The sequence below is a fragment of the Rugosimonospora africana genome, assembly GCF_016862975.1.
Lineage (GTDB): Bacteria > Actinomycetota > Actinomycetes > Mycobacteriales > Micromonosporaceae > Rugosimonospora > Rugosimonospora africana.
The window spans coordinates 114,576-226,549 of the sequence record NZ_BONZ01000030.1 but is presented as its reverse complement, the minus strand read 5'-3'; the positions used below and the strand labels follow the sequence as shown (position 1 = coordinate 226,549).

General features: G+C 70.1%; 111 protein-coding genes and 2 pseudogenes (1 of these 113 only partly in view). 49 read left to right on the top strand and 64 right to left on the bottom strand.

Going from position 1 to position 111,974, the window contains the following annotated elements:
* Nucleotides 1-132: the 3' end of a superoxide dismutase, Ni gene (sodN, locus tag Raf01_RS16100; protein ID WP_203918686.1), read on the top strand. 273 nt of this gene lie to the left of the window's left edge; 132 of the gene's 405 nt are visible here — the last part of the coding sequence; the start codon falls outside the window, past its left edge; its stop codon occupies nucleotides 130-132.
* A 108-nt stretch (nucleotides 133-240) separates the two neighbouring features.
* Here sodN and Raf01_RS16095 read toward each other — a convergent pair whose 3' ends face one another.
* Nucleotides 241-1,188 carry a LysR family transcriptional regulator gene (locus Raf01_RS16095; RefSeq protein WP_203918761.1) on the bottom strand — a complete coding sequence of 316 codons (948 nt, stop codon included), beginning with the start codon at nucleotides 1,186-1,188 and terminating at the stop codon, nucleotides 241-243.
* Nucleotides 1,189-1,231: 43 nt separating this feature from the next.
* On the opposite strand from Raf01_RS16095, the gene Raf01_RS16090 reads away from it, so the two are divergent.
* From Raf01_RS16090 to Raf01_RS16075, 4 genes are read left to right on the top strand one after another with little or no spacing between them, the layout of a single operon-like run.
* Complete coding sequence (locus Raf01_RS16090) at nucleotides 1,232-1,948, top strand: succinate dehydrogenase cytochrome b subunit (protein WP_275412991.1); 717 nt, start codon at nucleotides 1,232-1,234, stop codon at nucleotides 1,946-1,948.
* Between the two features lie 2 nt (nucleotides 1,949-1,950).
* Nucleotides 1,951-3,882 carry a fumarate reductase/succinate dehydrogenase flavoprotein subunit gene (locus Raf01_RS16085; RefSeq protein ID WP_203918685.1) on the top strand — a complete coding sequence of 644 codons (1,932 nt, stop codon included), beginning with the start codon at nucleotides 1,951-1,953 and terminating at the stop codon, nucleotides 3,880-3,882.
* Complete coding sequence (locus Raf01_RS16080) at nucleotides 3,879-4,622, top strand: succinate dehydrogenase/fumarate reductase iron-sulfur subunit (protein WP_203918684.1); 744 nt, start codon at nucleotides 3,879-3,881, stop codon at nucleotides 4,620-4,622. Before Raf01_RS16085 ends, Raf01_RS16080 begins: the two co-directional genes overlap by 4 nt.
* Nucleotides 4,623-4,645: 23 nt before the next feature.
* Nucleotides 4,646-5,053, top strand: a complete 408-nt coding sequence (locus Raf01_RS16075; protein ID WP_203918683.1) for a PPOX class F420-dependent oxidoreductase — start codon at nucleotides 4,646-4,648, stop codon at nucleotides 5,051-5,053.
* Here the strand turns inward: Raf01_RS16075 and Raf01_RS16070 are convergent.
* Nucleotides 4,954-5,631, bottom strand: a complete 678-nt coding sequence (locus Raf01_RS16070; protein ID WP_203918682.1) for a DUF3995 domain-containing protein — start codon at nucleotides 5,629-5,631, stop codon at nucleotides 4,954-4,956. The two genes, Raf01_RS16075 and Raf01_RS16070, sit on opposite strands and share 100 nt — an antisense overlap.
* Nucleotides 5,632-5,759: 128 nt before the next feature.
* Entirely contained in the window at nucleotides 5,760-6,773 is a 1,014-nt protein-coding gene (locus tag Raf01_RS16065) for a sigma-70 family RNA polymerase sigma factor (RefSeq protein WP_203918681.1), read from the bottom strand.
* Between the two features lie 167 nt (nucleotides 6,774-6,940).
* Here Raf01_RS16065 and Raf01_RS16060 point away from each other — a divergent pair, with 167 nt between their 5' ends.
* Nucleotides 6,941-7,666, top strand: a complete 726-nt coding sequence (locus Raf01_RS16060) for an SDR family NAD(P)-dependent oxidoreductase (RefSeq protein WP_203918680.1) — start codon at nucleotides 6,941-6,943, stop codon at nucleotides 7,664-7,666.
* Nucleotides 7,667-7,717: 51 nt separating this feature from the next.
* On the opposite strand, the gene Raf01_RS16055 is transcribed toward Raf01_RS16060, so the two are convergent.
* From Raf01_RS16055 to Raf01_RS16040, 4 genes are all read right to left on the bottom strand, one after another.
* A complete protein-coding gene (locus tag Raf01_RS16055) occupies nucleotides 7,718-9,982 on the bottom strand; it encodes a xanthine dehydrogenase family protein molybdopterin-binding subunit (protein ID WP_203918679.1) in 2,265 nt (754 codons plus the stop codon).
* A 10-nt stretch (nucleotides 9,983-9,992) separates the two neighbouring features.
* The gene (locus Raf01_RS16050) at nucleotides 9,993-10,496 is read right to left on the bottom strand and encodes a (2Fe-2S)-binding protein (protein WP_203918678.1); all 504 of its coding nucleotides are present in this window, start codon (nucleotides 10,494-10,496) and stop codon (nucleotides 9,993-9,995) included.
* A 288-nt stretch (nucleotides 10,497-10,784) separates the two neighbouring features.
* A complete protein-coding gene (locus Raf01_RS16045; RefSeq protein WP_203918677.1) occupies nucleotides 10,785-12,122 on the bottom strand; it encodes a cytochrome P450 in 1,338 nt (445 codons plus the stop codon).
* Between the two features lie 217 nt (nucleotides 12,123-12,339).
* Nucleotides 12,340-12,720: a DUF2255 family protein gene (locus tag Raf01_RS16040; protein ID WP_203918676.1), complete on the bottom strand. Its 381-nt coding sequence runs from the start codon at nucleotides 12,718-12,720 to the stop codon at nucleotides 12,340-12,342.
* Nucleotides 12,721-12,874: 154 nt separating this feature from the next.
* On the opposite strand from Raf01_RS16040, the gene Raf01_RS16035 reads away from it, so the two are divergent.
* From Raf01_RS16035 to Raf01_RS50545, 3 genes are all read left to right on the top strand, one after another.
* Nucleotides 12,875-14,287, top strand: a complete 1,413-nt coding sequence (locus Raf01_RS16035; protein ID WP_203918675.1) for a hypothetical protein — start codon at nucleotides 12,875-12,877, stop codon at nucleotides 14,285-14,287.
* A gap of 146 nt (nucleotides 14,288-14,433) precedes the next feature.
* Nucleotides 14,434-15,006, top strand: a complete 573-nt coding sequence (locus tag Raf01_RS16030; protein ID WP_203918674.1) for a DUF4232 domain-containing protein — start codon at nucleotides 14,434-14,436, stop codon at nucleotides 15,004-15,006.
* Entirely contained in the window at nucleotides 15,003-15,131 is a 129-nt protein-coding gene (locus Raf01_RS50545) for a hypothetical protein (protein WP_275412990.1), read from the top strand. Before Raf01_RS16030 ends, Raf01_RS50545 begins: the two co-directional genes overlap by 4 nt.
* On the opposite strand, the gene Raf01_RS16025 is transcribed toward Raf01_RS50545, so the two are convergent.
* On the bottom strand, nucleotides 15,128-16,018 hold the full coding sequence (locus Raf01_RS16025; protein ID WP_203918673.1) for an SDR family oxidoreductase: 891 nt from the start codon (nucleotides 16,016-16,018) through the stop codon (nucleotides 15,128-15,130). The two genes, Raf01_RS50545 and Raf01_RS16025, sit on opposite strands and share 4 nt — an antisense overlap.
* Before the next feature lie 103 nt (nucleotides 16,019-16,121).
* Here Raf01_RS16025 and Raf01_RS16020 point away from each other — a divergent pair, with 103 nt between their 5' ends.
* Nucleotides 16,122-16,973, top strand: coding sequence for a helix-turn-helix domain-containing protein (locus Raf01_RS16020; RefSeq protein WP_203918672.1), 852 nt, complete (start codon nucleotides 16,122-16,124; stop codon nucleotides 16,971-16,973).
* Between the two features lie 125 nt (nucleotides 16,974-17,098).
* Nucleotides 17,099-18,301, top strand: a complete 1,203-nt coding sequence (locus Raf01_RS16015) for a hypothetical protein (protein WP_203918671.1) — start codon at nucleotides 17,099-17,101, stop codon at nucleotides 18,299-18,301.
* Nucleotides 18,302-18,407: 106 nt separating this feature from the next.
* On the opposite strand, the gene Raf01_RS16010 is transcribed toward Raf01_RS16015, so the two are convergent.
* A complete protein-coding gene (locus Raf01_RS16010; RefSeq protein WP_203918670.1) occupies nucleotides 18,408-24,668 on the bottom strand; it encodes an RHS repeat-associated core domain-containing protein in 6,261 nt (2,086 codons plus the stop codon).
* A gap of 145 nt (nucleotides 24,669-24,813) precedes the next feature.
* On the opposite strand from Raf01_RS16010, the gene Raf01_RS16005 reads away from it, so the two are divergent.
* Genes Raf01_RS16005 through Raf01_RS15995 form a run of 3 tightly spaced genes read left to right on the top strand, consistent with a single transcriptional unit; the run spans nucleotide 24,814 to nucleotide 29,963 of the window.
* Nucleotides 24,814-25,755, top strand: a complete 942-nt coding sequence (locus Raf01_RS16005; protein WP_203918669.1) for an inositol-3-phosphate synthase — start codon at nucleotides 24,814-24,816, stop codon at nucleotides 25,753-25,755.
* Between the two features lie 52 nt (nucleotides 25,756-25,807).
* Nucleotides 25,808-27,178, top strand: a complete 1,371-nt coding sequence (locus Raf01_RS16000; protein WP_203918668.1) for an MFS transporter — start codon at nucleotides 25,808-25,810, stop codon at nucleotides 27,176-27,178.
* Nucleotides 27,156-29,963 carry an ATP-binding protein gene (locus tag Raf01_RS15995; RefSeq protein WP_203918667.1) on the top strand — a complete coding sequence of 936 codons (2,808 nt, stop codon included), beginning with the start codon at nucleotides 27,156-27,158 and terminating at the stop codon, nucleotides 29,961-29,963. The genes Raf01_RS16000 and Raf01_RS15995 overlap by 23 nt, the downstream gene beginning before the upstream one ends.
* A gap of 241 nt (nucleotides 29,964-30,204) precedes the next feature.
* Here Raf01_RS15995 and Raf01_RS15990 read toward each other — a convergent pair whose 3' ends face one another.
* On the bottom strand, nucleotides 30,205-31,470 hold the full coding sequence (locus Raf01_RS15990; RefSeq protein ID WP_239133646.1) for an MFS transporter: 1,266 nt from the start codon (nucleotides 31,468-31,470) through the stop codon (nucleotides 30,205-30,207).
* Nucleotides 31,471-31,600: 130 nt separating this feature from the next.
* On the opposite strand from Raf01_RS15990, the gene Raf01_RS15985 reads away from it, so the two are divergent.
* The gene (locus Raf01_RS15985) at nucleotides 31,601-32,545 is read left to right on the top strand and encodes a LysR family transcriptional regulator (protein ID WP_203918666.1); all 945 of its coding nucleotides are present in this window, start codon (nucleotides 31,601-31,603) and stop codon (nucleotides 32,543-32,545) included.
* A gap of 110 nt (nucleotides 32,546-32,655) precedes the next feature.
* Entirely contained in the window at nucleotides 32,656-33,009 is a 354-nt protein-coding gene (locus Raf01_RS15980) for a peptidase inhibitor family I36 protein (protein WP_203918665.1), read from the top strand.
* A 61-nt stretch (nucleotides 33,010-33,070) separates the two neighbouring features.
* Here the strand turns inward: Raf01_RS15980 and Raf01_RS15975 are convergent, their stop codons facing one another.
* Nucleotides 33,071-34,702, bottom strand: coding sequence for a serine hydrolase domain-containing protein (locus Raf01_RS15975; protein ID WP_203918664.1), 1,632 nt, complete (start codon nucleotides 34,700-34,702; stop codon nucleotides 33,071-33,073).
* A 177-nt stretch (nucleotides 34,703-34,879) separates the two neighbouring features.
* On the opposite strand from Raf01_RS15975, the gene Raf01_RS15970 reads away from it, so the two are divergent.
* On the top strand, nucleotides 34,880-35,428 hold the full coding sequence (locus Raf01_RS15970; RefSeq protein WP_203918663.1) for a hypothetical protein: 549 nt from the start codon (nucleotides 34,880-34,882) through the stop codon (nucleotides 35,426-35,428).
* On the opposite strand, the gene Raf01_RS15965 is transcribed toward Raf01_RS15970, so the two are convergent.
* Nucleotides 35,396-36,727, bottom strand: a complete 1,332-nt coding sequence (locus Raf01_RS15965) for a sensor histidine kinase (RefSeq protein WP_203918662.1) — start codon at nucleotides 36,725-36,727, stop codon at nucleotides 35,396-35,398. The two genes, Raf01_RS15970 and Raf01_RS15965, sit on opposite strands and share 33 nt — an antisense overlap.
* Nucleotides 36,724-37,404: a response regulator transcription factor gene (locus Raf01_RS15960; protein WP_239133645.1), complete on the bottom strand. Its 681-nt coding sequence runs from the start codon at nucleotides 37,402-37,404 to the stop codon at nucleotides 36,724-36,726. Before Raf01_RS15960 ends, Raf01_RS15965 begins: the two co-directional genes overlap by 4 nt.
* 215 nt (nucleotides 37,405-37,619) lie before the next feature.
* Here Raf01_RS15960 and Raf01_RS15955 point away from each other — a divergent pair, with 215 nt between their 5' ends.
* Nucleotides 37,620-38,048, top strand: a complete 429-nt coding sequence (locus Raf01_RS15955) for a DoxX family protein (protein WP_203918661.1) — start codon at nucleotides 37,620-37,622, stop codon at nucleotides 38,046-38,048.
* An 81-nt stretch (nucleotides 38,049-38,129) separates the two neighbouring features.
* Here the strand turns inward: Raf01_RS15955 and Raf01_RS15950 are convergent, their stop codons facing one another.
* Entirely contained in the window at nucleotides 38,130-38,636 is a 507-nt protein-coding gene (locus Raf01_RS15950; protein WP_203918660.1) for a tetratricopeptide repeat protein, read from the bottom strand.
* Between the two features lie 166 nt (nucleotides 38,637-38,802).
* On the opposite strand from Raf01_RS15950, the gene Raf01_RS15945 reads away from it, so the two are divergent.
* The gene (locus tag Raf01_RS15945) at nucleotides 38,803-39,771 is read left to right on the top strand and encodes an ArsR/SmtB family transcription factor (protein ID WP_203918659.1); all 969 of its coding nucleotides are present in this window, start codon (nucleotides 38,803-38,805) and stop codon (nucleotides 39,769-39,771) included.
* 13 nt (nucleotides 39,772-39,784) lie between these two features.
* On the opposite strand, the gene Raf01_RS15940 is transcribed toward Raf01_RS15945, so the two are convergent.
* Nucleotides 39,785-41,239, bottom strand: a complete 1,455-nt coding sequence (locus Raf01_RS15940; protein ID WP_203918658.1) for a lanthionine synthetase C family protein — start codon at nucleotides 41,237-41,239, stop codon at nucleotides 39,785-39,787.
* Nucleotides 41,240-41,513: 274 nt separating this feature from the next.
* Between Raf01_RS15940 and Raf01_RS15935 the strand changes: the two genes are divergently transcribed.
* The gene (locus Raf01_RS15935; protein WP_239133657.1) at nucleotides 41,514-44,360 is read left to right on the top strand and encodes a helix-turn-helix transcriptional regulator; all 2,847 of its coding nucleotides are present in this window, start codon (nucleotides 41,514-41,516) and stop codon (nucleotides 44,358-44,360) included.
* Between the two features lie 240 nt (nucleotides 44,361-44,600).
* Here Raf01_RS15935 and Raf01_RS15930 read toward each other — a convergent pair whose 3' ends face one another.
* Nucleotides 44,601-45,764, bottom strand: coding sequence for an LGFP repeat-containing protein (locus tag Raf01_RS15930; RefSeq protein WP_203918656.1), 1,164 nt, complete (start codon nucleotides 45,762-45,764; stop codon nucleotides 44,601-44,603).
* Nucleotides 45,765-45,928: 164 nt separating this feature from the next.
* Here Raf01_RS15930 and Raf01_RS15925 point away from each other — a divergent pair, with 164 nt between their 5' ends.
* A complete protein-coding gene (locus Raf01_RS15925) occupies nucleotides 45,929-47,725 on the top strand; it encodes a sensor histidine kinase (RefSeq protein ID WP_203918655.1) in 1,797 nt (598 codons plus the stop codon).
* Entirely contained in the window at nucleotides 47,725-48,378 is a 654-nt protein-coding gene (locus Raf01_RS15920) for a response regulator transcription factor (protein ID WP_203918654.1), read from the top strand. The genes Raf01_RS15925 and Raf01_RS15920 overlap by 1 nt, the downstream gene beginning before the upstream one ends.
* A gap of 58 nt (nucleotides 48,379-48,436) precedes the next feature.
* Here Raf01_RS15920 and Raf01_RS15915 read toward each other — a convergent pair whose 3' ends face one another.
* Nucleotides 48,437-48,814 carry a response regulator gene (locus Raf01_RS15915; RefSeq protein WP_203918653.1) on the bottom strand — a complete coding sequence of 126 codons (378 nt, stop codon included), beginning with the start codon at nucleotides 48,812-48,814 and terminating at the stop codon, nucleotides 48,437-48,439.
* Nucleotides 48,815-48,919: 105 nt separating this feature from the next.
* Here Raf01_RS15915 and Raf01_RS15910 point away from each other — a divergent pair, with 105 nt between their 5' ends.
* Together Raf01_RS15910 and Raf01_RS15905 are read left to right on the top strand one after the other, a co-directional pair.
* Nucleotides 48,920-49,906 (top strand): hypothetical protein, encoded by a 987-nt coding sequence (locus Raf01_RS15910; protein ID WP_203918652.1) that lies wholly within the window; start codon nucleotides 48,920-48,922, stop codon nucleotides 49,904-49,906.
* Nucleotides 49,903-50,619 carry a 2OG-Fe(II) oxygenase gene (locus Raf01_RS15905; RefSeq protein WP_203918651.1) on the top strand — a complete coding sequence of 239 codons (717 nt, stop codon included), beginning with the start codon at nucleotides 49,903-49,905 and terminating at the stop codon, nucleotides 50,617-50,619. Before Raf01_RS15910 ends, Raf01_RS15905 begins: the two co-directional genes overlap by 4 nt.
* Before the next feature lie 10 nt (nucleotides 50,620-50,629).
* On the opposite strand, the gene Raf01_RS15900 is transcribed toward Raf01_RS15905, so the two are convergent.
* The 12 genes from Raf01_RS15900 to Raf01_RS15845 form a co-directional block, all read right to left on the bottom strand.
* The gene (locus Raf01_RS15900) at nucleotides 50,630-51,544 is read right to left on the bottom strand and encodes an urease accessory protein UreD (RefSeq protein WP_203918650.1); all 915 of its coding nucleotides are present in this window, start codon (nucleotides 51,542-51,544) and stop codon (nucleotides 50,630-50,632) included.
* Nucleotides 51,541-52,191: an urease accessory protein UreG gene (gene ureG, locus Raf01_RS15895; protein WP_203918649.1), complete on the bottom strand. Its 651-nt coding sequence runs from the start codon at nucleotides 52,189-52,191 to the stop codon at nucleotides 51,541-51,543. Before ureG ends, Raf01_RS15900 begins: the two co-directional genes overlap by 4 nt.
* Before the next feature lie 24 nt (nucleotides 52,192-52,215).
* Nucleotides 52,216-52,917 (bottom strand): urease accessory protein UreF, encoded by a 702-nt coding sequence (locus Raf01_RS15890; protein ID WP_203918648.1) that lies wholly within the window; start codon nucleotides 52,915-52,917, stop codon nucleotides 52,216-52,218.
* Nucleotides 52,917-53,471 carry an urease accessory protein UreE gene (locus Raf01_RS15885; protein WP_203918647.1) on the bottom strand — a complete coding sequence of 185 codons (555 nt, stop codon included), beginning with the start codon at nucleotides 53,469-53,471 and terminating at the stop codon, nucleotides 52,917-52,919. Before Raf01_RS15885 ends, Raf01_RS15890 begins: the two co-directional genes overlap by 1 nt.
* Nucleotides 53,472-53,486: 15 nt before the next feature.
* Nucleotides 53,487-55,205, bottom strand: coding sequence for an urease subunit alpha (locus Raf01_RS15880; RefSeq protein ID WP_203918646.1), 1,719 nt, complete (start codon nucleotides 55,203-55,205; stop codon nucleotides 53,487-53,489).
* A 3-nt stretch (nucleotides 55,206-55,208) separates the two neighbouring features.
* Nucleotides 55,209-55,631, bottom strand: coding sequence for an urease subunit beta (ureB, locus tag Raf01_RS15875; RefSeq protein WP_239133644.1), 423 nt, complete (start codon nucleotides 55,629-55,631; stop codon nucleotides 55,209-55,211).
* A gap of 4 nt (nucleotides 55,632-55,635) precedes the next feature.
* Nucleotides 55,636-55,938 carry an urease subunit gamma gene (locus tag Raf01_RS15870; RefSeq protein WP_203918645.1) on the bottom strand — a complete coding sequence of 101 codons (303 nt, stop codon included), beginning with the start codon at nucleotides 55,936-55,938 and terminating at the stop codon, nucleotides 55,636-55,638.
* Between the two features lie 71 nt (nucleotides 55,939-56,009).
* Nucleotides 56,010-57,833: a beta-propeller fold lactonase family protein gene (locus Raf01_RS15865; protein WP_203918644.1), complete on the bottom strand. Its 1,824-nt coding sequence runs from the start codon at nucleotides 57,831-57,833 to the stop codon at nucleotides 56,010-56,012.
* Nucleotides 57,830-58,969 carry a molybdopterin-dependent oxidoreductase gene (locus Raf01_RS15860; RefSeq protein ID WP_239133643.1) on the bottom strand — a complete coding sequence of 380 codons (1,140 nt, stop codon included), beginning with the start codon at nucleotides 58,967-58,969 and terminating at the stop codon, nucleotides 57,830-57,832. Before Raf01_RS15860 ends, Raf01_RS15865 begins: the two co-directional genes overlap by 4 nt.
* Complete coding sequence (locus Raf01_RS15855; protein ID WP_203918643.1) at nucleotides 58,942-59,592, bottom strand: methyltransferase domain-containing protein; 651 nt, start codon at nucleotides 59,590-59,592, stop codon at nucleotides 58,942-58,944. Before Raf01_RS15855 ends, Raf01_RS15860 begins: the two co-directional genes overlap by 28 nt.
* Entirely contained in the window at nucleotides 59,589-60,227 is a 639-nt protein-coding gene (locus Raf01_RS15850; protein WP_203918642.1) for a TIGR04282 family arsenosugar biosynthesis glycosyltransferase, read from the bottom strand. The genes Raf01_RS15855 and Raf01_RS15850 overlap by 4 nt, the downstream gene beginning before the upstream one ends.
* A complete protein-coding gene (locus Raf01_RS15845; protein ID WP_203918641.1) occupies nucleotides 60,224-60,883 on the bottom strand; it encodes a glycosyltransferase family 2 protein in 660 nt (219 codons plus the stop codon). The genes Raf01_RS15850 and Raf01_RS15845 overlap by 4 nt, the downstream gene beginning before the upstream one ends.
* Before the next feature lie 148 nt (nucleotides 60,884-61,031).
* On the opposite strand from Raf01_RS15845, the gene Raf01_RS15840 reads away from it, so the two are divergent.
* On the top strand, nucleotides 61,032-62,384 hold the full coding sequence (locus Raf01_RS15840) for a hypothetical protein (protein WP_239133642.1): 1,353 nt from the start codon (nucleotides 61,032-61,034) through the stop codon (nucleotides 62,382-62,384).
* Here the strand turns inward: Raf01_RS15840 and Raf01_RS15835 are convergent.
* On the bottom strand, nucleotides 62,356-63,456 hold the full coding sequence (locus Raf01_RS15835; RefSeq protein ID WP_203918640.1) for an NAD-dependent epimerase/dehydratase family protein: 1,101 nt from the start codon (nucleotides 63,454-63,456) through the stop codon (nucleotides 62,356-62,358). The genes Raf01_RS15840 and Raf01_RS15835 overlap by 29 nt on opposite strands.
* An 82-nt stretch (nucleotides 63,457-63,538) precedes the next feature.
* Nucleotides 63,539-64,240: a class I SAM-dependent methyltransferase gene (locus tag Raf01_RS15830; RefSeq protein ID WP_203918639.1), complete on the bottom strand. Its 702-nt coding sequence runs from the start codon at nucleotides 64,238-64,240 to the stop codon at nucleotides 63,539-63,541.
* Nucleotides 64,241-64,411: 171 nt separating this feature from the next.
* Between Raf01_RS15830 and Raf01_RS15825 the strand changes: the two genes are divergently transcribed.
* Nucleotides 64,412-65,149, top strand: a complete 738-nt coding sequence (locus tag Raf01_RS15825; protein WP_239133641.1) for a carbon-nitrogen hydrolase family protein — start codon at nucleotides 64,412-64,414, stop codon at nucleotides 65,147-65,149.
* 69 nt (nucleotides 65,150-65,218) lie between these two features.
* Here the strand turns inward: Raf01_RS15825 and Raf01_RS15820 are convergent, their stop codons facing one another.
* The 4 genes from Raf01_RS15820 to Raf01_RS15805 form a co-directional block, all read right to left on the bottom strand.
* Nucleotides 65,219-65,593, bottom strand: a complete 375-nt coding sequence (locus Raf01_RS15820) for a DUF302 domain-containing protein (protein WP_203918637.1) — start codon at nucleotides 65,591-65,593, stop codon at nucleotides 65,219-65,221.
* Between the two features lie 195 nt (nucleotides 65,594-65,788).
* The gene (locus Raf01_RS15815) at nucleotides 65,789-66,460 is read right to left on the bottom strand and encodes a nucleoside/nucleotide kinase family protein (protein WP_203918636.1); all 672 of its coding nucleotides are present in this window, start codon (nucleotides 66,458-66,460) and stop codon (nucleotides 65,789-65,791) included.
* A 140-nt stretch (nucleotides 66,461-66,600) separates the two neighbouring features.
* A complete protein-coding gene (locus Raf01_RS15810) occupies nucleotides 66,601-67,965 on the bottom strand; it encodes a hypothetical protein (RefSeq protein WP_203918635.1) in 1,365 nt (454 codons plus the stop codon).
* Nucleotides 67,962-68,474 (bottom strand): SigE family RNA polymerase sigma factor, encoded by a 513-nt coding sequence (locus Raf01_RS15805; protein WP_203918754.1) that lies wholly within the window; start codon nucleotides 68,472-68,474, stop codon nucleotides 67,962-67,964. Before Raf01_RS15805 ends, Raf01_RS15810 begins: the two co-directional genes overlap by 4 nt.
* A 129-nt stretch (nucleotides 68,475-68,603) precedes the next feature.
* Here Raf01_RS15805 and Raf01_RS15800 point away from each other — a divergent pair, with 129 nt between their 5' ends.
* A complete protein-coding gene (locus Raf01_RS15800) occupies nucleotides 68,604-69,521 on the top strand; it encodes an SDR family oxidoreductase (protein WP_203918634.1) in 918 nt (305 codons plus the stop codon).
* Here the strand turns inward: Raf01_RS15800 and Raf01_RS15795 are convergent.
* Both Raf01_RS15795 and Raf01_RS15790 read right to left on the bottom strand, forming a co-directional pair.
* On the bottom strand, nucleotides 69,512-70,474 hold the full coding sequence (locus tag Raf01_RS15795) for a helix-turn-helix transcriptional regulator (protein ID WP_203918633.1): 963 nt from the start codon (nucleotides 70,472-70,474) through the stop codon (nucleotides 69,512-69,514). The genes Raf01_RS15800 and Raf01_RS15795 overlap by 10 nt on opposite strands.
* Nucleotides 70,475-70,510: 36 nt before the next feature.
* Nucleotides 70,511-70,756 (bottom strand): hypothetical protein, encoded by a 246-nt coding sequence (locus Raf01_RS15790; RefSeq protein WP_203918632.1) that lies wholly within the window; start codon nucleotides 70,754-70,756, stop codon nucleotides 70,511-70,513.
* Nucleotides 70,757-70,827: 71 nt separating this feature from the next.
* Between Raf01_RS15790 and Raf01_RS15785 the strand changes: the two genes are divergently transcribed.
* Complete coding sequence (locus tag Raf01_RS15785; protein WP_203918631.1) at nucleotides 70,828-71,460, top strand: TetR/AcrR family transcriptional regulator C-terminal domain-containing protein; 633 nt, start codon at nucleotides 70,828-70,830, stop codon at nucleotides 71,458-71,460.
* Nucleotides 71,461-71,583: 123 nt separating this feature from the next.
* Here Raf01_RS15785 and Raf01_RS15780 read toward each other — a convergent pair whose 3' ends face one another.
* The 3 genes from Raf01_RS15780 to Raf01_RS15770 all read right to left on the bottom strand — a co-directional run bounded on the left by Raf01_RS15780 (nucleotide 71,584) and on the right by Raf01_RS15770 (nucleotide 74,294).
* Entirely contained in the window at nucleotides 71,584-72,480 is an 897-nt protein-coding gene (locus Raf01_RS15780) for a LysR family transcriptional regulator (protein ID WP_203918630.1), read from the bottom strand.
* Between the two features lie 115 nt (nucleotides 72,481-72,595).
* Nucleotides 72,596-73,492 (bottom strand): SDR family oxidoreductase, encoded by an 897-nt coding sequence (locus Raf01_RS15775; RefSeq protein WP_203918629.1) that lies wholly within the window; start codon nucleotides 73,490-73,492, stop codon nucleotides 72,596-72,598.
* A gap of 67 nt (nucleotides 73,493-73,559) precedes the next feature.
* Nucleotides 73,560-74,294: an SDR family oxidoreductase gene (locus tag Raf01_RS15770; protein ID WP_203918628.1), complete on the bottom strand. Its 735-nt coding sequence runs from the start codon at nucleotides 74,292-74,294 to the stop codon at nucleotides 73,560-73,562.
* Between the two features lie 197 nt (nucleotides 74,295-74,491).
* Here Raf01_RS15770 and Raf01_RS15765 point away from each other — a divergent pair, with 197 nt between their 5' ends.
* From Raf01_RS15765 to Raf01_RS15750, 4 genes are all read left to right on the top strand, one after another.
* Entirely contained in the window at nucleotides 74,492-74,791 is a 300-nt protein-coding gene (locus Raf01_RS15765) for an antibiotic biosynthesis monooxygenase (RefSeq protein ID WP_203918627.1), read from the top strand.
* A 103-nt stretch (nucleotides 74,792-74,894) separates the two neighbouring features.
* On the top strand, nucleotides 74,895-75,464 hold the full coding sequence (locus tag Raf01_RS15760) for an RNA polymerase sigma factor (RefSeq protein WP_203918626.1): 570 nt from the start codon (nucleotides 74,895-74,897) through the stop codon (nucleotides 75,462-75,464).
* Nucleotides 75,449-76,219 (top strand): hypothetical protein, encoded by a 771-nt coding sequence (locus Raf01_RS15755; RefSeq protein ID WP_203918625.1) that lies wholly within the window; start codon nucleotides 75,449-75,451, stop codon nucleotides 76,217-76,219. Before Raf01_RS15760 ends, Raf01_RS15755 begins: the two co-directional genes overlap by 16 nt.
* Nucleotides 76,220-76,335: 116 nt before the next feature.
* Entirely contained in the window at nucleotides 76,336-76,659 is a 324-nt protein-coding gene (locus Raf01_RS15750) for a VOC family protein (protein ID WP_203918624.1), read from the top strand.
* A gap of 67 nt (nucleotides 76,660-76,726) precedes the next feature.
* Here the strand turns inward: Raf01_RS15750 and Raf01_RS15745 are convergent, their stop codons facing one another.
* Nucleotides 76,727-77,323 carry a TetR/AcrR family transcriptional regulator gene (locus Raf01_RS15745; protein WP_203918623.1) on the bottom strand — a complete coding sequence of 199 codons (597 nt, stop codon included), beginning with the start codon at nucleotides 77,321-77,323 and terminating at the stop codon, nucleotides 76,727-76,729.
* Between the two features lie 41 nt (nucleotides 77,324-77,364).
* Between Raf01_RS15745 and Raf01_RS15740 the strand changes: the two genes are divergently transcribed.
* Nucleotides 77,365-79,035 (top strand): cytochrome P450, encoded by a 1,671-nt coding sequence (locus tag Raf01_RS15740; RefSeq protein WP_203918622.1) that lies wholly within the window; start codon nucleotides 77,365-77,367, stop codon nucleotides 79,033-79,035.
* Nucleotides 79,036-79,359: 324 nt separating this feature from the next.
* On the opposite strand, the gene Raf01_RS15735 is transcribed toward Raf01_RS15740, so the two are convergent.
* Nucleotides 79,360-80,226: an EamA family transporter gene (locus Raf01_RS15735; protein WP_239133640.1), complete on the bottom strand. Its 867-nt coding sequence runs from the start codon at nucleotides 80,224-80,226 to the stop codon at nucleotides 79,360-79,362.
* Nucleotides 80,227-80,256: 30 nt separating this feature from the next.
* Nucleotides 80,257-81,018: a phytanoyl-CoA dioxygenase family protein gene (locus tag Raf01_RS15730; protein ID WP_203918621.1), complete on the bottom strand. Its 762-nt coding sequence runs from the start codon at nucleotides 81,016-81,018 to the stop codon at nucleotides 80,257-80,259.
* A gap of 99 nt (nucleotides 81,019-81,117) precedes the next feature.
* On the opposite strand from Raf01_RS15730, the gene Raf01_RS15725 reads away from it, so the two are divergent.
* Nucleotides 81,118-81,987, top strand: a complete 870-nt coding sequence (locus Raf01_RS15725; RefSeq protein ID WP_203918620.1) for an AraC family transcriptional regulator — start codon at nucleotides 81,118-81,120, stop codon at nucleotides 81,985-81,987.
* A gap of 307 nt (nucleotides 81,988-82,294) precedes the next feature.
* Here the strand turns inward: Raf01_RS15725 and Raf01_RS15720 are convergent, their stop codons facing one another.
* The 10 genes from Raf01_RS15720 to Raf01_RS15675 all read right to left on the bottom strand — a co-directional run bounded on the left by Raf01_RS15720 (nucleotide 82,295) and on the right by Raf01_RS15675 (nucleotide 90,960).
* Nucleotides 82,295-83,245, bottom strand: a complete 951-nt coding sequence (locus Raf01_RS15720; protein ID WP_203918619.1) for a CU044_5270 family protein — start codon at nucleotides 83,243-83,245, stop codon at nucleotides 82,295-82,297.
* Complete coding sequence (locus Raf01_RS15715) at nucleotides 83,238-83,843, bottom strand: RNA polymerase sigma factor (RefSeq protein WP_203918618.1); 606 nt, start codon at nucleotides 83,841-83,843, stop codon at nucleotides 83,238-83,240. Before Raf01_RS15715 ends, Raf01_RS15720 begins: the two co-directional genes overlap by 8 nt.
* Nucleotides 83,844-83,973: 130 nt before the next feature.
* On the bottom strand, nucleotides 83,974-85,074 hold the full coding sequence (locus tag Raf01_RS15710) for a hypothetical protein (protein ID WP_203918617.1): 1,101 nt from the start codon (nucleotides 85,072-85,074) through the stop codon (nucleotides 83,974-83,976).
* A 58-nt stretch (nucleotides 85,075-85,132) separates the two neighbouring features.
* A complete protein-coding gene (locus Raf01_RS15705; protein ID WP_203918752.1) occupies nucleotides 85,133-85,453 on the bottom strand; it encodes a PadR family transcriptional regulator in 321 nt (106 codons plus the stop codon).
* Nucleotides 85,454-85,547: 94 nt separating this feature from the next.
* Nucleotides 85,548-86,786: a glycoside hydrolase family 88 protein gene (locus tag Raf01_RS15700; RefSeq protein WP_203918616.1), complete on the bottom strand. Its 1,239-nt coding sequence runs from the start codon at nucleotides 86,784-86,786 to the stop codon at nucleotides 85,548-85,550.
* A gap of 58 nt (nucleotides 86,787-86,844) precedes the next feature.
* Entirely contained in the window at nucleotides 86,845-87,531 is a 687-nt protein-coding gene (locus Raf01_RS15695) for a hypothetical protein (RefSeq protein ID WP_203918615.1), read from the bottom strand.
* The gene (locus tag Raf01_RS15690; RefSeq protein WP_203918614.1) at nucleotides 87,528-88,415 is read right to left on the bottom strand and encodes a carbohydrate ABC transporter permease; all 888 of its coding nucleotides are present in this window, start codon (nucleotides 88,413-88,415) and stop codon (nucleotides 87,528-87,530) included. Before Raf01_RS15690 ends, Raf01_RS15695 begins: the two co-directional genes overlap by 4 nt.
* Complete coding sequence (locus tag Raf01_RS15685) at nucleotides 88,415-89,320, bottom strand: carbohydrate ABC transporter permease (protein ID WP_203918613.1); 906 nt, start codon at nucleotides 89,318-89,320, stop codon at nucleotides 88,415-88,417. Before Raf01_RS15685 ends, Raf01_RS15690 begins: the two co-directional genes overlap by 1 nt.
* Before the next feature lie 109 nt (nucleotides 89,321-89,429).
* A complete protein-coding gene (locus Raf01_RS15680) occupies nucleotides 89,430-90,737 on the bottom strand; it encodes an ABC transporter substrate-binding protein (protein WP_203918612.1) in 1,308 nt (435 codons plus the stop codon).
* Nucleotides 90,738-90,807: 70 nt separating this feature from the next.
* Complete coding sequence (locus Raf01_RS15675; protein ID WP_203918611.1) at nucleotides 90,808-90,960, bottom strand: hypothetical protein; 153 nt, start codon at nucleotides 90,958-90,960, stop codon at nucleotides 90,808-90,810.
* Between the two features lie 256 nt (nucleotides 90,961-91,216).
* On the opposite strand from Raf01_RS15675, the gene Raf01_RS15670 reads away from it, so the two are divergent.
* Complete coding sequence (locus tag Raf01_RS15670; RefSeq protein ID WP_203918610.1) at nucleotides 91,217-93,151, top strand: heparinase II/III domain-containing protein; 1,935 nt, start codon at nucleotides 91,217-91,219, stop codon at nucleotides 93,149-93,151.
* Nucleotides 93,148-94,275, top strand: coding sequence for a substrate-binding domain-containing protein (locus tag Raf01_RS15665; RefSeq protein ID WP_203918609.1), 1,128 nt, complete (start codon nucleotides 93,148-93,150; stop codon nucleotides 94,273-94,275). Before Raf01_RS15670 ends, Raf01_RS15665 begins: the two co-directional genes overlap by 4 nt.
* A 23-nt stretch (nucleotides 94,276-94,298) precedes the next feature.
* Here the strand turns inward: Raf01_RS15665 and Raf01_RS15660 are convergent, their stop codons facing one another.
* Nucleotides 94,299-94,817, bottom strand: a complete 519-nt coding sequence (locus Raf01_RS15660; protein WP_203918751.1) for a GNAT family N-acetyltransferase — start codon at nucleotides 94,815-94,817, stop codon at nucleotides 94,299-94,301.
* Nucleotides 94,818-94,908: 91 nt separating this feature from the next.
* On the opposite strand from Raf01_RS15660, the gene Raf01_RS49580 reads away from it, so the two are divergent.
* The 4 genes and pseudogenes from Raf01_RS49580 (at nucleotide 94,909) to Raf01_RS15645 (ending at nucleotide 97,561) form a co-directional block, all read left to right on the top strand.
* On the top strand, nucleotides 94,909-95,235 hold the full coding sequence (locus tag Raf01_RS49580; RefSeq protein WP_239133639.1) for a hypothetical protein: 327 nt from the start codon (nucleotides 94,909-94,911) through the stop codon (nucleotides 95,233-95,235).
* Nucleotides 95,217-95,852 (top strand): hypothetical protein, encoded by a 636-nt coding sequence (locus Raf01_RS15655; protein ID WP_239133638.1) that lies wholly within the window; start codon nucleotides 95,217-95,219, stop codon nucleotides 95,850-95,852. Before Raf01_RS49580 ends, Raf01_RS15655 begins: the two co-directional genes overlap by 19 nt.
* Before the next feature lie 144 nt (nucleotides 95,853-95,996).
* A pseudogene (locus tag Raf01_RS15650) lies at nucleotides 95,997-96,380 on the top strand (LuxR C-terminal-related transcriptional regulator); the annotation flags it as partial.
* A gap of 449 nt (nucleotides 96,381-96,829) precedes the next feature.
* Nucleotides 96,830-97,561 carry a DUF998 domain-containing protein gene (locus tag Raf01_RS15645; RefSeq protein ID WP_203918607.1) on the top strand — a complete coding sequence of 244 codons (732 nt, stop codon included), beginning with the start codon at nucleotides 96,830-96,832 and terminating at the stop codon, nucleotides 97,559-97,561.
* On the opposite strand, the gene Raf01_RS15640 is transcribed toward Raf01_RS15645, so the two are convergent.
* From Raf01_RS15640 to Raf01_RS15630, 4 genes and pseudogenes are all read right to left on the bottom strand, one after another.
* Nucleotides 97,558-98,262: a hypothetical protein gene (locus Raf01_RS15640; protein WP_203918606.1), complete on the bottom strand. Its 705-nt coding sequence runs from the start codon at nucleotides 98,260-98,262 to the stop codon at nucleotides 97,558-97,560. The two genes, Raf01_RS15645 and Raf01_RS15640, sit on opposite strands and share 4 nt — an antisense overlap.
* Nucleotides 98,259-98,441 (bottom strand): annotated as a pseudogene (locus tag Raf01_RS50875) (aromatic-ring hydroxylase C-terminal domain-containing protein); the annotation flags it as partial. The pseudogene Raf01_RS50875 and the gene Raf01_RS15640, both read right to left, overlap by 4 nt.
* Before the next feature lie 33 nt (nucleotides 98,442-98,474).
* A complete protein-coding gene (locus Raf01_RS15635) occupies nucleotides 98,475-99,299 on the bottom strand; it encodes a hypothetical protein (protein ID WP_203918605.1) in 825 nt (274 codons plus the stop codon).
* A gap of 67 nt (nucleotides 99,300-99,366) precedes the next feature.
* Entirely contained in the window at nucleotides 99,367-99,819 is a 453-nt protein-coding gene (locus Raf01_RS15630; RefSeq protein WP_203918604.1) for a winged helix-turn-helix transcriptional regulator, read from the bottom strand.
* Nucleotides 99,820-99,909: 90 nt separating this feature from the next.
* Here Raf01_RS15630 and Raf01_RS15625 point away from each other — a divergent pair, with 90 nt between their 5' ends.
* The 8 genes from Raf01_RS15625 to Raf01_RS15590 all read left to right on the top strand — a co-directional run bounded on the left by Raf01_RS15625 (nucleotide 99,910) and on the right by Raf01_RS15590 (nucleotide 105,824).
* The gene (locus Raf01_RS15625; protein ID WP_203918603.1) at nucleotides 99,910-100,503 is read left to right on the top strand and encodes a dihydrofolate reductase family protein; all 594 of its coding nucleotides are present in this window, start codon (nucleotides 99,910-99,912) and stop codon (nucleotides 100,501-100,503) included.
* A complete protein-coding gene (locus Raf01_RS15620) occupies nucleotides 100,500-100,958 on the top strand; it encodes a PPOX class F420-dependent oxidoreductase (RefSeq protein ID WP_239133637.1) in 459 nt (152 codons plus the stop codon). The genes Raf01_RS15625 and Raf01_RS15620 overlap by 4 nt, the downstream gene beginning before the upstream one ends.
* Before the next feature lie 101 nt (nucleotides 100,959-101,059).
* On the top strand, nucleotides 101,060-101,734 hold the full coding sequence (gene pnuC, locus Raf01_RS15615) for a nicotinamide riboside transporter PnuC (RefSeq protein ID WP_203918602.1): 675 nt from the start codon (nucleotides 101,060-101,062) through the stop codon (nucleotides 101,732-101,734).
* Nucleotides 101,731-102,876: an AAA family ATPase gene (locus Raf01_RS15610; RefSeq protein ID WP_203918601.1), complete on the top strand. Its 1,146-nt coding sequence runs from the start codon at nucleotides 101,731-101,733 to the stop codon at nucleotides 102,874-102,876. Before pnuC ends, Raf01_RS15610 begins: the two co-directional genes overlap by 4 nt.
* Entirely contained in the window at nucleotides 102,873-103,688 is an 816-nt protein-coding gene (locus Raf01_RS15605) for an NUDIX hydrolase (protein ID WP_203918600.1), read from the top strand. The genes Raf01_RS15610 and Raf01_RS15605 overlap by 4 nt, the downstream gene beginning before the upstream one ends.
* A 146-nt stretch (nucleotides 103,689-103,834) precedes the next feature.
* Nucleotides 103,835-104,485, top strand: coding sequence for a GNAT family N-acetyltransferase (locus tag Raf01_RS15600; RefSeq protein ID WP_203918599.1), 651 nt, complete (start codon nucleotides 103,835-103,837; stop codon nucleotides 104,483-104,485).
* A gap of 73 nt (nucleotides 104,486-104,558) precedes the next feature.
* Nucleotides 104,559-104,957, top strand: coding sequence for a RidA family protein (locus Raf01_RS15595; protein ID WP_203918598.1), 399 nt, complete (start codon nucleotides 104,559-104,561; stop codon nucleotides 104,955-104,957).
* Between the two features lie 15 nt (nucleotides 104,958-104,972).
* A complete protein-coding gene (locus Raf01_RS15590) occupies nucleotides 104,973-105,824 on the top strand; it encodes a phosphotransferase family protein (RefSeq protein ID WP_203918597.1) in 852 nt (283 codons plus the stop codon).
* Nucleotides 105,825-105,842: 18 nt separating this feature from the next.
* Here the strand turns inward: Raf01_RS15590 and Raf01_RS15585 are convergent, their stop codons facing one another.
* A complete protein-coding gene (locus tag Raf01_RS15585) occupies nucleotides 105,843-106,430 on the bottom strand; it encodes an SIR2 family protein (protein WP_203918596.1) in 588 nt (195 codons plus the stop codon).
* Between the two features lie 121 nt (nucleotides 106,431-106,551).
* Here Raf01_RS15585 and Raf01_RS15580 point away from each other — a divergent pair, with 121 nt between their 5' ends.
* Complete coding sequence (locus tag Raf01_RS15580) at nucleotides 106,552-107,280, top strand: HEAT repeat domain-containing protein (protein ID WP_203918595.1); 729 nt, start codon at nucleotides 106,552-106,554, stop codon at nucleotides 107,278-107,280.
* 42 nt (nucleotides 107,281-107,322) lie between these two features.
* Here the strand turns inward: Raf01_RS15580 and Raf01_RS15575 are convergent, their stop codons facing one another.
* The 5 genes from Raf01_RS15575 to Raf01_RS15555 form a co-directional block, all read right to left on the bottom strand.
* Entirely contained in the window at nucleotides 107,323-107,700 is a 378-nt protein-coding gene (locus Raf01_RS15575) for a MerR family transcriptional regulator (RefSeq protein WP_203918594.1), read from the bottom strand.
* Nucleotides 107,697-109,148, bottom strand: coding sequence for a DHA2 family efflux MFS transporter permease subunit (locus tag Raf01_RS15570; RefSeq protein ID WP_203918593.1), 1,452 nt, complete (start codon nucleotides 109,146-109,148; stop codon nucleotides 107,697-107,699). Before Raf01_RS15570 ends, Raf01_RS15575 begins: the two co-directional genes overlap by 4 nt.
* Nucleotides 109,145-109,729, bottom strand: a complete 585-nt coding sequence (locus Raf01_RS15565; RefSeq protein ID WP_203918592.1) for an NADPH-dependent FMN reductase — start codon at nucleotides 109,727-109,729, stop codon at nucleotides 109,145-109,147. Before Raf01_RS15565 ends, Raf01_RS15570 begins: the two co-directional genes overlap by 4 nt.
* Before the next feature lie 205 nt (nucleotides 109,730-109,934).
* Nucleotides 109,935-111,089 carry a glycosyltransferase gene (locus Raf01_RS15560; protein ID WP_203918591.1) on the bottom strand — a complete coding sequence of 385 codons (1,155 nt, stop codon included), beginning with the start codon at nucleotides 111,087-111,089 and terminating at the stop codon, nucleotides 109,935-109,937.
* Between the two features lie 112 nt (nucleotides 111,090-111,201).
* Complete coding sequence (locus Raf01_RS15555) at nucleotides 111,202-111,960, bottom strand: formylglycine-generating enzyme family protein (RefSeq protein WP_203918590.1); 759 nt, start codon at nucleotides 111,958-111,960, stop codon at nucleotides 111,202-111,204.
* Nucleotides 111,961-111,974: the final 14 nt, after the last annotated feature.

Sequence of the window (111,974 nt, the reverse complement as noted above, 5' to 3'; positions counted from 1 at the left end):
CTGTTCAACGAGGCGACCAAGCTGGCCGGCGCCAGCGGCGCGAAGGGCTCCGCGGACCCCGCCGTGGCCGACCAACTGCTCACGAAGATCGACGAGATCTCGAAGATTTTCTGGGCCACCAAGCAGAACTGAGCGTGGCACTGGGTGGCGGCGGGTTCGACGAGCAGAACCCGCCGTCACAACACCTGCCCGTCACAACACCTGCCCGTCACAACACCTGCCCGTCACAACACGTGCCCGTCACAGCGCTTGGACGCCGGCGGGCAGTGCGTCGCCGAGGTGGTCCAGCAGTGTCACGCGCAGGGCCTCGGCGGCGTGTGGCAGCACCGCGCGACGGCGGTGGGCGAGCGCGAGCGTACGCCGCATGCCCGGCGGGGCGAGCGGTGTGGCGCGCAGCAGCGGCCGGTTGGCCAGCACCATGCCCGGCACGACCGCGACACCGAGCCCCGCCTCGACGAATGCGAGTACCGCATCCATCTCCCCGCCCTCCACCGCGAACCGCGGGGTGACGCCGGCCCTGCGGCACGCCTCGAGCGTGGCGTCCCGCAGGTCGTAGCCCGGCCGGAACATCACCAGCGACAGGTGCTCAAGCTCGCCGAAGGCGAGTTGGGCGTTCTCGGTGGGCGGCGGGCCGGCCGCGGCCGACGCGACCACGAGGTTTTCCCGCAGGATCGGCGCGGCCTCCAGGCCCGGGTCGACGCCACCCTCGGACGCGACGATGAGAGCCAGGTCGATGGTGTGCGCGAGCAACCCGGCGATGAGATCCGGCGAGCCGCCTTCGGTCACGTTCAGGGCGATGTCCGGATGTGCTGCCCGGAACCGTCGCAGCACCGCCGGGACCAGCGACGAGCAGAGGCTCGGGGTGGCGCCGAGGCGGACTTCGCCCCGGCGGAGCCCGACGATGTCGCGCACCTCGTCGCGGGCGACGTCCGCGTCGGCCACCATGCGCCGCGCGTAGGGCAGCAGGGCCGAGCCGGCCGTGGTGAGGGTGACCGCGCCGCGGATCCGGTCGAACAGCGGAGCGCCCAGGGCTGACTCCAGCGTGTGAATCTGCTTACTCAAGGTCGGCTGGCTGACCCCGAGGTGGCCGGCCGCCTGGGTGAAATGCCCGGTTTCCACCACTGCCAGGAAGTACCGCAACTGCTGTAGCTGCACCCTATAGCCTCCGTCTATCGAACCCTCACCCATCATGCATTAGACGAATGACCGCCCGCTCCTTACCGTCCAAGGCGTGGCGGTAGACACCCGAGTCCGACCTCAGAAGGCCCGATCGGCTGCGCGAGCGGGCAGCAGCAGCGTCGCGCTCAAGATCTTCATGGCGACCACCGGGATCCTGCTGGTCCTGTTCCTGTACGTGCACATGGCCGGGAATCTGAAGATCTTCTTCGGGGCGACCCCCTTCGACCACTACGCACACTGGCTGCGCACGATCGGCGAGCCGCTGCTGCCGCAGCAGTGGTACCTGTGGATCCAGCGGACCGTGCTGACCGTGGCGGTGATCGGGCACATCGCCGCGGCGACGATCCTCGCGCGCCGGGCACGGCGGGCACGACCGGTGCGGTACGCGCACCGCCCCAAGGTGCAGGGCAGCTACGCCGCGCGCACCATGCGCTGGGGCGGGGTGATCATCCTGCTGTTCGTCGTGTACCACATCCTCGACCTGACGACCGGGACACTGAACCCGGTCGGCAGCCCCGGGCATCCATACGCCAACGTGGTCGCCGATTTCGCGCCGCATCGCTGGTACGTGACGCTGTTCTACGCGCTCGCCGTCGTTGCCGTGGGCGCCCACCTGCGGCACGGAATCTTCAGCGCGGCCCGCACCCTCGGCCAGCGCGGCGCTCGCGGCGAGCACGTTGCCCGCGTCACGGCCCTGGTTCTGTCCATCGTCCTGGTGGCCGGCTTCCTGTCGGTGCCGTTCGCCGTCATCACGGGATTGGTGAATTGATCATGGAGCTGTACCGCGAAGGCGAGCCGATACGCGACGAGGTGGCGCCCGACGGTCCGGTCGAGACGCGCTGGGACCGCCGGAAGTTCGCCGCCAAGCTGGTCAACCCGAGCAACCGCCGCAAGCTGACGGTCATCGTGGTCGGCACCGGCCTGGCCGGCGGTTCGGCGGCGGCGACGCTGGCGGAGGCCGGCTATCACGTCCGGTCGTACTGCTACCAGGACAGCCCGCGGCGCGCCCATTCGATCGCCGCGCAGGGTGGCATCAACGCCGCGAAGAACTACCGCAACGACGGCGATTCCATCTACCGGCTGTTCTATGACACCGTCAAGGGCGGCGACTTCCGCTCCCGGGAGTCCAACGTATACCGCCTCGCGCAGGTCAGCGCGAACATCATCGACCAGTGCGTGGCGCAGGGCGTCCCGTTCGCCCGCGAGTACGGCGGCCTGCTGGACAACCGATCGTTCGGCGGCGCCCAGGTCTCGCGCACCTTCTACGCCCGGGGGCAGACCGGGCAGCAGTTGCTGCTGGGCGCCTACCAGGCGATGGAACGCCAGATCGCGGCCGGCAGGATCGAGATGAACGCCCGCCACGAGATGCTGGAGCTGATCGTGGTTGACGGCCGGGCCCGCGGCATCGTGGTCCGCGACCTGGTCACCGGGGAGGTCACCACCGACTTCGCGGACGCCGTCGTACTCGCCTCCGGCGGCTACGGCAACGTCTTCTTCCTCTCCACCAACGCCAAGGGCTGCAACGTCACCGCGACGTGGCGGGCACACCGCAAGGGCGCGCTGTTCGCCAACCCCTGCTTCACGCAGATCCACCCCACCTGCATCCCCGAGTCCGGCACCCACCAGTCGAAGCTCACGCTGATGAGCGAGTCGCTGCGCAACGACGGCCGGGTGTGGGTGCCCCAACGGGCCGGCGACACCCGGGCCCCCGGCGACATCCCAGAAGACGAACGCGACTACTACCTCGAGCGCATCTACCCCGCGTTCGGCAACCTGGTCCCCCGCGACATCGCCTCGCGAGCCGCGAAGAACGTGTGCGACGAGGGCCGCGGCGTCGGGCCCGGCGGCCTGGGCGTCTATCTGGACTTCGCCGACGCGATCGGCCGGCTCGGCCGGCACGCGATCGAAGAGAAGTACGGCAACCTCTTCGAGATGTACCAGCGCATCACCGGCGAAGACCCGTACCGGGTGCCGATGCGCATCTACCCCGCCGTCCACTACACGATGGGCGGCCTCTGGGTGGACTATGACCTGCAGTCCACAATTCCCGGCCTGTTCGTCATCGGTGAGGCGAACTTCTCCGACCACGGCGCGAACCGGCTCGGCGCGTCCGCGCTGATGCAGGGTCTGGCCGACGGCTACTTCGTGCTGCCGAACACAATCAGTGACTATCTGGCGGCCGGCCCGTTCGACAGGCTCACCGAGGACCACCCGGCCGTCGCCGAAGCCCGAGAGGCGGTCACCGACCGGTTGGCGCGGCTGCTGGCCGTCGACGGCGACCGTACCGTCGACTCGTTCCACCGCGAACTCGGCCACATCATGTGGGAGTACTGCGGGATGGAACGCACCGAAGAAGGGCTGACCAAGGCCCTGGGCCTGGTGCGCGGCCTGCGCGACGAATTCTGGACCCGGGTCAAGGTTCCGGGCACCGGCGAGGAGCTCAACCAGAACCTGGAGAAGGCCGGCCGGGTCGCCGACTTCTTCGAACTCGCCGAGCTGATGTGCGTCGACGCGCTGCACCGGCGCGAATCGTGCGGCGGGCACTTCCGAGCGGAGAGCCAGACCCCCGACGGCGAGGCGCTGCGCCACGACGACGAGTTCAGCTACGTCGCGGCGTGGGAGTACGCGGCCGAGATGCCGGTCCTGCACAAGGAACCGCTCGACTTCGAGTACGTCCACCCGAGCACCCGGAGCTACAAATGAACCTCAAGCTGCGCGTCTGGCGCCAGCACGGCCCGGATGAGTCGGGTCGCATGGTCACCTACGCCGTCGAGGGCATCTCGCCCGACGCGAGCTTCCTCGAAATGCTCGACGTCCTCAACGAGAAGCTCATCCTCGACGGCGAGGACCCGATCGCGTTCGACCACGACTGCCGCGAGGGCATCTGCGGCATGTGCGGCATGATGATCAACGGCGTCGCGCACGGCCCCGAACGCGCCACCACCACCTGCCAGCTACACATGCGCCACTTCGCCGACGGCGACACGATCGACGTCGAGCCCTGGCGGGCGGCCGCCTTCCCGGTCGTCAAGGACCTGGTGGTGGACCGGGGCGCGTTCGACCGCATCATCCAGGCTGGCGGCTATATCACCGCCCCGACCGGCGCGGCCCCCGACGCGCACGCGACGCCGGTACCCAAGCCGGACGCCGACGCGGCGTTCGAGGCGGCTACCTGCATCGGTTGCGGCGCCTGCGTCGCCGCCTGCCCGAACGGTTCGGCGATGCTGTTCACCGCGGCCAAGGTCGGCCACCTCGGCCTGCTGCCGCAGGGTCAGCCGGAACGCGGCGCCCGCGTCCTGAACATGGTCGCGGCCCAGGACGACGCGGGCTTCGGCGGCTGCACGAATGCCGGCGAGTGCACGACGGTCTGCCCGAAGGGCATCCCGCTCACCCTGATCGGCCGGCTGAACAGCGACTACCGCAAGGCGCTGCGCAAGAGCTGATCACACTGACTAAACTTGATCGCATGCCGAAACCACCGCTCCCCGAACACCTGCAGCGCCTGCTCGCCAAGCCCAACCCGGCGGTCATCTCGACGATCCGGCAAGACGGTCAGCCAGTGTCGGTGGCCACCTGGTATCTGTTCGAGGACGGCCGGATCGTGGTCAACATGGACGCCGGGCGCAAACGGCTCGACTACCTCCGCCACGATCCCCGGGTGAGCATCACGGTGCTCGACGAGGCCGGCTGGCATACCCACGTGAGCATCACCGGCACCGTCGCCGAGCTGCGCGACGATACCGATCTGGCCGACATCGACCGGATCGCCCAGCACTACATCAACCAGCCGTACCCCGACCGTGAGCGGCCGCGCACGACAGCGCTGGTGGACATCACCTCATGGCACGCGTGGGGCCCCAACGCCAGCAGCTGAGGATCGGCCGGCCGGCCGGCGGGCCGGGTGAGACGGCGGGCCCGCTCGACACGCCAGAAGCACAGTGCCGCCCAGCCGAACAGCACCCCGCCGAGGAAGAAGTACGCGTCGATCGCCGAGCCGGACAGCACCGTGTACGCGCTCGGGTTCGCGTCACCCGTGACCTGCTCGTACGACATCCCGGTCAGCCCACCCCCGGAGAGACCCGTCTCTCGCAGTGCCGTGTCGAGCAGCCCCGCCGCCCCACGCACCGCGAGCAGGACGCCGCCCGTCCAGACCGCCGTGTGCAGCATCCAGCGGGGAACCCTGCTTCCCCACCGCTGAAACAGCGCGAACGGCAGCACCGTACCGACGACGAACATCGCGATCACGATCGCTCCGAACGCCCGGGCGACGAAGGAATGCCTGTGGGGAACCGTGGTGCCGCTGTCCCCGAAGCCGAAGGTGCCGCCCAGGTACCAGTAGACGTGGAAGCCGATGAAGACGATGACCCAGGCCAACGCGGCCAGTGCGCTGGACCGCAGCGATCGGGAGAGTCGGGCGGGGGCTGCCTCGTCGTGCGTCCTTTCGGCAACCATCAGACCGCTTCCTCCAAGGGACGTCGGGCGTGGCGCGAGCAGTCGGGTGACAGCACCATCCACAACAGACTCAGCCATGGCCGCTGAGGGAAGGCTGAGGACGGCGGGAAAGACGGCAAAGTCGGGTTTCAGCCCGGGAGCGAGCGTGGCATCCCGAACCACGCGAGCACGCTCGTATCGAAGCGGGTGATGGCGGAGATTCGGTCGCCGCGCAGCGTGAGGACGACGAGGCCGATTCCGTGCCGGATGCCGGTCGGAGCGCGGAGGTAGGTGGCGAGCGCAGGCTGCCCGTTCGCACGTGTCGGTACGAACTCGTAGGTCCAGTCCCGGCGGAGGATGGTGGCGTAGAACCGGGCGACGTCGGCGCGGCCCCGGTATTCGAGGGGGATCGGCGGCATGGAGACGTAGATGTCGTCGGTCAGCAGGGCGACGAGGGCGTCGATGTCGCCGGACGCGTACGCGCGGACGAACTTCGCCACGAGCGCCTGCTCGGCGGACGAGCCGGCAGCGGGCGGCGGTTCGCGATCGCCGGTCGGCGGCAACTGGCGCTGCAGCCCGGCACGCGCCCGTTTGAGCGCGCTGGTGACCGTGTCGACGGTGGTGTCGAGCATGTCCGCGACCTCGTTGGCGTGATAGCCGAGTACGTCGCGCAGGATGAGCACGGCAAGCTGGCGGCTCGGCAGGACCTGAAGCGCGGTCACGAAGGCCAGCGAGATGGCTTCGGTCTGCTCGTACCGGGCTTCGGGGCCGAGCGGCACGCTGACCGCGCCGTCCAGGAGCGTGTCGGGGAAGGGTTCGAGCCAGACAACCTCCCCGAGCCGGCTCGGTTCGGGCGGTTCGACGTCGGGGATGTCCCATGGCACGGCCGGACGCCGGCTCGCCGAGCGGAGCGCGTCGAGGCACTGGTTGGTGGCGATCCGGTACAGCCAGGTGCGGACCGAGGCGCGCCCTTCATAGGCCGCGATGCCCCGCCACGCGGACAGGAGCGTGTCCTGGAGTGCGTCCTCCGCGTCCTGGAACGATCCGAGCATCCGGTAGCAGTGCACGTGCAGTTCGCGACGGTACGGCTCGGTCAGCGCCCGGAACGCGTCGCCGTCCCCTGCTCGGGCCCTGCTGATCAGGTCGGCGGTCGCCGTTCCCACTCTCGCGTCACCTCTCCCCCACCCGCTGTGGTGTCAGCGGTACAGACGCCGGACAGGACGCTAACTGGTCGCTTACCGCACGACCAATTTCGCGCCCCGGCGGCGTCCGCATCTCCGACGGCTCAGCCGGCCGGAGTACCGGGCCGGCCGCAACGCGAGGAGGAAACGTGTCCATCGTCGACAAGACAATCATGGTGACCGGGGCCAACCGGGGTATCGGGCAGGCGTTGGTCGAGGAGGCTCTGGGCCGGGGAGCGAAGCGGGTATACGCCGGTACGCGCCAGCCGTTGGCCCATCCGGACCGGCGGGTCATCCCGGTGACCCTCGACGTGACCAGCACGGAGCAGATCCAGGCGGCCGCCGGCCGGGTCGCGTCACTCGACATCCTCGTCAACAACGCGGGGCTGGCGGTCTACGAAGACCTCAGCGACCCGGCCGCCCTGGAACGGCAGTTGGCCGTCAATCTGTACGGAACGTACCGGCTGACCCAGTCTCTCCTGCCGTTGCTGACTCGTTCGGCGGGGGCGATCGTCAACGTTCTGTCACTGGCCGCCATCGCGCCCGTGCCGGTCATGCCGGCGTACTCGATCTCGAAGGCGGCCGCGTTCTCCCTGTCCCAGTCGCTGCGCGCGCTGCTGGCCGGGCGGGGGGTGCGGGTCCACGCCGTGCTGAGCGGGCCGGTCGACACGGACATGTCCCGCGTGCTCGACATCCCCAAGGCCGCCCCGGACGCCGTCGCGCGGGCCATCTTCGACGGGGTGGAGAAGGGCGAGGAGGACATCTTCCCGGATCCCTTTTCGGAGTCCGTCGCGGAAGGCTGGCGCGGCGGGGTAGCCAAGGCGCTCGAACGCGAGAACGCGGCACTGCTCGACGCGGAGCCTGCCGCTTCCTGAAGGCACGACCCACCACGGCGGCGTGCCCCGCCGCCGTGGTGGGTGGGCATGCTAGCCCATCGCCGCCTTGACCACCTCTTGAGTGAACGGCATCGTGCGCAGCCGCACGCCGGTGGCGTCGAAGATGGCGCTGGAGATGGCGGACGGCATCACGTTGACGGCGGGCTCGCCGACTCCGCTGGGAGCTATCTGCGGGTTGGGGACGAGGATGGTGTTGATGGTCGGCGTCTCATCCATCCGGAGCAGCGGATAGCTCACCCAGTCGACGGTGGTGACGTTGGCGGTGTCGAACTTCACTTCCTCGTGAAGGACCCTGCTGGCTGTCTGGAGGACACAGCTGGAGATCTGGTGCTCGATGGCCCGCGGGTTGATGATCTGGCCCTGGTCCTGGGCCACGGTCACCTCCGTGAGCAGGACCTTGCCCGTCGCGGGGGTCACCTCCAGCTTGACCACGGCGGCGGCGTAGGTGCCGTCGCGCAGGACGAACGAGATGCCCTGCCCGGTCACCGTGCCGTTGCTCGTGCTCGCGTCCCGCTTGGGCGAGGGCCGCGCCTCCCACTTGCCTGCCTGCGCCGCCGCTGTCAGGACGGCGATCGCCCGGGCGTCGGTGAGGTGCTGCAGGCGGAACTGGAGCGGGTCTTGCCCGGTCGCGGCCGCGATCTCGTCGGCGAATGCCTCCTGCGCGAAGGTTATCTGGTGCTGGCCGGGTGAGCGCAGGAAGGTGGTGCGGAGCCCGAACGGGTACGGCGAGGTGGCGGCGCCGAACTCCGGCATCTGGTGCGCAAGCTCCAGCAGGTTCGGGAACTGATAGAGGTCGGGGCCGGTCCAACTCCCGACCGGAGTCCGGGTGCTCGACCCCTGCACGCCGACCAGGATGGGCCCGAGCATGGTGCTGTCGTTGTTGGGTGCCATGAACGCGTCGTGCTTCCAGGCGGTGACGTTGCCGGACTCGTCGAATCCGGCTGCCATGTCGTGGAGAGTGCCCGGGCCGTGCGGCTCCCAGATGTGCTCGTCCGCCCGGCTCCACTGCACGCGCACCGGCTTGCCCAGCTCCCGGGAAAGAAACACCGCTTCTGAGGCCGCGTCGTCGTAGTTGGAGCAGAGGCGCCCGTAACTGCCCGCGCCGTCGACCCACAGCACTTCGACCTGCTCGGTGGAGACGTTCAGCATCTGCGCGATGCCGTTGCGCAGGCCCTGCGGGTACTGGGTGGCGGACCAGACGGTCACGCTGCCGTCGGGGCGTACGTCGGCGACGGCGCAGCTCGGTCCGATCATGCCGTGGTTCTCGAACGGGGTCTGGTACGTCGCCGTCAGGGTACTGGCGGCGGAGGCGAAAGCGCTGTCGAAGTCGCCCTGGCTGGCATGGGTCACGACCTTCGCCGGCGTGGCGCGCATGGCCGCCGGCCAGTCCTCGGTGCTGGGCAGGCCGTTCCAGTCAGACCAGGTGACCGGCAGGTTGGCCGCCGCCTTGACCGCGTCCCACTCCTGCTTCGCGACCACCGCGACCAGGTTGCCAAGCTGGACCACCTGCGCGTTGCTTCCGGCCGGGAGTTGGCCCACTGACACCACGGTGGAGCCGATCCCCCGGGGATGGATGACGCGGGCGTGAAGCATGTGGGGAACCGTGATGTCATGGACGAACGCGGCCTTCTGACTGACCTTGTCGACGACGTCGACGCGGGGTATTGACCGGCCGACCAGGGTGTACTCGCTGAATGGCTTGGGTGTGGCCCCGACAGTCGTACCCTGGCCGTTGATCACGATCGGTGTCACCGCGGTGAGCGCCTTGCCGTGGACGAGCTGGCCGTAGCTCACCTTCCTCCGGCCGTGGTGGACCACACCGTTCTTCACAGAGAGTTCGGTCACCGGAGCGCGCAGCCGCTTGGAGGCCATCGAGAGCAGCGTTGCCCTGGCTTCGGCGGCGATCAGGCGGGCCTGCACACCCGCCCTGGCGATCGTGCTGCTGGCGGCCGTGACCCCCTGATCCGGAGTGACGTTGGTGTTGCCCATGACCAGTGTGACCTTCTCGAACGCGACGTCGAGCTCTTCGGCCACCATCTGCGCGAGGGCGGTCCGGTTTCCCTGACCCAGCTCGACGTGCCCGGTGCGCCAGGTGACGTTGCCGCTCGTGTGCACCGTCAGCCACGTGGAGAGGTCGGTGAGGACGGGGGTGGGGAAGGGCATGCCTGTCGCCGCCGCCTCCGCGACCGAGGTCCGGAGCGCCACCGGCACCGCGGCCGACATCACGACCAGGGCACCTCCCGCCCTGAGGAGGCCGCGCCGGCTGATCGTTCCCGCTTCTTCCTGGATTGTCATCCTCGGCTCCTCAGGCCATCAGCTGGGCGGCGCGCTGTACCGCCTTGATGATCGCGTCGTAGGTTCCGCACCGGCACAGGTGGGGCGAGGGGCCCGAGGTGCTGAACGCCGTCATGATCTCGCTGACCGAGGGGTTGGGATTGCTGGCGAGCAGGTTGGCGGCCGTGATCATCATCCCGTTCTGGCAGTAGCCGCACTGCGGTACCTGCTCTTCGATCCATGCCTGCTGGATGGGGTGGAGGTCCACGTGCCGGACCTTCTTGGCCTTCGCCCAGAGCGCGGGCAGCCCCTCCACCGTCGTGATGTCCTGCCCCTCGAAATCCGAAACTGGCTTCACGCAGGAGCGCCTCGCCGAGTTGTTTGCCAGCACCGAGCAGGAACCGCACTGTTCCAGGCCGCAGCCGAATTTCGGTCCCCGCAAGCCGAGCTCTCCGCGCAGGACGTAGATCAGCGGTGTGTCGGGTGATGAAGTGATCTCCTCTTTCTTGCCATTGACGAACAGCTCGATTGCCACGAACAACCTCCGTCGGGAGCGCGATTGGTCGGCCTGCGTTCGGCGGGACCGGCGTGGTCCCACAGCGCGATCGTCAAACTCTCGTACGCCCACCCCCTCGATCGGCTGGCTCCGATGGTGGAGCACGCGCGCTCCGCCGCCCTCGTTCAATCGATGGGACCATCTTTATCAACATGTTTCAATACGTGACTTTCCGTGACGATAACCGATCGCCTATAGAAACGGCTCGGCGCATGGCCGGACCGGGCCGAGCGTGGCCTTCGCGGCCCGGTAACGGACCTCTCGCCGTCAGCGCGGAGCCAGTCCGAGCCGGATCGCGCCGTGGTTCAGCATGTAGGGCAGCGGCCGCTGTGGCGTGAGCGCGGGCCGGGACCGGAGCGTGAACCGGTGCTCGCGGCGCAGTTCGGCGAGCAGGACGCTGGTGACCAGCAGCACCAGGTTGCGGCCCGGGCAGACGCCGGGACCGCCGCTGAACGGGATCAGGGACCAGTTGTCGTCGGCCGTACCGTCGAGCCAGATCTCCGGCGCGAACCTGTGCGCGTACGGCAGAAGCTCCTCGTCGCGGTGGAGGAAGGAGCTGGGCGCGGCGAAGGCGGTACCCGCCGGCACGGTGACCGTACCCCAGCGGATCGGCTCGGTACCGTCGCGCAGCACGACCAGCGTGGTCGGCCACAGTCGCAGGCAGTCCAGCACACAGGCCCGTAGGTAGTCCAGTTGCCCGGTCCGGTCGGCGTCCGCTCGCCGCTCCTGCTCGGGGTGCGTGGCCAGCAGCGCCATGAGCCGGAATGACGCGGTGCCGGCACCGTCGAAGGCGAACAGCCACTGGGTCATCTGACCGACCGGGTCGACGTCCGGTCCCGCTGGTGTGGCGGCCACCAGCGCGGCAAGGCAGCCCGCCTGCCCCTGGCCCACGTACGTACGGATCCGCCTCATCATGGCCTCCCGCACCCGCGGCCGGGGCCGGCGCAGGTACGACCAGTTCGCGTCGGCGCGTAACCGGCTCAGCTCGCCGGTCACCTCCACGTCATCGCGGGCGGCGTCGCCGAGAACCACCCGTCGGACGGTCCTCCAGAAACTCTCGGCGAACAGTGGCCAGGTGACCACGCCGCCCGCGGCTCGCGCGTTGCCCAGCAGTACGCCGGCTTCCTCCCGGACCACTGCGCCGATCGTCTCCCCCAGTCGGTGCACCGGGTGCGCCGTGTCCAGGATCTCTTCGTTGTAGGCACGCCGCGCCTCCCGCACCGGACCGGTGGAGATCAGCACGCCGTGCGGCTCGAATTGGGACAGGCTCGCGTGCTTCTCCCGGTTGTCGAGCGTGAACGGCTGAGGGGATCCCTCCAGCACCCGGTGGACGTCGCCCGGTGACAGCAGCACCACCATCCGGCGGCCGAGCAGATTGACCAGCACCGAAGAGCCGCCGTGGCGGCGGCGCAGCCGTCGCAGTACCCGATTCCCCCAGCGGTCCACGTCCAGCCGCGCGAGCAGCGACACGGCCCACGGCCGGCGTTGGAGGACGCCCTGCATCATCAGCGGTACCAGCACGATCCCGGCGACCTTCAACGACTCCGGCAGCGACGCGCACCGGATCCGTCCCTCTCCCGCCAGCCGGTCCCCTGAGTCGTTCATCCCACGTCTTCCGCCCTGTCCCGATCTGACGCGGACGTACCCCCGATGGCGCGCCTTACCCGCACCGGAGACCAGAACTCTCCCCGGCGGTCCTTGGATCGAGGCTCACGCGACGCCGGAAACCGGGCGACGGGCAGCAGGCTGGCGGGCCGTGGGCACAGACCGGAGGCGGTCGACCGGTTGCCCCTTGAGGACCGGACGCGAGTTTCGGACAGGTTCAGCGGGGAGTGAGCCTGAGGGTAGCGGCCCGGGCGTCCGGGGCGAGCATCATGTCGACGTAGCTCGCGTCGTAGCGGCGGTACTTGCTTCGGTAGACGTCATCGATCCGCTCGTTGACCGGATCGTCATCGGGCACGTCGGTGAACGTGACGTCGCGATCGACGCCGCCGGCCTGGATGTGCCCCTCGCGCCGGGCTCGGGTGCCGCGGTACCAAACGGAGGTGGGGCCGTGGGCGGCGCGGACATAGAGGTCGTCGCCGACCGGGACGACCCAGATCGTGGTCGCCCGGCGCAGGCTGCCGTCGCCGCGGACGGCGGCGACGCGCAGTTCGTCGGCGTCGGCGATCCGGCGCAGTTCGTCAGCTGTCCAGGTAAGCATTGCGGTTTCCCCTCGTCGTGGTTCGGATCGCCGAGGCGACCGGCTCAGCCATGAGCCCGGCGGGCCGCTGTGCCGATCATACTTGGGATGATTCGGTCATACTGGCTCACTCTCTGGGACGGTACGCGAGGCGCCGTTCATTTATCGTTCATCGATGCGTATACGAATGGGACGGTCCGGCCTCGTCCTCGCCGCGGCGATCTGCGTGGTGCTGGCCGGTTCGGCGACCGCCTGGGCGGTCAGCTGGGACAACGTCAAACCCGTCGTCGACTCCGGGCAGAGCACGTCGGGGCTGCAGAAGCTGGTCTGGACCCCAACCAATCTCGCGCCGGTCGACGACGCCTTCGCCGCTGGGACGCTGTCCGCCGACGGAAGCCCCGGCCTGGCTCAGGTCTACAGCCACACCGACCAGCAGATGTACTACAAGTCGGCGACCCAGTGCTCGGCGGCGAAGCCGGCCATCTCCGCCGCCGACGCCAAGTACACCCTCGCCGCGTGGTGCTTCGGAGGCAACGACGAGACCTCCAACGCCTGGTTGCCGCAGGCGGTCACCAGTTCCCAGGACGCCGAGCAGTACAGCGGCTACTCCGCCGGTGGCGACGAGGTCGTCGGCGTGTGGCGGCAGGAGGCGAACGCGACCGACCGCGGCCGGTGCACCAGCGTGCCCGACGACCCGGACCGGTCGGTGAACCTGCGGGCCACGTTCATCCAGCGCCCCTACACCGACGGCACGCACAGCGCGTACCGGCACGTGCTGCTGGTCGCGCCGACGACCAACGGCAACGTCATCGCGCCGATCTGCGACGTGCACGGCGGCGGTGCCGTCTGGTACGGGCCGTACCTGTTCGTGTCCTGGCACGGCGCCGGGTTCAAGGTCTTCGACACGCGGCGCACCTACAAGATTCCGTACGACACCACCTGCGGAGCCGGGGGCGCGGCGCCGGGGGTCAACGACATCGGCGTGGTCGGCGGCCGGGTGTGCGCCGCCGGGAACCGGTACGTGATGGTGCAGGTGGGCCAGTTCGCCACGTCGCCGAGCGGCTGCTCGACGACGCCGACGAGCCTCAACGCCGGGCTGTGCTTCTCCGGCATCTCGCTGCAGTGGTCGGACAACTCGATCGTGTCGTCGGAGTACCGCAACACCACCGACATGACCGCGTCCGGCGTGCCGGTGCGGATCGTGAACTGGCCCACGGCCGACCTGGTCAACCGGATCACCACCGGCTCGGCCACGCCGGTCACCGCCAGCACGTTGGCCACGACCAACTTCGAGGGTGTGCAGGGCGTCATGGAGCGGCCGAACGCGACCTCGGGCCGGCCGGAGTTCTTCCTCTCCCGGACGGTGCCGGGCAATGACAGCAGCCAGCTGTGGTACGAGCACGACGGCGACGGGGTCTGCCCGGCTCCGGGCGTCTTCGTCGACAACGCCGAGCAGATGAGCTACTGGGTCGACTCCGACGGCAACGGTCACCTGTGGACGTTCACCGAGTACGCCAACCGACGCATGCTCGTGCGCGTCTACACCAACGAGTACAACAACCCGCCGAGCGGCTGCCCGACCCAGTAGCCGAGCCGCACCGACGCCGGCTGCCTGCATGGCAAGGCCGATGGCAGGCTGGTGGCAATGGCGACGTGACACGGTGGACGAATTGAACACCGTCGTTACCCCGCGTTACCCGTCGGGTTCGACGGCCACCGAGGAAGGAGCCGCGCATGCGCGCAGCACAACGCCAGCAGGGTCTCCGGCGCCGCAGGTCAGCCACGTTGACAGGGCTGGCCGCGGTGACGGTCGGGGTAGCGGGGCTGGTCGGTTCACAGGCCGGCATCGGGCTGGCGGCAGCGAGCCCCGGCGTCCCGGCGTCTTCGGTGGGTCCGGCGTGCGCCGCGAGCCAGCTCGTCCTGAGCGGGCTCACGTCCGACGTCGCCGACGGAGTCGTCAGCGTCCAAACCGTCGTGTCCAACAGCTCGGCCACCGCCTGCTGGGTGGCTGGCTTTCCCAAGCTGGTCTACCAGGGCATCGACGGAGTACAGGCGACGCTGCCGACTCACCAGACGGGCGGCATCCCGGTGCGGCCGGTGGTCATGGCGACCGGCCAGACGGCCAGCTTCCAACTGCAGTACGTCAACGGATACGACGGGCACGACCCGTCCGACCCGGCCTGTGCGAACCCGGGGACGTACCAGAACATCTCCCTCTCGGCCGGCGGCGGCGGTCAACTTCCGCTGACCGGATTGAGCATCGACAAGAAGTGTGGGGACATCAGTATCTACAGTTGGCGGGGATGACCTCTCCGATCGTCGAGACACCGGGGCCCGGGCAGTTCGATGCCCGGGCCCCGGCGCAGGAGGCGTACCTGCCGCCCACCGTCGCCTATCTGCGCGCTCTGCTGGAGACAGGCACCGGCTCCTAGTCGTTTCTTGTCTCGGAGTTCAGGTCGGCCGGGCCGCCGGTGATCCCGCCCTCCAGCGGAGCGTCCGTCGCCTCCGCCGACTCCCGCTGGGCGCGGACCTCGGCCAGTCGGGTGGTCAGTGCGCCTTCGATGGCCTGGTAGGCGTCGCTGCCGAGGACCAGGCGGCGGGGCGCCGGGTCTCGGTCGACGCTTGCGATCATCGCGATGGCCATGCGGGCCGGGTCGCCGATGCCGTGCGTCGTGCGTTCGGTGAGGATCCGGCGGATTCCCGCGGCGGGCGTGCCGTCGTATGCGTCGATCGGGTCGGCCAGCACCGAACTGCCGTAACGGAAATTGGTGCGGGCGCCGCCCGGTTCGACGATGGTCACGCCGATGCCGAACGGAGCTACCTCGCTCGCCAGTGCGTCCGCGAAACCTTCGACGCCCCACTTGGTGGCGTGATAGAGGGATCCGCCCGGCCACGCCACCTGGCCGCCCACCGAGGAGAGTTGGAGGATCCGGCCGCCGCCCTGCCGGCGCAGGTGTGGCAGCGCGGCCCGGATCAGCCGGATCGAGCCGGTCAGGTTGGTCGCGATCTGGTGCGCGACCTGTTCGTCGGTCAGCTCCTCGGCGGCGCCCATCAGGCCGTACCCGGCGTTGCTGACCACGACGTCGATTCGGCCCAGGGCGGCCCAGGCGTCGTCGACCACGGCGGTGATCCCGGCCGGGTCGGTGACGTCGAGATGGGCCGGGCGGAAGGTGCCCGGCCAACGGGCCGACAGATCCTCGACGCTGCCGAGCGCGCGGAAGGTGCCGACGACGCGGTCGCCGCGGGACAGGAGTCGCTCACTGAGGTGCCGGCCGAACCCGCTGTTGGCGCCGCTGATGAGCCAGGTCTTGGTAGTCATGCCGGTACCTTGCTCCAACCCCGGTGGCTCAACCATTCCCTTGCTGAGAGGGGTGCCGGCAGGGCTACCCAGAGCCGGTCCGGACCGACCTATCGTTGGCAGCGTGAACCTGATCGGCGAATACCTGCGGGCTCGGCGCGAGCTGATCCGCCCCGAGGATGTCGGGCTGCGCGACAACGGACACCGGCGCGTACCGGGGCTGCGACGGGACGAACTGGCCATGCTGGCCGGAATCAGCACCGAGTACTACACGCGACTCGAACAGGGCCGCGACCGGCGCCCCTCACCCCAGGTACTCGACGCCATCGCCCGTACGCTCGGCCTCGACGAGGACGCCACCGCGCACCTGCACGCGCTCGGCACCCCGCAGGCGCCTCGGCGGCGGCGCCCCGATCGGGTCCGACCGGGACTGCAATCGCTGCTCGATGCCTGGCACCACACGCCCGCGTACGTCCAAGGTCCGATCCAGGATGTCCTGGCCGCCAACCGCCTGGCGATGGCGTTGTCGCCGATCTTCACTCCGGGCGGCAACATCCTTCGCTCGGTGCTGCTCGACCCCGCCGCGCAGGAGTTCCTGCCCGGCTGGGAGGACCGGGTCCGCAGCCTGGTCGCCGCCCTGCGGGTCATGGTCGGACCGGACGTCGACGATCCGCGCCTGACCGAGCTGGTCGGCGAGCTGTCGGTGAAGAGCGACCTGTTCCGCCGGCTCTGGTCCCGCCACGATGCCAAGCCGCACCCGGGTGGCGGCGTACACCGCCTGCGTCACCCGGTCGTCGGCGACCTCGAACTGCGCTACGAGAAGTTCGCCGTCACCGGCGCCGACGGGCAACTGCTCGTCGTCTACCACGCCGCACCGGGCTCACCGAGCGCCGACGCGCTCACCCTGCTGGGCACGCTGCTGTCGGACGGATCCGCTCCCCGCGCTGTCCGCACGGCGACTCCCGCCGCGCCGTAAACCTGAGGCGTAGACGGACTACCACGGTGGATTGATTACCGCCGGCACGGCAGCGTTGTCCTTCAACGAATCCCGCAAGGATCGTAGGGTGTGGCGCTAACCGATCCCCCAGAAAGGAATCAGCCGTGTCAGTGAAGAGAAAAGTCTTCGCGGTCGTGGCCGGCGCGGTCGCGCTGACCACGACCACCGTGATCGCCACGACGACCGCATCGGCCGCCAGCGCGCCCACCTCGTTGCCGGCCAACCAGTTCACGCTGACCGCCGACTATCACCGGTACGACGCGCTGAACGCCACGCTCACCTCCACCCTGGGCACCGCCGACATCGACACCGTGATGACCAACGCCGAGCACACTCGCACGGCCATCAGCTCCCCCGGCGTTGCCGGTTACAGCACCGGGTTCGGATTCGACTCGCCCGACAACAACGACTGCAAGAACTACCCGCAGGGCATCACCAGCAGTCGCGACGCCGTGGGCGCCGGCTCCGACAACCTCGGCCGCTACGGCGGGCACCAACTCATCCTGGTCAGCTGGTACACCATGGACGCGTGCGATGGCGACCAGAGCCGCAGCCGGATCACCCTCGTCGACTGGGACTCCAGCTACCCCAACACCTACCGCAAAATCCTGCTGGTCGAACCCACCGGCACCGCCAGCGCACCCAGCTTCACCGACATCCCCATCCACGCCGGCGGTGTCTCCTGGTACGGCGACTACCTCTACGTCGCCGACACCGGCAACGGCATGCGGGTGTTCAACATGAAGGACATCCTGAAGACCAACACCGGTGGCACCTCCGACCAGATCGGCCGGCAGTCGAGCGGCGTCTACTACGCCCACAACTACGGCTTCGTGCTGCCCCAGATCGGCACCATCAGCGCTCACACCACCGCGTCGAATCCGCTTGTCTGGTCGAGCATTTCGCTCGACCGGGTCAGCGGCTCGATCGTGATGGTCGAGTACACCTGCAAGTCCGGCTGCACGTCCTACCCGAACCGTGCGCCCCGCGCGGTGCGGTTCCCCTTCAGCTCCGGCGCCACCACGTTCGCCGCGACCACCACCGCCACGGAAGCACTCCAGCTGCCCTGGTACCAGCTCAACGGTGTCGCGTCCCACAACAGCCGCTGGTGGTTCGACTCCTCCGGAGCCAAACAGCTCTACTACTGGACCCCCGCCACCGGCAGCCACACCTACGCCTGGGTCGGCGGCGGCGAGAGCATCAGCTACTGGGAAGACAACACCAGCGCCGACCTGCTCTGGAGCCTGCAAGAGACACGCGGGCACCGTGACGTGTTCGCCGTCACGCAGGCCACCTACGGACCCTGAGCAGTTCCGCGGTACGACGAACGGGAAGGCCGGGTGCCCATTGGGCACCCGGCCTTTCCGCTTGAATCGTGGTCAGTTCTCAGCTACCGACCCGCGCCACGGCGACTCAGTCGCCGCCGTACCCCATCGGCGGATCCGGAAGCGTCGATGGGGTCTCGGTGTACGTCTGGGTCCAGAAGTACCTCTGGGTGACGTTGGAGAGATGGTGGCCCTTGGGCACGTCCGGAACATAGTGGGTCAGCGAATGCACTCCGGTCGCGTTGAAGATGGCGAACGCGACCGTGATGCTGTGCGCCTTCCTGTCCACCTTGATCACCTGGTAGGCCAACGTGTAGCTGCCGAGGAAAGCGTCGGGAATCGACGAACCAAGCTTGCCGTTGGTGGCCATGCCTAGATTGTCGCGAAGAAAATGCCCGATCAACCCCGCTCCCTTACCGTCGACCCAGTCATCCGCCCCGCCGAGGGCGGACGGCTTGTCGACGCCGTGGTTGAAGACCTTGTCCATCAGCGAGTCTGCGAGGTCATTGACCCTGTCGCTCTGAGCCAGTTGACGAGTGAGGAGGGCAAGGGCACCGAAACTGACAGTCTTCCCCGGGCCGTGCATCCAATCGGAGAGGAGGTCCTGCCACTTGGTGCTGTCGCGGTCTCCAGCCAGATCCGAGCAGGCCGCACTCACCCCGGCCGCCGTCGCGGCGCCCTCCTTGCCGCCGCAGAACTTGTTGCCGTAGAGCGTCAGGATGTAGTGCATCAGTTGGAGGGCCAGAGCTCGGTGGATGGGGTGCCCCTTGAAACTCTTCAGCAGTCCCTTCAGCGCGGACCGGCAGCTCTTGCTGCAACCACCGCCGCCGGACTTGCCCTTCGATCCGCCCGGGTGGCCGGTGGTGCCGCAGCCGCCGGCTCCGCTCTCACAGGGCACCATCATGCCGCTGGGGTCGGCGAAGGTGGCGGGGTTGTCGTTGCCGTAGGCGTAGGGGTTGGCGGCATCGGGCTTGTCGTTGTTGTCCAGCGGATCGGGTGAGACGAATCTGCCGATCGTGGGGTCGTAGTAGCGGCTGTCGAGCAGGGTCAGGTCGGTCGAGGCGTCGTGCACCTTGCCGAGGAACCCGTGGTCGCCGGGGATCTGGCCGGCGGTGCCGCGGGGTGCGCCGTAGGGCAGGTACCGTTGCCGGCTGACCGTGCCGGTGGCGGTGATGGCCAGGCTCTCGCTGCCCTGGGCGTCGGCGGTCAGCCAGGTCAGGCCCGCGGTGGTGCGTTCGCCGACGGTGGTGCCCTCGAAGGTGGTGTAGTAACGGGTAGCGGTCGGTGCCGCCCCGCCGGTGACGGTCAGTTCTGTGTTGTCGAGGAACAGCGTGGTGGAGCCGGGGTCGCGGCGGATGAGCCGGTCGCCGTCGGCGCCGTACACAGAGGATGTGGTCTTGCCCGCGGTGGCCACGCTGGCGAGTTGGCCGAGGGCGTCCCAGGTGAGGGTCGAGCTGGTGCCGGCGACCGAGCGGGTGGCCAGGTTGCCGTTCGCGTCATAGGTGTAGGTGTTGCCGGCCACGGCGGTCACCGCGTGTGGCCGGACGGCATTGCTGCCCTGGGTGGGGTAGGTGTAGGTGGCGGCGACGCCGTTGCTGGTGCTGCGGGTGATGTTGCCGGCGCCGTCGTAGCTGTAGGTGAGGTTGTACGGGTCGGGTCCGGTGGTGTCGGCCTGTTGCCCGCAGCCGGTGGCGTTGGTGTAGGCGGTGGTCAGGCGGTGCCGGCCGTCGTAGCCGAAGCACTGGGTCTGGCTGGCGACGTGGTCGGTGATCGAGGTGGTGCTGCCGGTCTGGTCGTAGCCGTACTCGTCGTTCTGCACGGTCGCGCCGTTCACGACGGTCTGGACGGTCGACAGCCGTTCGGTGGTCGGCTGGTAGGTGTAGACGCGGCTGACGGTGGGGCTGTACTGGCGGCCACTGAGCTTGCCGTCGCCGGCGAAGGTGGTGGCGGCCACGTAGGTCTGTGAACCAACCAGGGTGCTGGGCAGGCCGATCGCCGTGTAGTTCTCGGTGACCTTCTCGCTGGGCAGCCCACCGGCCGGCGGGTAGGTGATGGAGGTCTGGTGGTCGGCGGCGTCGAACTCGTAGGAGAAGTCGTAGGTGGGTGCGAACCCGTCGCCGCTGGGGATGCGGTACTCGCGGCCGGTGATCCGGTAGCGGGCGTCGTAGGCGGTGATCGCGGTGGTGTACGCGTTGCCGCCGACGTAGCTGGTGGCAGTGGCCGGCTGGCCGATCGCGTGCGGCACCGTGTCGTAGGTGTGTTCGGTCAGCTTGGTGCCGGTGTTGAGGTCACCGGCCCAGCTGGAGGTCTCCCGGTTCAACTCGTCGTAGCCGGTGGAGACCTTCTGTCCCTTGGCGTCGGTCCGGGTGGCGAGGTTGCCGTCGTCGTCGTAGGTGTTGATGGTGGTGCCGTTGTCCGGATCGGTGACGGTCAGGGTGTGCCCCTGCCAGTCGTAGGTGTAGCTGGTGACGTCGCCGTTCGGGTCGGTGATCTGGCTCAGGTGCTGGTGGTCAGTGGTGTAGGCGTAGGTGTAGTCCTGGTGGGTGGTGGCGTCGAGGTAGTTCTCCACCTTCGTGGTCTTGCCGAACAGGTCGGTCCAGGTGACCACCTGGCCGCCCGCCGGTGGCACGGTCACCGTGTGGTCGCCGTGATCGGTGGTGGTGGTGCGCCACCGCTCGGTGCCGGCGTTGACGGAAGCCTCGACGCTCTTTTGTCCCAGCGCGTCGTAGGTCGTCTTGGTGTAGTACGGGATCGCGGTCTCGGCCGGGTTCAGCAGCCCGGAACCGGGGGCGGCCGAGTTGTAGAAGGCACTGGAGGTCAGGGCGTTCAGTCCCCGGCTGTCGTACCGCGTCACCGTCACCTGCCGCCCGCCGCTCTGCGGGGAGGCGACCTGCGTCTCGATCGGCTCGGCGAACCCGTCCTGGTACTCGTAGCTGGACAGCCAGACCGCGCTCGAACCGGTACCGGACTGCAGTTGCCTGGTGATGACCACGGTCGGCCCGGTCGGCGGTTTGATTCCGGTGGCCGGCGTGACGTAGTCGTACGAGTATGACGGGGTGCCGCCGGAGACCGGTTCGGTCGGCCGCCACACCTTGACCACCCGACCCAGAGCGTCGTAGTCGGTCTGGCTGACATTCCCGTTCGGGTCGGACACCATGGTTGGTTGCCCGAACGCGGGACTGGTCCAGGTCACCGTCTTCTGCTCCAACGCGTTGGTCACGGTGACACCGTCGGTCGGGTAGCCGGTGGCCGGGCTGTAACTGGTCGTGGTGAGGTGGTGCATCGCGTCGGTGGCGGTGAGCACCCGACCCTCGTCGTCGTACGTCGAGTCCGCCGTGGTGTAGTGGGTGTCGTCGGTGTACGTGCGCACCTCGGTCGCGTTGCCGTCGACCGGCTTGTTCGCCGTGCCGGTGGAGGTCGCACCGTCGTACAGCGTCACCGTGCGCGAGATGACCGGTCCGGTGCAGGAGCTCTGGTGCTTCTCCACCGTCTCCGGGAAGTCGATCATCCACCGCCAGTCGTCGGTGTCGCGGGCGTACGTCGTCGTGGTGCAGGCGTCGTCGGTGGCCACCGCGCTGTCGCCCTTGTCGGTCTCGGTGGCCACCACACCGTAACTGTCATAGGTGTCGTCGGTCTCGCTGACCCGCCACGACCCGTCGTCGAGCCGGTCCCGGGTCAGGTGCGACCCCTGCCGGATCTTGTGCGCGTTGTGCAGCCCCGGCCCATCGGCTGTCATCCCGAGGTCCGTGTAGGTCCACCGTTCCGAGGAGATTTCGGTGGGGCTGCCGGCGGCGTCGAGCCGGTAGCTCTGCTGCTGCAGCTCCATGCCCTGCAGGAAATGCGAGTCGGGATGCGGGTTGTTGTCGTAGTCGGTCACCGAGACCGCGGGGTTGGTCCCGTCGTTGTGAACGTTCTGGTCCATGCCCCGGTAGTACGTGGTCGTGGTGACCGACTTCTCCGGATTGGTGCCGCTGCCCTTGGTCACCTGCACCTGCTGGTACCCGCGCCAGTCCCCGAAGGACTTCTCCTGGTCGGTCAGCATCATGTCATCGTCGTGGTGCCAGGCCGCCCCGCCGATGTAGTTGTACGAGGTCACCCGGTCCGGCTGCCCACCGACCTTGTCGCTCTCGGTCACCGACGTCACCACGTACTTGTGGAAGATGCCCCAGCCGGGATCCGAACCCTCCGGTTTGAACAGCTGCGGGAAGCACTCGTCGACGTTGATGTCCCAGTGGTCTTTCTTCTTGGAATACCAGGCGTCCCAGCCGGAGGCCGCGGAGCCGCCGGTGAAACACCCGTGGTCCTTCGCGTGCCCGTAGGCGACGACGATGTCACCGCCGAACGAGTTGTGGATGGTGGTCAGCCGCCGCATCGACAACGGCAGCGCGCCGAGGTCCTTGTTCCAGTCCACCCGGTTGTCGTAGTTGGTCCCGTCGAACGAGGTGACCGCCTCCCGGATCGCCCCCGGCTTACCCGGCGAGCCGATCCTGCGCACGTAGTCCAACCACAGCGACGGCTTCGTTCCGTCGGAGGTGGCCGGGAACGAGTGCTTCAACTGCCACTTGGTCACCTCGTCGTACCCGCCCGAGGTGTTCTGCACGTACGCCTGGATGTTGTCCAGCATGTCGCTGATGAAGAACGTCGGCGACTTCTTGCTGCACGAGGTGGAGCACAACAGGTCGGTCGGCACATCCGGATACGACGACGGCGAGTCGGCCTGGGTCGGGCAGGTCGGCTCCGGCGTGGTGTCCGGGTCGTCGATCGTGGTGCGCTGGGTGCACCGGTTGTAGTTCTGGAACGTCACGTACGCCGGCGCCGGGGCGTCGGCCGCCCACACCTTCCCGTACTCGATTTTCGCCAGGTAACCGCCGCGGACGTAGTTCAGGATGTTGCCCGACGACGAGCGCTTGTAGCTGTTGGTCTCGGTGTTGTAGAAGTACACCTGGTACGTCTCGTTGGGGCTGTGCACCTCGTCCACGTTCCACCGGTACGTCTGCTGGCACGACGCCAGACTCGACTGGTAACACGGCTCCCCGGAATCGTCGCTGACCACCGGCACGGTCCAGTTCGAGTTCGTCGGCGTCGCCGTCGAGCGCCGCTGGTCCTGCCCGTACCCGAAGAAGTACTGCGTACCGTCCAGTGTGGACACTTCCCAGTACTCGCCGTCGTTGTCCCCGTTCGGGCCGCCGGTGTGGTGCTCGATCCGGTACGACTGGTCGTCCTTCATCCGGTACGTGCCGTCGGCGGCCAGGATCAGCTCACTGGTACGCCCGTCGATCGAGATCATGTACGCCGCGGCGCCGGGGTGCCCCGAGTACGGCGACGACCAGCACAGGTCACCCCAGTCCCCGTGCCCGTCGTCGGAGCACGACTTGTACTCCCGCTCGATGTAGGGGACGCTGATGTCCCAGCCCTGCCCCACCCAGGACGGCTGGCTGTTGTGCGCCGAGGTGCGCCCATCGACGCTGCTGGAGCTGTATTCCAGCGACACAGACGGCGCCTCGCCGTACGGGGGTGCCGGCAGATCGATCGGGTACGAGTAGGAGAAGCCACCACCCGAGTCGCCCGCCGTCCACTTCTGCGCGACGTTGAGGTCGGTTGCCCGGTAGTCTCCCGCCGGACTGGACGGCCCCGAGTCCAGCGCGATCATCCCATCGCTGCCGGACACTGGCACCGTCGCGGTCAACGTACGGGTAGTCGCGTTGTTGGTCGCCGGGACCGGCGTACCCTTCGCACAGGCCGGCGCGTCCGGCGCGGTCGCGCAGCTCGCCGGCAGCACGACCATCCGCAGGCGCTCCGCGTAGTTGCCACCGGCCGCATCGGCGAAGGCCGAATAGTCCACCGCCAGCCGCACCTGACCCGCGCCCCGCTGCCCGTCGGCCCGGTGCAGCACCAACGCCATCGCCACGCTGGGACCCAGCTTCGCCGCGGCGGCGTGGTCCAGGTTGCGCACGCTCACCGTCGCCGGCGCCAGCGCGCCACCGACCCGCGCCGCGGTCTTCGAATCCGGCGCGGCCACCGTCACCGGCAACGCACCCGCCTTCGCCGGACTGGCGCCCGCGGCCGGCACCGGCACCGTCGCCGACGAGGCCGCCGGATAGCTCGGCGCTGCCATCGGCGGCGCCGACTTGTCCGGATCAGTCCGCGACGCGACCTTCGGCGCGCCCCGCCCTGGCACCGAGGCACTCACCACGGAGGGCGTGCTCGGCGCGTGCCGGCGGGCGGCCTTCGCCGCCGCGACATCGGGCGTGCTGGCCAGCACGCCGGCCACCAGCGACATACAGATCATCATCAGGAACGGCAGCGAACGAGCGACCCGCCACAGCGGGACGCGGGGACGCGGAACCATGGACACTCCCGGGGACGAGTGACGAGGGTTTCACGACGCTAACGACGAGGCATTGCCGCCAGCATTGCCAACTTCCATGCCAGCCGCCGACCCGGACGATATGGGCGTTATGAACGGCGGCGTGGCTCCCGGGTACGCTCCTAGCGTGATCGAAAACGCGAGAGTCGCAGTCGTCGGCGTTGGCAATAACACCTCAGCTCTGGTGCAGGGGATTGCCTTCTATCGCAACACTGGCAGCCTGGTGGGCATCCACCAACCGCAGATAGCGGGACTGGGCGTCGGCGACATCGACTTCGTGGCAGCGTTCGCCATGTCGGATGACAAGGTGGGCAAGGACCTCCACGAAGCGGTATTCGTGTCACCCAACAACTTTCCCCGTCTCGAGGCGAAGCTGCGGCCGTCGGGCGTGACCGTGCGGCGCGGTCTCGTGGACACGACGGAGGTCGAGCGGGTGGCACACGCGCTCAAAGGCGCGGAGGTGCTGCTGTACTCCGCACCGAGCGGCAGGCCGGACACGGCCCGGGCCTATGCAGAGGCAGCCCTGATGGCAGGAGCGGCGTTCGTCAACACCACGTCGGACCCGGTCGCCCGGGATCCGTCATTCCTCAAGCGTTTCGAGGACGCCGGCCTGCCGCTGATCGGCGATGACCTGGCCAGCCAGTTCGGCACCTCCGTGGTGCACCACGCACTCCTGCGGTTGCTTGAGGAGCGCGGCCTCACCCTGGTCAGCTCCTATCAGGTCAACCTGGGGGGTACCGAGGATTTCCGCAACCTGGTCGAGAACCCGAACACCAAGAAGCAGTCCAAATTGAACGCCCTGGGATCGGACAAGGTCCAGATAGCCCCACTCGGGTACCTGCCGCAGCTGAAGTCTCAGAAGGTCGCCCACCTCAACATCGAGGCGCAGGGCTGGGGTGAGACCGCGGTGAGCCTGGAGGTGCGGCTGCAGGTGCATGACCCGAGCGGCGCCGCCGGCGTCAACATCGACCTGATCCGCCTGGCGGCCACCGCCCTGCGGTCGGGGCATGGCGGCTGCCCACCCGCGGCGGCGTCGCTCATGAAATCTCCACCCGGGACAGCGGTCTGATGGCCGATCAGCCAATCGCGCCGGACCCGGTCAGCCCGGCGATCGCACGCCGGTGACCGCGACCGGCGCGCTGGCTCCCCTGCGCGAGGCGCGATTCGCCTGGTTCTACTCCGCTCGCGTGGTGTCCACCGCGGGCTCCGCGATGGCTCCGGTCGCGCTCGCGTTCGCCGTACTCGCGATCACCGACTCGGCCACCGCGCTGGGGCTCGTACTCGCCGCCCGTACCGTGCCGATGATCCTGTTCCTGCTGGTCGGGGGCGTGGTCTCGGACCGATTCTCGCGTACCGCGGTCATCCGGGTCGCCAACCTGCTGTCCGGGGCGACCCAGGCGGTCGCGGCGCTTCTGGTGATCACCGGCGCCGCGAACCTGTGGGTGCTGGTCGCGCTCGAGGCCGTGAACGGCACCGTTGCGGCGTTCACCCTGCCAGCCCTGCAGAGCATCGTGCCCCAGCTCGTCCGGCGCGAGCAGTTGCAACGGGCCAACGCACTGCTCTCGTTCTCCCGATCCGGGCTCACGATTATCGGGCCGACGGTGGCCGCCCTGCTGGTCGCCTCGGTCGGCGCCGGCTGGGCCCTTGCCGCCGACGCGCTGAGCTGGCTGGTCGCCACGGTGCTCATCGGCCGGGTGACGTTGCCGCCGATGCCCCGCCGGAGCAAGACGAACACGCTCCACGAACTCCACGACGGGTGGGTGGTGTTCACCGGCAACACCTGGCTGTGGGTGGTTGTCGCCGGCTTCGCCGTGATGAACGGCATCCACGCCGGGGCGTGGGTCACACTCGGCCCGACGATCGCCGTCCACACCTTCGGAGCCCAGGGCTGGGGACTGGTGCTCTCGGCCGAGTCGGTGGGCCTGCTGGCGATGACGGTGGTGATGCTCCGGGTACAGCTGCGGCGCCCGTTGCTCTCCGGCGTGGTCGGCATGTTCTGCTGCGTCGGTCCGCTCACCGTCCTCGGCACCGCCCCGCACGTGGTACCGCTGATGATCGCGGCCTTCGTGGCCGGCGCCGGTACGGAGGTCTTCAGCCTCGGCTGGAACGTGACCATGCAGGAGAACATCGACGGGTCACTGCTGTCGCGGGCGTCGTCCTACGACGCGCTCGGCTCGTTCGTGGCCATCCCGGTCGGGCAGCTGCTGTTCGGCCCGCTGGGCGAAGCGTTCGGCGCCCGGCCGGTGATCATCGCCAGCGCCGCGGTCTACGCGCTCACGGTGCTGTTGGTTCTCAGCTCCCGGTCGGTGCGCGACATGCGGCGAGCCGTCGAGCCCGCCAACCCTCAGACAGTGGTGGATGTCGATACAGTGGTCCCTGGGGCGCGCCGCACCGGCGCCCGGGCGACGGGGGGTAGTTCGGCGCGTGGCGAGTCCGAACCGCCTTGTGGGGCGCGATCGAGAGCTGGGTTTGCTATCCGCCGCCGCCGGTGACCTGGCGCGCGGGCAGGGTTCGGCGGTCTGGGTCGAGGGCGAGCCGGGCGTCGGGAAGTCCGCGCTCGTCGAGGCGGGTGTCGCCGTGGCCCGCGATCTCGGCTGTGAGGTGTTGTGGGGTACCGCGGACCAGTTGTCGCAGCGCTCGCCGCTCGGCGTCATGACGAGTTGCCTGGGCATCCGGGTGCGGTCGCCCGACCGGCGGCGCGCCGAGATCGCGGAATTCCTGCTCAGCCGCGGCCCGGGACGCTTCCGCGATTTCGACGTGGCTTACGCCGCGGCGGCCGAGATGCTGGTCGCGTTGGTGGACGAGCTGTGCACGGCGGCCCCCACCGTGCTCGTGATCGATGACCTGCAGTGGGCGGACCCGGCGTCGGTGACCGTCTGGCAGCGCCTCTGCCTGGCCGTCGAGCAGATGCCGTTGCTGCTGGTGGGGGTGTGCGGGCCGGTTCCGCGCCGGCCCGAGGTGGTCAATGTCCGTACCGTGGTCAGCCGGCGCCACCAGACCGTGATCACGCTCGAACCGCTCACCGACGCCGACGCGGCCACGCTGGTGGCCGGGCTGGTCGGGGGCCGGCCGGGACGCAACCTCGCCTGCTGGACGGCCGCCGCGATGGGCAATCCACTGCACCTGCGGGAGCTGGTCGACGCGCTGCTCCGGGAGCGGATGATCCGGGTACGGGACGGGGTCGCCGACCTGCCCGATGACGACGCCACGCGGGTACCGGTGTCCCTCGCCGACGCCTTGAGCGGCCGGCTGAGCGTCGTGCCCGACCTGGCCGTACAGACGCTGGACACCGCCGCGATGCTCGGCCAGGAGTTCACCGTGACCGAGCTGGCCACGCTCGTTCAGGAGCCGGTTCCGGTGCTATCGAACGGCTTGGGAGACGCCGTGGCGGCGGGAATCCTGGTGCGGTCGGGGTCCCGGATGGCGTTCCGGCATCCCCTGATCCGGCAGGCGCTGTACGAGCGCATTCCGGTCCCGGTACGCGCGGCTCTGCATCTCGACGCGGCGCGCGTGCTCGCCGACGCGGACGGTGACCCGCTGACCGTCGCGCAGCAGTTGCTCGCCACGGATCAGCTGGGCGACCGGTGGGTCCGCGACTGGCTGCTGGCGGCGGCGCCCGCGGTGGCCGCGCGCGCTCCCGACGTCGCCGCGACGCTGTTGCGCCGGGAACTGGCCCGGCCGGCGGCCGCTGACCAGGCGCCGGTGTTCGCCGCGCTGGCCCGAATCCTGCTCGCCATGGGCCGTCATGGACAGGCCGCGTCGCACGCCCGGCGGGCGATCGCGGTGTCGGCCGGGCCGGAGGACCGGGGCGAGATGTACTGGGTGCTCACCCGCGCGCTGATCGGTGGTGGCCACACCGACGACGCCCTCGACGCGCTGCGGGAGGTCTTCGGGAGACCGGAGCAACTCGGCTCCTGGCATCCCCGGCTGCTGGCTTCGTCGGCGATGGCGCTGCGTGCCAACCGGGGTGACCTGGCGGCGGCCGATGCCGCGGCCGCCGAAGCGCTGCGCGCGGCCGAGCACTCCGGCGACGCGTACGCCATCGGGTACGCGCTGACGGGCCAGTGGATGACCGAGTCGGTCCGGCGGCGGCACCGGTCCGCGCTGGAGCGGGTGGACCGGGCGCTGCGAGTACTCGGCGACGAGCCGGACCATGCCGACGTACGGATGTTCTCGTTGCACGCCCGGGTGTTCACGTTGCAGAACCTGTGCCGGTGGCCGGACGCCGAGGCGGCGGTGCGGCAGACCCGCGAGGTCGCCCGGGAGCCGGGCAACGCGATCGGGGCGGCGACCGGAGTGACGGCCGCGGTCCTGCTGTACTGGACGGGACGGTGGGACGACGCGATCGCGGAGCTGAACTCGGTCGACGCGGATGGGCCCGGGATCACCTACGCCGGACTGCGCGAGCGCGGGCCCACGGTTCTGTGGCACGGGGTGGCCGCCCTTCTCGCCGTCCGCCGGGACGACCCGACCACCGCGGCCGAGCAGATCGCCGCTGGATCGGCGTTCCCGGTGGAGACCGTCGCGGACCGCGAGAACCGGGACTTCCTGCTGGTCGCGCGGGCGTTGAGCGCCGAGCGGGACGGCGCGCTCCGGCTCGCCGTGTCCACGTTCGCCGAGATCCTGGACCGGCGTCCGGGCGAGATGACGCTGATCCACCAGTGGCTGCCCGACCTGGTGCGGGTCTCGCTCGCCGCCGGTGACCACGCCGCCGCCCGCGGTGCGGTGGAGGCGAGCCGGCAGGAGGCGGCCATGGAGGCCGGGCTGTGGCGCGCGGGTGCTGCCCGACTGCGCTGCGAGGGACTGTTCGGCGACGATCCGGCCCTGCTTAGGGCGGCGGTGGACCACTACCGCGCGGCTGGTCCGGCCGTCGACCTCGCGGGTGCGCTGGAGGACCTCGCGGTGGTGCTCGCCGGCCGGGACACCGCCGCCTGCCGCGTCGCGCTGAACGAGGCGGTCGAGCTGTACGCCGGGTTCGGCGCGACCTGGGACATCCGACGCACCGATGCCCGGCTGCGGCGGCGGGGCATCCGGCGGGGCGCCCACGGTGCCCGGACGCCGCGCGCCGTCACCGGTTGGGCTGCGCTGACCGACACCGAACGCCGGGTCGCCCTGCTGATCGCCGAGGGGCGGTCCACGACGGACATCGCGTCGGCCATGTTCCTGTCCCGGCGTACGGTGCAGACGCATGTCTCGCGCGTGCTCACCAAGCTTGAGCTGCACAGTCGAGTGGAGATCGTCCGGCAGGTCTACGTATCGACAAATGTCGGTCAATGAGGCCGCGCCGATTGCCGGATGCCCGCCGCCGCGACCATCCTGCTGTTTGGTCGCTCGCAGTGGGAAGCGCCCGACGCCGAACGCCTCCCACTCCCCCGTGCGAATTCGAGCAGAAACCCCGTCCGGAGTTGCGTACCCGCGCCTCAGCGTCGACACGCCGCGCGACCCCACAATCACCTTCCGCTCGTCGCGTCCTCGACCGAGGCGTGATCGAGTGTGCCGGGACGAGGTCGGCAACTCGTCAGGCAGTATGGTCGGCAGAGCCTGAGCCGGTGGTAGCCATCTCCCGATCGCCCGCCGGCCCGGGGGTCTCGCGGCGGGGCAGCAGCAGGGGGCTGGCGAGGATGAGCAGTCCGATGACCGTGAGAGCCGTGCGTGGGCTGGTGACGTCGGCGAGCAGTCCGCCGAGCGCGGTGAAGATCGCGATCGACGCCTGTTGACCGATGGACCACGCCGACAGGGTGCGGGCGACGCGGTGCTTGGGCGTGTGTTCGAGCCGGTAGGTGGCGAGCACGGGGGTATACAGGCTCATGCTGATGATGATCGCCAGCTCGACGGCGATGACGACGGCCAGCCCGGCGACACCGGGACGGACGAAGACGAGGCCGATCAGCCAGATGGCGCGCAGCGTGCCGACGGTCCGGAAGACCCAGTGCTGGCCGTAGCGGGCTACGACCCGGCGGGCGAGCCGGGAGCCGATGAGTCCGCCGACGCACGGGGCGGCGAAGGCGAGGCCGTACTGCCAGGGCGGGAATCCGAGTTGGCGAAGCAGGAGCACGGCCAGCAGCGGCTCGGTGGCCATGATCAGTCCGGCGACGAGCAGGTTGTTGAGGTAGAGCGTCCGCAGGCCGGGGTGGGCCAGGATGTGCCGCCAGCCGTCGAGTAGCTCACCGGCCCGTACCCGGCTTTTGCCGGTCCCGCCCGGATGCTCCTCCCTGCCGCGGATCGCGGTGATGCTCGCGGCCGAGAACAGATAGCTGAACGCGTCGGCCACCACGGTGGTGACCGGCCCGAACAGCCCGATCGCCGCGCCGCCCAGGGGCGGCCCGACCGCGATGGAGCTCCAGTTCGTGGACTCGAACCGCGCGTTCGCCACGAGCAGGTCCTCCGGCCGGACGAGTGCCTTGAGGTAGGCGCCGCTGGCCGCGTTGAACGCGATCTTGGCCGCGGCGACGACGGCCGAGACGGCGAGCAACTGGACGAAGCTGAGCCAGCCGAACGCGTACGCGACCGGGATCGTCATCATGACCGCGAAGCGGGACAGGTCCATCGCGACCATGACCGGCCGCTTGCGGCGGAACTCCACCCACGGCGCGAGCGGCACCGCGATCAGCGCGCCCACTGCCGGCCCGACCGCGGACAGCGCGGAGACCTGAGCCGGGCTGGCGTGCAACACCAGCACGGCGATCAGCGGGAACGCGCCGAACCCCAGCCCGGAGCCGTAGGCGCTGACCGCGTAGGCCGTCCACAGCCAGCCGAACTGCCGTCCCAGAGACCGTCTCGCCACAAGCTCCGCCTTTCGCGTCGCACAACCTGTCGGTGATCGCCCCGGATCAAATCAGGGCCCGGCAGCCGGATCAAACAACTGGGTTGCCAGCGAGCCACAACGAAATGTTGTACGGGTAGGGTCTCCTGGCGTGGATCTCGATGCCGTGCGCACCTTCGTCGCCGCCGCGGACGCCGGCCAGTTCCAGGAGGCCGCCGCGGCGCTGTCGATCACCCAGCAGGCTGTCTCCAAGCGCATCGCCACGCTCGAGAAGGACCTGGAGGTGCGCCTGTTCACCCGCACGGCCCGCGGCGCCCGGCTCACCATCGACGGCCAGGCGTTCCTGCCACACGCCCGTGAACTTCTCCGGGTAGCGGAGCGGGCCGACGCGTCCATCCGTCCCGGCCGGCGTGCCCTCCGCGTCGACGTCGTCAACCGGCGCACCGCACCGGCGGTCCTTCTCCAGGACTTCCACCGCGCGCATCCCGACATCGAGCTGGACGTCGTGACCCTGAGCCTCGACGCCTACGTCGACGCGGCGATCGCCGCCGTGGAGGCCGGGACGATCGACGCCACCTTCCGCGCCGTTCCTCCTCGGCAGCATGTGCCGGACGGGATCAGGACCGACCACGTCATCAACGAATCGCACGAGCTGCTCGTCGGACCCCGCCACCCGTTCGCCAACGCCCGCGCCGTCGCGCCGGCGCAACTCACCGGGCATCGGATCTGGATGCCCGGCCTGGACGACCGGGGGGAGGTGACCGACTACTACGACGAACTCGTCGCCGCGTTCGGACTCAGGATCGACGTGGTCGGACCCGTCTTCGGAAACGAGACCCTGCTCGACGAGATCGCCGACTCCGCCGACCTCGCGACCCTGGTCGGCGAAAGCTCGCGATACCTGTGGCCGGACAGCTACGACCTGCGGCGCATACCGATCCGCAACCCGACGCTGATCTACCCGATGTCACTGATCTGGCGCGACGACAACCCTCACCCGGCGCTCAACAAGTTCCGCGACTACCTCGACTCCAGGCGGCCCGACCCAACCGACGCCGGCGTCTGGATGCCGACCTGGGACCGACGAGCGGTCTGACCGGTGGCGTACCCGCTCCGGCACCCCTCCGGTCCGGTGCCCACGGCCGGCGCGGCCTACCGGAAAAGCCGTTAACCGGTAGTCTGACCCGAAATCACTGGGGAGGAAGCATGACACCACTGCGAGTCATCGTGACCGGTGCCCTCGTCGTCGCGGGCAGCGCGCTCGCGGCGCCGTCACCCGCGCAGGCCGACGTCAGCCCGCACTGCGCCGACGCCGGATACTGCCTGTTCTCCGGCACCAATTTCACCGGGACCGAGGTGACGGTCTCCTCGGGATCGGGCTGCCGCCCGGTGAGCGGCCTCGGCATCGCCACCGCCCGTTCCGCTGCCCGAGGCTACGGCGACAGCTACGCCCTGCAGCTGTACTCCGACACCACCTGCACCACCTCGGCCGGCGTCGTATTCGACGAGGTGGCGAGCACCTCGGCCACGGCGTACCGGCTCGTTCCCATTCCGGGCTGAACGACTCCCATGCCGCCCGCCCACACTCGATGTGGGCGGACGGCATTGGTAGCCGTGCCCGTCAGCCCCCGCTCGGGGCGAGGCAGGCGATCGGGGCGTTGACGGTACCGGTCTTGCCGGCGGCGGTCACCTTGACGGCGGCGGTACCGGTCCAGCCGACCGGCGGCCGGACGTTGGTCACCTGGGCACTGCCGTTGCCCTTCACCCCGGTGCGGAACGTGACCGGGGTGCTGATGCCGCCGCCGTCCAGCGTGTACGAGGTGCTCGGCAGGCCGCCGGTCACCGTGACCGAGACCGTGGCACCGAGGTCGTTGCACGCCCCGGGCGCCTGAGCCGCGTTGAGCTGACCCACCGGCGTGCTCACCGCGCCGACCGGCCCGCCGAAGTACTGCGGGAACAGGTCGCCGGTCGGCCAGGAGGTCACCTTGCCGGCCGCCGTCCACAGCGCCGAGTCGATGGCGGAGTACGTCGACGAGGTCGGGTCGGAGGCGTCGGCGCGCTGGTTGAACAGGGCCGACCAGCTCCACCCGTTGTAGGTGCGCACCAGCCAGGTCCAGGTGCCGTCCATCGACCCGTTGTGCCAGGAGTTGTACCCGACGCCGCCCGAGGTCGGTCGTACGAACCAGCCGTAGCCGTAGTACCAGCCGTCGGCGTTGACGCCGGTCTCCGGCACCGCGAACGTCGCGTTGACCGACGCCTGGTTGAGCACGTTGGTTCCGGCCGGCAGGTCGAAGATGGTGGCGAAGCGCACCAGGTCCACGGCGCTGGCCAGCCAGCCACCGTTCGCGTCGTGGTTGGCCAGGTTGAACGAGCCGCCGTACGGGCCCGGGACGACCGTGCCGGACGGGTCCAGCACGGTCGACGCGGAGTTCAGCGAGTGGTAGGTGGCCTCGACCGGCAGCGGGTCGCTGTACCCGGCGTGCCCCTGGCGCATGCGCACGATGCCCAGCGGGCCGAGTACCGCCTGCTGCACATAGTCGGCGTATGCCTGGCCGGTGACCGCCTCGATGACCCTGCCCAGGAGCATGAAGCCGTAGTTGCTGTACCCGTAGGCGGTTCCCGGCGCGTGCGCCAGCGCCCGCCCGGAGTTGTACTCGATGATCTGGCGCTGGTTCACCGGCAGTGGCGTACCGAAGAACTGGCTGATGGTCCGGTCGGCGAACATCGGGTCGAAGCCGGTGACCGCCGGGTCGCCGAAACCGCCGAGGTGCTGGAGAACCCGCCGGATCGTGGTCTGGGCCAGCCGCGCGTCGGCGGTCTGCCCGGGCGGCGGGGTCAGGTCGACCAGCTCCCCGATCGGCTGGTTCAGATCCAGCCGGCCGTCCTGAGCCAGCCGGCTGATCGCGGTGGCGGTGATCGGCTTGCTGAGGCTCGCGACCCGGAAGAGGGTGGTGGGCTCGACGTACTCCTCCGGCGGCGGGGACACGGTACCCGGGCGCAGGGCGTAGCCCGTGGCCTTGACCAGCCGGCCCTGATTGGTGACGGCGATGGCTCCGCTGGTGATGCCGCGCGGTCCCATGAACCCGAGCATGGTGTCGTCGAAGCTGGTCAGGCCGGGCAGCGACGTCCCGGTCAGGTGCGACATCCACAGCGTGCCGTTCGCCGCGGACGCCCGGACCGCCGGCACCAGCGCGGCGGCGGCCCCGGTCGCGCCGGCCAGCTTGAGCAGGGAACGACGGCGCACTTCAGTCACGATGATTTCCTCCCCAGAACCCCGTTGATGATCTAGGTATACCGGACGGCGCGACGTCCTCCGCGTCCGGGCGCCGCCACGCGGCACTCACCCGACCGCGACCTCGCCTCGGCTCGACCGAGCACTTCGAGACACGGCCTAAGAGTGCTCTAAGAACTCCCGCCGATCATTCGTGCCGTGTTGGATACCGTCTTCGGGCTGCCGATTCATCCGCTGGTCGTGCACGCCACCGTGGTCATGGTGCCGGTGGCCACTCTGCTGGTCGGGTTGTGCGCCCTGCTGCCGGCGGTACGGCACCGGTTGGCGTGGTCGGCAGTGTTGGCCTGTGCGGTGGCGTGCGTGACCGTGGCCGGCGCCGCGCTGTCCGGCGGGCCGCTGGAGGCCAGGGTCGGCGGCGGCGCACTGGTCCGTCATCATGCCGACCTGGCGAAGCTCCTGGTCGTATGGGTGCTGGCGATGAGCGCCGCGGCCGTGATGCTGGCCTACCTCGACTGGTACCGCGGCGGCACCCGGGTGGCCGGCTGGCTGCCCGTGCCGCCGCGGGTGATCCGAGCGCTGGCTCCCGCGTCGATGGGTCGGCTGGCCTGTGCGCGCTGGCTGCTGCCGGCGATGGCGGGACTGAGCCTGGTGACCGCGCTGGGCACGCTGGTACAGATTGTGCTCGTCGGGCACTCCGGAGCGCAGGCCGCCTGGTCAGGAGTCGGCAGCGCCGCGGGTGGCCGGTAACTCGCGGCCGGCGGGCTGTTGACCGACGCGGGGAGAGTGCGGCCGCTGATCGGCCGGGCCGTCGGTGGCGGTCGTCGTCCAGGCCGGCAGGGTGACGGTGAACGTGGCTCCGGCGCCGAGCGATCCGGTCGCGTCGACCGTACCGCCGTGGGCCTGCACCGCTTCCCGCACCAGCGCCAGCCCCAGCCCGAACCGGCGCCGGTCACCGTGGCCGCCGCGGGCGAAGCGTTCGAACATCCGCTGCGTACCGGTCGGGTCGAAGCCGGCGCCGTCGTCCTGAACACGGCAGGTGACCACTCCCCGGGCGGGCTCGTGTCCCAGTCGGATCGTGATGTGACCGCCGGCTACGGTGTGGCCCAGCGCATTGTCGATCAACGAGGTGAGTACCCGACGCAGCGCGGTGGCCGCCCCGCGCACCACGTACGCCCCATCGATCGGCACGACGGCGCGCAATTCGATGGAGAGCTGCGTGCTGCGGGCCTGTTCCGCGGCGACCGCGTCATTGACCAGCTCGGCCAGGTCGACTGGGCCGAAGGTCGCCGGTTCGGCGCGCAACTGGGCGGCGAGGAGCAGTTCCTCCACCACGTCACCCAGGTGTCGGGTGCCGAGAATGAGCTGGCGCACGTCCTCTTCCAACCGGACCGGGTCGCCACCCCGGCGCAGCTCCCGGTCCAGCAACTGCGCGCGGGTGTGCAGCTGGGTCAGCGGAGTGCGCAGTTCGTGGCTCGCGTCGGCGACGAACCGTTGCTGCCGCTCGAACGCCTGGCCGAGCGGCACGATCGCGCGCCTGGCGATGACCGCACCGACCAGCGCGGCCAAGCCCAGTCCCACCACCCCAGCGGCGGCCAGCCCCCAGTACAGCCGGTGCCGCTCACGTTCGGCCTCGCTGATGTCCACCGCGGCCTGCACCGCGACCGACCCGACCCGCTGGGTCTGCACCTCATATTCCCGGCCGGCCCGGTGGATCGTGGAGCTACGGGCCCGCCCTCCCGAGAAGACCGAGTTCAAGACTGCCGGGGCGATCGGGACGGCCGGGGCGCCGGGGCTGGCCTTCAACCCGTCGGAGGTGCGCTGGTAGATCCAGACACCCCGGGGCGGTTTGGTCAGCGCGTCCTGATCGGCCACCGCCTGAGCCACCTGACGGCGGGCGTCGGAGTGCCCGGTCTGCAGGACCAGTCCGACCGCGAGCGCGTCGAGCAGCAGCAGGGCCGCCGCGAACATGGCGGCGGTCTGCAGAGTGATCCGCCGCCAGACACCGGCAACGAGCTTCTGGTCAGCGACCGCGGGGCGACGCGTCACAGGACACCAGCGCGGTAGCCGAGCCCCCGGACGGTGCGGACCGAACCGGTACCGAGCTTGCGCCGCAGGTAGTGGACATAGGTGTCGACGATGGACGGCGACTCGGCCGCCTCGAAGACCTGTGCCCGCAGCTCATCTCGGCTGTACACCCGGGACGGGCGGCCTGCCAGCACTCGCAGCAGTGCCGTTTCCCGCCCGGACAGCTCGACCTCGGTGCCGTCTGCCAGCCGGGCCACCCGGCCGGCGATGTCGACCTCGCCGGCGCCCAGCCGCAGCACCTCGGCGACCGCCAGATGCCGGCGGCGCAACGCTCGGAGCCGGGCCAGCAGTTCATCGACCTCGAACGGCTTCACCAGGTAATCCTCCGCACCGGCGTCAAGCCCGGCGACCCGGTCGGCCACCGCGGAGTAGGCGGTCAGGATCAACACGGGCGTGGTCAGGCCACGGCGGCGTAGCCGGAGGATGAGGTCGAAACCGTCGATACCGGGCAGGCCACGGTCGATCAACAACACATCGTGCTCGCGGGTCAACGCCTTGTGGAGGCCGGCCTGCCCGTCCCTGGCAAGATCCACCCGGTACCCGCTGTCCCCCAGCAGCCGGTCCAGCATCCCGCACAGTTCCGCGTTGTCCTCGACCACGAGGATCCGCGGCGACTCGCTCACGACCAGGTCACTCACCGCTCGATTATCCCGATCCCAGCTGGAAGAACGCCCAGGATCGGACAGCCGGGCACGCCACGTCCAGCACGGCCCGATCTCGCGACGACCCCCGGAGCCGCGAGCAGCCGGAGTTCCCGTTGGATTCCCCCTAGACCTACATGGCGTAGGAATTGATACATGTATATGCTTCTCTGGTCCGGGGAGGTGATTTCAAGCAACGGAAAGGAACTGACGTGTTCGACCGGGTCCATGGAGAAGTCCTGTCACTCTTCCGGATCGTGACAGGGCTGTTGTTTGTGTGCCACGGGGCCGCCACGCTCTTCGGCGTGTTGGGCGGCGCCTTCGGCACGGGACACGCGACCACGGCGGGCACCTGGCCCGGCTGGTACGCGGCGCTCATCCAGCTCGCCGCCGGGACGTTGGTGCTGATCGGCCTGGTCACCCGTCCCGCCGCGCTACTGGCTTCGGGCTCGATGGCCTACGCGTACTTCACCGTGCACCAGGAACGCGGGCTGTGGCCGATCCAGAACGGCGGGGAGTTGCCGGTGATGTTCTGCTGGTCATTCCTGCTGATCGCGATCTTCGGTCCGGGAGCCTGGTCGGTCGGGGCGCTGATCAGGAAGAGTCGTGGGGTGTCAGGCGCCGAGCTGGCGGAGGCGTAGCACCCGCTCTCACGAAGCTGGATCCGAGCGCCGTTCCCGGGGCGTGCCACACACGGAGAGCACGACCCCGGGAACACGTATTCATTCGGGCTCGACGAGGAGCCGGGCGTAGTTGGACATCGACCGCTGGTAGCGCGGCAGATGCTTGGCGAGTGCCCCGACGGCGATCGACACCGCTTCCCGCTCCCGGCCGACGCTGGTCAGTGCCAGCGCGAGCGTCGCGGTGACGGCGTCGTCGAGTTCGTCGGAGCCGCGCCCGCGCTCCTCGGTCAGCAGCCGCACGCTCTCCTCGGGCTGCCCGATGTTCCGCAGCGAACTGGACATCTGGATCACCGAGCGCCGCCGGCGGATGCCGTCGATGCCCAGTTCCAGCGCTTTGCGGTACAGCGGGACCGCCTTGTCCGAATGACCGGTCGAGTCCCAGGCGCAGGCCCGCTCGAACGCCGCCACCGGATGGTCCGGCCCCAACTCGTCGACGAGTGCGTCGACACGCTTGCGGAACTTCTCTTCGTCCCAGTCGTCGGGTGCCGCGTTGAAGGCGGCCCACAGGTCCGCGCTGCGCTGTTCCCAGTCGGCGTTCGGATTCATCGTCTTCTCCTCATGATCGCTCGTTCAGAAGTTACCGCGCGAGTCTGTGCTCGCCTCCGCCAAAGGACGGCTCCGGCTGTGTTCAGACGGAACTGTGCGGGCCCGGGTAGCATGGCCGCCAGTGTTTCGGCGACAGCCGAATCTCTCTGTGCGGAAGGTGGTGCGGATGGCGGTCAGGTTGCGGTTCAGTCCGGCTGACCTGCTGCGCTGTCGCTTCGCCATCTCGCCCATGTTCGAGACGCTGTCCGCGGTGCGCTTGTTCTCCCCCCACGAAGGCGTCGGCCCGCACCGCCGCTGGCTCGACACCATCGACGCGCGGGAGCTCGACCTGCGGCCGCTGGCCCTGATCCAGCCGCGTCGCGGCTACACCCCGGATTTCCTCTCGCCGCCGCCGGTCAGCCCGCACCCCCGATTCGAGGACGAGTTGGAAGCGGTGGCGGCTACCGACCATGATCGGGTACGTGCGGAGCTGCGACGGTCACTGGCGGACAGCCCGGGGGCGGCCGAGACCGCGACCGGACGGATTCTGCTGGGCGACACTTCCAGTGTTCTCCAGACGCTGGTCTCGCTCCTGAAGCGGGCCTGGAAGGTTCTGGTCGAACCCGTCTGGCCGCAGGTACGCGGGCTGCTCGACGCCGACGTGAGCTTCCAGACCCGACGTCTCGCCGAAGGCGGTCTGGACCGGTTGTTCGCCGAGCTACATCCACGGCTGCGCTGGAACAACGGCGTACTGACCCGCGACTACGGCGACGACGAGCGTCGCGATCTGCGCGGCGAGGGGCTTGTCCTGGTGCCGAGCGCGTTCAAGTGGGATCAGGTCGTCGTCATCACCGACCCGCCGTGGCAGCCCACGGTGGTCTACCCGGCGCGCGGGCTCGGTACGCTCTGGCAGCCGCTTTCCGCCGATCGGCACGCGGCTCTGGGCCGGTTGATCGGCACAACGCGCGCGGCACTGCTGCTGAGCCTCGACGAGCCGGCGACCACCACCACACTGGCCCACCGCCACGCGCTGGCCGCCGGGACCGTCTCCGGGCACCTGTCGGTGCTGCGCGACGCCGGGTTCGTCGCCGGACAGCGGCACCGGCACGAGATCCGGTACCGGCGCACACCCCTCGGCGAGGCGGTTCTCCGGTAGCGCACCCCGTCGATCATGACTGTCCGATGGGGACTGTCCGATCTGGACCGTTCACGAGGGACCCGGCCCCCATGGACACGGATGGGTCGGCGACCGCGGCGGCCGGCGCGGTGCGCAGGTTCGGCAGCCACGGGCCGGGGCCGCCGTGGCGCAGCCGGAGGAGGAAGTCGAGGACACCGGCCGTACCGGCGCCGTAGGCGTACCCGTTGTCGGGTTCCGCGCTGATCCGCAGCCCGTCGACGGCCACCGCCTGGTCGGCGATGACCTCGCCGATCCGGGCGGCGTCGGCCCGCCAGCGACTCTCGCCGGTCACATCGGCCAGGTCGAGCAGCAGCTGCCCGGCTCCGGCCAGCCCGCAGCAGGCGCCTGGCGGGCTGGTCCACAGGCTGTGCGCGGCCGGTGCGCACCGGCGGGCCGCGCTGGCGAACCGGTCGTCGCCGGTCGCCGCGGCCAGCCGGATGAGGAACATGCCGGCGCCGGCGGATCCGTTGCACCAGTGCAGCCCGTCAATGCGGTCGTCTCCGTCCGGCGTCGCAGGCCAGAACAGGCCGCCGCGGTCGGGACGAGCCGCCCGCAGCAACGTTTCGCCCGCGCCGCGGGCGGCCCGCCAGAGCCGTGCGGACAGACCCGACAGGTCGTCGCGGCGGGGTGTGGCGCCTTTCGCGGCGGCGGTACGGTCCGCGACCTCGGCGGCGTGCAGCAGGAATGTCGCGATCCCAGCGAGGCCGTGGCCGAAGCCGTAGGAGCTGTGCGTACCCGAGGTGGCGCCGGTGGTCGACGGGATCGACCACCGCCACTCGTCACCATCCCGGTCGGCTGCCGCCAGGACCGCTTCGGCGCCGGCCAGTGCGTCATCTCGCAGCACGGGATCGTCGGTGGCCTGCCAGAGACGGATCCGGGCCAACCCGGCTCCGGACACGCCGTTCGTGACATCGGCGTTGGGGCCGCAGACAGGCAAGCAGTGAGCCAGCGCCACCGCTCGGGCGGCGAGCCGGCTGTCGCCGAGCAACACGGCGGCGTCGTACAACGCGATGGCGGTCCCGGCGCGGCCGAACGACAACCCGGGCAGGATCCGGGACACCTCGTACAGTCGCGCGTCGACCCAGGCGGCGGCCTGCTTCACCAGGTCGAGAGCCGTGTTGTCTATAGTGGACGGTCGGTGCCGGGCCGCACGAGTGAGGGTGGCGAGCACTCCGGCGGCGCCGCGCCACGCGTCACACGGATCGTGGTGCACCGTGGCGCGGTCGGAACGCCAGAGATAGGGCTCCTGCGGGCTCATCCCGCGTCGCAGGTGCTCGATGCCGTCGGCCAGCAGGCGGTCGGTCTCCTCGCCGCTCCCTGGTCGCCCGGGCGGTGCGACCCGTGCCGCGGGCCGCCCGGCACCCGGTTCGGCGGCCAGGTACGCCTGCGCCGCGGCTGTGGTCCACCGGACATTCGGGTCCGTGAGCGGACCTCTGGACACCTTCATCCTGTCGCTCCCCCTCTTCTCGCCCTTGCGGCGGCACATCCGCGGGACGAATGCTCGGGGCACCGTCCGCGGTCCAGCGGCGAGGCACACCGCCGCGGACGCTCGAACCCGCGTGTTCGTCGGCAACGCTAGGGATCGGCGGGTGCTGCGCGGATCGGGGAACCTCCTAGTCGATGCCGGCCTCGGGTATGTCGGGTTCCTGTCGGATTCGCCCGAGCGGATCGGGCAGGCACTAGCGTCCGGGTGTGCGGAGGACACCTGAGCGGTGAGTCCGATGGTTACCGGCGGGGCGGCGGCCGGAGATGGCGAGGACGGGGGTCTGGTCGGGCGGGCCAGTGAGCGCCGCCGGCTGGATGAGTTGCTGGCCGCCGCGGACCAGGGCCGCGGCGGTGCTCTGGTGATCCGCGGTGCGGCCGGCGTCGGCAAGACGGCGCTGCTGGAGTACTGCTGTGCGCGGGCCGACGGGATGCGGGTACTGCGCGCCAAGGGAGTGCCGTTCGAGGCGGAACTGCCCTTCTCCGCCTTGTATGAGCTCGCCCGACCGCTGCTGGAGTCACTCGATGAACTGCCGACGCAGCAGGCGGACGCGCTGCGGGCCACGTTCGCGATCGGCGGAGCCGGACCGGTCAACCGGCTGGCCGCGTACGTGGCGACCCTGAGCCTCCTCGCGACGGTGGCCGAGCGGGCGCCGGTACTGTGCCTCGTCGACGACGCGCACTGGATCGACCACGCCTCCGCCGAGGCGCTGCTGTTCACCGCACGGCGGTTGCTCGCCGACCGGGTCGCGATCGTCTTCGCCGCCCGGGACGCGTCGAGCTTCGACGCACCCGGCCTGCCCGAGTTGCCGCTGTCCGGGCTGACGTCCGACAGCGGGCTCCGGCTGGCCATGCGGTCCGGCCTGGGCCGGCGGGCGGCAGCCGAGCTGGTCGCCGCCACCGCGGGCAATCCGCTGGCCCTGATCGAGTTGCCGGCGATCCTGACCGAGGCCCAACGGCAGGGCCGCGCTCCGCTGGAGCACCCGCTGCCGGTGGCGGACCGCATCGAGAGGGCCTTTCTGGCGGAGGCCCGCAACCTGCCTGAAGCCACCCGGCAGGCCCTGACCATCTGCGCCGTTTCCGAAGCCAGCGCACTGGCTCTGCTCGATCAGGCGCTGAAGGTCGAGGGACTGGACCTGGGTGTGTTGGATCCCGCGGTCGACGCCGGGCTGATCGGGGTACGCGGGCAGGAGGTGACGTTCCGGCATCCACTGGTGCGCGCCGCGCTGCACAGCGCGGTCGGTCCAGGGCAACGCAGGTCCGCGCACCTCGCGATCGCGGCAGTGTTGACGGGTGCCGATGAGATGGACCGGCGCGCGTGGCACCTCGCGGCGGCCGCCACCGGACCGGACGAGGAAGCCGCCGCGCTGCTGGCCGAGACGGCCGAACGGGCGCAACGCCGGGGCGGGGTGGTGGCCGAGGCGCGAGCGTACGAGCGGGCCGCCCGGCTCACACCCGACCCGGAGAGGCGGGCATCCCGGCTGTACGGGGCGGTCCGGGCGTGGACCAACGCCGGCTCCGGCGTGCACGCGATGGCCCTGGCCGACGAGTTGCTTGCCCTCACCCAGCGCGGCGACCTGCGCTGCCAGATAAAGGCGCTGCAGGTGCACCTCGCCCAGCAGCACGGCGGCACCGACACGGTCGACGAGACGTACCTGGCCGAAGCGGAGGCGTATGCGCGCACCGACCCGGTCAGCGCGGGCAAGATGATGAGCGCCGCCGTCAACCAGTGCTGGCCACGCCTCGATGTCGCCGGGATGCTGTCGGTGTGCACGAGAGCCATGGAACTGATCTCGGGCACCGCTGGCACCGCTGGCGCCTCGGACACCGCTCACGCTTCGGACACCGCTCACGCCTGGGACATCACGCAGGCCGCTCACGCCTCGGCCGCGACCTGGCCGAAGGGACCGATCAGGCTGGCCGCCGCCCAGGTGCTGGCGGGGCTGCCCGGCGGCGCCGCACTCGCCCGCGACTGTGTGACCGCCTGCGGAAACCGCGCGGACGGCTCGGCGGCGGAACTGGCCGAGGTGCTCTGCTGGCTCGAAGACTACGACACCGCGCGCTCACTGCTGGAACGCGAAATCGGCGAGGCGCGCGCGGCGAACGATGTCTTCCTGCTGGCGTACGCCCTGACCCGCCTCGCCGGGCTCGAGTACCGCACCGGTCGGCTGCACGCCGCGTACCGGGCAGCCACCGAGGCGGTACTGATCGCGGAACAGGTCGGCCTGCCCGCGCAGCGGGCGAACGCCCTGGCCATGTTGGCACTGGTGGAGGCCCTGCTCGGGGAGGAGGCCCAGGCGCTGGCGCGCGTCGACTCCTGTCGGCTGCTCATGCCCCCGGGATTCCGGGACATCGAGGCCCGGATCCGGTACGCCCACGGGATGTCGGCGGTTGTCGCGGCCCGCTGGACCGACGCCGTCACCGACCTGGAGTGGATCCGGTCCGCGCAGCTTCGCGGTGGCATCACGGAGCCGGGCTGGCTTCCCGTCACGGGCAACCTGGCCGAGGCGTACGCCCATCTGTCCCGTCCGGACCAGGCTGCGGACCTCGTGCGGCAGCTGGACGCGGGTACTGGCCGGATCACCACCCGGGCGGCGGTAGCCCGCGTCCAGGGATTGATCGCCGCCGAGCGAGGCCTCGACGACGCGTTCGCCACGGCGTTGGCGGCGTGTGATCCGGCGGTGCTGCCGCTGGAGCGGGCCCGCACGCTCCTGTGCTACGGGCAGCGCCTGCGCCGGGCCAAGCGCCGCCGGGACGCGCGCAGGCAACTGCACGCGGCGCTGCCGCTTTTCGAGGCGATCGGTGCTCAGGGGTGGGCACGGCGGTGCCGCGCCGAGATCAACGCGACCGGCCGACAGACCCCGAGCCGTGACGACCACGCCACCGGGCAACTGACCGTCCAGGAACGACAGATCGCCCTGCACGCCGCGGAGGGCCTGACCAACCGGCAGATCGCGACCCGCATCTTCCTGTCCCCCAAGACCGTCGAATACCACCTCGGGAACATCTACCGCAAACTGAACCTGCGCTCGCGCCCGGAGCTGATCCGCTACCTGTCCCGCCCGGCGCCTTCCGAACTGGACTGACAGCATCGGCCTTGGCGGTTGAGTCGCCTCACCGCCGAGCAGCGAGCCGAACTCGCGGGCCTGATCCAGAGCAGAGCGGACGCGACCCAGACGCCCGCTCTGCGCGAATTCATCGAGTCCACGCCCGCGGCTCTCGGACTCGCGGGCGAGGACGGAGCCGTGGGCGAGGACGGAGCCGTGGGCGAGGACGGAGCCGCGGCGGAGGTCGTTCCCCGACCGGACCCCGGGGCCGCGGTGCGGTTATCTCAGCCCCGCCTCGATGGCCTGGCGGGCCGCCAGAGCCGCGAACCGTCCGGCGTCAGTGTCCGCGAACAGCAGGCCCACGCCACCGTCGGGGGCGACCAGGGCGCCGATGAACCCACTGACCCGGGGGAACAAGGGCTGGCGCGGATCGGGCGCCGCCAACCGGATGGGGAACGCACCGGATATCGCGTGCGAGATTCCGTCCGCGACCGCTCCCGGCCCGATCCCGCTGGCGTCGACCGTGTTTCCCAGGTGGCTGGCGATCAGGTCGTACCCGGGATGGTCCTGCGCCGCGTCCGGGGGCGGCGTGTGGAAGTCGGCCTCCTGCACGAGTACCTGGAAGTGGGCGGACCAGTTCTGGTCGGGCAGTAGCAGACCGGCGTCGTGGAAGCCGTTGATGGTGAACGTGATGACCCGGTTGCGGGCGCGGACGAAGTCGCCGTACGAGTTGCTGACCGCGTCGATCGAATGCTGCGGGTACAGGCCGATGTTGTCCGGGCTCTGGTGCACGATGCGGTCGAAGGTCCGCCACACGTACGTCAGCAGTGAATCCCGGTCCAGGTAGGCCGATGGCGCGTCGGTCACCCGCTGCCCGTCGTAGCACAAGGCGCCCGCCTGGAACAGCACGGCGGACTGCTCCGGTACCGGCTGGAAGGTGTCCCGCAACGGGTACCCCAGCGAGCCCTTCTCCCAACCGCGGCGGCCCCACTCGCCGCGCAGCGCCCCATTGATCCAGAACGGACCGGTGTCCGGGTGCCAGTAAATGGACCCGTCCTTGTCGAAGTGGTTGTACCGGCCCGTCCCGTCCGGGCACGGCGTCTCGTCGGTGACCGGGACGCCGAGCAGTTCCAGTCCGTTGATCGAGTCGTACTTCGACCGGATGCCGCCGTGAATCTCGTGGGCACCGGTGCGCGGTCCGAAGTAGACGGTGCAGTTGTCGTACCGCTGGAAGTAGACCTTCTCGTCGGCGAAGATGCCGGGCGCGGACTGGATGGCGCCGTTGGCGGCGCCGGTGAACCCGGGCGAGAGCTGTGCGGCCTTCTGGTGGATGGCGTCCCGCGCGGCCACGAAGTGGGCGTCGAGCAGCGAATCGAGCGGCGGCCCGAAGCCGGGTGGCAGGTGCGCGGCGAGGATTTCCGGGCCGTCGTGTGGACCGGGCATGTCGGCTCCAATCTCTGGGTACCGCTGTCTGCCGGCCAGCGTCCCGCCGCCGGCGAGGCCCGGCATCAGGGCCAGCCCTGAAATGGCACACCGGAGCGGACGCCGGCGTGTCGGGTTCATGACCCGCGGTTGACCCCGGCGGGCACCGGCCGCATTCTGGCCGCGTGATTCCGTGGCGGGCAACGGGAGCCACCCTCGCCGGACGCGGTCAGCTCGCCGCCTCGGACCCACGGGCCGGCAACCCGCTCACCGTCTACGCCGCGGCGGCGCTCGGGCTGTTGGTCGCCGCGAGTGTTCTGCCGCTCAAGGCGCGGGACGCCACCCACTCCGTCGCCGATACCGTGTTCGGTGGGGTCAGCGGCGTGCTGTTCATCGGCGCCGGCCTGCTTGCGTTCCACCGGCGCCGCGACAACCCGATCGGGTTCCTGATGGTGCTCGTCGGCGTGGGTTGGTTCGCCGAGGATCTGCAGTTTTCCCACGGCCGGCTGGCGTACACGGCCGGCTTGATGCTCGGTACGGCATCGAACGGGTTCCTCGCCCACCTGGTCCTCGCGTTCCCGACCGGACGGCTCGGCTCGGCGGTCGAGCGGTGGCTGGTCGGCATCGCCTACGCCACCGCCCTCGGGCTCTCGCCGCTGGGCGTCGTGTTCGTCGACCCGCGCGACCGCGGCCGGGAACGCGCGGCCAACCTGCTGCTCGGGTACCCCTCGGACGGAGCCGTCAAGGTGATCGGCGGGCTGGTGTACGGCCTCGGCGCGGCTGTCGCCGTGGGCATCGCGGTGGTGTTGCTGCGGCGATGGTTCGCGGCCAGCGCGCCGCAGCGGCGGCTGCTCGCCCCGGTCTTCCTCACCGGGCTGGTCGGCGCGGTGGCGTCCGCTGCCAGCAGCGCCGCCGCCGACGGGACGCTTGCGCGGCTGATCTGCCTTGAGGTGTACGGGGTGGCCTTCTGCCTGCTGCCGCTGGGGTTCCTCGCCGGCGTGCTGCGGGTCAGGCTCGGCCGGACCGGGGTCGCCGCACTGCTCATCGACCTCCAGCGGCCGTTCACTCCGGCGCGGTTGCGCGACCGGCTGGCCGTCGCGCTGGGCGACCGATCGCTGCGCATCGGCTACTGGCGCCCGGACGGCGGGCAGCTTGTCGACGCCGAGGGAATCCCGCTGCCCGTCCCGCCGCCGGGTCGGGTGGTGACGTTCGTCGAGCGCGACGGCCGCCGGGTCGCCGGGCTGGTCCACGACGCCGCGCTGCTGGACGATCCGCACGTCCTGGAGGCCGCCACGGCAGCCGCCGGCCTGCTGCTGGACAACCAGCGGCTGACCGCCGAGGTGCGCGCGCAGTTGGCCGAGGTGCGTGACTCCCGCGCCCGGATCGTCGCCGCCGGTTCCGAGGAACGCCGGCGGATGGAACGGGACCTGCACGACGGCGTACAGCAGAGCGTGGTGGCCGCCGCGATCGGCGTGCGGATGGTCGACGAAAGCCTTCCGCCGGACGCCGATCCGCGGCTGCGAGCGTTGACCCGTGCCTGCGCCGACAGTCTCGAAGCCGCGCTGGCGGAACTCCGGGAACTGGTCCGGGGCATGCACCCGGCGATCCTGTCCGAGCTGGGTCTCGTACCCGCGCTGGAGTCGCTGGTCGAACGGGCGCCGGTACCGGTCGCGCTGACCGCGCCGCCGCTGCCCCGGCTCCCCACGCCAGTGGAGGAGACGGCGTACCGGGTGGTCGCGGAGGCGCTGACCAACGTGATGAAGCACGCGCGAGCCAACCGGGTCCAGGTCCGGGTCGGCTACGACGGCACAGTGCTGCGCGTCGAGGTGGTCGACGACGGGATCGGCGGGGCGGACCTGGCGGGTGGGTCGGGTCTGCTCGGGCTGACCGACCGGGTACGCGCGCTCGACGGCGACCTCGTGCTGCGCAGCGCGCCCGGACACGGTACGTCGGTGTCGGCGGTCCTCCCGGGAGGCGCGTGATGCCGGTACGGGTGGTGCTCGCCGATGATGCCGTTCTCGTGCGTAGCGCGATCGGCACGCTGCTGGGCCATCACGGTTTCGAGGTCGCGGCCGAGGTCGGCGATCCGGACGCGTTGTGGGACGCGGTCGTCACGCACCGGCCGGACGTTGCCGTGGTGGACGTCCGGATGCCGCCGACCCACCGCCTGGAGGGGCTTGAGGCCGCCGTGCGGATCCGGGCCGCCCATCCCGGCGTCGGTGTGCTGGTGCTCTCCCAGCACCTCGAGTCGCGCTACCTGGCCGACCTGCTGAGCGGCAGCGCCCGTGGCGTGGGGTACCTGCTGAAGGAACGGGTCGCCAGCGTGACCGAGTTCCTGGACGCGCTGCACCGCGTTGCCCGCGGCGGCTGCGCGGTCGACCCGGCCGTCGTCGCGGTGATGCTCGCCGACCGGCGGCGCGAACAACCGCTGGGACGGTTGACCGCGCGCGAACGGGAGGTGCTTGCCCTGATGGCCACCGGCCGTTCCAACGTGGCGATCGCGGCGCAGCTATGCCTGACCCCGAAGACTGTGGAGTCACACGTGCGCAGCATCTTCCTACGCCTGGACCTGCCGCCCGAGCCCGACTACCACCGGCGCGTCCTGGCCGTCGTCGCCTACCTGCGCACCGCATAGCGTCCTACGCACCGCATAGCGTCCTACGCACCGCAGAGCCTCCTACGCACCGCACGGCCTACGCACCACACAGCCTACGCACCGCGTCGGCGGTCAGCGCGGCCTTCGGAAGGAAGCCGGCCGCGCCGCAGTCACGCACCCGAGAGCCGTAATCCGCCCCGGCACCGATCGAGCAGAGCACCACCCGGGCCGCCGAGCCGGTGTCTCTCAGCGTCCGGCAGACGGTGAACCCGTCCAGGTCGGGCAGCCGCACGTCGAGCAGCACCACCTCGGGGGCCAGCTCAGCCACCACCGCGAGCGCCTGCCCGCCGGTGGCGGCCTCCCCGACGACCTGGAACCCGCCATCCAGCAGCAGCGCCCGCGCCATCGCGCGGAAGCCGGCGTGGTCATCGACAATCACCACCGTCACCATCGCGGCCTCCCGGACGAGCTTCACCCGCCGCCGCCGTCCCGACATCAGGGTCAGCACTGATGTGCGGCGCCCGGTTCGCCCGCACCATCGGGGCACGGCCTCCACCGAGTGGGACAGGATCGAGGGACAGTGACAGAGAGCGTGCGGCCGGACGGATCGGGCGGGTACATCAAGAAGTCCAGCTCCGAGTCCGGCGGAAAGGTCTACACCCACCTCGAGCACGTGGACGATCAGGGGCGGGTCACGGCAACGGGTGACGAGGTACGCGGCACCGACCAGTCGGGCAACGGGCATGTCGACCGCACCACGGACATCCGGGATCCGGACACCGGGCAGACCTACCACGAGGAGCACCACACCACGGAGTACCGGCAGGACACACCCGACGGCGAACACCAGAAGGGCGAGACGGTACACGACTGGTCCACGACCGAGTCGGATGCGAGCGGCACTCGGGAGACCCGGGGGTCGGACGTCCAGAAGGCGGACGGGACCAGAAGTACGACCGAGGTCACCAAGGATCTCACGACTGGCGAGACGACGATCAGGACGACGACCGTCGACGGTCGCGGCAACGGCAGCGAGCGCACCGAGGTCCTCGACGGCAACGGTGAGGTGCGGTCCGACGAGACGGTCCCGGTCCACGGGACGCCCGAACCGGACGACGGGCCGGTCGGCCCGTTCCCCGACCCGGACCCGGACGTCGTGGAGCCGGACCCGCGGCCCGACCCGGATCCCGATCCGGACCCAGACCCCGATCCCGACCCAGACCCGGACCCCGACCCGGACCCCGGACCCCAACCGGACCCCGGACCCGAGCCGGACCCGGATCCCGAGCCGGACCCGGATCCCGATCCGGACCCGGATCCCGATCCGGATCCCGGACCCCAACCGGACCCCGATCCCGGACCCGATCCCGATCCTGGGCCCGAACCGGGTCCAGACCCCGATCCCGACCCGGATCCCGGTCCTGACCCAGACCCCGATCCCGGACCCGGACCCGAACCGGGTCCAGACCCGGACGAGGTCATCGACCTCGGGCAGCTCCGGGCGCCCGGTCGGCTGACGATACCCGCGCTGCGGGACGTGATACGCGCCGAACTGGAGGGATCGTGACAAGCATTCCGCGGTACAAGTCCGACGAGGCCGTGGTCTACGACGACGTACTCCCCGCCGACCAGTTCGCCGCCCTCTTCCGGTACCTCAACGGAGTCGAGTACGCCTCGGTACACGCGCAGCGGTGGCACAAAGTCTGGCGGCTGACCGACGGGAACCCGTTGACCGCCAAGGCCGGCTGGTACCACCCGCGGCCCGTCGGCCGGCCGCGCACGCCCCGGTACCCGACCGGTACCCCGCTGGACCGCCTCGTCGACTGGATCGTGGCACGGGTACCCGACGTCGCGTCCGTGGTCGGCAACCTCGACGCGTGGGAGGCGCTGTCGTTCGCACCCTGGATATACCCGGCCGGCTCCGGGCTGTCGCTGCACCAGGACGGCGCCCGCTACACCGGTGCGTTCACCTACTTCGCGCACCCGCACTGGAAACTGCACTGGGGCGGACACCTCATGGTGTTGGATCCCCAGACCCCGCGGCGCGACCTCGCCGGCGGCGAGCTGATGCCCGCGTTCCTCAACGACGACGATGAGACCGCCCGCGTGTTCGATCCCGGACTGGCGCAGGTCATCCTGCCCAGGCCGAACCGCATCGTGTTCATCTCGCCGACCGCCCAACACGTCCTGACCAAGGTCGACGCCTCCGCCGGCCAAGCGGCCCGCGTCTCCGTCGCCGGCTTCTTCCACAAGCCCGCCACCCGACCGCAGGCCCCCTGACGCCGGACTCTCAGCGCCACGCGGGTACCGGCGGGACACCTCGGCCGACCGCTTCCCTGCGTGCCAACGCACAGAACTCGCGTACCTTCGCCCGCACCGGTTCGGTCTCCATCCCGAGCACCCTGTACATCAGCCCGGCGTCATTGGGCAGCCGGGAGACTCCGGCCGCGAGCGGCACATCGCCATCCCAGGACGGTGGTGTCCGGTCGAACACCCGGCGGGCACAGCCGGGCGCGGTCAGCAGAACTGCGCTGCCCAGCACCTGGAAGTCGCCGAGCACGCCGAGGCGGTCGGTCGGCCACCGTCCCGGAGCCACCACGAATTTGTCCACGAACAGATCCGGTCCGTGCGGGCGGCCCGCGCGCAGCGTGGAGGAGAACAGGTCGTACTGGAACACTTCCCCACCCCCGTGGTGTGTGCGGCCGGGCAGCAGGGTCTCCGCGTACAGCAGGGTGGCGGACTCCGGCAGCGTGACGGTGGTGTGCGTGATGAACCTGCTGTGCCGGTACGGGACGACGGGCTCCGGGAGACATTCCAGGTAGGCGTTCTCGGCGAGGTCGAGCCGTTGGATCTGGGAGGCGTAGTTCGCGTCCATCGCCTGGATCTTCGTGGCCGCCTGGGTGGTGACGAGCGCCCGGGCGCCCGCGCCGAGGGACACGTCGATCCGGTACCGGTCGCCCTGCAGGATCCCGCCGGACGTCGAGATGACGTACACGCAGGCCAACTCGGGCATCTCCGGATCCCAGTACAGCGCCCGCTGCGCCAGCAGCGGAGCCTGCCGGTACAGGTCGGCGAGAACCGTCCGGCCGGCTCGGTGCTCGAAGGCCAACCGCAGCAGGCCGACCTTGCCCGGTGCGGCACTGGGCAGCTGTGCCGGCTCATCGTGGTACGGCGCCAGTTCCGGTGCGTCGTCGAGCTCGATCACGCGGGTACGTCCACCGGATCCGGCGTGGACGCCAGGTCGAACAGCGCGTTGTGCCGGACCAGGGTGATCAGCGCGTCGATGCCGTCGCCGGTCTTGCAGTTGGTGAAGACGAAGGGTTTGCCGCCGCGCATCGCGGTCGCGTCCCGCGCCATGACGTCCAGATCGGCCTCGACGTGCGGGGCGAGGTCGGTCTTGTTGATGACGAGGATGTCCGACTGGGAGATGCCCGGACCGTTCTTGCGCGGGACCTTGTCTCCGGCGGCTACGTCGATGACGTAGATGAAGTAGTCGACCAGGGCCGGGCTGAAGGTGAGGGTGAGGTTGTCCCCGCCGCTCTCGATGAGCACCAGGTCGGTGTCCGGGAACCGGGCCTCCATGTCTTCCACCGCCGCGAGGTTCATGCTCGGGTCCTCGCGGATCGCCGTGTGCGGGCAGGCGCCGGTTTCCACGCCGATGATGCGTTCGGCCACCAGTACCCCGGTCAGCGCGCGCCGGACGTGCTTGGCGTCCTCGGTGGTGACCACGTCGTTGGTGACCACGAGGACTCGCAGCCCGCCGGCGACCAGCCGGGGCACGATGGCCTCGATGACCGCTGTCTTGCCGCTTCCGACCGGGCCGCCGATGCCGATCCGGCAGATGGTTTTCATGACTGTTCTCCCGAAGCTGTCCGCTCAATTCATGAACATGCGCACGTGCGCGTGGACGTGTGCGGCCGCCAGCACGTCGATGACCGGGCCGAAGGTCGCCATGTCGTCGAGGTGCGCGCCGGCAGCCCGTTGGTAGTCCTGCGCGGCACTCGCGGCCGTCGCGTACAGGATCGCCTGGGTGTCGAGGTGGTCGACGCGCATCAGGCGCAGGGCGGCGCCGAGCACCATGACCGCGACGCCGTACTGGTGCGCGGCGAACGCGTCCTGTTCGGACAGTCCGAGCCCGGCGAACAGGACGCCGAGGGCGACCGGGTAGGTGACCGGCACCCGGTCGGTGGCGGCCTGGCGCAGCCGCCTGTCGAGCATCGAGTCCCCGACGATGCGGGAGGCCGCCTCGGCCAGTTTGCGGCCCATCCGCACGGTCATCGTCCGGGCTTCTTCCGACAGCTTCCGGAGGTGCACCGCCTCGTCGGCGTCGCGGATCCGGTTCAGGTCCCCGGCGGCGGCGCCGCGGTACCCGGCGAGCAGCGCGACGCCGTCGCCGGTGGCGGCCAGGTGGGTCACGGTGCGGGTGAACTCCTCCAGGCCGGCCCGGTCGCGGACGACTCCGTGCTGGACCGCGGACTCCAGCCCGCCGGAGAACGCGAACGTGCCGACCGGGAACATCGAGTCGCCGAACTGGAGCAGTGCGAGGGCCGCCGGGATGCCCGGCGCGGGCACCCCCATCACTCGTCGCTGTGCGAGTGCGGCGTCGCACCCGCGCCGCCGAACAACCGGCGGGACTCGTGCGGCGCGAGGTATGCGATGACTTCGGTTCCGGGTACGAACGAGTGGCACACGCCGGCGAGGTCGTGGGTACGCATCACGGCGTCCATCACCTTCCGGTCCACGGTCAGCGGCACGTACACCCGGCTGCCCTTCACCACCGCGGGCCAGTGCTGGTTGCCGATCGCGTGCCCGAGTTCGACGGCCGTGCGCAGACCGAGATCGGTTGGCTCCTTCTCCAGCGCGGTCAGGTCGACGACCATCACCTCGCCGAGCTGGATCCGGGCGACGATCGCCGTGGCCGCCGCGCCGTTCCAGTGCAGGATGTCACCGTCGCGCAGCCGGCTGCCCCGGCGCAGCGACAGCGCCACCTCGGCGCCGTCCAGCGTCCGCTTGCGCAGTCGGGTCTTCTGCGCCTCCCACTGGTCCAGTGGCAGGCTGTCCACCCTGGCCGCGGCGAGCCGCGTCGCCCAGTCGGGCTCACAGGCGTTGCCCAGTACCGATTCCACGAGCATCTCGCAGCCCTCCGGTTAGCTGAAGAAGTACAGCTGGGACAGCGGGAGGTTCTTCGCCGGGGCGACCGTCGCGTGCACCCCGTTGACCTTCACCGCGAACGTCTCCGGATCCACCTCGATGTTCGGCAGGGCATCGTTGCGGACCATTTCGCGTTTGGTGAGCCCGCGGGTCCCGCGTACCGGAAGGACCCGGCGCCGCAGGCCCAGCCGCTCCCCCACGCCCGCCTCGCAGCCGGCCTGCGACATGAACGTCACGCAGCTGTCCGCGAGCGCGGTGCCGTACGCGCCGAACATCGGCCGGTAGTACACCGGCTGCGGAGTCGGCAGCGACGCGTTGGGATCGCCCATGACCGACCAGACAATCATCCCGTTCTTGATGACCATCTTGGGTTTCGCGCCGAAGAAGGCCGGCTCCCACAGCACGAGGTCGGCCATCTTGCCGGCGGTGACGGAGCCGACCAGGTACGCGACGCCCTGGGTGATGGCCGGGTTGATGGTCACCTTGGCCAGGTACCGCAGTACCCGGAAGTTGTCGTTGTCCGGCGAATCCTCAGGCAGCTTGCCCCGGGCCGTCTTCATCACGCTGGCCAACTGCACGGTCCGCAGCCAGTTCTCGCCGACGCGTCCCATCGCCTGCGAATCGCTGGCCATCATGGAGATGACGCCCAGGTCGTGCAGGACGTCCTCGGCGGCGATCGTCTCCGCCCGGATCCGGCTCTCGACGAACGCCACATCGGAGGGCACCGCCGGATTGAAGTTGTGCGCGACCATCGTCATGTCGAACAGTTCGGCCTGGGTGTTGACGCCGTACGGGTTGGTCGGCGTGGTCGAGCTGGGCAGGCAGTTCATCTGGCCGGCGACCGTGATGATGTCCGGCGCGTGGCCGCCACCGGAGCCCTCGGTGTGGTACGTGTGAATGGTCCTACCCTCGAACGCGGCGATGGTGTCCTCGACGTACCCGCTCTCGTTCAACGTGTCGGTGTGGATGGACACCTGGACGTCGAAGCGCTCGGCGACGGTCAGCACCGACCGGATCGCCTGCGGCGTGGCGCCCCAGTCCTCGTGCAGTTTGTAACCGGCCGCGCCGGCGCGGGCCTGCTCCTCCAACGGAGCGAGGCCGGAGCTGTTGCCCTTGGCCAGCAGCCCGACATTGACCGGAATCCCCTCGAACGCGCGCATCATCGCGTGCAGGTTCCACGGACCGGGGGTGCTGTTCACGCCGTTCGTGCTGTCGCTGGGACCGGTTCCACCGCCGAAGATTGTGGTGGTGCCGTTGCTGAGCGCGGCGTACGCCTGCTGTGGCGAGATCAGGTGCACGTGGGTGTCGACGCCACCCGCGGTGAGGATGAGGTGTTCGCCGGAGATGGCGTCACTGCCCGGGCCGGTCACCAGTCCGGGGGTGACCCCGTCCATCACGTCCGGGTTGCCGGCCTTGCCGATCCCGGCGATTTTCCCGTCCCTCACGCCGACATCGGCCTTGACGACACCGAGCTGCGCGTCGAGCACGGTCACATTCGTGATGACCAGGTCCAGCACGCCGTGCGCGTTCGTGAGTTCGGCGTTGGAGCCCATGCCGTCGCGCAGCGTCTTGCCCCCTCCGTACATGGCCTCGTCGCCGAGCACCCGGAGGTCCTTCTCGATCTGGACGTAGAGGTCGGTGTCGGCAAGCCGGATCTTGTCGCCCACCGTGGGACCGAACAGTCCGGCGTACTCCTGCCGGGAGATCTGATTCATCGGCTATCCCGCGTCGGCGCCTGGGTGGGGTGTGAAGTCACGGATCAGGGCGCGCCACGCCGCCCGCGCGCGATCCGGCTGGTACCCGTGCGTGGCGGCGTTGCCGGTCCAGCCGTTGACCAGGCCGTTGAACCCGTACACGCGTTGCCGGCCTCCGTACGGGACGAGCTGCACCGTCTTCTGGTCGCCCGGCTCGAACCGGACCGAGGTACTGGCCGGGATGTCCAGCCGGCGACCGAACGCGGCCTCCCGGTCGAACTGGAGGCTCCGGTTCGTCTCGTAGAAGTGGAAGTGGGAACCCACCTGGATCGGCCGGTCTCCCGTGTTGCGCACCTCGATCCGGATGGTGGGTCGCCCGGCGTTCAGCTCCAGCGGTTCGTCCGCGAGCACATACCCGCCGGGTGGCACCTCGGCCGCCATCGTCATTCCCCTACTGGATGGGCGAGTGCACGGTCACCAGGCGGCTGCCATCGGTGAACACCGCCTCGACCTGAACCATCGGCACCATCTCGGCGACGCCCTCCATGACATCGTCCCGGGTCAGCACGTGGCTCGCGGCGTGCATGACCTCCTCGACGGTCTTGCCCTCCCGGGCGCCCTCCAGCGCCGCCGCGGCGACCATCGCGACCGCCTCCGGGTGGTTGAGCTTCACGCCCCTGCTCTTGCGGGCGGCGGCGATCTGCGCCACCGAGAGGATGGTGAGCTTGTCGAACTCTCGCGGAGTCAGCTGCATGGTTCCCGTCCTTCGCTCCGGTCGGGATCCACTATAAGCGGACACAAGCGGGCATAGTGCCCGAACGGGTGTCAGACGCCGGCGAGCCCCTGAGGGCTGTTGTACGGGATGCCGACGCTGGTCACCTCGTCGAGCGAACCGTCATCCTGGACGGCGTAGCCCACGAGCTTCGACGCGTTGCCGTAGATCTGGTACAGGTAAGCGCCGTCCGGCGACAGCCAGTTGTCGCTCGGCCCGCTGCTGACCGTTCCGTTCAGCGCCCGGAACGTGCCGTCTCCCGGAACTTTCGGGCACGCCGGGTCCTGGGCGAGGGACACCTCGGTGCCGTCGATGCGGTAGCTGCTGATGGTGCTGTACCCGAAGTCGGTGGCGAACACCATGCTGTCGTCCGGAGCGACGGACAGCCAGCACAACTCCGAAGGCTTGCCCGCGCTGGTGTCGATGGTGACCAAGGGGCCGACGCTCACCTCACCGTCGCCGTCGATGGTGCCCATGGCGATCCCGTCACCGACCGCGTAGCCCAGGATGAAGGTGTCCTGGCGCCCGTGCAGGAACGCGATGTAGAACGGGGAACCGCCGCCACCGTCGTGGAACGAGCAGGCGCCGAGCGTCCCGTCCGCGTTGACGGGGAAGGTGATGAGGCCGTCGGGGTCTGGCTCGTTCGAGGCGATCGACTTGAGCTTGCCGTCGGGCCCCTTGACCCAGAGGATCGCCGAGCCGTCCGGGTTCGCGGTCGGGCGCTGGTCGAAGGTGGTACCGACAAACAGGTGCCGCTCGTCCGGCGAGAGCGCGACCATGGTGGCGACGCGGTCGTGCTTGTCCAGCGTGTTCACCGAGTAGCGCTCCAGGCGCACGGTCAACCTGCCCCCCGGGTCGACCGACATGAGCCGCACGTGGTCGGGGCCGAACCCGTGCAACACAAACAGCGTGCCGCTCGACGGGGCATAGGCCAGCGACTTGGCCGTGCCAGACTGCCCGTCTACCGGGTTCCCGGTAGGCTTCACGTCCACCAGCGACAGGCAGCCGTTGCCGTCCATCTCAAAGCTGGACACCGAGTTGTCGCCGCCGTTGGTGGCGAACAGGAACCTCCGGTCCGGCGTCAGGATGACACTGGCCGCACCCTCGAAGTCGTTCGGCGCGCTGGGCTGGCCGCTGATCGGCTTGAAGCCCGCGGAACCGGAGCCACCCGTCGGTACGCGCTCGATCTCGATCAGGCCGCCGTCGGGCGAACGCCGGTAGTGGACGACGGCGTTTCGCGCCTCGTTGGTCTGGATGTAGAGGTGGCCGGTGGGCCGCCTGTCCGCTTGACGGTCCGGCATCGGCACGGACTGTTGATTGTGCATACCCGTCTCTTCCGCATCCCGTTGCCTCGGCGCGACCGGCGCGCCGGGTTCTGGCACCGTTGCGCGCCGCGCGGCATCCGCTTCGAGGCTACTGTGAATGGTTGTGCCGGTAGCCGGAACGGCGAATCTCGCCGCGGCACGCGGCGGAGGCACCCTTCGGATAGCCGAAACGACGGCGAGGATCGCGGCGGCGAGCCAGGTCGCGGCGATCGTGATGGCCAGACCGGTGGGATAGTCGCGGGGCAGGGCGGAGGGATTGTCCGCGATCCGGCCCCGGCCGAGCACCAGCGGCCAGGCCACGGCCGCGACCGAGGCCGTGACGATCAGCGCGGCCTGGACGTGGGCGCGGACACGAGCCGGCACGGTCGCTCGGATCGCGACACCGGCGGCGAGGACCAGCGGCATCCATACCGCGTCGTGGAGGGCGAGGACGGCGAGCAGGAACACCACGTGCTTTCCGGGCACGATCGCGGGGGCGCGGGCGGCGCCGGCCACCGCGTAGCCGATCGCGCACAGGCCCAGGCTCGCGACGACGATCCGCACGGCTCTCATGGCTGCCGGACCGTCATCACGGCGACCCATTTGGTCTGCAGGGCACCGGGCCGGTTGGGTGCGATGAGCCGGGCCGGGTACCCGTGGTCGAGGGCCAGCGGTTGGCCGTGCAGGCGCAGCGCGATGAGCGTCAGCGGGTCATGGGCGTGCGGCGGCGCGAGTGTGGATTCGCCGTACGCGCTGCCCTGTTGCAGCGAGCGGAGGTGCACCGAGCAGTCCGGGTCGGTGGCGCCGGCCAGGTGTAGCAGGTCCACCACGCGGACACCGGTCCACTGTGCCTGCGCGCTCCAACCCTCCACGCAGGTGATCGGCAGCGAGACGGTGTGTTGGGGCAGCGCGGACAGTTCGGCGAGCGACAGCAGCCGGGTACCGGCCGGTCCGGTCAGCGTCAGCCGGTAGCCGGGATCGGTCGCCAGCTCGGCGACCCGGGCCGCCCTGGCCGACGTGTTGACCGGCAGCCGCTGGGGCCCGACGTCCGGTCGCCGCGGCGCCAGCACCGAGACTGCCTTGAGCGGAGCGACGGTCTGCCCGGCGGTGGCGAGGGTGATGGCACCGGCGCTCGCACCGACGGCGGCAAGCAGGCCGCGCCGGGACAGCCCTTCGACGGCCGGCTGCGGCCCGGCCGGGCGGGTGAGCGCCCGGCGCACGACCGGCAGTTGCACCGCGATGTGCACCAGGAGGGCACCGATGGTCAGCCAGGCGGTCCAGTAGTGCGCGACGGTGAAGAAGAACGGCATCACCGTGTACCAGCGGGCGATGTTGAGCAGCCCGGTGACGACCTGGAACAGGGCGGACCCGACGAGTACCGCGACCGACGCGCGTTCCAAACCGTGGACGACACCGCGTACCGGCGGCCAGGTGAACAGCTTCGGATACACCGACCACAGCTTGGCGCCCAGCAACGGGACCGCGGCCATCCCGGTGGCCACATGTAGACCCTGCGTGACGCGGTAAAGCCATACCGGGCGTGAGGGCCACCAGAACCAGGCCGGCGGGTGCTGAATGAGATGGCTGAGGTAGCCGGTGACGAAACACATCCCGAACGCCAGTCCCAGCCACAGCCCGAGCTGGCTGGACAGCCGCTCGGAACGCAACGTCGAGGTGAACCTCAGGTTCGGGCGAGGCGGGCGAACCACCGTTGCGCCTCCCCCCAGAACTCCAGCGCGGACAGCCCGGCCTGCTCGGCCAACGCGGGCAAGTCATCGGCGGCAACGACCGCCCACAGGAACGGCTGGCTGGTTCGTTCGTCGTGACGCAGCAGCATCGGTCCGCTCCAGGTGCCGCTGCCGGGTGGGTCCAGTTCGACGAGGATGTCCCCGTCCGGACCCAGCAGTTCCAGGCAGCGGGCGAGCAACCGGCGAGGGTCCCCGCCGATGCCGATGTTTCCGTCGGCGAGGAGGATGTGCTGCCAGGATCCCTCGTCGGGGATGGCGGCGAACACATCGGCCCGGTGGGCCGGGGCTCCACGCCGGCGGGCTTGGCGGATCGCCTCAGCCGAGACGTCCACGCCGAGCGCCGGCCGGCCCGCGGCCGCCAGGGCCGCGGTGAGGCGCCCGGGGCCGCACCCCACGTCCAATGTGGACCCGACGCAGCGATCGAGCATGCCGCTGTCGCCGGACCGCAGGTCCCCGCACCAGTCCCGGGGGTTCAGCCGGCGGGGTGGCCAGCGGTGCACCGGATCCAGCAGTTGCAGTACCGTCGACCGCCCGGCGGCTGCCTGACGCAGTGCCCTGCCGTAGCAGGAGAGCGCGGCGGTCATCGGGCGGCCAGCGTGGGGAGATGGCGCTCCACCGCGGCGGCGAAGGCGGTCTGCGGGGCGTCCGCGGCCACCTGCCGGGCATCGCCGGCGGTGTCGACGTCCCTCAGCGTCGGCCCGTACTCCACCCGCAGTCCCCGACCGGACAGCAGGGCGGCGGTCTGGGCGCAGGTGTCCGGTGTGGACATCGGCACGCTGGTGAGTCCGCCGGCGTGCGCCGGTTCGCGCAGGGCCAGGGCCCACCACCCGCCGTCATGGGCGGGTGCCAGCACCGCGTCGGCCCCGGAAAGGCGGGCGGCAACCGAGGACATCAGCTCCGGGGTGATCTGTGGTGTGTCCATTCCGATCAGCAGCGACGCGACGCCGGGCAACGCGGTGTCGGCGAACGCGTGCGCGAGGCGCTCACCGAGCTCTGTGCCCCGCTGTGGCGCGACCCACCACCCCGGCGGCGCGGCGTACTGTCCACTCAGGACCATGGTGCGCCGGACCGCGGGTGTCGCGGTGGCCGTCGCGAGAGTGTCCGACAGGGACGCCGCGGCGATGGCGGCGGCTTGCGCCGGGGTGCAGGGCGGGCAGAGTCGGGTCTTGACCCGGCCCGGCACCGGGGCCTTGGCGATGACGAGCAGCTGTACGGTCATCGGGCCGCCACCCGGGACATGTCAGCGACGGCGCGCAGGGTGCCACGGACGGTACCGGTCACCTTGGACCGCCCGCCGGCGCGCGGAGCGTAGTCGACGTCGACCTCGGCGATGCGCCAACCGGACCTCGCCGCCCTGAGCACCATCTCCAGCGGATAGCCGAACCTGCGGTCGGTCAGCCCGAGGTCCAGCAGGGCTTCGCGCCGCGCCGCACGCATCGGGCCCAGGTCGTGCAGCGACACCCCGGCGGTACGCCGCAGCCGAGCCGCCAACAGCGCGTTGCCGATCCGGGCGTGCCAGGGCCACGCGGCGCGACAGGTCGGCCGGCGCCGACCCAGCACGAGGTCGGCGGCGCCGGTCAGCACCGGCTCGACCACCCGGGCCAGTTGACCGGGGTCCAGCGAACCGTCGGCGTCCATGAAACACACCACCGGTCTGGTGGCCTCCTCCAGCCCACCGTGCGCGGCGGCTCCGAAGCCGCGTTGCCGGACCTCCACGACGCGTGCGCCGTGGGCCTCCGCGATGGCGGCGGAGCCGTCGGTGGAGCCGTTGTCGACCACGATCGCGCGGGCTTCCACCGGGATCCGGGACAACACGAACGGCAGCGCGGCGGCTTCGTTCAGACAGGGCAGTACGACATCGACGTGGCGCATCACGCCGGCAACGCTAAGCAGGGTGGCGCGTTGGACGCAGCACCGTCCTGCTTACGAAACCCTTACCGGCAACCGATTTCTTACCAACTCATAACGCCGGTCATGGATGCCGCGCACCGTTCCGCGACCGCCGGTAGGGTCGGGGACCGCCATGACCCAGACTGATGAGCACCCACCGGACACCCATCCGCAGACACGCAGATCCCGCTGGCTGGGTTCACCCGGGGACCGGCTGGTACTCGCCGTCGAGGCGGGCCTCGTCGGCGCGGCCGTGCTCGTCGGCGCGATCCTCAACCATCACGGCGTGAGGATCCATGCCGATGCCGCGCCCATCTACGGCCGTTGGCTGCCACACATCGGCCCCGGTACCCCGGCGGCTGTCGCGCTCGCCGCGATCGTCGTCCTCCGGGGCGAGGCGTGGGCACGCCGGCTGCGCTGGGGCCGGCTGCTCGGCGCCGCGTACCTTGCCGGGCTGGTGTGGACGCTGAGCCTCGCGCTGGTGGACGGCTGGTCGAGAGGGCTCGCGACCCGCCTGACACCGCAGGCGGAGTACCTCCACGACATCCCCAAGGTCACCAGCGTCTCCGCGATGCTGCACGGCTTTTCCAGCCACATCCTGGACTTCCAACCGGGTTCCTGGGCCACCCACGTGGCCGGCCACCCGCCCGGCGCGTTTCTCGTCTTCGTCCTGCTGGACCGGATCGGTCTCGGCGGCGGCGTCCCGGCCGCGCTGCTGTGCGTCGCCGTCGGAGCCACCGCACCGCTGTCCGTCGCCGTCACCCTGCGCGCACTGCGGAACGAGGCAACGGCCCGCCTCGCGCTGCCGTTCCTGGTGCTGTGGCCGGGGGCGATCTGGGTCGGGGCGTCCGCCGACGGCCTGTTCATGGGTGTCGTCGCCGCCGGCCTGGCGCTACTCGCGGTCGGCTCGTGGCGCCCCGCGGTGGCCGGAGGGCTGTTGCTGGGATACGCCCTGTACCTGTCGTACGGGTTGGTGTTCGCCGGGGCGCTGGCGCTTGTCGTGTTGGCTCAGCGAACCCGGACCCGGTTGGCCGCCGCCGTGGCCGGTGCGCTCGGCGTCACCGTAGTCGTCACCGTCTTCACCCTGGCCGGTTTCTGGTGGCTCACCGGATACCACCTCGTGGTCCAGCGGTACTACCAGGGTTGGGCGGCCGACCGGCCGTACGGCTACTGGGTGTGGGCGGACCTCGCCTGCCTCCTGCTGTCGGCCGGCCCGGTGATCGGACCCGCGCTGTGCCGGGCCGCCCGCCGGCGGCGGGACCTGCGGTCCGCGACCGTGTGGTTGCCGCTGACCGCCGCGTTCGCGGTGGTGGCCGCCGACCTGTCCGGGCTGAGCAAGGCCGAAGTGGAGCGGATCTGGCTGCCGTACGAGATCTGGCTCCTGGCCGCCGTCGCGGGACTGCCCGCGAACCAACGGCGCGGTTGGCTCGCCGTACAGGCTCTGATCGCCCTCGGCCTCAATCACCTGCTGCTGACGAGCTGGTGACCACCGCGGGCCCCGCACTCGCGGCCGGCTCGCGCAGCTCGGCCGTGGCGAACTCCGCGACCCCGGCGTCGAAGCCCACCGTCGCACGGAAGCCCAGAAGCGACTCCGCCCGCTGGGGCGACGCCACCACGTGCCGCACATCGCCCGCCCGCGCCCCGCCGACCGTCACCGGAGCGGGACCGTTCATCGCCCGCGACAACGCCTCGGCGAGTTCGCCGACCGTGTGCGGCTGGCCAGAGCAGACGTTCAGCGGCACGAATCCACCCGCCGCGACCCCGGCCTCCAGCGCCAGCACGTTCGCCAGCGCCACATCCCGCACGTGGACGAAGTCCCGCAGCTGCCGGCCATCCTCCATCACCCGCGGCGCCTCACCCCGCTCCAGCGCCGACCGGAAGATGGCGGCCACTCCGGAATAGGGCGTGTCCCTCGGCATCCGCGGCCCGTACACGTTGTGATAGCGCAGCGCCCACACGCTGCCACCGGCCTGCCGTACCCAGGCGGCGGCGAGATGTTCCTGGGCCAGCTTGCTCGCGGCGTAACCGCTGCGCGGCTCCAGCCGGGCATCCTCGGGCACCAGCCCGGACGTGAGGGCACTCCCGCAGCGCGGGCACGCGGGCTCGAACCACCCTCTGCTCAGCTGGGCCGGATCGCGCGGCCCAGGACTCACCACACCGTGCTCGGCACAGGTGTAGCGGCCCTCCCCGTACACCACCATCGAGCTGGCCATGACCAGCCGGCCCACGCCCGCCGCGTGCATCGCGGCGAGGAGCACCGCGGTGCCGTAGTCGTTGTGTCCCGCATACTCTGGAAGGTCGGACGGATCGACACCGTGCCCCACCATCGCTGCCTGGTGACACACGGCATCCACGTCGCGTAGCAGCCGGCCCAGCAGATCGGCGTCCCGCACGTCACCGATCACCAACTCATGGCCGCTGCTGTACGCGGGCGCCTGCCGGCCATGCGTCTGGGGCAGCAGAGCATCCAGGAGGACGACCCGGTGTCCCCGCGACACCAACGCGTCGGCGATGTGCGATCCGATGAACCCCGCCCCACCGGTGACCAGAATCCGCATCCGGCCACCCTAAGGCCCCGCTCGTAGCCGGGCCGGGGCACTCGGGCGATCCGTAAGCGATCGGAAAGGACCAGGACGCGCGTCAGCCGGTGGCGCCGGCCGCCGGGACCGCCCGCACCCAGCCTCGGTCGCCAGCGACGAAACCGGCGAGTCGTAGACCCACCTCGGCCAGCAGGGTGGCCAGGTAGTCGTCGTCCAGCCGCTTGGTGACGAAGGAGTGACTCCAATGGTGGTCGCCCACGGTGTATTCCATCGTCGCGGCAAGCAGCCCGGGTCCGGGGCGACGCACATCGACCATCCGCACGGTGCGGCCCCCGTCCGCGGTCCGCTCGAACGGTGCGGCCGTGTCGTACCACTCGGGGGGCTGCCGCTGGAGGATCACACAACCGTCCGGTGCCACGTGCGCCGCGCAGGCGCGCAGCAGCGCGGGGCGAAGCTCGTCGTCGGCCGTCTCGATGAGGTACGACATCATCAGTACCAGATCGAACCTGCGCCCGAGCGACAGCGACTGGATCGGAGAGCACACGGTCTCGGCGCCCTCGATCTGGTCCAGCATCTCGGCCGACTCGTCCACCGCGACCACCCGGTGGCCGAGCGCCACGAGCCCCTTGGTGACACGCCCCGCGCCCGCTCCCAACTCCAGGATGGATGCCTTCTCTGGGATCGCCGTGTGGACGCGCTCCGCGTCTTCGGCCGAGGCCAGCAGCGCATAATAGTCAACCGGGCTTCCGTCGGGTGCGATCGTTCCGGGTCCGTTTCCCTCGTTGCCCTGCAGCCGCCCCACGGGTCCTCCTCCGCTCGCGAATGTCGTCCTGCGTCTATTTTCCTGATGTTCCACGCTGTCTCAAGCCGCGGTGACGGCCGAATCAGGTCGCTCGCACCCGTGGCACCCGCGATTCACCTTCGAGCCATCGCCATATCCGGAACGTGCCTGAGGCCGGACTACGATACTCGCGTGCCTGCGACGCTGCGGATTGCGGCCTGCCAAACACCGGAGATTCTCGGCGATGTGCCAGCAGCATTGACGTGCGTCGGAGACTTCGCTCAGGACGCCGAGCGTCGCGGCGCGGAACTGTTGCTGTTCCCGGAGTGCTTCCTGCAGGGCTATCTCGTCGAGCCCGGGCATCTGCGACGCCACGCCCTCGACCTGCGCGGCGCCGAGTTCGCCACGGCAATGCGTCGCCTGCGCCGCGTCCGTCCGACGATCGTCCTCGGCCTCATCGAGCGGGACGAGGGTACCTACTACAACAGCGCGGTCGTCGTCTCGCGCGGCGAACTGCTCGGCCGCTACCGCAAGACCCAGCTGGTAACCGGGGAATCCCTTTTCGCTCCCGGAGACTCATACCCGACGTTCGACCTCGGCCACATCAGGTTCGGCATCAACATCTGCTACGACACCCAATTCCCTGCCGCGGCCGGGGCAGTAGCGGCGCAGGGTGCGCGGCTGCTGCTCGTACCCGCCCAGAACATGATGCGCCGCCCCGCCGCCGAACGGTGGAAGAACCTGCACAACCAGATCCGGGCGGCCCGCGTGCGGGAGACGGGCATGTGGCTGGCTTCGGCGGACGTCACCGGACAGCGGGGCGAGGAACGCGTCGGCTACGGACCGACCTGCGTCATGAACCCGCAGGGTCAGATCGTCGCCCAGGTGCCGATGATGACTACCGGGATGGCGGTCGCCGACGTCCGCTGATGGGCCCTCGACGGCGACAGGTCGATCCCCGCGACGAATCGCCGTCGGCGGGTCGGGTGCGGCCGGGCTCTACGCCTGCTCGAGCGCGGCGGCGATCAGGTGCTCCGGCGCGGCCAGCGGCGTGAGCTGGTCGTCGGGCAGGTCGTACCGGTCGCCGACATATGCCGGATCCTGCCAGGTGACCAGTGACCCCGGTTGGCCGTCGTCGCGAACCATGACCCGCAACGGAAGGTCGATGGCCACCTCCGGTACGGCCTGCATGAGCGGCGTGCCGGCCTTGGGGTTGCCGAAGATGATGACCTGGGTGGCGGGCATGCTCATGCCGGCGGCCTGCGCGGCGGCCGCGTGGTCGACCACCGCGATGACCTTGGCGCCGTGCTGTTCCGCCTGGCTGCGGATCGCGGCGACCGTCTCGGGCACACCACGTTCGCTACGCCGGGTCATGAGACCCTTCACGACCGACCTCCGACTTGACTCGACCAGGGTGATTCTAAGCGAGCCGGGGAGACCGACGGCGCCGGTTCCGACCAGTCTGGCTCGGCGCGTCCGGCGCCGCGCCACGACCCAGACCAGTCGCACGACAACCGGCCGGTGGGCTCCGGGCGGAGTTGAGGTCGGCCCGACGCCGGTCCAACCACGCTATTCAACCCAACGGACCACGACGGGTGCGAGAGGATCGTTCATGTCCAACACGATGTCGGCGCGTTCCTCGGGCCGGGCGACCTGCTGGTACAGCCTCTGACCCGGCAGGTACCGATGCCGGTACCGCTCCTCCACCACCTCCACCGACCCGAACATGTCCACGTCACGCACCCGCGCCCGAGACAGTGCCACCTCGGGATCGACACGCAGATACACCGACGCGTCCCAGAAGGCGCGCAACTCGGGTCGGAGGAGAAACAAGCCATCGAACAACAACACAGCGCCGGCCTCGGCCTGCTCCGTCCCGACTACCACGGGCCTGTCCGTCCGGTAGTCGAATGCACCGGGCAGATACCGGCCGTCCCGACCCGGGCCGAGGGGACGCAGAACCGACTCGATGATTCTGCCGTGATCGAACGAATCGTAGTAGAACCCCTCCGGCGACAACGATCCCCTGGCGAGGCGCACGGACCTCGGGTTGTGGAATCGATCGATACTCAATCTGATCACCGGCCGCGCAACCCCGATTTGCGCGGCTAGATCATTGGCCAAAATGGTCTTACCAGCTGCGTCCGGCCCGTCAATCGCCACTCGAAGCGTGTGCGACACGGCACGTCCGAGCAGTTCGTCAGCCAGCCTGACAACGAATTTCTCCCGGGTCTCAAGCACGCGCCGGACGATACCCGAACGCCGCGTTCATCCGACCATCCCCGCCGCTGCGCGCGCGGCCAATCCGTCGCGAACCTCCACCTGGCTCGCGGGGTACGCGTACGTCCAGCCGCAAGCCCGAAGCGCCGGGGCTGGACCTGCTACTCGATCGCGGACACGTCCAGCAGCTTCAGCGTGGAGCCTTCGGTCCAGGTGAGGAACGGGCGCCCGGTCAGAAGCTGATCGGGATCGGGGTCACCCGAGCCGCTGGTCACGACGCACAGTGCCGCACGGCCGGTCTTCCGGTCCCAGACCACCACGCGGTTGCCGTCCGGCGGCCACGGGGGCTTGGTCGGGTCCTGGTAGGTCAGTGCCAGGAAACGGCCGTCGCCGAGCGGGTTGATTCTCTTGTAGCCGATCGCCACATAGCCGGATCCGTCCCGCCGTTGCACAAACGCCGTCTGGTTGTCGGGATCACCATCCCGTAGACCGGTGCAGCCGAGAATGCCGCACTCAAGCCATCCCATCGGGCCGGTGTCCGCGTCGGGCGACCGCTGCCAGGGAATGCGCGCGCCGGTGTTGAGGTCGATCAACGGTGCGGTGAGTAGTGGAGCGTCAAAGGTCGGTGCCGACGATGTCATCGTCGCATTGCTTCCAGCCATTGCTATCGCCGACACTCCGCCCCAGGTCGAGTAGCGCTCCGTGAGTCCGTATCCTGCGGTGCCCGGAATCAGTTGCGGCGTGCCTCCGGTGGGTGGCAGCCGGTAAATGCCCAGGCTTCTGGTAGTCATGCCGACGCGCTGGAACCGGTCCCACACCACGAAGCCGCCCGCGATGCCGATCTGTCCGGTAAAGGCGGACGTTTGCCTACCCTGGGCGTCCGACCGGCTCTCGGGCAATATCGTGATGATCTTCCGCGCCGCGCCGCCGCCCAGCGGCGCCGCCCAGACCGAGTAGTCGACGCCCCTGAGCGCCGCCGTCGCCCATACCGCCGTGTTCCCGATGACACCCGCGCCGATGACAGTGTTCAGTGCCGCATCGGCCGGCGCCAGCTCACGCACTGTGCCGGTCGCCGCGTCGAGGATCCCGGGCTGGTCCAGCCGGTACCCCGGCGAAAACAGGTGGTACGTCAGCACGAGATACCGGTTGCCGGGCAGCACCGCCTGCACCACGTACTTGTTGCCGTCGGGCAGGGTCAGGGGCAGGGTCCGTACCGCCCCGGCCCAGACTTCCGCGGCCTTCGGCGCATGGTCGAAGTCGGGCACCGTCGTCGGGTACGTGACCGAGAGGTCCGGCGGCGGCGACGGTGGCGCCGGATTCGCCCGCCTGCCGGCCAGTTGCGGGGCGCTCCCACCCACCGCGAGCGCGAGCAGGACGACGACCATGGCCACCAAACCTCGCCGCCACCGCGTGCGCCGCCGTACTTCCCGAGTCACCTCGCTCAACAGTGCGCCGTCCGGCTCGGGGCTGACCGATGCAGCGACCTCCAGCGCGTAGGCCAGATCCCGCTCCAGTGGAGTGCTCATTTCGGCTCCTTGACCAAGTCGGCCGTCGATCCGTCCGCGCCGGCCCAGCTCTCTCGCAACCGCGCCAGGCCACGCGCCGCCTGGCTGCGGACCGTGCCTCGGGAAATGCCGAGGACCGAGGCGATCTCCTCGTCATCGCAGACCTCGTAGTAGCGCAGGACCAGCACCGCGCGCTGACGCGGCGGCAGCCGCAACAGCGCCGGCCACAGGCCGCTCCGGTCGTCGAGCACGGGATCGTCCGAACGCGGTCGGTCGGGTACCTCACCGACCAGCAACTCCCGCCGACGGCGACGCCACCAGCTGACGTAGAGCCGGGCCATCGTGGTACGGACATAGCCGACCGGGTCGTCCTGGCGCCGCACCCGAGCCCAGCGCACACCGAGCCGTACCAGCGCCTCCTGCACCAGGTCGGCAGCGTCGTGCTCGTTGCCGGTCAACACGAAGCCGTAGCGCAGCAGGCCGGCGGCGCGCACCCGTGCGAATTCCTCGAAGTCGGCCAAGCCCGTCATCGGATCCACCCGCCACCTCCTCTCCAACCCTGGACGCCGCCGCCGCCGAAACTGTTGCATCGAATTCCTCGGTTCGGCCGGCGTAAAGCCGGACGGGAGTTGTCAGGTTTTGGTATCAGGGTGGGCGGTATGACGAAGGATTCATTGCGCGGGAAGGTGGCGCTGGTGGCGGGGGCGACGCGGGGAGCGGGTCGCCAGATCGCGGTACAGCTCGGCGCAGCAGGGGCGACGGTGTATGCCACGGGCCGCAGCACCCGCGGGCACCGGTCGGAGATGGGTCGGCCGGAAACCATCGAGGAAACCGCCGACCTGGTCACGGCCGCCGGGGGCACCGGTATCGCGGTGCCGGTCGACCACCTGGTTCCGGAGCAGGTCGACGGCCTGGTACGGCGGGTCGACGACGAGCAGGGGCGGCTGGACGTACTGGTCAACGACGTGTGGGGCGGCGACCTGTTGACCACCTGGCACAAGCCGGTGTGGGAGCAGCCGTTGGAGCCGGGGCTTCGTCTGTTGCGGCTGGCGATCGACACGCACATCATCACCAGCCATTTCGCGATGCCGCTGCTGATCCGTCGGCCGGGCGGCCTGGTGGTGGAGGTCGGTGACGGCACCACCGCGTACAACGAGAAGAACTACCGGTCGTCGGTCTTCTACGATCTGGCGAAGTGGTCCGTGAACCGGCTGGCTTTCGCGTGGTCGAGCGAGCTGGCCGCGCATGGAGCGACGGCGGTGGCGGTGACGCCGGGCTGGCTGCGCTCGGAGATGATGCTGGAGCAGTTCGGCGTCACCGAGGAGAACTGGCGGGACGCGACGAGCGCGGACCCCCACTTTGCCATGTCGGAATCCCCGGCTTACGTCGGGCGTGCGATCGCCGCGCTCGCTGTCGACCCGGACCGGGCGCGGTGGAACGGTCGGTCCGTGTCCAGCGGTGAGCTGGCCCAGACGTACAGCTTCACAGATATCGACGGCAGCCGGCCCGACCTGTGGCGCTACTGGGTCGAGGTGTACGACCCGGGGAAGCCAGCCGACGTCACCGGCTACCGGTAGAGCTGTCGCATCCGGTCGGCGGCGTCGGCGACACGCTCCCGCAATTCGGGCGGGTCGAGCACCTCCGCCTCCGGGCCAAGCCGCAGAACGTACGTGTACGCGACCTCCATCGACTCGACCGGCAGTCGGGTCCGGACCCAACCGTCCGGATCCGGCTCGCCAGCCGCCGCCGTCGCCTCCCGCACCGCGACCGGCTCGGCGACGTACCGCAACATGCGCACGCCGTGCGGGCTGAGCCGGATCGTGATGGTGTCGCACAGCATCGCACGGACGAACTCGGCGGCCCGGGCGGCCCAGAACGACACCAACTCGAACCCCGGATCCCGATCGAACGTGGTGCCGATCGGTTCCACCGCGGTCATCCGGTCGACACGGTACGACCGCATGTCGGCGCCGACCTTGCCGACCAGATACCAGACACCGTTCTTCAACACCAGACCGTACGGCTCGACGGTGCGGGTCACCTCAGCGACGCGCCGGTAGCCCAGCGTCAACGTCTGGTCCTGCCACACCGCTTCGGCGAGATCGGTCAGCAGGGGCGGCGGGTCGGGGTCGACGAACCAGCCCGGCGCGTCCAGATGGAACCGCTGTGCGGCCCGTTCCGACGCCTCCCGCAATCCGGGTGGCAGCGCCGCCAGCACCTTGCGCCGCACCGCCCGTACCGGCTCGGCCAGACCCATGTCGCTCGCCGGGCCGGGCAACCCAGCCAGGAACAACGCCTCGGCCTCCGCCCGGCTCAGCCCGGTCAACCGAGTCTGGTAGCCGCCGACCAGCCGATACCCACCACTACGGCCCTGCTCGGCGTACACCGGAACGCCGGCCGCCGACAACGCCACCACGTCGCGGTACACCGTCCGCTCCGACACCTCCAGCTCACGGGCCAACTCCGAGGCGGTCAGCGTGCCGCGCGCCTGCAACAGCAACACCAGATTGATCAACCGGGCCGCCCGCATCAACCCATCATCCCGCGTGCGGCACCGCCACCTTCATCACGGCTTCCGGCCGAAGAACGCGGCGATCCGACGCTGCCAGGCCACCATGACCCGGGGAGGGCGGGAGGGCGAGTGGTTCCACCCGTGGTTCGGCGAAGGGTGAGGGGCGCCACCGAGGCGCCGCGCGCGGCCGTGGACCGCCGTGCCCTGGTGTCCGGCCGGCCGTTCGGCGTGCTCGGGGACTCCGGGAATGCGATGCGTCGCCCAGTGCAGCCGGCCGCGGAACGAGTGCTCGTTTGCCATCTTCGTCTCCCTCTCTATCAGTGATAGAGAGGCACTCTACCACTGATAGAGTGTCGACGGGAGGTACCGAATTGGCACTAGACCGACAGCGGATCGTCGCCGAGGCCGTCGCCTTGCTGGACGCCGAGGGTCTCGATGGCGTGACGACGCGCAAACTCGCCGCGCGGCTCGGCGTGCGATCGCCGACCCTCTACTGGCATGTGCCCAACAAGGCGGCCCTGGTCACCGCGATTGCCGACGCGATCCTCGACCAGCAGTTCGGCGACATGTCACCGCCCGAGCCGGATCAACACTGGCAGGACTGGTTGAGCGGCCTCGCCGAGCGGCTGCGACGGGCGCTGCTCGCCCATCCGGACGGCGCGCGGGTCATCTCAGCCTCCCAACTCTCCCGCACCATGGCAGCGATCTCCGAACTGGCGATGAGTACCCTGGTGGCGCGCGGCATCCCGATGCGACAGGCCCGCGTGATCGTCCTGACCGTCGAGCGCTTCACGGTCGGCCACGTCCTCGAAGAACAGGCCCCCCGGCCGGACGCGGACGCGCTGAAGAACTTCGACCTGGCCAGCTTCGCCCAGCAGCACCCGACCGTGGTGGGAGCGATCACCGAATACTTCCAACCCGGCCGCACCGTGGACGACCTGTTCCGCGACTGTCTCGAGGTGGTCATCGAGGGCGCCGCGGTCAAAGCCAGGGCTGGCTCCTGACCGATCGTCCGCTCGGCAGGCCGTTCCCACTTCCGGTCAGGGTTGCGGGCGTTCGTGAGCCCAACCGTGTTCGGTGAATTGCCAGTGCTCATGCCATTTCCTGATCGGACTTTCTTCTGTCGCCTACGGCGACTCTTCCAGGTGGGCGTCCACCATTCCGAGCAACTCGCTTATCGCGGCGCTGATCCGGCGCTGTTCCGCCGTCGCCGCGTGCAGTGCCCACTCCAGCGACTGATCGGTGACCCGCAGCGCCTTGCACCGTGGGCTGTCGGGCACTGCCCGGGTCGGCAGGATCGTCACGCCGAGTCCGGCACTGGCGAAGTTCGCCGCCACGGCCACGTCGGCGACCTCCATGGCGATGTAGCGTTCCAGCCCGGCGGCGCCGAACGCCCGGTCGTTGGCCGTGCGGTTCGCGTAGCCGAGCGGATAGTCGATGAACTGTTCGTCGGCCACCTCAGCCAGCGTCACGGAGTCCCGCTGTGCCAACGGATGGTCCGCGGGTACGACCAGCACCTGCGGGATGCGAACCAGCTCGCGGGTCCGCAGGTGCGGGAAGGGGCGACCGCTCACGCCGAGGAACGCTATGTCGATTTCACCGTCGACCAGCGATCGGGCCAGCCCCGCCGATCCCGCCCAGGTGGCGGCCCGCAGCCGGAGGTTGACCCGCGGATGCGCGGCGCGGAACTCGCCCAGCAGGCCCGCGAAGTCGATCCCGCCGACACCGGTGAGGCAGCCGACCACGAGCGTGCCGCGCAGTTCCTTGCCCACCTCGTGGACCGCGTCCCTGGCCGCCTGCGCGGCGTCGAGCGTCGCCCGGGCCTGGGGCAGGAGCGCCTCTCCGGCATCCGTCAGCGCGACGCGCTGGGCGCTGCGCTCGAACAGCGCCGCCCCCAGCTCACGTTCCAGCGCGGAGATCGCCGCCGACACGGCCGACTGGACCACGTGCAGCCGGGTCGCCGCGCGGGTGAAACTGCGCTCGGCCGCGACGGCGACGAAATACTCCAGGTGCCTGAGTTCCACGCCGCCAAGGATCACATATTGAGAAGAGCGTGGGCCCCGGACTCGGCGCCCGGGCCGCCGGGCGTCACCCTCCTGTGGGAGTGACGCCCCGGCGGCCCCGAGGGTCGGCGCCTTCTCAACCCTGGGCATGGGGCTTGAGGAGATCCTGCAGCCCGATCCGGGTCAGGAACTCGGCCCGGATGCGGTCCGCGACCGCGCTCACCACGCTGGACCCGTCGTCGGAGGGGTCGATGTGGGTACGGAACGGGCGCTGCCCCGCCGGCGTGTCCACCACCTCGGCGATGGCCTCGGCGACCCGCGCCACGTCCGCGTCGGCCGGTTCCAACGCGGCCAGGCGCTGCGCGACCTGCTCGGTCAGGTTGGGGTAGAGCTTGTCGTACTCGGCCACGACGTCCAGGTCGGCCGGGTGGCCGCTGTTGGCGAAGTGGTTGGTGCCATGGGTGAAGGCACCGGGCACGATGATGGCTGTTTCGATGCCGAACCGGGCCAGCTCCCCGGCGTAGCTGACCGCCAGTGCGTCCATCGCCGCCTTAGCCGCGAAGTACGGCCCGAGGTACGGCGGCGTTCCACCGCGGGTGCTGGAGCTGCCCACCCAGACCAGCAGGCCCTCCCTGCGCTCACGCAGGTGGGGCAGGGCCGCCCGGTTGAGCCGCTGGGTGCCGAGCACATTGGTGTCGTACAGCGCGGCGATCTGCTCCGGGGTGAACGCCTCGGTCGGGCCGGTGACCATGTGCCCGGCGTTGTGCACCACCACGTCGAGGCGGCCCTGCTCGGCGAGGATCGTCGCGACGGCGGCGTCGACCGACTCCTGGGAGGACACGTCGAGGTCGACGGTGCGCAGGTCGACGTTGTGCTCGGTGGCGTACTGCCGTGCGGCGGTCGCCTGCGCGGCGTTGCGGCCCGCCGAGTCCCGCAGGCCGGCGTACACGGTGTGCCCGGCGCCGGCCAACGCGCGGGCCGTCAGGGCGCCGAAGCCGCTGGACGCTCCACTGATCACGATGATCTTGCTCATTGCGGTGCTCCTGTGAGGGGTGAGGGCATGCGGGGCTGGCCCGGGGGGCGGGGACGGGCGGTGGGGATCAGATGGCTCCGCCGTTGGCGTACAGCACCTGACCGTTGATCCATCGGGCCGGACCGGCCAGGAAGCTGATGATTTCGGCGACGTCGGTCGGCGTACCGAGGCGCTCCATCGGCGGCTCCGCGGTGATCCGGGCGACGACTTCCTCGCTCTTGCCCTGGAAGAACAGTTCGGTGGCGACGGGTCCCGGCGCGACGACGTTCACGGTGACGTCGCGGCCCCGCAGTTCGCGGGCCAGGATCAGCGTGATCGCCTCCATGCCGCCCTTGGTGGCGGCGTAGGCCGAGTAGCCGGGCCGGGCGAATTTCGCGATCGAGCTGGAGATGTTGATGATGGCACCGCCGGGACGAACCCGGCGAACGGCCTGCTGGTCGACGATGAAGGTGCCGCGAAGGTTGATCCGCAGGACCCGGTCCAGCATCTCCAGGTCGAATTCGGCCAGCGGACTGGTGGGCATGATGCCGGCCGCGTGCACGACCACGTCCACCCCACCGAACTCCCGCTCGGTGGTGTCGAACAGCGCCGCGACCGCGTCCTCGTTCGAGACGTCGCCCTGTACGGCGATCGCCGTGCCGCCGGCACTGGTGATCATGTCGACCGTGGCGTTCGCCTCGGCGGTGTTTCCGGCGTAGTTCACGACGATCGCGTATCCGTCCGCCGCGAGCCGGATGGAGAAGGCGCGACCCATTCCGCGAGAGCCGCCGGTGACGATCGCCACACGCTGCGAGGTAGCCATGATGTTCTCCTTCTTTGGCTCCGTCCGTTCACTGGATGAAAGCTTGACCCCGTCGCAGCATCAAATCCAACGAATCATCTTGATGATCAACATCAGCATTGATGATGGCTGGGCAACGCAGCTCCAGGGCGGAACTGCGATGCTTTCAACTGGTACAGGTGGCTATATCGTTCGATACCCGAGGGGATAGAGGAGCAATGACCACCGTTGAAATCACCCGTTTCCGCGTGTCCGCGGCACGCGCGGACGCCCTGCTGGCCGCGCGGCCGGCGATGCTGCGCGACTTCCAGGCCGACCGCACCGGCTTCCTCGGCGCGCGACTGATCCGGCTGAACGACGACGAATGGCTGGACATCGTCGACTGGCGCTCGCCCGAAGACTTCGCCGAGTCCCGGCGCCGGGGCGGCAACCGGCCCGGCATCCAGGCGTTCTTCGAGCTGATCGACGAAGTGGTCAGCGCCGAGGAAGGCACCGCCACCGAACCGGAAGGCGCGTGACGCGCGCGGCCCGGACGAATGGAACGACGGGTAGTGGATTGGGGTGTGACAGGGGCGGCCGTGCCGGACAGGTAGGGGGCATGGACGACGAAGGAACACACACATGAGCGACGCTAGCGTCGACGGCTCCCGGGAGGAGCACTTCCGTGCTCTGCACCGCGACAACTATGCCGGGCTGTTGCGCTTCGTCGAGCGGAGGGTACCGGCCAGTGAGGCCGAGGACATCGTGTCGATGGTCTTCCTGACGGCCTGGCGGCGCTTCGAGGAACTGCCCGAGGACACTCGGCCGTGGCTGTTCGCGGTGGCCCGGAAGACCATGGCGAATCAGGCCCGCGGCTGGTTACGACGCCGAGCGTTGGACGTACGGCTGGGGTCGTCGGAGGCCCGCGAGTTGTCGGACGACTCGGCGAGTACGGCGGCACGCGTCGACCTGGAGCGCGCCTGGGCCGGCCTGAGACCGGCGGACCGTGAAGTTCTCGCGCTGATCGCGTTCGACGGTCTCACCGCCGAGCAGGCGGCCGCGGTGCTGGGCTGCCGGAGGTCGACCTTCGCGATGCGACTCGGCCGGGCACGGCAACGCCTGCGGTCGGCCCTGGAACCGGCCGACCCGGCCACCCGCTCGTCTTTCCGCCCTCAGACTCTCAAGGAGCAGCAGTCATGGACGCAAGCATGAAGGAACTGGAGCAACTGGCTGTTCTCGACCCGGCGCGGGAGCGTGTGCCCACCGACATGGAGTGGGCGCGCTCGCGGGCGTTCGTCGAGCGGGTGATGGCCGGCGAGGTCAGCAGCCGGCCCGCCCACCGGCCCGTGGGCCGCTGGCTGGGGGTGGGCGCCGCCGCGGTGGCGGCGGGCGTCGTCGCGGCGGCGGTCGTACCCGCGCTGCTGCCGGGGGCGGCGGACAAGGCGGTCGCGTCCTGGACGGCCGCGCCCAGCTCCCTCACCGGCGAGCAGGTGCTACCGCAGGCGCAGGCGTGCGCCCGCAATGACGTCGGGGGCAGCGCATCGGCGGTTCGTCCGGCGGATGTGCTCCTCGCCGAGAAGCGCGGCGACGCGACACTGCTCATCATGCGCAAGAGCGGTGGCAACACCCTCGAATGCCTGAGCGTGGGAGACGACCAGTTCGCCTCGATGGGGTTGACCGGTGACCGACCCCTGCCGGCCCCACCCGCCGGTACGGTCAGCCTGGAGACGATGAGCTCCACCGGCAGCGGCGACAGTATGTGGTCGAACATCGTCGGCCTCGTGGGCCCGGGAGTCACCGGGGTGGATGTGCGGCTGGACGACGGCAGGGTCTTCCAGACGAGTGTGAAGGCCGGCTGGTGGGCGGCCTGGTGGCCGGGGCCGGAAGGCGGCGAGGTCGACCACCTCACGGTGCTCGTGCACACCTCCGCCGGGACGACCAGCTACCGTCCTTCCGAACTGCCGTAATACGGAACGGCCGCGGCGACCCGCACGGGTCGCCGCGGCCGGCGGCGGATCGGTAAGCGGCAGCGGATCAGTACCGGCGGCGGCATGACCGCCCAGCCAAGGCGGAGGGGAACAGCATGGGCATCCGGATGAACGGCGTCGTCATCGACGCCAACGATCTCGACCTGCTGGCCACGTTCTGGAGCGGACTGCTCGGACTGGAAGTCAGCCGCCGGGAGAGCGACTGGATCAGTCTCGGCCCTCACCTCGCCCTCCAGTTGGTTCCGGAGCAGAAGACGGTGAAGAACCGGATCCACCTCGATCTGGTTGCCGACGACTTCGCCGCGGCGGTCGAACGCGCCCGCGAACTCGGCGCGGCCCCGGTCGACGAGTTGCGAGAGGACCTCTGGCAGGTCTGGCGGGACCCGGAAGGCAACGAGTTCTGCCTCTGTCTGTCCTGATTGGACTTTCCCCGGCGGTGACGCCTGACCCGGCCGTGGATCCAGAGGTCGGCTGTCCAGGTTCGCGCTACTGGGGGTCGGTCGCCCGGGTCCCGGTGAGCCGGATCCCGCTGAGAGTGGTCTGGACGAGCCGATGGACCGCCGCCGGGTCGTGCAGGCTGGTCGCGGCCGTCAGGGCGTACAGGCAGTAGACCGTGAGCTCGTCAGCGGGGACGTCCTGGCGGATGGCCCCGGTCGCCGCGATGTCGGTGATCAGTTCCCGAATGAACTCCCGCAGGCGTTGGTGGGCAGCGGCGACGTGCTCGCCGCGGTGGAGTGTGTCGGAGACGTCGCTGTCGTGCGTGCGCCACTCGAAGAGCGCCTGGGCGTAGGCGGTCAGGACGGCCTCCAGGCGCGGGAGCCCGACGGCGCTCCGGTCGCGCACCCGGTGCAGTTCCTGCAGGTGACGGTCGATCTGACGGTCGTGCCAGGCGGTCAGGATCGACTCGACATCGGGGAAGTATTTGTAGAGCGTCGCGCGCCCGATGCCGGTGTCCTTGGCGATCTGCGACATGGTCACGCCGGTCAGGCCGTGCTTGGCGACCAGGGCGGCGGTGGCGTTGATGGTGGCCTCCCGGACCGCGTCGCGGTGCGCCTCGATCGTCTCGTTCCAGATCCTCGGCATGTCGCCCATCGTACTCAGTGACGTTGACTTAGACATGTGCCTTGACAGCGACAACATGTATTGAAAAACTGGCGACACGCCGGCGGCGTCACCGCCCGGCTCACCGCCCGTACGAGGCTCTGGGAAGGAACCAAGCCGTGTTCTCCGCCGAAGCGCGCATCCGTACCGATCGGGCCGGCCGCTACCTCACCCAGTTGTGCGGCCACACAGCTCGCGTCAGCGACCTGCCGCACGACCACCGGCGAGACGAGGGCACAGCGATGGCGATCCCGCGCCGCGCCGAGTGCTCCGGCACCGATGGAGTCATCGAATTCGACCGTGGACGCTGTGCCCTGCGTGCCACCGGCGAGGAACTCGTCCTGCTGGCCGAAGCCGATGACCAGCGACACCTGCGGCTGATGCAGGACGCCATCGCCGCACGCGTACAACGCATCGGTCGGCGCGACCAGCTGAGCCTCACCTGGCGGCCGGAACCCGTCGCGCCCGGCCGGCCGGGCGCAGGCATCCAGGCGATCATCGGGCAGTTGATGACCCCGGCCGGGCGCGACGATCCCTTCCCGCTCTACGCCGTACTGCACGAAGTGGGACCGGTGTCAGCCCTCTCCAACGACTCGTTCGTCATCTGCGGGTACGCGGCCGTGAACCAGGTCCTGCGGGATCCGGGATTCGGGCTGGCGGTCGACCCGGTGTCGCCCGGCTCCGGGAGCGACACCGTGCGCCTGATGAACCAGTCCATCCTGCGCGCCAACCCGCCCGACCACGGACGCATGCGTTCGCTCATCTCGAAGGTGTTCACCCCGCGTCGGGTCGCGGAGCTACGACCGGCGATCGAAGCGGCGGTCGACGACCTCCTCGCCCAGTTCTCCGAGGCTACGCGAGGCGGGACAACCGATTTCATGGATCGCATCGCCTTCCCGCTCCCGGTCACCGTGATCTGCGAACTGCTCGGCGTCCCTCCCGTTGACCGCCAACGCTTCCGCCCGCTGGCCGCCGACCTGACCGGCGCGCTGGAACTGTCCGGCGACACATCTCCCGCTGTCGAGGCGGCGGCACGCGAACTGGCCGGATACTTCGCTCCCCTGATCCGTCACCGCCAGACAGAGCCGGGCGACGACCTGATCAGCGCCCTCGTCGCCGCCAGGGACGCCGGCGATGGTCGGCTGTCGGACGAGGAGCTGCTGGCCAACCTGATCCTGCTGCTCGTCGCCGGTTTCGAGACGACCACCAACCTGCTCGGCAACGGCCTGGCGATACTGCTCGACCGCCCTGGCCTGACCGCCGCGCTGCGCGCCGGGCACGTCCCGATCGCCGGGTTCATCGAGGAGATCCTGCGCTACGACTCGCCGGTTCAGGCGGTCACCCGCCGGGCCCACCGCGACGGCCTCACCATCGAAAGCGTCCCCGTACCCGAGGGCAGCGACCTGATCCTGCTGATCGGCGCCGCCAATCGCGATCCCGCCCGCTACCACGACCCCGACCGCTTCGACCCCACCCGCACCGACATCCGGCCACTCAGCTTCGGCGCCGGCGCCCACATCTGCATCGGCAACAACCTGGCCCGACTCGAAGCGGCCGTGGCCTTCCCGAAACTGCTGAACCGATTCCCGGACCTGTCGGCCGCGTCCGATCGAACCGCCCTCCGTCGTGACCGGCTCGTGCTGCGCGGATACCAGACCCTGCCGGTCCAGGCCGCTCCGCGCGAACCTCGCTGATGCGAGCCGCCGGCCGGGGTTGGGATGTCGTCGAGACCGTCCCGTCGGCCGACGATGCCAGCCGAGCCGAGGTGCACCCGGCGGTCGCTACCGTGGCGGCGGCGGCCTCCGGCCCCGCCGGCTCCGCGCGACCAGCGCCACGATGACCGCCAGGACGATCACGATCAGTAAGCAGCAGCCTATTCCTCCCCCGCCGTAGCCCCACCGGTAATAGGCGCCCATACCTCGAAATTACCGCGTGTGTGCACCGGGCGACCCGGTTTCGGGGTGCTCATCGACTCCACTCGCCGCGATCCCGCAGAGTACGTACGGCGACCCGATCGGTCAGGCATCCGGACGGGCGCCGCGGGTCGCGCCCACCGATGCGGCCACCACGCACAGCACCGCGATCCACTGCACCCAACGCAGCGATTCCCGGAGCACGATGAGGCCGATGAGTGCCGCCATCGCTGGTTCGAGGCTCATCAGGATGCTGAACACGCGCGGTGGCATCTTGCGTAGTGCCTCCAGATCCAGCGAGTACGGGATCACCGACGACAGCAGCGCCACGCCGAGCCCCGCCGTCAGCACCCACGGCCGAATCAGCGCCGTGCCACTCTCGGCCACGCCGAACGGCACAGCCACCAGTGCCCCGACGGCCATCCCCAGAGCCAGCCCCTCGCCCTCCGTGGTCTGGCGGCCCAGCGCCGCGCCGACCAGGATGTACAGGCCCCAGCATGCTCCCGCGGCGATGGCGAACAGAAGACCGACAAGGTTGAGGGCGCCGCCTCCCTCCGTCAGCAGGACCACGCCGCCCGCCGCGAGCACGGCCCAGCAGGCGTCGAGCCACCGCCTGGACCCGGCCAGGGCCACCGCAAGCGGCCCGAGGAAGTCTATGGTGACCGCGATCCCCAGCGGGATCCGGGCCAACGCCAGGTAGAAACACAGGTTCATCAGGCCGAGAACCACGCCGTAGCCGAGCACGACTGTCCACGTGCGACGATTCGAGCGCGGCGACGGCCGCCACAACAGCATCAGCACCGCCGCCGCGAAGAACAGCCGCAACGCGACCGTCCCGAAGCTGCCCACCGCGCCGAACAGGTGCTTGGCCAACGCCGAGCCCAGCTGAACGCTGACGATGTCGAGCAGCACCAGGGCCGGTGGTGGGATCGCGCCGAAGGTACGTCCGGCCAGTGCGGTCAGGGACGTCACCGGCCGATCCAACCATAGTTCGCGATGCGATCACGACCCGCCGGCAAGCTCCGGGGCGACCCGACCGTCCACAAGGAACCGTTCGAACGACCCGCTGGGCTCGCTGCCGTCCTTGGTCATGATGATCTCGCCGGAGTACTGCGCGAGATACACCCGGCGCAGCCGGTCGGTGAGGTTGGGCCCGCTGCGGTGCAGTACCACGCTGGAGAACACGACGATCGAGCCGGCCGGCGCGGTCATCGGAATGCCGGGATCCGACCCGAAGTAAGCCACCCGGTCGTTCCGGACGGGATCCGGGATGTGCTTGACGTACGAACGGATACCGGAACGCGAGTACGGCAGAAGGTAGACCGCGCCGTTTTCCTCGGTCACCTCGTCCAACGCGATCCAACACGTGAGATATGGCTCGTGGTCCTCGTGCACGTAGCCGGAGTCCTGGTGCCAGGCGAAGCTCGTGTCCGGATCCGCGGCCTTGATGACGTACTGCTCCCAGAACAGGTAGGCGTCCGCACCCAACGTCGCCCGGCAGATCTCGGCCATCGTGTCGCCGAACAGGAACTCCCGCAACTCCGGACGATCCTTGTAAATCATGGTCGAGAAGTACCGCTTACCCCGCGCGTTGATGCCGATCCGGTCGACCCCGGCCTCGTCGAAGGCTGCGTCGAGCTTGTCGATCGAATACCGCGCGCCGCCGCGGAGCAGTTCGAGCTGCTCGTCGGTCAGCACCCGTTCCAGCACGAAGTATCCCTCGTCGCGATACTGCTCGCGCATCTCATCGGTCACCAGAACCATGCCACGTCCAATCCGTCGAGGGCGGTCGACCCCAACGCTAGGAGCACGCATCCGCGCCGGGAATGGTCGAATCCAGACGAGGACATGTACGTTCTGGCGGTGGCCGCCCGGAATACCTCCGCATCTCCCCGCACCACGGTCCATCACGGGCACATCGAGACGCGAGCCCGGATCACCGTCTCCGACGCGCCACTCACCCGCCTGGGTCAACTCGTCCTCGCCGGTGAGGTCGTCGACGACGAGCCGCTGATGCCGACCGGACTGCGGGTCATGCCGGAGTACGTCCTGTCCATCGTGCTCGACGGGCAGGGGCGCTACCGCGACGCCAACCGTCGCGACGAGCCACTCACACCCGGCGCCCACACCCTCGTCGGTCCGGGCCATCCACACTGGTACGGCACCACGCCCGGCGAGCGCTGGACCGAGCTCTTCGTGGTCTTCACCGGCCCCCTGTTCGACACCCTCGCGGAGACGGGGGTGCTCGCCGGAGCGGGCCCGCGCTACCCCCGCCCGATCCCCTCGATCGACGCTCTCCGCATCGTGCTGCGGGCCACGCCACACTCCCGACAAGCCGCCGAGCACCAGTTGCTCGCACTGGCCGACTGGCTGCTCGATGTCACGGACGCCGGACAGTCCTCACCGCGGTCGCGAGCGCTCGACCCCGCGATCGCGAGAGCGGCCGACCGGCTCGCCGACAATCTCGCCGCCCCCATGGACATGCGGCAGACCGCCGCCGACTCCGGTCTGTCGTACGACACGTTCCGGCGCCGGTTCACCGACCAGATCGGACAGTCGCCACTGGCCTACCGCAACGCGCGCCGGCTGCAGACGGCCGCCACCCTGCTACGGCTGACCGACATGACGCTGCGGGAAATCGCCCGCACGCTGGGCTTCACCGACGAGTTTCACCTGTCGCGGAGGTTCCGGGCACACTTCGGAATGCCGCCGCGGGAGTACCGCCGGTCGTAACGGCCCCTGGTTGTGTGACTGGGCTTGTGCGACTGGATGCTCCCCGCAACAGCTGTGTGACGTCCGCCGCTCGCGGTAAGGCATCCTAGGAACCTGGGTCTGTTGCCCAGGCCGCCGCGTGAGGCCACGGAGGGCGACGCATCGGGCTGCGGGCGGTCGACGCGTCCTGGCGGACCCTGCAGGCGTGCACGGTCGACGCGATGGACGCGGGGTGCGCGGCGGCCAGACCGGGCGCCGCGCGTGTGGCGCGGCCAGACCGGGCGCCGCGTGCGTGGACGCCCGGTCCGGTGGTCGCCGACGGCGGTCGTCAGCCGCGCTGGCCCACCTCGTTGACGATGGCCTGGCGGATCACCGCGTCTCCGCCCGCACCCGTGCCCGAATCGAGCAGGCTGTAATCCTTCGGATCGAAGATCAGTAGGCCGTTCTTCCCGGCTTCCGACCACGCCACGCCGACGCCCGTCCGACCCGCGCCATCGGTCACGTTCGGGATCAGCCGCAGGCCCGGGATCCGGGCGGCCGCCTCGAACAGCGCCTCGCGTGCCGGGGGCCGCACGTACTGCTCCTGGAGCAACGTCAGCACGGCCTTGCCCGTAGCGTTCGGGTCACCCGGCTCGCCGCCGTGCTGATAGAGGTACGCCATCATCGCGTCTGGATCGGTGGGCAGGTCCGGCTGGTACGCCGGGGACGGCGTGCACGGCTCGGTCTTGCCCGGAACGAACTCGTCGCCCTTGACCGCGGCGGCGCGACCGTCCCGACAACCCGCGACGGGAGTCGTCACGCCTGTCGAACCCTGAATCAGCCCGTCACGGGTGCCGTCGACGGACCACCACGCCTCGCGGAACCCGCCGGGACCGCCGGTTTTGGTATAGACGAACTGGTCGGGGCGCGGCACCACATCGGGCAGCCCCGCCTGCTTCGCCGCGGCCCGCTGCAGCACCAGGATCGCCTCGGTGGCGCTACCGCTCCGGGCTGGCTGGTCGCCGCCGCCCTTGCCGGGTACCAGCAACAGCATCGCCGCCGCCACCACCGCGAGCGTCCCGACCGCCGCGGCGAACACCGCCCACAGCCGCCGCCGCGCGGTTCCCAGCCACCCGGCCCACACCCCGGCAGGGCGGGTACGGCGCGTCGGGTGAGCCCGCACGCCGGCGGGATCGGCGCGCGTGGCCTCCAGCAGCAGGCTCCGCTGTGCCGCCAGTTCTTCGAGCGTCCGCAGTGGACGGTCTCGTTCCACCTCGCGAAGCAGTCGCAGGTCATCCATCGTGTACCGTCTCCTCTCCGGCCATGGTCGGATCGCTGTCGCCGAGCGCGCTGCGCACCTGCCGGCGGGCCCGGTGCAACCGGGACCGCACGGTGCCCACCGGGATGGACAGCGCCGTCGCCACTTGCTCGTAGGACAGTTCCTCCCAAGCGATCAGCAGCAGCACGTCCCGGTCACCGGGCGCCAGCCGGGCCAGCGCGCCGGCCAGGGCGCGCCGGGTGGCCTGGGCCACCACCCCGGCGACGACCCGGTCGGCGTGCCCGTCGTCGACAGGCGCCGCCGGCATGGCCATCCGCAGTCGGTGCTCCCGGAACGCGCTCCGGTGCCACTGCCCGACCAGGTTGGTGGCGATGCCGTACAGCCAGGGCCGTGCGTCGCGCCGTGAGGTGTCGTACCGGTGCCGGCGCCGGAACGCGGCCAGGAACGTCTCCCCGAGCGCGTCGTCGGCGGCGTCGTCGCCCAGCCGGCGGGCCAGGTACCGGTGGATGTGCGGGGCGTGCCGGTCGAAGATGGCGGCAAACCGTTCCGGTTCCCCGATCGAGGCGGCGATCACCGCGGCGTCGTCCAGCTCGCTTCCGGTGGCGCAGTGCGGCGTCACCCGGCATCCCGCGCACGCGCGTACGTACGAATCATTGACCCTCCCAAGCGAATGTCACCCGTTATCCGTCAACGGGCCGGAAGGGGTTCACGGCTCCGCCGGGATGCGACAGTTCCCGGCGGAGTCCCACTCATCCAGTGGCGACATCCATCGACGGGTCGGGTCGCCGGCGGGGCAGCGCCGCGACGGCGAGGCCGGTCAGCGCGGCGACGCAACCGACCAGGAAGAACAGAGCCAGCGCCGGCTGGCCCAGCCACTCCCACAGCGGATGCCACTTGTAGTGCGGCTCGGTGAGCTGATGGCGCAGCAGCGACCATGAGGAGAACGGGATCGGCAGCCACCACAGGAACAGGGAAATTCCGAGCAGCAGCGCGGTGAGCACGCGCAGCGCGGGGTGCCGGCCGTCGGTGCGGCGGCTCGCCCAGCCGAACACGAACCAGGCGATCACCGCGCCCACCGCACCACCGGCGACGCTCGCCGGGTAGACCGGCCACGGGGTCGCCCGTTCGATGCTGATGCTCACCGGCGGGGTGATCATGCCGCCGTACTCGATGTAGATCGTGATGACGTCGTCGCCGCGCCTGGCGGTGAGATAGGTCTCCGACTCGGTGGGGCCTCCGCAGTCATCGGATCCGCAGGTGTCCAGGACCTGGGTGTACGGCCTGCCCACATCCCAGCCGGTGGCGTGCAGCCGTCGCACGGCGTCCTCGGCGAATCGGTGTAGGTCAACGTCCGACGCCCCGCCCATCGAGCCGGTCGTGGAGCCGAATGTGTACTCGCCGCCGTCGGGGAAGATCAGCTCGCCGAGGTCCTGCCGGCTGAGCGGCTGCCCGTACATGACGAACGTCGCCGGGCTGCGCTGCACGTCGGATACTTTGCGGCCGGGGGCGACGGTGGCGAAGACGGCCGACGCCCGCGCCACGCTCGGCAGCGGGCGCGCGGTTTCCCACGCCAGGCGCGAGGCCATCGCCGCCGAAAACAGCGCCCACACGATGGCGGTCAGCACGGCCCACACCACGACGCTGCGGCTGGCCGGCCGCCCCAACCGGGCGCGCAGGCCGTGCCGGATAAGGTCGAACGCCTCCCGCACCGTCGGACGGGTGCGCCCGGGCGGGGCGAGGTCGGCCAGGGTGTCCACGATCTCCTTGCCCCGCTCCCGCCGGTACGCGCGGGGATAGCTCAGCAGCAGCAGCCGGTACCGCTTCTCCAGCCGTGACACCGAACCGGACATGGGTCTCCCTCGAATCTGGCGGTGCGGGATGAGACAGCGCGGATCAGGCAGTGCGGGATCAGGCAGTGCGCGGGCGGACGGCGCGCAGCCGGGCCTCGGCGACGGTGGCGAGCTGGCGCAGCCGCGCGGCCTCCGCGTCGAGGACCTTCAGCCCGTTGTCGGTCAGCCGGTAGTAACGGCGCAGCCGCCCCTCAGCCACCTCGTCCCGGTCGCGCTCCACCAGCCCCTGGGCGGCCAACCGGTCGAGTGCCGTGTAGAGCGTGCCCGGCAGCAGCGCCACCCGGCTCGCGGAAAGGGTGTCGACCTCCTGGATGATCCCGTAACCGTGGCGAGGCTGGTCGGCCAGCGCGGTCAGGATCAGGAAGGTCGGCTCTCGCATCTCGGCCACGCGATCAATATATATCGACGGTCAATATATGTACAGCGCGGACCCGGACCGACCGCGCCGGACGAGGAGGACCGGCGTCGTGCGGTCACCACGGGTCTGTCCACTGGGGACGTAGCGTCCGGGTCAGTGCCTCGAGGTAGAAGTAGTCGCCCCAGAGGTTGCCCTCGTCGACGCCGATGCCCTTCGGCTTGTCGTAGACCCCGTGCAGGATCAGCGGTTGGGGCTCCGGGCGCCCGGCGGTGGTGTAGCCGTGGACGAGCGAATCGAGGATGCTGCCGGCGGCGGCGCGGTACCCGCCGGCGCGCGGGCCGGCGGGCAGGGCTCTGGCCAGCTCCAGCAGGCCGCTGGCCGCGATCGCCGCGGCCGAGCTGTCACGCTCCTCCGCGCTGCCGCGTTCCTCCGCACTGCCGCGTTCCTCCGAGCCGCCGCGTTCCTCCGAGCCGCCGTCGGAGAAGACCAGGTCCCAGTAGGGGATGCGGTCGGCGGGAAGCCGTGTCAGGAACTGGTCGGCACAGCGGCAGGCGGCATCGAGGAACGACCGGTCGCCGGTGTACCGGTGGTTGAGAGTGAACCCGTAGACGCCCCACGCCTGTCCGCGTGCCCAGCACGAGTCGTCCCCGCTGCCCTGCTCGGTCCCGCCGCGCAGCGGGGCTCCGCTGGCGGGATCCCAGTAGAAGGTGTGGAACGTGGTGCCGTCGCTGCGGACCATGTGCTCGCGCACCTGGGTGGCGTGCCGGCGCGCGCGGGCGGCGTAGCGGGAGTCCCCGGTGACCTGGCTCGCCCAAAACAGCAGCGGAGTGTTCATGAGGCTGTCGATGATGGTGCGGCCCCTCTGCCGGGGGTCGCCGAGGTCTCCCCAGGCTTGAATGATGCCCGCCGGCTCCAGGACTCGGGTGAGCAGGTGGTCGGCGGCGGCCAGGGCGGCGCGCCGGGCGGTCCCGTCGCCGGTGTGTTGCCATCCGGTGACGCAGGACAGCGTGTACAGGAACCCGAGGTCGTGCGTGTCGATGTCGAGGCGGCGGTCGATCCGGTCGGCGAAGGCGCGCACGTGTGAGTACGCGGACCGCAGGTACCGTTCGTCTCCGGTGAGGTCGAAGGCGAGCCAGAGCATGCCCGGCCAGAAGCCGGTGGTCCAGCCGACGTTGGCGCCCTCGGGGAGACCGTCGGGTGCCGAGCGCAGCGGGTACCGTCCGTGGACGGTCGTGTCGCCGGGGTACCGGTCGCCGAAGGCAGTCAGATTGGCGTCGACTGTGCGCAGCGCGGTGGTCATGGCGTGTTCCACCGCCTCGGCGTCCGGACTGCGGCGGACGTCGATCGCCGTCATCTGGTTCCCTTCCCGTTCATCGGCCGGGGTGTTCGCCCCGGTCGTCCGTCGCGACCGGTCATGCCCGGGAAGCCGGGCGCGCGCCCGGTTCGAGCGCGGCGCGCAGGGTGTAGCGGCTGTTGGCCCACACCACATACAGCAGCGGGGAGGCCGCCAACCCGAGCGCCACCGCCGGCCGGGCCGCGAGCAGGGTCTCGAGTACCGCGAGCACGGACAGCGACGCGACGGTAAGGTACCAGCGGCGCACCGCCAGGTACAGGCAGGCGCGCAGCGCGTCACGCAGCCGCACCGTGGGTCGCTCGGCGAGCACCACCATCGCCAGCAGCGCCGTGGAGGCGACGAGCACCATCGCGACGACCAGAACCGGAATCGCGGCAGCGCCAACCGGCCGGCCCCAGGCGGCGCGGGCATCCACTCCGAGTACCACTGTCGTGGCGGTCGCCAGCGCACCGGCCGCCGTGGCCTTGCCGGCCGTGGCTCGCCAGACGTGGGCGAAGGTGCGCAGGACGGCGGTGGAACGCCCCGCGGAGTACGCCGACAGCACGCCGAACGCGGCGCACAGCGCGGGCGCGCACACCGGCGCCACCAGTGCCAGCAGCGGCCACGACCGGCTCGGGTCGGTCATCACCAGACCGGCCACCAGCGGCAGGCAGCCGACGGCCAGCAGCAGGTTGGTCAGCAGTCCCACATACACCAGGTCGAAGACGCCCTGGAACGTCTCGTGCCGGATCCGCACGCCGCTCACCCCTTCAACCCGGTGGTCGCGATTCCTTCGACGAAATAGCGCTGCCCGAGAAGGAAGATGACCGCGACCGGCAGCACGGAGAGCACCGAGCCGGTCATGATGAGCGCGTACTCGGCGTTGTACGTCGAGATGAACGACTTGAGTCCGATCTGGACAGTCCAGATGCTGTGGCTGCGCAGGTACAGCAGCGGCCCGAGATAGTCGTTCCAGGTGTTGACGAACGTGAGCAGGGTGAGGCTGGCCAGTGCCGGCACGGACAGCGGCAGGATGACCCGCCGGTAGATGCCGTACTCGCTCATGCCGTCGATGCGCGCGGCCTGCACGAGCTCATCGGGAATCGACTCGTAGAACTGTTTCATCAGGAACACGCCGAACGCGCCGAACGCCTGCAACGCGATGATGGACCACAGGGTGTCGGACAGCTTCAGCTTCGACATGAGGATGAACTGCGGGATCATGTACGACTGCCAGGGCACCGCGATCGTGGCGACATAGGCCAGGAACAGCACATCGCGGCCGGGAAAGCGCACCTTGGCGAAGCCGTACGCGGCGAAACTGCCGGTGAAGACCTGCAGCACGGTCACCGCGACCGAGAGGGTCAGCGTGTTGCGCAGCCACGTCGTCATGTCGGACTTCCGCCAGATGTCGACGTAGTTGTGCCACACCACGCTGTCCGGCACCCACTTGACCGGGAGGGTGAAGACGTCGTTGTTCGTTTTCAGGGACGACATCACCATCCAGTAGAACGGCAGCAGCACCGCTGCCGACGCGACGACGAGCGCGAGATAGCCGAGCACCCGTACGGCGCGGCCGCGGCGGCCGGGGCGCCCGCGGAACGCCGCGGCGGTGGGTGCGCCCGGGCGGGCGTCGAGGAGGGTGTCCATCACGCGTTCCTGCGCCGGTTCACCGAGAACTGGGCGACGGTCACCAGCAGGCAGACGACGAACAGCACGATGGATACCGCCGAGGCGTAGCCGAACTGGTTTTCCACGAAGCCCTTCTGGTAGATGAACTGGGAGAGCACCAGGGTGGACTGGCCGGGTCCGCCGTTGGTCATCACCAGGATCAGGTCGAAGACCTTGAAGCTGCCGATGGTCAGCATCACCGTCACGAAGAAGGTGGTGGGTCGCAGTCCGGGCAGCGTCACCGCCCGGAACCGCTGCCAGGCGGTCGCCCCGTCCACCCGGGCCGCCTCGTACAGTTGGGTGGGGATGGCCTGCAGGCCGGCGAGGAACAGCAGCATGTAGTAGCCCATCTCCCGCCACGTACCGACGAGGATGACCGCCGGCATCGACCAGTCCGCCGATGTCGTCCATCCCGGCGGATGGTGCACTCCGACCGCGCGCAGGATTTCGTTGATCGGCCCGTAGCCGGGGCTGAACAGCATGTTCCAGACCTGGGCGAGCGCCACGATGGAGGTGATGTACGGGAAGAAGGCCACCGTACGGAAGAACGCCACGGCACGCAGCTTGCGGTTGAGCAGCAGGGCCAGCACCAGGGACGCGGCGAGCGTCAACGGGATGTGAAAGAGCGTGTAGTAGACCGTGTTCGACAGCGCCGTCCAGAAGCTGTGGTCGTGCAGCAACTGCCGGAAGTTGGCCAGTCCGGTCCACTCCGCGCCGCCGAACACGTCCCAGCTCGTAAAGGCGTAATAGAACAGCAGCACGACCGGCACAAGCGTGAGGACCGCGAAGCCGATGAAGTTGGGCAGGAGGAAGCTCCACCCCACCACGGTGTTGCGCCACACCGGCCGGCTACGGCGGCGGCGGGCCACGGGCATCGATGTCATGGGTACTCCCGTGAGTCAGTCGTACGGATCCGCGGCGCGGGTCCGGTGCGCGGCGCGTCGCGGGCGCACCGGACCCGGCGAGCCGGGGCCGAGGTGGGCCACGCCCGGGTTACTTGTTGAGGACCTCGTTCTTGGCGCGGGACTGAGCCTCGCTGATCGCGGCGTCGACCGGCTTGCTGCCGGACATGACCGCGGTGTGCAGGTCGTTGAGGACGTTCTGCAGTCCCGCTGTGTACTGCGAGACCGGGTTCTCCGGCTTGGTGTCGTGTTTGGCGAACGCGAACTTCGACACGTCGTCGGTGGGCATGCCCTTGAGCGCGAAGAAGGTGTCGGTCACCGCCGCGCTGTCGGCCGGGGTGATGCCGATGCCGGCGAGCGCCTTCGCTCCGTCCTCGCCCGCGGCGTACGCCAGGAACTGCTTGGCCGCGGCCACCTTGCCCTTGCCGAGCTTCGGGTTGATGCCCAGGCCGGTCGGATCGCCGAAGGTCACCGGCGTGGCCGACGTGCCGGTGGTGCTCTTGTCCGACTGTGGCGCCGGCGCCATCCCCCACTGGAACTGGTCGGCGTCGCCGCTGGACTGCTGGGCGAGCAGGGTCGCGATGTACCAGGTGCCCATCAGCATCATCGCCGCCTGCTGCTTTCCGAACTCCGCCTGGTAGGTGAGGCTGTTGGTGGTGGCATCGCCCAAGCTGACCTGCGCGCCGGAACTCTGCAGGTCCAGCGCCCTGGTGTAAAAGGGTTTCAGGTACGAGAAGTTGCCGCTCGTCAGGTCGGCGCCGGAGGTCTGCGCCAGGGCGAAGCCCTGCACGGTCGACTGCCAGGTGTGCTGGTAGTCGCCGAGCGCCTTCGACCCCGCGACCTTCAGCCTCGCGGTGAGCTGCTTCGCGGCGCTCACGTAGTCGTCCCAGGTCCAGGAGCCGTCGGGCACGGCCACGCCGGCCTTCCCGAACAGGTCCTTGTTGTAGAACAGGACCCAGGAGTCCTGGCGGTACGGGATCGCGTAGGTCTTGCCGCCGAGCTGGTAGTCGGACAGGCCGCCCACCTTGTCGCCCAGTCCCTTGGCCACGTCGGAGACGTCGAGCAGTTGCTTGCCGTGCTGGTAGGTGTAGAAGTTCTTGAGGTTCTTCTGCACGTAGATGTCGGGGGCCTTGCCCGCGGCCAGGTCCGCGATCATCTGGGTGTCGTAGTTGGTGGCGTCGTACTCCTTCAACTGCACCGTGACGTCGGGGTGCGCCGCGTGGAAGCCGTCGGCGAGGGTCTTGAATTCCGGTGTGGTGGACAGGCTCCACCCGGCCAAGGTGAGTGTGACCGGACCAGACGAGGAGTCCGATGAGTCGGAACCGCTGCCACAGCCAGCCAGGACCAGCGAGATCGCCGTGGCGGCGGCGCCGAGGACGACCGCGATCGAGCGCTTCATCCCTTCTCCTTTGAAACTCGGCCCCGAAGCCCCGGGTACGCGCTGATCGAGGGGCCCCGGCGGGGTGGGGTCACCGGTCGCCGGTACGGCCGCCGGTGCTGGTGCGGATGCGGATGCGGGTGCGGGTGCGGGTGCGGGTGCGGGTGCGGGTGCGGGTGCGGGTGCGGGTGTCGATTCGGGTACGGGTACGGACGCGGTCGGGCCACTCGACCCGTTGCCGCACCACGCGCCACCGTCCCGCCCGGTGCCTGATCGGGTCGACCCGGTTGCCCGGTGGGCCGGAAGGAATGGTGGTCGGGCACGCGTTTCTCCGCAGGGTGGGGTGGGCGTGGCCTCGCGGACGCGGGCTTGCCTGCGGCGACGATCCCGCGAACGGGGCCTGTTCGGGGAAGTAAAACGGTCGGAACCAAGCATGTCAATACCTCTATCGCCCTGATACGATCACGTTCGCTCACAAGAGCCTTCGATCGGCGAGGGAAATGACCATCCGCGATCGCTTTACCGGCCCGCTGGCCGGAGCCTGCCCGCAGTTCGGCGAGGGCCGGACCGCGGAACTGCTCGCCAACCCCGCGGACTGCCTGCCGCTGCCCCCGGCGATCGACCGGCGCGCCTGGGCGGCGGACGCCCTGCCCGACGACACCGTGCGGGATCTGCGAGGGCGTGCCGAGGCGGAACTCGCTACGCCGTGGCCGGTGCCGCTGGCCCACTCCTACGCCCGGTACTTCCGCGACGGTGACCGCACCGGCTACGAACAGATCGTCTTCGCCCGCCAACAGCGGCTCACCCGGGCCGCCGTGCTCGCGGCCGCCACGCTGGACCCGGTCTGGATCGACGAGGTCGCCGACGGAGTGACGCTGTTGTGCGAGCAGAGCAGCTGGTGCTGGCCCGCCCACGATGACACGCGGCGGGTGCACGGCGCGGTCGTACCCACAGTGACCGATCCCTTCCTGGACCTCGGGGCCGGTGAGGTCGCCGCACAGCTGGCCTGGCTCGATCACCTGCTCGGCGACCAGCTCGACGCGCACGTCCCGGGGGTACGGGCAAGGATCCGGCACGAGGTCGAGCGCCGGGTGTTCGCTCCGTTCGCCACCCGCCGCGACTGGCACTGGCTCGGGCTCGACGGCGACGTGCACAACTGGAGCGCGTGGATCCACGGCAACGTCCTGGTCGCCGCGTTGCGTCTGGTGGACGACGCGGCACGCCGGGCACACCTGGTCGACCTGGTCGTCGAGGGCCTCGACCGCTACATCGCCTCGCTGCCGCCCGACGGCGCGGTCGACGAGGGGTACGCGTACTGGTGGAACGGTGCCTGCCGGGCGCTGGAAGCCCTCGACGTGCTCGCCCACGCGACCCGTGACACGCTCGGTGACGCCGTACCCGACGCGGTGCGCGGGATCGCCGCGCTGCGGCAGACCATCGCCTTTCCACACCGGGTGCATCTCGGCGGCGCCTGGTACCTCAATCACGCCGACAGCCCGGCCCGGTCGCCGGCGAATCAACCGTGGCACGCTCTGCACCGGGCGGCACGGCTCGCCGGCGACCGGGACGCGCAGGCGCACGCCGCCGCACACCGCCGCGCGGGAACGCCGGTGGCGCACGAGGATCAGGGGCTCGGCCGCCTGCTCCGCGCTCTCACCGACCCGCACTGGCTCGCCGCCGTGCCGGGCTCGCCGCCGCTGCCGCGGGACGCCTGGTTCGACTCCACCCAGGTCCTGCTGGCCCGCGCTGCGGCCGGCAGCACCGCCGGACTGACCCTCGCGGTCAAGGGTGGACACAACGGCGAGCACCACAACCACAACGACGTCGGCAGCATGGTGGTAGCCCTCGGCGGTGTGCCGGTACTCGTCGACGCCGGCCGCCCCACCTACACCGCGCAGACGTTCGGCCCCGACCGGTACCGCATCTGGACGATGCGCAGCGGTTGGCACAACGTGCCGCGGATCCGCGGCAGCGAACAGGCGCACGGCCGCCGGTACGCGGCGCGCGAGGCGACGGTCACCGTCGACGACACCCGCTCCGGTCTGGCGCTCGACCTCACCGACGCGTACCCGCGCGGCGACGTGCGGCACTGGCGGCGCGACGCGTGGCTGGACCGTGCCACCGGCCGCGTCACGGTACGCGACTCGTGGCAGCTCGATCCGGCTCCGAACGCCGAGCCGACCGTTGTACATCTACTCGCCGCCGGTACGGTGCGCGTCGGCCAGGCAGACGCCGAGGTCGACGCGATGGAAGGGGCCGGCACCGTGCGGCTCGCCTGGGAGCCCGCGCACGTGCCGGCCACCATGACCGCGATCGAACTGGACGATCCGCTGCTGCGTGAGGTCTGGGGCGACCGGCTGACCCGAATAGAGTTCGACGTGAGCGCGCTGGAACCAGCCGGTACGCTCGCCGTGACTGTGGAGGAGCAACGGTGACCGCGTCGGAGAATCGGGGACCGCTGCAGGTCGCCCGCCGCGCCCGGCTGTTGGAGGCGTTGCAGCGCGACCGCGTGCTGCGCATCTCCGACCTCACCGGCACTCTCGGCGCCGCCGCGGTGACCATCCGCCGCGACATCGCTCAGCTCGCCGCCGAGGGCCTGGTCCGTCGCGTCCACGGCGGCGTCGCGCTCATTGTTCCCGAGGAGACCCTGGCAGCCGAAGACCCCACCCCGCGGGCGAACCCGACCGCCGCACCCGCCGACCGGTCGATCGGCATGCTGGTGCCGTCGCTGGACTACTACTGGCCGGACGTGGCCCGCGGTGCCGAAGAGGCCGCCCGGGAACTCGACATGCGCGTGGTGCTGCGCGGCTCCTCCTACGAGAGCGAGGACGACCGGCCCCAACTCCTCCGGCTGGTCGAACGGCTCGGCGTCCACGCTCTGATCGTCGCGCCGCGCATGGACGCGCCGACCGCCGGGGCGACCGTCGAATGGCTGGCGGACACCGGGCTTCCCGTGGTCCTGCTCGAACGCACCGCCACGGTGGGACCGCACCGCGCCGTGTTCGAGTCTGTCGTCACCGACCACGCGTTGGGCGCGGCGATGGCCGTGCACCACCTGGCCTCGCTCGGGCACCGGCGGATCGGCGTGCTCAGCCCGCAGCCCAATCCCACTCGGCCGCATGTCCACCGTGGATGGTTGAACGCGTTGGAGGAGTGCGGCCTAGACCCCACCGCCACAGTGGAAGCCGTGATACCGGACGCGCACACGCGAGACTGGGAGACGGCGGTGGACGAGGCTCTCGACCGTTGCCTGGCGACCCGCACGACCGCGCTGCTCGTGCACGCCGACCCCGAGGCGATCGCGCTGGTGCAGCGGTGCGAGGAACGCCACCTCGCAGTGCCGGGTGACCTGTCCGTGGTCGCCTACGACGACGAAGTGGCGGGCCTGTTCAGCCCACCGCTGACCGCGGTGCGCCCACCCCGCCGGTCGATCGGACGCGCGGCCGTGCGCCTCGTCGCCGACCGCCTCGCCGATCCCGAACGCCCCGCCCATCGGGTGACGATCAGCCCATCCCTGCGGATCCGCGAGTCGACGGCACCGCCCCGCTCCGACCGCTGACGCCGACGCGCGATGCCGAACTGTCAGGTGAACGCGTTGACGCGGCTGTCCGTCTCCAAGATGGCGTAGAGGTCAGAGTCGCGCCATCCGTCCCGGATCAGCAGCGTCTCACGCATACGCCCCTCATACTTCATACCGACCTTGGTGAGCACCCGCCCCGACGCGACATTGCGCGGATCGCAGGTACCGAAGATCCTGTGCAGCTTGTGCACCGTAAAGCCGATGACGACAAGCTGGTGCGCCGCCTCTGCCGCGAGGCCACGACCCCACAGATTTGGGTGTACGGCGTAGGAGACCTCGCCTTGTCGATTGCCGTGTAACCGTAGCTCAGCGTTGCCGACCACCTGGGAATCCACCGTGATGGCGTACACAAATCGGATCTGCGGCCGCTGTGCCCACGCCTGGACGGCCGCCTGGACAAACGACTTCGTCTGCTGCGGCGTGTTCGGTCCCCACGCCTGGTAACGGCACGCTTCCTCTCGCCGCGCCCACTCGTGTACGACCTCCCAGTCGGCAATCGTCAACGGCCGCAACTGCGTCATCACGGCCAACGACGATATCCTGGGCGACCGCCGCGCGGGACGTTACCTCCGCCGGCCTCCGGCGTGGCGGCGCATGGACTATCCTTCCAGCGTGATCGATGAGTTGATCAGGAAAGCCGCCGTCGACGACGAGGACGCGATCGATGAGCTGTCCGCGATCGCGGACAATGAGCCGGATCGACTGATCCCGCACCACGGCCTCCTGCTCGACCTCGACGTGCTGTGGCCGCCGAAGTTGTACCGCTCGGCCGACGCCAACACCGTCGGCCGGGTCATCGAGCAGATCGATGGCGGACGGACGCCCAAGCGGCTCGACCACCTGTTGCTCCTTCTGGCATACAGCGCTCACCCGCTCGCCGAGAGCGCCATGCGTCGCTGGGCGACGCAGCCGCCGGCCGGTTGCACACCGATCCGCTGAGCTACGCGCGGGCGGGCGGCTGGACCGTCGGACCGGACGGCAGCCGGCGGGACCTGTGCGGCGACAGTGCGTACCAGTGGCTCGTGCGCGAAACGGCGCGACGCACCGACGCTCCCGAGTGTCCGTGGTGCGCGTCACCGTTGTGGATCGCCGCCGACCTCGACACCGCCGAACCCGCCGTCGGCGACGCACTGGCGCACACCGGCTGGTCCGGCCGGCTGGTCATCGAGACCTGCCACTTCTGCGCCTGCCACGCGACGCTGTACAGCCAGGTCACGCCGGCCGGCACCGCCACCTGGTGGAGCGGCAACACCCGCCCGAGCTACCTGCCGGATGACGCCGAAGCCGAGGAGCCGCCGGCGCTGCTGCCGGTCGTGGGGCCGGCCCGGACGGGCCCGTACCAGGCCAGCGCCTGGAACCAGGGCGGCTCGACGCTGGGCGGTCAGCCCGACTGGATCCAGGACGCCGAGCATGTCGACTGTCCCGGTTGCCAGCAGCCGATGGACTACGTCGGTCTCGTCGTCGGAGCGGACCTCGACGAGTTCGGCGAGGGCGCCTACTACCTGCACGTGCACCAGCCGTGCGGATTCGCCGCGGTGAACTTCCAGCAGAGCTGACCAGCGGCAGGAGCTTCGCCGTCCCCACTCCGCCAGACTTGCACCAGATCAGTCATGTGATCTATACCTAGTAGAACAATGCTGGTCGGCGACACCGATGGCGTCAAGCTGACTCCGCCCTATGGGGAAGATCATAGAGCTCCCTACGCGGCAGAGCTGCTTGACTCTGGGGGCACCGGCTGCGGGTACCTGCTCAAGGACCGCATCTCGGATGTCGCGGACTTCGACGACGCGCTGCGAGAGGTGGCCGCCGGGGGGACTGTCGTCGATCCCGAGGTGGTACGGCAACTGATTCGCCGGGCCAGGTCCGCCGCACCGATCGAGCGCCTCTCCCCCCGCGAAGGCCAGGTGCTCGCGCTCATGGCCGAAGGCCGTTCCAACGTCTCCATCGCCCGCGAACTGGTCATCACCGAGACGGCCGTGGAGAAGCACGTACGGAGCATCTTCCTCAAGCTGGAGCTGCAGCCGAACCAGGAACAGCATCGCCGCATCCTCGCCGTCATCGCATATCTGCGACGGTACGGCTAGCCGTACGGTGAAGTGTGCGGGCAGCGTAACGGCGGCGAACCGGTCCAGGCGAGCACCGGTTGTCGCTCGACGACACGATCGAGCGGTGGCTACCCGGCCTGGTTCAGGCAAACGGCAACGACGGCACCCGGATCACCCTGCGGCAGCACGGCGGGCGGCACAGCGTGGTCGTGTCGATTTCCCCCGGCGCTCGCCATCGGCGATTCCATTCAGGACAGTCCCGCCCTGAAACAAGAGCAGGCGGCCACCGCGCTGGTGCACAACGCTCGCTGCGCGTCGCTGCATCGATAGCCTGCCCGTAACCCGCTCGCGGCCGGCACCGGCCGCGAGCCGGTCGCGCGTACCGCTACGCGAGGACGTCACCGGGCAGATAGGTATGGCTGGGCCTACCGAATTGTGGTCGGCTACGCGTAGTGCGTCGCGCATCATGCGCGTGATCTTCTTTCGGCATGGACCTGTCTCAGCTGTCTCTCCGCACCGGCGCCCGACTGGGTGCGTGGTGCTGGGCCGTAGCCGCACCGCTGTTCCTTGCCGCCAACGTGATTACCGGCCTCGGCTGGCATCATCCGGCCTACAGCTGGGCCACCGACAACATCAGCGACCTCGGCAACGTCCACTGTGGAATGTGGGACACCACGCGACCGCGCCAGGTGTGCTCGCCCTGGCATCCGCTGATGAACACCTCCATCGTGCTCACCGCGGTGCTGCTGGCCGCCGGGCTCATCCTGACCTGGCGCACGCTTGGCCACGGGTTCCTTGTGCGCCTGGCTCAGTCGCTGCTCCTGCTCGCGGCCGTCGGATACGTGCTGGCTGGTCGTTTCCCCGCCGACGTCGACGAGAATCTCCACTTTCTCGGCGCCCTGCTGATCATGGTGATGGGCAATCTGGGGCTACCGCTGGCCGGGTTTGCCCCGCGCGCCACGGTCCTCGGCCGGTTGCGCGCGCTCACCCTGATCGCGGGTGTGACCGCGCTGGCAGGGGCGGTGCTGTTCTTCGGTCAGCGGGGCCTGGGCGTCGGGGTCGGTGCGATGGAACGCGTAGCGGTGTTCCCTCTCACCAGCTGGTGCTGCTGCGTCGGCGTCGTCCTCCTCGCCAAGACCCACCGGGCACGGACAGCGGGTAGGCCCGGTACGGGCGGCATCGGGGTCAGGACGCTCGGCGAGGCAGCCGACCGGGGCTAGCCGTGCAGGCGGCTAGCGACCTGGGCGTCGGCCGCCGCGAGCCCGGCACGCATCGCCTCCTGCGCCCCGGGCTCCCACGGCCCGGAGGCGGCCAGGGGAATCTCCGTCATGAATCGGCGCTCGGCTTCGGGAATCAACGCGACGACAAGACCGGGGTCCGTGGCCGCGGTCGCGTAGAGGGTCGGGCCGTCGGCGTAGTACAGGTCAGCGACGACGAGTCTCCCGTCCCTGGCGCGCATGACATTGTCCGGGTTGTTGTCCAGCGGCCCGCACCAGGGCAGCTCTCGCCGGGCCCGTTCGTGGACGCGGCGCACGACGTCGACCAGCTCGGCAACTTCCGCGGCCCGGGTGGCGATCTTACGGTGAAAGGCGACAGCCTCATCCTCGGGAACGGGTCGGAGCCATTCCAGCACCTGGAGGTCGCCGCCACCGGTCAGCCGACGGTGCGCGTACAGCCGTGGTACCTGACCGGTGTGCGCGGCCTCCCGGTACAGCGCCGCGGAGTACGGGCCGGCCGGGTCGAACGGGCTGATCCGCACGGCCGCGGCGCCATCCGGCGAACGAAGCGCGATCGCCCAGTCGCCGACGCCGCACGGAGTCCATCCGGCCGCCCGAAGAGCCTGTTCGGCGTCGCGGTGATCGGCCTGCTGGCCCAGCAGGCCGATGACCTCGCGATATGGGACCGCTTCCTCCGACGTCATAGGGTCGAGCGTAGGCCCTGTCGACCTCGATGACCGGCGGCAGCCGTGGTCGCCGCCTCCTCGTCGATGGCTGCGGTCCAGACGATGTGGGCGTCCGGGCGAATCAGTAGGGCGTCGGCTGGTCGCTGGTCGGTCTTGGCGGTGTACACGTCGACGCGGTCCTGCCAGTCTCGGGCGGTGTGCCGGGGGTCAGGGACCGCCGGTTCCGCGCTTCACTTCCCCAGGTCGCGCCTGCGCCGCGCGACTTCATCCAGGTGTGTCTCCCACTGCGGGAAGAAGTCCTCGGGCTGAGCGAAACCTTCCATGCGACCGAACTCACCCACGAACAGGCGGCTGATCCGGGACACGAGTACACCATCGACAGTGCGGATCCAGATGCTGGCCGACTCCCGACTCTCGCCGTCGAGCACGAGATTGAATTGGAAGACCCGCTGCGAACAAAGCCGGGAGTCGCGAATGAGGTCACCCTCCGCCCGTGGCGAACGCCTCAGCTCCCACTCCAGCCCACCCGCCGAGGTGAACCGGTCGCACGGCACGTCTGTCGGGAACGACGAAAGCGGGTGCCCGATCGGGGGCCCGCAAGGATCCGCGCGGTCGGCGACGTCGAGCCAGATGCCTTTGGCGATGGCCTCGATGAACTCGTCGTGGAACACGAACACATAGTGCCGATGAGTCTCCACCAGAGGCGTCGCGTAGTGGCGCGTCTCGTAGTCGTGACGCTCCCGCAACCACGGGGAGCCGCCCACCACGTAGACCCAGTCACCGCTGCGGTAGTCGGCGTCGGCGTAGTCGACGGGTAGGTACTCCCCCCGCGACGCCCTGACCGCGTCGAGTCCTTCGAAGGTCACCCGACCCAGCGCATCCGACGCGGCATCCTCGAAGTACACGGCCGTGTATGCCTGGCCCCGGCCGCCTGCCGACAGGAGGTCCAGCGCGCCGTACATCAGCCGAGGCGACGCGATCCGGTCAGCCGTCAACGGCACTTCGAGGCGGGACGCGAACGGACGGGAACCGCCCGCGAGGCCGTCTTCCAGCATCCGGCCATCATTTCAGCTCGACGCCGAGCCTCGTCGGATGGCCGCTCTCGTCGGATGGTTGCCCTCGTCAGCTGGCCGCACCCGGGCCCGGCAACAGGTCCACGTCGCCTGCGTGCATCGACTCGCCGCAGTGGGCGCAGTGCAGGTCGACAGCGCTGACCTCACCGCACGCGTGGTGGCGGTACAGCACCGGCGGCCCGGCCTCGCCCGCGAGCCACCTGTCCCCCCAGCCGACCATGACCATGAGCAGGTCGACCAGCTCGGCACCTTTCTCCGTCAGGTGGTACTCGTGCCGGGGTCGCTGGTCGTAGGGCCGGCGCTCGAGCACGCCCTGGTCGACGAGGTGGTTCAGCCGCTCGGTCAGGACCTTGCGCGAGATCCCGAGGTCGGCCTGGATCTGGTCGAACCGGGTGAACCCCGCCCACACGTCACGCAGGATCAGCGGTGACCAGGGTTCCCCGATGACATCGAGGGTGCGCGCGATCGAGCACGCCATCTCGCTGAAGTTCGTGCGCTGCATGGAACCAGTCTAGCAATCTGGGTTCCCTCAGGAAACTCCAGGTGCTACGGTCACAGAGTCTCTTGAAGGAACTCCAGGGAGGTCGCGGAGATGGGCAAGGTTTTCAGCGCGCACGCGGTGTCGGTCGACGGATACATCACCGGCCGCGATCCCGGCGCCGGACGCGGACTCGGTGACGGGACGATGCTCTTCGACTGGTACTTCGGCGGCAACACGCCAAGCCGGGTGTTCGACGGGTTCCGGCTGAGCGAGCCCAGCGCCCGGGTCTTCGACGCCCTCGCCGCGCGCGTGGGAGCCATCGTGGCCGGACGGAACACGTACGAGGACTCCGAGCACTTCGGAGGCGGCGGCCCGCACCCATCGGCCCGGCTGATCGTCCTCAGTCGCCGGCCGGCACCGGCGATAACGGAGCGGCAGACCCTGGTCACCACCGGCATCGCGGACGCGGTCGCGGCGGCTCGCGCCGCCGCCGGCGACAAGGACGTCGGCCTGATGGGCGGTGGCGTCGCGACCGAAGCGCTCAAGGCGGGGCTCGTCGACGAGGTGGTCCTCCACCAGGTGCCGATCCTGCTCGGCGGCGGCCGACCCTTCTTCCAGTCACTGCCCGAGCACGTGCGCCTCCGCCTGGTCGAAGCCGTCCCGGCCCCCGGCGTCACCCACCTCCACTACGCGGTCGAGCGATGACCCCCGCCAGCCGCACAGGCGTAGCGCTTGCCGGCAACCAGTACCCCATCCAGAACCCACACCAGGAGCTGACCACGATGCTCGACCCCGACGTGCGCCGCGTACTCGACGGCACCCCGACCGCCCACCTCGCCAGCGTCCTGCCCGACGGCGCTCCCCACGCCGTCCCGGTGTGGATCGGCACGCACGGCGAGCACGTCGCGATCCTCACCGGCCCGGGCAGCCGAAAGGCTCGCAACCTGCGACGCGACCCGCGGATCGCGCTCTCCCTGACGCCGACGGACAATCCGTTCCAGCCGGTCATCGTGCGCGGCAGGGTCGTCGAGTGGATCGAGGGCGACGCCGCCTGGCAGATCATCGACCGGATCTCGACGAAGTACACCGGTGGCCCCTACTCGCGCGACGAGCAGCGGGTCGTCGCGCTCATCGAACCCGACCGGCAAATCGTGGGCTGAGGCACCTCGACCCATGGCGTTGAGCATCCACGCGGAATCTCGGTTGTGCGGTGGTGTCCTCCCGGTTATGGTCAGTTAGACCATAACCGGGAGGCGTTCCGATGCTGACGTGGCTGGCAAACCTGATCGCACCGTTGAACACGGTCCTGTTCCACCTCGGCAACGACGCGGTGTCCTGGGCCGAACTGCTCGGCTTCGTGACCGGCGCGGCCTGCGTCTGGCTGACCGTCCGGTCCTCGATCCACAACTTCTGGGTCGGCATCGCGAACTCGGCATTCTTCCTGGTCCTGTTCTTCACCGCGCGGCTGTGGGCCGACGGTGGCCTGCAGGCGGTCTACATTGTGCTCGGGTTCGCCGGCTGGTGGCAGTGGCTGCACGGCGGCAGGAACCGCACCGCGATCGTCGTCGGCCGGGCCGGCCCGAAGACCCTCGCCGCGTGCGTCGGCTTCGTGATCGCCGCGACCTGGGGGCTGACCCTGCTGCTGGGTGCCGCACACGATGTCGCCCCGTTCTGGGACGCGCTGACCACCGCGACCTCGCTGGCCGCGCAGTACCTGCTCAATGCCAAGAAGGTCGAGACCTGGCTGTTCTGGATGGCGGCCGACATCGTCTACATTCCGCTGTACGCGGTGAAGCGGCTCGACCTGACCGCGATCGTGTACGTGTTGTTCCTCGGCCTGACCGTACTCGGGTTGCGCGCCTGGCTCGCGGCCCACCGGCAGCGGGAGGTCGGCGCGGCCGCACCGGTCGCAGCCACCGTGGTTGACGCGGCATGACCGGGTTGCGGCACGGAATCGTGATCGGCAAGTTCTACCCGCCGACCCTCGGGCACCACCACCTCATCCGCACCGCGGCAGCCAATGTCGAGCGCTTGACCGTCGTCTGCATGGCAGCCGCCGTCGAGACGATCCCACTCGCCGACCGCGTCGCATGGTTGCGCGCCGAGCACGCCGCCGACACCACCGTGACGGTCGTCGGGATCCGTTGCGACGCGCCCACCGACTACGACGACGAGACCGTGTGGGCCGCACAGGTCGCGCTCATGCGGGCCGCGGTCGCCACGGTGACCGCCGAACCAGTGGACGCCGTGTTCACCAGCGAGGAATACGGCGGCCAACTCGCCTCGTGGTTCGGTGCCAAGCACGTCCCCATCGATCCCGATCGCACGACGGTCCCGATCAGTGGCAGCGCCGTGCGTGCCGACCTCGCCGTCGGCTGGGCGTGGCTCGCGCCGGCGACCCGCGCCGGGCTCACCACGCGCGTCGTGCTCGTCGGGGCGGAGTCGACCGGCACCACCACCATCTCCCAGCTGCTCGCCGAGCACTACCGTTCCCGCGGCGGCGTCTGGGCCAGCACCCGGTGGGTCGGCGAGTACGGCCGGGAATACACCGCCATCAAATGGGAACGCGACCGCGCCGCCCGGCCGGACCTCGCCCTCGACGATCTGGAGTGGACGGCCGACGACTTCGACGCCGTCGCCACCGAGCAGACCCGGAGGGAGACCGTCGCCGCGGCGGCCGGCTCACCCCTGTTGGTCTGCGACACCGACGCCTTCGCGACCGCCGTCTGGGAACGCCGCTACCTCGGCCCCCAGGCGCGCAGCGACCAGGCGTGGGCATCGGCGCTACCCCGTCGCGCGATCTACCTCGTCACCGACCACGACGGTGTGCCCTGGGTCGACGACGGGCTGCGCGAAGGCGACCAGTCCATCCGGGCCGCCATGACCGGCTGGTTCGCTGAAGCGCTGACCCGCGCGGGGAAGTCGTGGATGCTGCTCACCGGCAGCCTGGATCAGCGGCTCTCGCTCGCCGTCCGCACCACCGACCTGTTGCTGGCCCAGGCCGCGACGTTCGCCGCGCCGCTGACGCAGGCGGATGTGCCAGACCCGGTAGCAGCCGACCCGCGGGGCGACCGATGACCGAGCGTCGACCGGGCGAGGACACATTCCTCGCGGCCTACGACCCCACTGCGTTCCCGCCGTTCGCGCTCACCGTCGACCTCGCCATCTTCACGGTCCGGGACGGGCTTCTCACCGTCCTGCTGGTCGAGCGCGGCGACCACCCGTTCAAGGGCTACTGGGCGCTGCCCGGTGGGCACGTCGCGCACGGTCGGGAGTCCGCCGAGCAGGCCGCCGTACGGGAACTCGGCGAGGAAACCGGGCTGGACTGGACGACCGTCGGCGGCCACCTCGAACAGGTCGGCACCTACACCGAACCCGACCGGGATCCGCGCATCCGTGCCGGGCTGCACGTCGCGTCCGTCGCATACGTCGCGCTGGCCCCGAACCTGCCCCTCCCGACCGCCGGCACCGACGCGGCACGTGCCCGGTTCTGGCCGGTCGAAGACCTGAGTCTCGACACCCAACGCGCCGCCTGGCTCGACCGTCAGCCGTACCGTGGCGACGCGCCGGTCCTCGCGTACGACCACGCACTGATCCTGTCTCACGCCCGCGACCGGATCCGAGCGAAGCTGGAATACACCACCCTTGCGGCACAGTTCGTCACCGAGCCGTTCACGCTCGCCGATCTGCGCCGCGTCTACCAGGCGGTCTGGGGAAGCGCGCCCGACCTGGCGAACTTCCGCCGCAAGGTACTCAAGACACCCGGGTTCGTCGTCGCGACCAACGAGCACCGCGCGGTTGCGAGCGACCGCGGTGGCGCTCCCCCACTGCTGTATCGCCGCGGCGACGCCCAGCGGATCGACCCGCCGTTCACCTGGGAACGCGAATAGCGGCGCGGGGTACAAGGCTCATCACGGACGGCGCCGATGTGCGAGTTCACCGACAACCCCCGCCACCGCCGGCAGTGCCGCCCCCACGCTGCGGTGCGGCCCGATACCCGGATGTGCATCCCCGTGGCCGGCGGTAGGGTGCCTCGGTGCCGTCCACGTATCCTCCGCTGAACCTGGCCGTTCGTACACCGCGGCTGACCCTCGCCGCCGCCACCGATGATCTTCTGGAACGCCTCGTGCCGGTGGTCCGGGCCGGGGTGGTCATCGACCACGAGCCGGTGCCGTTCGACGATCCGATGTCATTCTACGAAGACAACCCGACCCGGGAGTGGCGCTGGATGCGAAGCATCTGGTCCGGCAGGTCGCGGGTCAATTCCGCGTTCTGGCGGTTGTACTTCGTGATCTGCGACGACGGCGAGCCGGTCGGCATGCAGGACCTGATCGGCACCGACTTCGCCGCGGTCGGCACGGTGGAGTCGTTCTCCTGGCTGGCCCCCGCAGCCCGCGGTCGCGGGCTAGGCAAGGAGGCCCGAGCGGCGATCCTCCACCTCGCCTTCGAGGGCTTCGACGCCCTCGAGGCGTCCAGCGAGGCGTTCACCGACAACCACGCGTCGAACCGGGTTTCCGAAGCCCTCGGGTACACCCGCAACGGCACGACCTGGGCCACCCGCCGCGGTGAGGCCGCTGAGTTGCTGCGATGGCGGCTGACGCGGGACGGATGGGCATCGCGGCGACGCCATGACATCGAGTTGTCCGGCGTCGAGGAGTGCAAGCCGGTATTCGGCCTACCGACCTGATGACGAGCTCGACGACGAACAGGATCGTGAATGCGGTGGCACAGCGGGCGGCGGACGTGGCACCGTCGGCCTCATGTCTGTGGAACTGATCCGCGCCAGCCGCCTGACCGATGCTGTCCCGTATGCCTACGCCTCGGTAGTCCCCGCCGGTGCCCGGCTTGTGCACACCGCGGGCGCGTGTCCGATCGACGAGCACGATCGGGTTGTAGCGCTCGGTGACGTCGCCGGACAGGCCCGACAGGTCATGGACAATCTTGAGGTGGCGCTGCAGGCGGCAGGGGCTGTGCTGACAGACGTCGTACGGACGACCGTCTACGTTGCGAGCACTGACCAGGCGGACCTTGTCACAGCCTGGAACGTGGTACGCGCCCGGTTCGGCGACCACGACGCGCCGAGCACCTTGCTCGGCGTCACGGTGCTCGGATACCGGGGCCAGCTTGTCGAGGTCGAGGCCGTTGCCGTTGTGCAGTGACCGAGGCAGACATCCGTGACCGGTCAAATGATCAGCTACCTAGCCGTGATCAGCGAGCGGCATGAACTTCCCGGCAACGGTGCGATCGAGCTGCGACGGGGGCAGTTCCACGACGTCGTCCTGACCGGCACGACCGCCTACCGCTTCCCGCGACACGAGGTGGACCGGATGCTGCTCCACCGCCGCGCGACCGTACTGAGCGCCATGGCCGCACAGAATCTCGGGTTCGCTGTGCCCGTACCGCTGGCGGTGCCGAACCTCGACGAACCCGTCGGCCGCTGTTATCTGGCAACCTCCCGAGTACCCGGCGAGCCCCTGGCCGATGGTGGCGCCCACGTGTCGCCTCACCGCCTCGGCGCCGAACTCTGCAGTGCCCTGGCCGCGCTGTCGAGCGCGACCGAGCATGTGGGTCAGCTGGTCGGCGAACCCACCCCGAACCGGTGGGCCGGCTTCGCCGCCGACGTCGAGCAGGAACTGTTCCCGCTGATGTCCGCGCGCGGGCGCCAACGCGCACGGCACGAACTCGATCGGGTGCTCGCGCTACCGCCACCCACCACTCCGGTCCTGGTCCACGGCGATCTGGGCGGCGACAACCTGCTGTGGGACTCGGGCCCACCGTTGCGGCTGGCAAGCGTCATCGACTGGGATGCGCTGTTCCTGGGCAGCCCATCCCACGACGTGGCTTCAATCGCGGCAACCTATGGCTGGGCCGTCGCCGCTCAGGCCGCCCAGAGCACCGGCGACGCCGACGCGACGCTCAACGAGGCCAGGCGAATCCAGGCGACCTTCGCCCTGCAACAGGCGTTACCAGCCCAGCGAAGCGGCGACACCGCGAAGCTCGACGACGGGCTTCATGGCTACCGCTGAACGGCTGCTACCAAGGAATCAGTCGACGATGTCGCGTGACCAGATCCGCTGCCACTGTTCGGCCTGCCGCGCCCGTTGACCGGAATCGGCGCGCGCGGCCGGACCACCAGGATGCACCCCGCACGTCGGGCACGCCCGCGATGGCCTGCGCTCGGTGCCACAGACCAGGCAGCGGTCGGGATCGGCGGCCCCGGACCGGTGTGCGTCGATCAATCGTTGGACCACCACGACCAGTGGTTCGTGGGGGTGCAGTTCCGGATTCGGACAGTACGCCAGCCCGCTGAAGCCCCACGAGTACCACCGAAGTGTCTCAGCCGGCACTCGACGCCCCGTTGCCTTCTCCTGTTGCCGCTGCGCCGCGTACGCCGTCACGTGGCGCATCATCAGCTGCCGCGCAGTGTCCAGTTCGTCCACGGCGCGGATCAGCGCCTGCGGGTCAGCGTCAAGCCGGCGCGGGATCCGCGCGTTCACGACGAGGTGGTGCCACGTGGCCCGAAACCCGTACGGGGCGAAGTGCAGCGTGCATTCCCGCAACGCCGACAGGCGCCAGGCCGGGGTGAGCGTGGAGTCGCGCACGCGCCGTGCCTGCGCCGGGAAGCTGGTCATCGTTGACGAGGATAGTGCTTGCTGGCGCCCGACCTGGCGGACAGGTTCGCCGATCAGCGCCGCCGCTGACGGCCGATACTTCCGTGACCGTCCCACCCTCCGTCGGCTACCGTCGTCGGTGATGGCGGAGTTCGTACACATCACGACGGCGCGGGCCGCTCGACGCATCGAGCGCTCGGGAATCGCCGCGCGCAGTCACGGGCGGGCCGGCGGGCGCGGCGTCTACTGCATGCCGGTGCTGCCGTCGTTCACGCTCACCTACCAGTGGGTGCGCGAGCTTCGCCGCTGGCACCCGGGCGTGCTGGTCGCCGTACATCTGCGGCTGCCCGACGATCAGCCGGTGGGCGTCGGGCGTTACGGCGACACACCGCGCGAGGTCACTGCCGCGCAAGCGGTCGCGGTGGTGCGCGGACTCGAGGATCCGCGCGGCTACGAGGTGTTCGTCCCGCGCGCCATCACCACCGCCGAGGTGCGTCGGGTTCGTGAGGTTCCGCAGGGAGTCGGTTGGCGGTACCTGCCCGGGGCTCACGGCCGGCGCCCCTGCCCGTGCCCGGCGTGCCTGTCGCGCGGCGGGTACAAAGTCTCGCGGCTGCGCCAGCGGTTCCCGTACGATGAGCCACCCAGGCCGAAGAGTGAGCTGATGGCGCGGCTGCGCACGGCGACCACCGCCGACGAGATCATCGACGTGTTGTGCGCACTGGGACGCCGCCGGCGCGGCGGCGCCGAGGAGCTGGCGTATCTGGCAGATCATCCCGACCAGGACGTACGCGACACCCTCGAAAGCATTCTGGGGGCGTATCGCGGCCGTGAAGCGCGGCGGCTTCGGGAACGGTTACAGGTCAACGGCTGATCGCGCCGGGCGGAGCTCACTGACAGTGCGGCAGGTGCGGGATCAGGAAGGGGCACCGAGTTCCGACCGAGACTCCGCCTGGAGGAAGTCGAGGGTGGAAAGCTGGTCCACGGTCGCTTGGAGCTGGGCGATGCGTACGCGACCGATGCGGACGAGTTCCGCGCCGGCGGTGGTCCACCGGTCGAGGTCGGGTGACATGGGCGGAATGTCGGCGAGGATGACGGCACTGTCCTTGAGGGTGATCCCGACCCGTTGCGCGGCGAGCGCGAGCTTGATCCGGCAGACCGCGTCGACGGTGAACCGGCGGGCGTTGCCGCTGCTGCGGTGGCCGGTGACCACGCCGTAGCGCTCGTAGAAACGGACTGCGTTGGGCGTCACCCCGGCGGCGTCGGCGAGTTGGCCCACGGTCAGCATGGTCATGATTCACGCCCCGATGTCGCTGCTGCTTCTTGTACCGGTTCCATTGTCGCCGTCCTCCGGCGCGGCGACCGCAGCCGTACGACCAGAGCGATCGACATCACGGCGACGGCCGCCAGCCGGGTCAGGCGCTGGGCGTCCACGGCGGTGGCGGTGTCCGCGGCCGACGCCCCGAGCGCGTCTCCGCCGGTGAGCGCGACGGTCAGCGCGCTGAAGAGAGTGCTGAACGCCACCGTGCCGATGCCGTTGGAGATCGTGCTCACCAGCGACAGGAGTGCCGAGCCGGAGGCCAGGTCGGGACCGTCGAGGTCACGGCTGGAACCGGACATCGTGGGCATGATGACCGCGCCGACGCCCGCCCCCTGCAGGAGCGCGAGCGCGCCCAGCAACGCGTACGGAGTGTCCGGCCGCAGGATGAGCGCCGTGGCGAGACCGGAGGCGACGGCCAGGCCGAGCCCGGTGGCGACGACCGACCGCGGGCCGAGCCGTTCCAGCAGTCGCGCGGCGGCCTGCAGGCTGAGGCCCATGCCGACGGCGGCGGGCACCATCAGGGCTGCCGTGACCGATGTGCTGTCCGCCCGCAGAACCTGAACGTACGTGGGCAGCAGCAGGGCCGTACCGAAGTAGGGCGCGGCGAACAGCGCGAGTACCGCGGCGCCCCGGCCGAACGTCGGGTTCCCCAGCAGGCGGATCCGCAACAGCGGCTCGGGATGGGCCAGCGCCCGTACCGAGAACACCACGACCAGGACCGCGCCGGCGGCCGCGATGGCGATCCGCACCGCGGCCGCGGCGTCTTCGGCGCTGATGCTGTAGGCCACCGCGACGATGCCCGGAACCAGCAGCACGGCGCCGGCCAGGTCCAGATCGGCCCGACTCCGGCGTGCGGGATCGGCGGGCAGCCAGGCCAGCGTGCCGGCCGCGCCGAGCAACGCCAGCGGCACCGTGACGTAGAACAGGGCCCGCCAGGACCCCGCGCCCAGCAGCAGCGCGCCGAGTACCGGGCCGAGGATCGGTCCCACCAGCATCGGCAGGCCGGTGATCGCCATCATCCGGCCGCGACGCTCCGGCGCGACCGCGCCGAATCCGATCGCCATTCCCAGCGGCGTCATCAGGCCACCGGCCAGACCCTGGACCGCCCGGGCCGCGATCAGCCAGCCCAGGCCGCCGGCCGCGCCACCGGCGGCGGAGGCAACCGCGAACCCGGCCAGCGCCACGAGGTACACCCGGCGGGCGCCCCAGCGTGCGGCAAGACCAGCGGCCAGCGGCATCGTCGCGACCATGGCAAGCGTGTACGCCGTGATGATCCATTGGGCATCGATCAGCGACGCGTCGAACGCCGCCATCAGGTTCGGCAGCGCCACCGCGACGATCGTGGCGTCCAGCACCGCCACCAGCCCACCGAACGACAACACGATTCCGGCGCGCAGTTCCGGCCCGGTCAGTCTGGTCACGGCCGGCCGGCCAGATCCGCGACCCGCGCCGGGCGCAGCGCACGCGCCCAGGTGGCCAGCTCGCTCATCATCGCGTGCAGCGCCTCCACGGCACCGGGCGGTGGGGTGAAACGGCCCGCGGTGTCGAGGTGTTTCCACGCCATCGGCAGCAGGACCGACTCCCGTACGGTGGTGGCCCGCAGTTCCGGGAACACTGCCCGCAACTGCTCGACGGCCCTGATGCCGCCGGAGCCGCCGTACCCGACGAACCCGACCGGCTTGTACGCCCACTCGACGAGGTGCCAGTCGATCATGTTCTTCACGGACGCGGGGAAGCTGTGGTTGTACTCCGGGGTGAGCACCACGAATCCGTCGGCCTCCGCGAGCCGGCCCGCGATCGGCGATGCCGCCGCACCGCGCGGCTGCAGCTCGTGCATCGGGAGCGAGACGGCCGCCAGATCGATCATGTCGACGTCGACCCAGTCCAACGCGGCCAGCTCACGTTCCAGCCACGCGGCGAGCGGGTCGGCCAGTCGAGGCTTGCGTACGCTCCCGATCACCACGGCGATCCGGAGCCGGCCGTTGAGGTTGTCAGCTGTCATGCCGCCGACGCTAGGAGTTCGCCTATAGGCGAACTCAAGTGATTCCGCGCTCGGCCCGGTCGCTTCGGCCGTCAGCGAAACCGCTCAGGTCAGGCTCTGCTGCGTGAGCCTGTGCTCGCCTCCGCCACAAACCGGCTCCGGCTGCGCTCAGGCGATGCTGCGTGAGCCTGTGCTCGCCTCCGCCACAAACCGGCTCCGGCTGCGCTCAGGCGGTATCCGCCAACAGTTCGACCACGTCGTCGACCAGCGGCAGTGCGCCGATCTCCGCGGCCAGCGCGGTCGCGTCGCGCCGGTAGCCGGGCTCGGCGAGCACGGCCGTCACGGCGGCGCGGATCTCGTCGGGCGTCGCCGGCGCCGCCTCCCCGCCGCCGACCGCGATTCCGGCGCCGGTGGCCGCCACTCGCTCCGCGTTGTCCGGCTGATCGGCGAACTGCGGTACCACCACCATGGGCACGCCTGCCGCGAGACCACCGAGCACGGTGCCGGTGCCGCCGTGGCACACCATCGCCGCGGCCCGCGCGAGCACGTCCCGCTGCGGTACCCACCGCTCGACGTGCACGTTCGGCGGCAGGGCGGCCCAGTCGTCCGGGTCGCCGCCGTCCCCAATGGTCACCAGCAGCCGTACCGGTAGCTCCGCCAGCACCGCGACGACGGTGCGGAACGCCGCCGCGGCGAACGGCACCCCACCGGCCACCGTGCCGAACGTGGCATACACCAGCGGGGCGTCCGGCCACCACCGCGACGGCAACGGCGCGGCGGCCGGCTCGGGCGCGCGGTACCGGTGCACCAGCGGTCCCGGCGCGGAGCGAGGCTGCTCGAACGACGGCGGCAGAAGGCTCAGCGACGGCTGCCTGTACAGGTAGCCACCCTCGGCGTCGGCGTCCAGCCCGAGCGTGGTGCGGTACGCGGCCAGTGCCGGGGCCGCCAGCGGCAGCGTGAAGTCCACGAACTTGTCCAACCCGATGAGCACCTGCGCGCACGGCACCCGACGCAGGTCGCCGGCCAGCGTCGAGCCCAGTTCGCCGATCTCGCGCAGGATCAGGTCCGGTCGCCACCCGTCGATCGCGGCCAGCATGCCGGGCATGATGGACCGGGCTTCCAGCTCGGCGCCCAGCGTCACCATGACCTCGTTGCGCCGTTCGGGTTCCGCCGCCAGGAACCGGTCGCGGACCGCCGCCCACTCGTCCGGATCGGCGTCCGGGCACGACCAGTGCCGGTAGCCGGCCCGTTCGACCGCCGCCGCGAACGACCCGGGCGCCGCGACCTGCACCTCGTGTCCTGCCCGCCGGAAGGCCGCCGCGAACGGCAGCATCGGCCCGAAGTGCCCGGCACCCGCCGAGGTCGCCAGCAGCACCCGCATCGCCGTTCCTCCCCCGCGTCGGCAGACCGCGTCATCACAGTACCCAGCGCACCACACCGTACGTGAGCCTGCGCATAGGCGGCGGTGTATCCGCCTCGTCCGGCGGCTCTGGTTACGTGCGGGACGGCAGTGGTGCGACCGGACGGATCGCGGTGAACTGAGCGTGCCCATACCGGGTGGAGGCAAGCAGCAGCAGCCATTCGTCGCAGCCCTGCCACGGGTAGACGTCGGCGGCACCGCCGCGTACCGTCCTCGGCCCGTCACCGGTGCGCGGCCGGGCATCCGCCGGGGCGCCCACGAACCCGGGAATCCACACGTCGGCGCAGATCTCGTTCGCCGAGCCCATCGCGGCCAGCCCGAATGCGTTCTCGGCGGCGGCCGTCCGCTGTTCATCGCCGAAGTCGTCGAGCAGTTGGTCCTCGCCGGGTTTCCCGTCGCCGCGGAAGGTCAAGGTGGTCGTGCCAGCTCGGGCTGCGTACTCCCACTCGGCCTCGCTGGGCAGCCGGAACGGCAGCGCTTCGAGCAGGTCGTCCAGGTCACCCTCGAGTCGAGCCGTGATGGAGTCCGCTTCGGCGTAGTCGTCCTCGTACTCAGGCATCCAGTGTCGGACCTGCTCGACCGTCAACGGGTGCCCGGCGATCAGGAATGGTTCGACCCGCACCTCGCGTACCGGCCGGGCATCTCGGGCACTGGCGAAGAACGGCTCAAGACTGTCCTCGGCTCCCCCACCGTGCTCGATCGCGCGTACCGCCGTCAGTTCCGCCTCGGAAAGTCCCATGAGGAACGTCCCGCCCGGCACCTCTCGAAAGACCACGCCGGATGGGATGTGCCGGCGGGCCGGCCGTCCGGCCACGATCTCCTCAGTCCACATGGCGCCGAACGTTA

What these genes read in the sequence shown, in the direction of transcription:
- Raf01_RS16095 (WP_203918761.1), bottom strand. Translation starts at nt 1,188, where the DNA reads ATGGGTGAGGGTTCGATAGACGGAGGCTATAGGGTGCAGCTACAGCAG.
- Raf01_RS16085 (WP_203918685.1), top strand. Translation starts at nt 1,951, where the DNA reads ATGGAGCTGTACCGCGAAGGCGAGCCGATACGCGACGAGGTGGCGCCC.
- Raf01_RS16080 (WP_203918684.1), top strand. Translation starts at nt 3,879, where the DNA reads ATGAACCTCAAGCTGCGCGTCTGGCGCCAGCACGGCCCGGATGAGTCG.
- Raf01_RS16075 (WP_203918683.1), top strand. Translation starts at nt 4,646, where the DNA reads ATGCCGAAACCACCGCTCCCCGAACACCTGCAGCGCCTGCTCGCCAAG.
- Raf01_RS16070 (WP_203918682.1), bottom strand. Translation starts at nt 5,631, where the DNA reads ATGGTTGCCGAAAGGACGCACGACGAGGCAGCCCCCGCCCGACTCTCC.
- Raf01_RS16055 (WP_203918679.1), bottom strand. Translation starts at nt 9,982, where the DNA reads ATGACAATCCAGGAAGAAGCGGGAACGATCAGCCGGCGCGGCCTCCTC.
- Raf01_RS16045 (WP_203918677.1), bottom strand. Translation starts at nt 12,122, where the DNA reads ATGAACGACTCAGGGGACCGGCTGGCGGGAGAGGGACGGATCCGGTGC.
- Raf01_RS16040 (WP_203918676.1), bottom strand. Translation starts at nt 12,720, where the DNA reads ATGCTTACCTGGACAGCTGACGAACTGCGCCGGATCGCCGACGCCGAC.
- Raf01_RS16035 (WP_203918675.1), top strand. Translation starts at nt 12,875, where the DNA reads ATGCGTATACGAATGGGACGGTCCGGCCTCGTCCTCGCCGCGGCGATC.
- Raf01_RS16030 (WP_203918674.1), top strand. Translation starts at nt 14,434, where the DNA reads ATGCGCGCAGCACAACGCCAGCAGGGTCTCCGGCGCCGCAGGTCAGCC.
- Raf01_RS50545 (WP_275412990.1), top strand. Translation starts at nt 15,003, where the DNA reads ATGACCTCTCCGATCGTCGAGACACCGGGGCCCGGGCAGTTCGATGCC.
- Raf01_RS16025 (WP_203918673.1), bottom strand. Translation starts at nt 16,018, where the DNA reads ATGACTACCAAGACCTGGCTCATCAGCGGCGCCAACAGCGGGTTCGGC.
- Raf01_RS16010 (WP_203918670.1), bottom strand. Translation starts at nt 24,668, where the DNA reads ATGGTTCCGCGTCCCCGCGTCCCGCTGTGGCGGGTCGCTCGTTCGCTG.
- Raf01_RS15980 (WP_203918665.1), top strand. Translation starts at nt 32,656, where the DNA reads ATGACACCACTGCGAGTCATCGTGACCGGTGCCCTCGTCGTCGCGGGC.
- Raf01_RS15950 (WP_203918660.1), bottom strand. Translation starts at nt 38,636, where the DNA reads ATGAATCCGAACGCCGACTGGGAACAGCGCAGCGCGGACCTGTGGGCC.
- Raf01_RS15945 (WP_203918659.1), top strand. Translation starts at nt 38,803, where the DNA reads ATGGCGGTCAGGTTGCGGTTCAGTCCGGCTGACCTGCTGCGCTGTCGC.
- Raf01_RS15940 (WP_203918658.1), bottom strand. Translation starts at nt 41,239, where the DNA reads ATGAAGGTGTCCAGAGGTCCGCTCACGGACCCGAATGTCCGGTGGACC.
- Raf01_RS15935 (WP_239133657.1), top strand. Translation starts at nt 41,514, where the DNA reads ATGGTTACCGGCGGGGCGGCGGCCGGAGATGGCGAGGACGGGGGTCTG.
- Raf01_RS15930 (WP_203918656.1), bottom strand. Translation starts at nt 45,764, where the DNA reads ATGCCCGGTCCACACGACGGCCCGGAAATCCTCGCCGCGCACCTGCCA.
- Raf01_RS15920 (WP_203918654.1), top strand. Translation starts at nt 47,725, where the DNA reads ATGCCGGTACGGGTGGTGCTCGCCGATGATGCCGTTCTCGTGCGTAGC.
- ureG (WP_203918649.1), bottom strand. Translation starts at nt 52,191, where the DNA reads ATGAAAACCATCTGCCGGATCGGCATCGGCGGCCCGGTCGGAAGCGGC.
- Raf01_RS15890 (WP_203918648.1), bottom strand. Translation starts at nt 52,917, where the DNA reads ATGGGGGTGCCCGCGCCGGGCATCCCGGCGGCCCTCGCACTGCTCCAG.
- Raf01_RS15885 (WP_203918647.1), bottom strand. Translation starts at nt 53,471, where the DNA reads ATGCTCGTGGAATCGGTACTGGGCAACGCCTGTGAGCCCGACTGGGCG.
- Raf01_RS15880 (WP_203918646.1), bottom strand. Translation starts at nt 55,205, where the DNA reads ATGAATCAGATCTCCCGGCAGGAGTACGCCGGACTGTTCGGTCCCACG.
- ureB (WP_239133644.1), bottom strand. Translation starts at nt 55,631, where the DNA reads ATGACGATGGCGGCCGAGGTGCCACCCGGCGGGTATGTGCTCGCGGAC.
- Raf01_RS15870 (WP_203918645.1), bottom strand. Translation starts at nt 55,938, where the DNA reads ATGCAGCTGACTCCGCGAGAGTTCGACAAGCTCACCATCCTCTCGGTG.
- Raf01_RS15865 (WP_203918644.1), bottom strand. Translation starts at nt 57,833, where the DNA reads ATGAGAGCCGTGCGGATCGTCGTCGCGAGCCTGGGCCTGTGCGCGATC.
- Raf01_RS15855 (WP_203918643.1), bottom strand. Translation starts at nt 59,592, where the DNA reads ATGACCGCCGCGCTCTCCTGCTACGGCAGGGCACTGCGTCAGGCAGCC.
- Raf01_RS15850 (WP_203918642.1), bottom strand. Translation starts at nt 60,227, where the DNA reads ATGACCGTACAGCTGCTCGTCATCGCCAAGGCCCCGGTGCCGGGCCGG.
- Raf01_RS15840 (WP_239133642.1), top strand. Translation starts at nt 61,032, where the DNA reads ATGACCCAGACTGATGAGCACCCACCGGACACCCATCCGCAGACACGC.
- Raf01_RS15835 (WP_203918640.1), bottom strand. Translation starts at nt 63,456, where the DNA reads ATGCGGATTCTGGTCACCGGTGGGGCGGGGTTCATCGGATCGCACATC.
- Raf01_RS15820 (WP_203918637.1), bottom strand. Translation starts at nt 65,593, where the DNA reads ATGACCCGGCGTAGCGAACGTGGTGTGCCCGAGACGGTCGCCGCGATC.
- Raf01_RS15810 (WP_203918635.1), bottom strand. Translation starts at nt 67,965, where the DNA reads ATGAGCACTCCACTGGAGCGGGATCTGGCCTACGCGCTGGAGGTCGCT.
- Raf01_RS15805 (WP_203918754.1), bottom strand. Translation starts at nt 68,474, where the DNA reads ATGACGGGCTTGGCCGACTTCGAGGAATTCGCACGGGTGCGCGCCGCC.
- Raf01_RS15800 (WP_203918634.1), top strand. Translation starts at nt 68,604, where the DNA reads ATGACGAAGGATTCATTGCGCGGGAAGGTGGCGCTGGTGGCGGGGGCG.
- Raf01_RS15795 (WP_203918633.1), bottom strand. Translation starts at nt 70,474, where the DNA reads ATGCGGGCGGCCCGGTTGATCAATCTGGTGTTGCTGTTGCAGGCGCGC.
- Raf01_RS15790 (WP_203918632.1), bottom strand. Translation starts at nt 70,756, where the DNA reads ATGGCAAACGAGCACTCGTTCCGCGGCCGGCTGCACTGGGCGACGCAT.
- Raf01_RS15775 (WP_203918629.1), bottom strand. Translation starts at nt 73,492, where the DNA reads ATGAGCAAGATCATCGTGATCAGTGGAGCGTCCAGCGGCTTCGGCGCC.
- Raf01_RS15770 (WP_203918628.1), bottom strand. Translation starts at nt 74,294, where the DNA reads ATGGCTACCTCGCAGCGTGTGGCGATCGTCACCGGCGGCTCTCGCGGA.
- Raf01_RS15765 (WP_203918627.1), top strand. Translation starts at nt 74,492, where the DNA reads ATGACCACCGTTGAAATCACCCGTTTCCGCGTGTCCGCGGCACGCGCG.
- Raf01_RS15760 (WP_203918626.1), top strand. Translation starts at nt 74,895, where the DNA reads ATGAGCGACGCTAGCGTCGACGGCTCCCGGGAGGAGCACTTCCGTGCT.
- Raf01_RS15755 (WP_203918625.1), top strand. Translation starts at nt 75,449, where the DNA reads ATGGACGCAAGCATGAAGGAACTGGAGCAACTGGCTGTTCTCGACCCG.
- Raf01_RS15750 (WP_203918624.1), top strand. Translation starts at nt 76,336, where the DNA reads ATGGGCATCCGGATGAACGGCGTCGTCATCGACGCCAACGATCTCGAC.
- Raf01_RS15745 (WP_203918623.1), bottom strand. Translation starts at nt 77,323, where the DNA reads ATGCCGAGGATCTGGAACGAGACGATCGAGGCGCACCGCGACGCGGTC.
- Raf01_RS15730 (WP_203918621.1), bottom strand. Translation starts at nt 81,018, where the DNA reads ATGGTTCTGGTGACCGATGAGATGCGCGAGCAGTATCGCGACGAGGGA.
- Raf01_RS15720 (WP_203918619.1), bottom strand. Translation starts at nt 83,245, where the DNA reads ATGGATGACCTGCGACTGCTTCGCGAGGTGGAACGAGACCGTCCACTG.
- Raf01_RS15710 (WP_203918617.1), bottom strand. Translation starts at nt 85,074, where the DNA reads ATGTCCGGTTCGGTGTCACGGCTGGAGAAGCGGTACCGGCTGCTGCTG.
- Raf01_RS15705 (WP_203918752.1), bottom strand. Translation starts at nt 85,453, where the DNA reads ATGCGAGAGCCGACCTTCCTGATCCTGACCGCGCTGGCCGACCAGCCT.
- Raf01_RS15700 (WP_203918616.1), bottom strand. Translation starts at nt 86,786, where the DNA reads ATGACGGCGATCGACGTCCGCCGCAGTCCGGACGCCGAGGCGGTGGAA.
- Raf01_RS15690 (WP_203918614.1), bottom strand. Translation starts at nt 88,415, where the DNA reads ATGGACACCCTCCTCGACGCCCGCCCGGGCGCACCCACCGCCGCGGCG.
- Raf01_RS15685 (WP_203918613.1), bottom strand. Translation starts at nt 89,320, where the DNA reads ATGACATCGATGCCCGTGGCCCGCCGCCGCCGTAGCCGGCCGGTGTGG.
- Raf01_RS15680 (WP_203918612.1), bottom strand. Translation starts at nt 90,737, where the DNA reads ATGAAGCGCTCGATCGCGGTCGTCCTCGGCGCCGCCGCCACGGCGATC.
- Raf01_RS15670 (WP_203918610.1), top strand. Translation starts at nt 91,217, where the DNA reads ATGACCATCCGCGATCGCTTTACCGGCCCGCTGGCCGGAGCCTGCCCG.
- Raf01_RS15660 (WP_203918751.1), bottom strand. Translation starts at nt 94,817, where the DNA reads ATGACGCAGTTGCGGCCGTTGACGATTGCCGACTGGGAGGTCGTACAC.
- Raf01_RS15645 (WP_203918607.1), top strand. Translation starts at nt 96,830, where the DNA reads ATGGACCTGTCTCAGCTGTCTCTCCGCACCGGCGCCCGACTGGGTGCG.
- Raf01_RS15640 (WP_203918606.1), bottom strand. Translation starts at nt 98,262, where the DNA reads ATGACGTCGGAGGAAGCGGTCCCATATCGCGAGGTCATCGGCCTGCTG.
- Raf01_RS15635 (WP_203918605.1), bottom strand. Translation starts at nt 99,299, where the DNA reads ATGCTGGAAGACGGCCTCGCGGGCGGTTCCCGTCCGTTCGCGTCCCGC.
- Raf01_RS15630 (WP_203918604.1), bottom strand. Translation starts at nt 99,819, where the DNA reads ATGCAGCGCACGAACTTCAGCGAGATGGCGTGCTCGATCGCGCGCACC.
- Raf01_RS15625 (WP_203918603.1), top strand. Translation starts at nt 99,910, where the DNA reads ATGGGCAAGGTTTTCAGCGCGCACGCGGTGTCGGTCGACGGATACATC.
- Raf01_RS15620 (WP_239133637.1), top strand. Translation starts at nt 100,500, where the DNA reads ATGACCCCCGCCAGCCGCACAGGCGTAGCGCTTGCCGGCAACCAGTAC.
- pnuC (WP_203918602.1), top strand. Translation starts at nt 101,060, where the DNA reads ATGCTGACGTGGCTGGCAAACCTGATCGCACCGTTGAACACGGTCCTG.
- Raf01_RS15610 (WP_203918601.1), top strand. Translation starts at nt 101,731, where the DNA reads ATGACCGGGTTGCGGCACGGAATCGTGATCGGCAAGTTCTACCCGCCG.
- Raf01_RS15605 (WP_203918600.1), top strand. Translation starts at nt 102,873, where the DNA reads ATGACCGAGCGTCGACCGGGCGAGGACACATTCCTCGCGGCCTACGAC.
- Raf01_RS15595 (WP_203918598.1), top strand. Translation starts at nt 104,559, where the DNA reads ATGTCTGTGGAACTGATCCGCGCCAGCCGCCTGACCGATGCTGTCCCG.
- Raf01_RS15585 (WP_203918596.1), bottom strand. Translation starts at nt 106,430, where the DNA reads ATGACCAGCTTCCCGGCGCAGGCACGGCGCGTGCGCGACTCCACGCTC.
- Raf01_RS15580 (WP_203918595.1), top strand. Translation starts at nt 106,552, where the DNA reads ATGGCGGAGTTCGTACACATCACGACGGCGCGGGCCGCTCGACGCATC.
- Raf01_RS15575 (WP_203918594.1), bottom strand. Translation starts at nt 107,700, where the DNA reads ATGACCATGCTGACCGTGGGCCAACTCGCCGACGCCGCCGGGGTGACG.
- Raf01_RS15565 (WP_203918592.1), bottom strand. Translation starts at nt 109,729, where the DNA reads ATGACAGCTGACAACCTCAACGGCCGGCTCCGGATCGCCGTGGTGATC.
- Raf01_RS15560 (WP_203918591.1), bottom strand. Translation starts at nt 111,089, where the DNA reads ATGCGGGTGCTGCTGGCGACCTCGGCGGGTGCCGGGCACTTCGGGCCG.
- Raf01_RS15555 (WP_203918590.1), bottom strand. Translation starts at nt 111,960, where the DNA reads ATGTGGACTGAGGAGATCGTGGCCGGACGGCCGGCCCGCCGGCACATC.